The organism is Leucobacter sp. NPDC015123 (genome assembly GCF_043080205.1).
GTDB lineage: Bacteria > Actinomycetota > Actinomycetes > Actinomycetales > Microbacteriaceae > Leucobacter > Leucobacter aridicollis_A.
Genome location: NZ_JBIBVH010000010.1, coordinates 1 through 96,782 on the forward strand (window position 1 = coordinate 1; position 96,782 = coordinate 96,782).

At 65.3% G+C, this 96,782-nt stretch carries 91 protein-coding genes and 3 tRNA genes; 26 read left to right on the top strand and 68 right to left on the bottom strand.

The features are described 5' to 3' along the window. The first annotated feature begins 551 nt into the window (after nt 1–551). Both ACF07D_RS14985 and ACF07D_RS14990 read left to right on the top strand, forming a co-directional pair. Nucleotides 552–914 carry a hypothetical protein gene (locus tag ACF07D_RS14985; RefSeq protein WP_391505443.1) on the top strand — a complete coding sequence of 121 codons (363 nt, stop codon included), beginning with the start codon at nt 552–554 and terminating at the stop codon, nt 912–914. Between the two features lie 156 nt (nt 915–1,070). Next, nucleotides 1,071–2,015 (top strand): alpha/beta fold hydrolase, encoded by a 945-nt coding sequence (locus tag ACF07D_RS14990; RefSeq protein WP_391505444.1) that lies wholly within the window; start codon nt 1,071–1,073, stop codon nt 2,013–2,015. 55 nt (nt 2,016–2,070) lie between these two features. On the opposite strand, the gene ACF07D_RS14995 is transcribed toward ACF07D_RS14990, so the two are convergent. Further along, nucleotides 2,071–3,117, bottom strand: a complete 1,047-nt coding sequence (locus ACF07D_RS14995) for a LacI family DNA-binding transcriptional regulator (protein ID WP_391505445.1) — start codon at nt 3,115–3,117, stop codon at nt 2,071–2,073. Between the two features lie 132 nt (nt 3,118–3,249). Here ACF07D_RS14995 and ACF07D_RS15000 point away from each other — a divergent pair, with 132 nt between their 5' ends. The 3 genes from ACF07D_RS15000 to ACF07D_RS15010 all read left to right on the top strand — a co-directional run bounded on the left by ACF07D_RS15000 (nt 3,250) and on the right by ACF07D_RS15010 (nt 6,689). Then, nucleotides 3,250–4,197: a nucleoside hydrolase gene (locus ACF07D_RS15000; RefSeq protein ID WP_391505446.1), complete on the top strand. Its 948-nt coding sequence runs from the start codon at nt 3,250–3,252 to the stop codon at nt 4,195–4,197. Then, nucleotides 4,198–5,625: an MFS transporter gene (locus tag ACF07D_RS15005; protein WP_391505447.1), complete on the top strand. Its 1,428-nt coding sequence runs from the start codon at nt 4,198–4,200 to the stop codon at nt 5,623–5,625. A 116-nt stretch (nt 5,626–5,741) separates the two neighbouring features. Beyond that, entirely contained in the window at nt 5,742–6,689 is a 948-nt protein-coding gene (locus ACF07D_RS15010) for a ribokinase (RefSeq protein WP_391505448.1), read from the top strand. A gap of 50 nt (nt 6,690–6,739) precedes the next feature. Here ACF07D_RS15010 and ACF07D_RS15015 read toward each other — a convergent pair whose 3' ends face one another. The 5 genes from ACF07D_RS15015 to ACF07D_RS15035 form a co-directional block, all read right to left on the bottom strand. Then, nucleotides 6,740–7,258: a hypothetical protein gene (locus ACF07D_RS15015; RefSeq protein ID WP_391505449.1), complete on the bottom strand. Its 519-nt coding sequence runs from the start codon at nt 7,256–7,258 to the stop codon at nt 6,740–6,742. 186 nt (nt 7,259–7,444) lie between these two features. After that, nucleotides 7,445–7,963 carry a hypothetical protein gene (locus tag ACF07D_RS15020; RefSeq protein WP_391505450.1) on the bottom strand — a complete coding sequence of 173 codons (519 nt, stop codon included), beginning with the start codon at nt 7,961–7,963 and terminating at the stop codon, nt 7,445–7,447. Between the two features lie 91 nt (nt 7,964–8,054). Then, nucleotides 8,055–10,058, bottom strand: coding sequence for an alpha/beta hydrolase (locus tag ACF07D_RS15025; protein WP_391505451.1), 2,004 nt, complete (start codon nt 10,056–10,058; stop codon nt 8,055–8,057). A 249-nt stretch (nt 10,059–10,307) separates the two neighbouring features. Continuing rightward, nucleotides 10,308–10,381, bottom strand: a tRNA-Met gene (locus ACF07D_RS15030). A gap of 35 nt (nt 10,382–10,416) precedes the next feature. After that, nucleotides 10,417–10,488: transfer RNA gene (locus ACF07D_RS15035), tRNA-Thr, on the bottom strand. 208 nt (nt 10,489–10,696) lie between these two features. Here ACF07D_RS15035 and ACF07D_RS15040 point away from each other — a divergent pair. Beyond that, nucleotides 10,697–11,224 carry a hypothetical protein gene (locus ACF07D_RS15040; RefSeq protein WP_391505452.1) on the top strand — a complete coding sequence of 176 codons (528 nt, stop codon included), beginning with the start codon at nt 10,697–10,699 and terminating at the stop codon, nt 11,222–11,224. Here ACF07D_RS15040 and ACF07D_RS15045 read toward each other — a convergent pair whose 3' ends face one another. Together ACF07D_RS15045 and ACF07D_RS15050 are read right to left on the bottom strand one after the other, a co-directional pair. Further along, nucleotides 11,225–13,285 carry a YhgE/Pip domain-containing protein gene (locus ACF07D_RS15045; RefSeq protein ID WP_391505453.1) on the bottom strand — a complete coding sequence of 687 codons (2,061 nt, stop codon included), beginning with the start codon at nt 13,283–13,285 and terminating at the stop codon, nt 11,225–11,227. Next, nucleotides 13,282–16,050, bottom strand: a complete 2,769-nt coding sequence (locus tag ACF07D_RS15050; RefSeq protein ID WP_391505454.1) for an MMPL family transporter — start codon at nt 16,048–16,050, stop codon at nt 13,282–13,284. Before ACF07D_RS15050 ends, ACF07D_RS15045 begins: the two co-directional genes overlap by 4 nt. Before the next feature lie 95 nt (nt 16,051–16,145). Between ACF07D_RS15050 and ACF07D_RS15055 the strand changes: the two genes are divergently transcribed. Together ACF07D_RS15055 and dcd are read left to right on the top strand one after the other, a co-directional pair. Beyond that, on the top strand, nt 16,146–16,808 hold the full coding sequence (locus ACF07D_RS15055) for a TetR/AcrR family transcriptional regulator (RefSeq protein ID WP_391505455.1): 663 nt from the start codon (nt 16,146–16,148) through the stop codon (nt 16,806–16,808). Between the two features lie 69 nt (nt 16,809–16,877). Continuing rightward, on the top strand, nt 16,878–17,483 hold the full coding sequence (dcd, locus tag ACF07D_RS15060) for a dCTP deaminase (RefSeq protein WP_119285494.1): 606 nt from the start codon (nt 16,878–16,880) through the stop codon (nt 17,481–17,483). A 356-nt stretch (nt 17,484–17,839) separates the two neighbouring features. Here the strand turns inward: dcd and ACF07D_RS15065 are convergent, their stop codons facing one another. From ACF07D_RS15065 to ACF07D_RS15090, 6 genes are all read right to left on the bottom strand, one after another. Further along, complete coding sequence (locus ACF07D_RS15065) at nt 17,840–18,346, bottom strand: SRPBCC domain-containing protein (RefSeq protein WP_391505456.1); 507 nt, start codon at nt 18,344–18,346, stop codon at nt 17,840–17,842. A gap of 143 nt (nt 18,347–18,489) precedes the next feature. Continuing rightward, nucleotides 18,490–18,870 (bottom strand): RidA family protein, encoded by a 381-nt coding sequence (locus tag ACF07D_RS15070; protein WP_255808618.1) that lies wholly within the window; start codon nt 18,868–18,870, stop codon nt 18,490–18,492. Beyond that, nucleotides 18,867–20,036 carry an alpha-hydroxy acid oxidase gene (locus ACF07D_RS15075; protein ID WP_391505457.1) on the bottom strand — a complete coding sequence of 390 codons (1,170 nt, stop codon included), beginning with the start codon at nt 20,034–20,036 and terminating at the stop codon, nt 18,867–18,869. Before ACF07D_RS15075 ends, ACF07D_RS15070 begins: the two co-directional genes overlap by 4 nt. An 87-nt stretch (nt 20,037–20,123) precedes the next feature. Beyond that, a complete protein-coding gene (locus ACF07D_RS15080; RefSeq protein ID WP_391505501.1) occupies nt 20,124–20,876 on the bottom strand; it encodes an amino acid ABC transporter ATP-binding protein in 753 nt (250 codons plus the stop codon). Nucleotides 20,877–20,905: 29 nt separating this feature from the next. Continuing rightward, nucleotides 20,906–21,871 (bottom strand): amino acid ABC transporter permease, encoded by a 966-nt coding sequence (locus ACF07D_RS15085; protein ID WP_119285490.1) that lies wholly within the window; start codon nt 21,869–21,871, stop codon nt 20,906–20,908. Continuing rightward, entirely contained in the window at nt 21,871–22,791 is a 921-nt protein-coding gene (locus ACF07D_RS15090) for an ABC transporter substrate-binding protein (RefSeq protein WP_391505458.1), read from the bottom strand. The genes ACF07D_RS15085 and ACF07D_RS15090 overlap by 1 nt, the downstream gene beginning before the upstream one ends. Before the next feature lie 246 nt (nt 22,792–23,037). On the opposite strand from ACF07D_RS15090, the gene ACF07D_RS15095 reads away from it, so the two are divergent. Continuing rightward, nucleotides 23,038–23,976 (top strand): LysR family transcriptional regulator, encoded by a 939-nt coding sequence (locus tag ACF07D_RS15095; RefSeq protein ID WP_391505459.1) that lies wholly within the window; start codon nt 23,038–23,040, stop codon nt 23,974–23,976. Here ACF07D_RS15095 and ACF07D_RS15100 read toward each other — a convergent pair. Beyond that, nucleotides 23,957–25,564 (bottom strand): aminotransferase class I/II-fold pyridoxal phosphate-dependent enzyme, encoded by a 1,608-nt coding sequence (locus ACF07D_RS15100; RefSeq protein WP_391505460.1) that lies wholly within the window; start codon nt 25,562–25,564, stop codon nt 23,957–23,959. The genes ACF07D_RS15095 and ACF07D_RS15100 overlap by 20 nt on opposite strands. 27 nt (nt 25,565–25,591) lie before the next feature. Then, on the bottom strand, nt 25,592–27,598 hold the full coding sequence (locus tag ACF07D_RS15105; protein ID WP_391505461.1) for a cytochrome c oxidase assembly protein: 2,007 nt from the start codon (nt 27,596–27,598) through the stop codon (nt 25,592–25,594). Nucleotides 27,599–27,648: 50 nt separating this feature from the next. Here ACF07D_RS15105 and ACF07D_RS15110 point away from each other — a divergent pair, with 50 nt between their 5' ends. After that, nucleotides 27,649–28,356 (top strand): DUF1361 domain-containing protein, encoded by a 708-nt coding sequence (locus tag ACF07D_RS15110; protein ID WP_119285485.1) that lies wholly within the window; start codon nt 27,649–27,651, stop codon nt 28,354–28,356. Between the two features lie 39 nt (nt 28,357–28,395). On the opposite strand, the gene ACF07D_RS15115 is transcribed toward ACF07D_RS15110, so the two are convergent. Continuing rightward, complete coding sequence (locus ACF07D_RS15115) at nt 28,396–29,916, bottom strand: APC family permease (protein WP_391505462.1); 1,521 nt, start codon at nt 29,914–29,916, stop codon at nt 28,396–28,398. A 171-nt stretch (nt 29,917–30,087) separates the two neighbouring features. Continuing rightward, entirely contained in the window at nt 30,088–31,101 is a 1,014-nt protein-coding gene (locus ACF07D_RS15120) for a DUF2804 domain-containing protein (protein WP_391505463.1), read from the bottom strand. Between the two features lie 224 nt (nt 31,102–31,325). Between ACF07D_RS15120 and ACF07D_RS15125 the strand changes: the two genes are divergently transcribed. Next, a complete protein-coding gene (locus ACF07D_RS15125; RefSeq protein ID WP_391505464.1) occupies nt 31,326–32,285 on the top strand; it encodes an endo alpha-1,4 polygalactosaminidase in 960 nt (319 codons plus the stop codon). Here ACF07D_RS15125 and ACF07D_RS15130 read toward each other — a convergent pair. Both ACF07D_RS15130 and ACF07D_RS15135 read right to left on the bottom strand, forming a co-directional pair. Further along, a complete protein-coding gene (locus ACF07D_RS15130) occupies nt 32,282–33,154 on the bottom strand; it encodes a VOC family protein (protein WP_391505502.1) in 873 nt (290 codons plus the stop codon). The two genes, ACF07D_RS15125 and ACF07D_RS15130, sit on opposite strands and share 4 nt — an antisense overlap. A 134-nt stretch (nt 33,155–33,288) precedes the next feature. After that, nucleotides 33,289–33,864: an NADPH-dependent F420 reductase gene (locus ACF07D_RS15135; RefSeq protein ID WP_391505465.1), complete on the bottom strand. Its 576-nt coding sequence runs from the start codon at nt 33,862–33,864 to the stop codon at nt 33,289–33,291. A gap of 129 nt (nt 33,865–33,993) precedes the next feature. Here ACF07D_RS15135 and ACF07D_RS15140 point away from each other — a divergent pair, with 129 nt between their 5' ends. Continuing rightward, nucleotides 33,994–34,563 (top strand): MarR family winged helix-turn-helix transcriptional regulator, encoded by a 570-nt coding sequence (locus tag ACF07D_RS15140; protein WP_391505466.1) that lies wholly within the window; start codon nt 33,994–33,996, stop codon nt 34,561–34,563. Then, on the top strand, nt 34,560–35,396 hold the full coding sequence (locus ACF07D_RS15145) for a class I SAM-dependent methyltransferase (RefSeq protein ID WP_391505467.1): 837 nt from the start codon (nt 34,560–34,562) through the stop codon (nt 35,394–35,396). The genes ACF07D_RS15140 and ACF07D_RS15145 overlap by 4 nt, the downstream gene beginning before the upstream one ends. A gap of 148 nt (nt 35,397–35,544) precedes the next feature. Here ACF07D_RS15145 and ACF07D_RS15150 read toward each other — a convergent pair whose 3' ends face one another. Together ACF07D_RS15150 and ACF07D_RS15155 are read right to left on the bottom strand one after the other, a co-directional pair. Beyond that, on the bottom strand, nt 35,545–36,123 hold the full coding sequence (locus tag ACF07D_RS15150; RefSeq protein WP_255808628.1) for a thymidine kinase: 579 nt from the start codon (nt 36,121–36,123) through the stop codon (nt 35,545–35,547). Between the two features lie 861 nt (nt 36,124–36,984). After that, nucleotides 36,985–37,068 (bottom strand) — tRNA-Tyr (locus ACF07D_RS15155). 93 nt (nt 37,069–37,161) lie between these two features. On the opposite strand from ACF07D_RS15155, the gene ACF07D_RS15160 reads away from it, so the two are divergent. Continuing rightward, nucleotides 37,162–37,674: a GNAT family N-acetyltransferase gene (locus tag ACF07D_RS15160; RefSeq protein WP_391505468.1), complete on the top strand. Its 513-nt coding sequence runs from the start codon at nt 37,162–37,164 to the stop codon at nt 37,672–37,674. 171 nt (nt 37,675–37,845) lie between these two features. Here ACF07D_RS15160 and ACF07D_RS15165 read toward each other — a convergent pair whose 3' ends face one another. The 7 genes from ACF07D_RS15165 to ACF07D_RS15195 all read right to left on the bottom strand — a co-directional run bounded on the left by ACF07D_RS15165 (nt 37,846) and on the right by ACF07D_RS15195 (nt 47,173). After that, entirely contained in the window at nt 37,846–38,436 is a 591-nt protein-coding gene (locus ACF07D_RS15165) for a hypothetical protein (protein WP_391505469.1), read from the bottom strand. Nucleotides 38,437–38,486: 50 nt separating this feature from the next. Further along, a complete protein-coding gene (locus ACF07D_RS15170) occupies nt 38,487–42,128 on the bottom strand; it encodes an aldehyde dehydrogenase family protein (protein ID WP_391505470.1) in 3,642 nt (1,213 codons plus the stop codon). Between the two features lie 103 nt (nt 42,129–42,231). Then, nucleotides 42,232–43,224: an ABC transporter substrate-binding protein gene (locus ACF07D_RS15175; RefSeq protein WP_391505471.1), complete on the bottom strand. Its 993-nt coding sequence runs from the start codon at nt 43,222–43,224 to the stop codon at nt 42,232–42,234. Between the two features lie 165 nt (nt 43,225–43,389). After that, nucleotides 43,390–44,181 (bottom strand): ABC transporter ATP-binding protein, encoded by a 792-nt coding sequence (locus tag ACF07D_RS15180; protein WP_391505472.1) that lies wholly within the window; start codon nt 44,179–44,181, stop codon nt 43,390–43,392. Between the two features lie 2 nt (nt 44,182–44,183). Continuing rightward, nucleotides 44,184–45,116, bottom strand: a complete 933-nt coding sequence (locus tag ACF07D_RS15185) for an ABC transporter permease (RefSeq protein WP_391505473.1) — start codon at nt 45,114–45,116, stop codon at nt 44,184–44,186. Between the two features lie 64 nt (nt 45,117–45,180). Continuing rightward, on the bottom strand, nt 45,181–46,257 hold the full coding sequence (gene hisC / locus ACF07D_RS15190; RefSeq protein ID WP_391505474.1) for a histidinol-phosphate transaminase: 1,077 nt from the start codon (nt 46,255–46,257) through the stop codon (nt 45,181–45,183). 361 nt (nt 46,258–46,618) lie between these two features. Then, nucleotides 46,619–47,173, bottom strand: a complete 555-nt coding sequence (locus tag ACF07D_RS15195; RefSeq protein WP_119285470.1) for a YbhB/YbcL family Raf kinase inhibitor-like protein — start codon at nt 47,171–47,173, stop codon at nt 46,619–46,621. Between the two features lie 100 nt (nt 47,174–47,273). On the opposite strand from ACF07D_RS15195, the gene ACF07D_RS15200 reads away from it, so the two are divergent. After that, nucleotides 47,274–48,050 (top strand): FadR/GntR family transcriptional regulator, encoded by a 777-nt coding sequence (locus ACF07D_RS15200; RefSeq protein WP_391505475.1) that lies wholly within the window; start codon nt 47,274–47,276, stop codon nt 48,048–48,050. On the opposite strand, the gene ACF07D_RS15205 is transcribed toward ACF07D_RS15200, so the two are convergent. Beyond that, a complete protein-coding gene (locus ACF07D_RS15205; RefSeq protein ID WP_391505503.1) occupies nt 48,047–48,868 on the bottom strand; it encodes a TipAS antibiotic-recognition domain-containing protein in 822 nt (273 codons plus the stop codon). The genes ACF07D_RS15200 and ACF07D_RS15205 overlap by 4 nt on opposite strands. 148 nt (nt 48,869–49,016) lie before the next feature. Here ACF07D_RS15205 and ACF07D_RS15210 point away from each other — a divergent pair, with 148 nt between their 5' ends. Next, nucleotides 49,017–49,775, top strand: coding sequence for an SGNH/GDSL hydrolase family protein (locus tag ACF07D_RS15210; RefSeq protein WP_391505476.1), 759 nt, complete (start codon nt 49,017–49,019; stop codon nt 49,773–49,775). A gap of 57 nt (nt 49,776–49,832) precedes the next feature. Here the strand turns inward: ACF07D_RS15210 and ACF07D_RS15215 are convergent, their stop codons facing one another. From ACF07D_RS15215 to ACF07D_RS15260, 10 genes are all read right to left on the bottom strand, one after another. Then, nucleotides 49,833–51,311 (bottom strand): peptide MFS transporter, encoded by a 1,479-nt coding sequence (locus ACF07D_RS15215; RefSeq protein ID WP_119285466.1) that lies wholly within the window; start codon nt 51,309–51,311, stop codon nt 49,833–49,835. Continuing rightward, nucleotides 51,308–52,750: an FAD-dependent oxidoreductase gene (locus tag ACF07D_RS15220; RefSeq protein WP_119285465.1), complete on the bottom strand. Its 1,443-nt coding sequence runs from the start codon at nt 52,748–52,750 to the stop codon at nt 51,308–51,310. The genes ACF07D_RS15215 and ACF07D_RS15220 overlap by 4 nt, the downstream gene beginning before the upstream one ends. A 121-nt stretch (nt 52,751–52,871) precedes the next feature. Next, a complete protein-coding gene (locus ACF07D_RS15225; RefSeq protein WP_255808635.1) occupies nt 52,872–53,480 on the bottom strand; it encodes a helix-turn-helix domain-containing protein in 609 nt (202 codons plus the stop codon). 64 nt (nt 53,481–53,544) lie between these two features. Then, nucleotides 53,545–53,943 (bottom strand): Fur family transcriptional regulator, encoded by a 399-nt coding sequence (locus tag ACF07D_RS15230; protein WP_391505477.1) that lies wholly within the window; start codon nt 53,941–53,943, stop codon nt 53,545–53,547. Continuing rightward, nucleotides 53,943–54,797, bottom strand: a complete 855-nt coding sequence (locus tag ACF07D_RS15235) for a metal ABC transporter permease (protein WP_391505478.1) — start codon at nt 54,795–54,797, stop codon at nt 53,943–53,945. Before ACF07D_RS15235 ends, ACF07D_RS15230 begins: the two co-directional genes overlap by 1 nt. Beyond that, nucleotides 54,794–55,750, bottom strand: coding sequence for a metal ABC transporter permease (locus ACF07D_RS15240; protein WP_391505479.1), 957 nt, complete (start codon nt 55,748–55,750; stop codon nt 54,794–54,796). Before ACF07D_RS15240 ends, ACF07D_RS15235 begins: the two co-directional genes overlap by 4 nt. Next, on the bottom strand, nt 55,747–56,547 hold the full coding sequence (locus ACF07D_RS15245; RefSeq protein ID WP_119285462.1) for a metal ABC transporter ATP-binding protein: 801 nt from the start codon (nt 56,545–56,547) through the stop codon (nt 55,747–55,749). The genes ACF07D_RS15240 and ACF07D_RS15245 overlap by 4 nt, the downstream gene beginning before the upstream one ends. Continuing rightward, the gene (locus tag ACF07D_RS15250; RefSeq protein ID WP_391505480.1) at nt 56,544–57,701 is read right to left on the bottom strand and encodes a metal ABC transporter substrate-binding protein; all 1,158 of its coding nucleotides are present in this window, start codon (nt 57,699–57,701) and stop codon (nt 56,544–56,546) included. Before ACF07D_RS15250 ends, ACF07D_RS15245 begins: the two co-directional genes overlap by 4 nt. Before the next feature lie 151 nt (nt 57,702–57,852). Then, the gene (locus ACF07D_RS15255) at nt 57,853–58,467 is read right to left on the bottom strand and encodes a hypothetical protein (RefSeq protein WP_391505481.1); all 615 of its coding nucleotides are present in this window, start codon (nt 58,465–58,467) and stop codon (nt 57,853–57,855) included. A gap of 92 nt (nt 58,468–58,559) precedes the next feature. Continuing rightward, entirely contained in the window at nt 58,560–60,509 is a 1,950-nt protein-coding gene (locus ACF07D_RS15260) for an alpha/beta hydrolase (RefSeq protein ID WP_391505482.1), read from the bottom strand. A gap of 349 nt (nt 60,510–60,858) precedes the next feature. Here ACF07D_RS15260 and ACF07D_RS15265 point away from each other — a divergent pair, with 349 nt between their 5' ends. The 3 genes from ACF07D_RS15265 to ACF07D_RS15275 are packed head-to-tail and all read left to right on the top strand — an operon-like array spanning nt 60,859 to nt 63,252. Then, a complete protein-coding gene (locus ACF07D_RS15265; protein ID WP_391505483.1) occupies nt 60,859–61,323 on the top strand; it encodes a hypothetical protein in 465 nt (154 codons plus the stop codon). Between the two features lie 52 nt (nt 61,324–61,375). Further along, entirely contained in the window at nt 61,376–61,801 is a 426-nt protein-coding gene (locus ACF07D_RS15270) for a hypothetical protein (protein WP_391505484.1), read from the top strand. A 26-nt stretch (nt 61,802–61,827) separates the two neighbouring features. Then, entirely contained in the window at nt 61,828–63,252 is a 1,425-nt protein-coding gene (locus tag ACF07D_RS15275; protein ID WP_391505485.1) for an amidase, read from the top strand. Nucleotides 63,253–63,270: 18 nt separating this feature from the next. On the opposite strand, the gene ACF07D_RS15280 is transcribed toward ACF07D_RS15275, so the two are convergent. The 5 genes from ACF07D_RS15280 to ACF07D_RS15300 form a co-directional block, all read right to left on the bottom strand. Continuing rightward, a complete protein-coding gene (locus ACF07D_RS15280; protein ID WP_119285455.1) occupies nt 63,271–63,999 on the bottom strand; it encodes a FadR/GntR family transcriptional regulator in 729 nt (242 codons plus the stop codon). 136 nt (nt 64,000–64,135) lie between these two features. Beyond that, nucleotides 64,136–64,915, bottom strand: a complete 780-nt coding sequence (locus tag ACF07D_RS15285; protein ID WP_162921439.1) for an HpcH/HpaI aldolase/citrate lyase family protein — start codon at nt 64,913–64,915, stop codon at nt 64,136–64,138. Beyond that, nucleotides 64,912–66,006, bottom strand: coding sequence for a 2-keto-3-deoxygluconate permease (locus ACF07D_RS15290; protein ID WP_391505486.1), 1,095 nt, complete (start codon nt 66,004–66,006; stop codon nt 64,912–64,914). Before ACF07D_RS15290 ends, ACF07D_RS15285 begins: the two co-directional genes overlap by 4 nt. Before the next feature lie 32 nt (nt 66,007–66,038). After that, entirely contained in the window at nt 66,039–67,400 is a 1,362-nt protein-coding gene (locus ACF07D_RS15295) for an NAD(P)H-dependent oxidoreductase (RefSeq protein ID WP_391505487.1), read from the bottom strand. Then, complete coding sequence (locus ACF07D_RS15300) at nt 67,397–67,789, bottom strand: NIPSNAP family protein (protein ID WP_255808644.1); 393 nt, start codon at nt 67,787–67,789, stop codon at nt 67,397–67,399. The genes ACF07D_RS15295 and ACF07D_RS15300 overlap by 4 nt, the downstream gene beginning before the upstream one ends. 178 nt (nt 67,790–67,967) lie before the next feature. Between ACF07D_RS15300 and ACF07D_RS15305 the strand changes: the two genes are divergently transcribed. Genes ACF07D_RS15305 through ACF07D_RS15315 form a run of 3 tightly spaced genes read left to right on the top strand, consistent with a single transcriptional unit; the run spans nt 67,968 to nt 70,055 of the window. Further along, on the top strand, nt 67,968–68,732 hold the full coding sequence (locus tag ACF07D_RS15305) for a sulfite exporter TauE/SafE family protein (RefSeq protein WP_391505488.1): 765 nt from the start codon (nt 67,968–67,970) through the stop codon (nt 68,730–68,732). 56 nt (nt 68,733–68,788) lie between these two features. After that, complete coding sequence (locus tag ACF07D_RS15310; protein ID WP_391505489.1) at nt 68,789–68,998, top strand: heavy-metal-associated domain-containing protein; 210 nt, start codon at nt 68,789–68,791, stop codon at nt 68,996–68,998. A gap of 55 nt (nt 68,999–69,053) precedes the next feature. Further along, complete coding sequence (locus tag ACF07D_RS15315) at nt 69,054–70,055, top strand: cation diffusion facilitator family transporter (protein ID WP_119285451.1); 1,002 nt, start codon at nt 69,054–69,056, stop codon at nt 70,053–70,055. A 13-nt stretch (nt 70,056–70,068) separates the two neighbouring features. Here the strand turns inward: ACF07D_RS15315 and ACF07D_RS15320 are convergent, their stop codons facing one another. The 16 genes from ACF07D_RS15320 to ACF07D_RS15395 all read right to left on the bottom strand — a co-directional run bounded on the left by ACF07D_RS15320 (nt 70,069) and on the right by ACF07D_RS15395 (nt 87,368). Further along, nucleotides 70,069–71,091 carry an MBL fold metallo-hydrolase gene (locus tag ACF07D_RS15320; protein WP_391505490.1) on the bottom strand — a complete coding sequence of 341 codons (1,023 nt, stop codon included), beginning with the start codon at nt 71,089–71,091 and terminating at the stop codon, nt 70,069–70,071. Between the two features lie 47 nt (nt 71,092–71,138). Then, entirely contained in the window at nt 71,139–72,968 is a 1,830-nt protein-coding gene (locus tag ACF07D_RS15325) for a cytochrome b/b6 domain-containing protein (protein WP_391505491.1), read from the bottom strand. 5 nt (nt 72,969–72,973) lie between these two features. Further along, complete coding sequence (locus ACF07D_RS15330) at nt 72,974–73,942, bottom strand: electron transfer flavoprotein subunit alpha/FixB family protein (RefSeq protein ID WP_391505492.1); 969 nt, start codon at nt 73,940–73,942, stop codon at nt 72,974–72,976. Between the two features lie 19 nt (nt 73,943–73,961). Then, on the bottom strand, nt 73,962–74,738 hold the full coding sequence (locus ACF07D_RS15335; protein ID WP_391505493.1) for an electron transfer flavoprotein subunit beta/FixA family protein: 777 nt from the start codon (nt 74,736–74,738) through the stop codon (nt 73,962–73,964). Between the two features lie 185 nt (nt 74,739–74,923). After that, nucleotides 74,924–76,120, bottom strand: coding sequence for a bifunctional 2-methylcitrate synthase/citrate synthase (locus ACF07D_RS15340; RefSeq protein ID WP_119285446.1), 1,197 nt, complete (start codon nt 76,118–76,120; stop codon nt 74,924–74,926). A 44-nt stretch (nt 76,121–76,164) separates the two neighbouring features. Then, nucleotides 76,165–77,076, bottom strand: coding sequence for a methylisocitrate lyase (prpB, locus tag ACF07D_RS15345; RefSeq protein ID WP_391505494.1), 912 nt, complete (start codon nt 77,074–77,076; stop codon nt 76,165–76,167). Continuing rightward, nucleotides 77,076–78,599 carry an MmgE/PrpD family protein gene (locus tag ACF07D_RS15350; RefSeq protein ID WP_391505495.1) on the bottom strand — a complete coding sequence of 508 codons (1,524 nt, stop codon included), beginning with the start codon at nt 78,597–78,599 and terminating at the stop codon, nt 77,076–77,078. The genes prpB and ACF07D_RS15350 overlap by 1 nt, the downstream gene beginning before the upstream one ends. Continuing rightward, the gene (locus tag ACF07D_RS15355) at nt 78,596–79,285 is read right to left on the bottom strand and encodes a GntR family transcriptional regulator (RefSeq protein WP_119285443.1); all 690 of its coding nucleotides are present in this window, start codon (nt 79,283–79,285) and stop codon (nt 78,596–78,598) included. Before ACF07D_RS15355 ends, ACF07D_RS15350 begins: the two co-directional genes overlap by 4 nt. A 232-nt stretch (nt 79,286–79,517) precedes the next feature. Then, nucleotides 79,518–80,465, bottom strand: coding sequence for an ABC transporter substrate-binding protein (locus ACF07D_RS15360; RefSeq protein ID WP_255808649.1), 948 nt, complete (start codon nt 80,463–80,465; stop codon nt 79,518–79,520). A gap of 52 nt (nt 80,466–80,517) precedes the next feature. Next, nucleotides 80,518–81,261 (bottom strand): ABC transporter permease, encoded by a 744-nt coding sequence (locus ACF07D_RS15365; RefSeq protein WP_391505496.1) that lies wholly within the window; start codon nt 81,259–81,261, stop codon nt 80,518–80,520. Further along, the gene (locus ACF07D_RS15370; RefSeq protein ID WP_255808651.1) at nt 81,258–81,884 is read right to left on the bottom strand and encodes an ABC transporter permease; all 627 of its coding nucleotides are present in this window, start codon (nt 81,882–81,884) and stop codon (nt 81,258–81,260) included. Before ACF07D_RS15370 ends, ACF07D_RS15365 begins: the two co-directional genes overlap by 4 nt. An 8-nt stretch (nt 81,885–81,892) precedes the next feature. Continuing rightward, the gene (locus tag ACF07D_RS15375) at nt 81,893–82,720 is read right to left on the bottom strand and encodes an ABC transporter ATP-binding protein (protein ID WP_119285439.1); all 828 of its coding nucleotides are present in this window, start codon (nt 82,718–82,720) and stop codon (nt 81,893–81,895) included. A gap of 105 nt (nt 82,721–82,825) precedes the next feature. After that, the gene (locus ACF07D_RS15380; RefSeq protein WP_119285438.1) at nt 82,826–83,587 is read right to left on the bottom strand and encodes an SDR family NAD(P)-dependent oxidoreductase; all 762 of its coding nucleotides are present in this window, start codon (nt 83,585–83,587) and stop codon (nt 82,826–82,828) included. A gap of 143 nt (nt 83,588–83,730) precedes the next feature. Then, nucleotides 83,731–85,074, bottom strand: coding sequence for a dihydrolipoamide acetyltransferase family protein (locus tag ACF07D_RS15385; RefSeq protein WP_391505497.1), 1,344 nt, complete (start codon nt 85,072–85,074; stop codon nt 83,731–83,733). An 81-nt stretch (nt 85,075–85,155) separates the two neighbouring features. Further along, the gene (locus tag ACF07D_RS15390) at nt 85,156–86,184 is read right to left on the bottom strand and encodes an alpha-ketoacid dehydrogenase subunit beta (protein ID WP_119285436.1); all 1,029 of its coding nucleotides are present in this window, start codon (nt 86,182–86,184) and stop codon (nt 85,156–85,158) included. Beyond that, on the bottom strand, nt 86,181–87,368 hold the full coding sequence (locus tag ACF07D_RS15395; protein ID WP_255808653.1) for a thiamine pyrophosphate-dependent enzyme: 1,188 nt from the start codon (nt 87,366–87,368) through the stop codon (nt 86,181–86,183). The genes ACF07D_RS15390 and ACF07D_RS15395 overlap by 4 nt, the downstream gene beginning before the upstream one ends. Nucleotides 87,369–87,463: 95 nt before the next feature. Here ACF07D_RS15395 and ACF07D_RS15400 point away from each other — a divergent pair, with 95 nt between their 5' ends. The 3 genes from ACF07D_RS15400 (at nt 87,464) to ACF07D_RS15410 (ending at nt 90,476) form a co-directional block, all read left to right on the top strand. Beyond that, nucleotides 87,464–87,871 carry a phage holin family protein gene (locus ACF07D_RS15400; RefSeq protein WP_119285434.1) on the top strand — a complete coding sequence of 136 codons (408 nt, stop codon included), beginning with the start codon at nt 87,464–87,466 and terminating at the stop codon, nt 87,869–87,871. 333 nt (nt 87,872–88,204) lie between these two features. Further along, a complete protein-coding gene (gene purB / locus ACF07D_RS15405) occupies nt 88,205–89,584 on the top strand; it encodes an adenylosuccinate lyase (protein WP_391505498.1) in 1,380 nt (459 codons plus the stop codon). 46 nt (nt 89,585–89,630) lie between these two features. Continuing rightward, the gene (locus tag ACF07D_RS15410) at nt 89,631–90,476 is read left to right on the top strand and encodes a siderophore-interacting protein (RefSeq protein ID WP_391505499.1); all 846 of its coding nucleotides are present in this window, start codon (nt 89,631–89,633) and stop codon (nt 90,474–90,476) included. A gap of 76 nt (nt 90,477–90,552) precedes the next feature. On the opposite strand, the gene ACF07D_RS15415 is transcribed toward ACF07D_RS15410, so the two are convergent. From ACF07D_RS15415 to rpsF, 7 genes are all read right to left on the bottom strand, one after another. After that, the gene (locus tag ACF07D_RS15415; protein ID WP_119285431.1) at nt 90,553–90,837 is read right to left on the bottom strand and encodes an ABC transporter ATP-binding protein; all 285 of its coding nucleotides are present in this window, start codon (nt 90,835–90,837) and stop codon (nt 90,553–90,555) included. A gap of 49 nt (nt 90,838–90,886) precedes the next feature. After that, nucleotides 90,887–91,477 carry a hypothetical protein gene (locus ACF07D_RS15420; protein WP_162921438.1) on the bottom strand — a complete coding sequence of 197 codons (591 nt, stop codon included), beginning with the start codon at nt 91,475–91,477 and terminating at the stop codon, nt 90,887–90,889. A gap of 66 nt (nt 91,478–91,543) precedes the next feature. After that, on the bottom strand, nt 91,544–92,920 hold the full coding sequence (dnaB, locus tag ACF07D_RS15425) for a replicative DNA helicase (protein WP_119285429.1): 1,377 nt from the start codon (nt 92,918–92,920) through the stop codon (nt 91,544–91,546). A 575-nt stretch (nt 92,921–93,495) separates the two neighbouring features. Further along, nucleotides 93,496–93,945 (bottom strand): 50S ribosomal protein L9, encoded by a 450-nt coding sequence (gene rplI, locus ACF07D_RS15430; RefSeq protein WP_121074850.1) that lies wholly within the window; start codon nt 93,943–93,945, stop codon nt 93,496–93,498. Nucleotides 93,946–93,957: 12 nt separating this feature from the next. Further along, nucleotides 93,958–94,218 carry a 30S ribosomal protein S18 gene (rpsR, locus tag ACF07D_RS15435; RefSeq protein WP_042545452.1) on the bottom strand — a complete coding sequence of 87 codons (261 nt, stop codon included), beginning with the start codon at nt 94,216–94,218 and terminating at the stop codon, nt 93,958–93,960. A 54-nt stretch (nt 94,219–94,272) separates the two neighbouring features. Then, nucleotides 94,273–94,815: a single-stranded DNA-binding protein gene (gene ssb, locus ACF07D_RS15440; protein WP_119285426.1), complete on the bottom strand. Its 543-nt coding sequence runs from the start codon at nt 94,813–94,815 to the stop codon at nt 94,273–94,275. Between the two features lie 3 nt (nt 94,816–94,818). Further along, the gene (rpsF, locus tag ACF07D_RS15445) at nt 94,819–95,181 is read right to left on the bottom strand and encodes a 30S ribosomal protein S6 (RefSeq protein ID WP_119285425.1); all 363 of its coding nucleotides are present in this window, start codon (nt 95,179–95,181) and stop codon (nt 94,819–94,821) included. A 143-nt stretch (nt 95,182–95,324) separates the two neighbouring features. Here rpsF and ACF07D_RS15450 point away from each other — a divergent pair, with 143 nt between their 5' ends. After that, on the top strand, nt 95,325–96,575 hold the full coding sequence (locus ACF07D_RS15450) for a glycosyltransferase (RefSeq protein WP_391505500.1): 1,251 nt from the start codon (nt 95,325–95,327) through the stop codon (nt 96,573–96,575). Nucleotides 96,576–96,782 lie beyond the last annotated feature (207 nt).

Sequence of the window (96,782 nt, forward strand, 5' to 3'; positions counted from 1 at the left end):
GGCATTTGACAATTTAAGTGCACACTATTGAGTTCTCAAGATCCAGACACCCACCGTACTCACCCTGAGGCTTTCCGAAGAGCAACTTTTCTATCTTAGGCCACCCAGACGCTTTCCCGCAAATCCGTGCCGGCAGCATTCCTGCTACCACCCGAACCCGCCCGGACACATTCCGAAGAACAGTCACATCGAGGTGAAGATGAATCCCATTTTCCCTACCCGCTTTACAAACCAACCTGCGGTTCAAGTGGGGGTGTTGTGTGAGAGATCCTCGCCGCCAGTCGCGATTTCCGCGCCGGCCAACAGATGAATACATTACGCGGGAAACACCCGCCACACAAATCCATGCGGGGGCCGCGACCCGGATCGCTGTCACCGCGCCAATCTACCCCAACCGCCGGGCGTGGCGGAATTGACTATGCACCCGATCTGCGGGCGCTCGGTGTTGTTCAACGCTATGTCGCTTCACAGTCGGTAACAATGCCCGGATTCCTGGGCCGGCGTCGCTAGCGTCTGTAAAGCACACCGTCAACGACGCCGAAAGGGCACAGATGAGCTTCCACCCAGACATGCAGATCGCGACACTTTCCGAAATCACTCCAGACATCCACGGTCGCATTTCGAAGCGCACCGCACAACTCACGGATGTTGATGTCACCGAGGTCACCTTTCATGCCGGCGCCAAGTGGTCTGAGGATCTGCGCGAGTACGCCGGCACAGAGCTCTGCGAGCTCCCGCACGTCGCCCTCGTGACCGCCGGCACCCTCGGCGTGAAAATGCGTGATGGGTCCTACGTCGAGTTCTCCGCCGGCGACGCTATGCTGCTCCCGCCGGGTCACGATGCGTGGGCTGTCGGCGATGTTGACTGCACATTTGTCGAGTTCTCCAGGGGTACCGAGTACTACGGATCCTGATCGCTGCGCAGGATGCCTTGGCGCGGCCGCCAAGCGGAGTGTGACATCCGTCACGAATGCGTATGACATTTCCACACTTCTGCTTCTTCGCGAGTTCAGCTGAACTGAGTAGACAACACCGTGAGCCGTTTGGCTTACGTCTCGAGATGAGGACTCATGCGAAAGCCCTTCAAGGTCATTCTGACAACCGTCGCCGCTGTGGCGGCGGTGCCCGTTCTGCTGCTCGGAACGAGCGCAGTAGTCAATGCCATAGCTACGAAGTCAGACCTCGCTGCGATCACCCCGTACGGTGAATTCGTGCAGGTCGCGGGCAAGCGTATGAACGTTGTGGATACGGGCACCGGCGATGAGACCATCGTGCTGCTTCCCGGCCTCGGTACCGCCGCCCCCGCCCTCGACTTCGAGCCCCTCGTATCGGAGCTTCGGGCAACGCATCGTGTCATCGCAATCGAACCGTTTGGGACTGGGCTCAGCGACCAGACAGACACTCCCCGCACCGCCGCGCACATTGTTGAGGAGGTGCACGAGGCGCTGCAGCAGCTTGGCGTCGAGAAGTACGTGCTCATGGGGCACTCGATCGCAGGCATCTACGCGCTCGAGTACAGTGCACGATTTGCCGACGAGCTCGTTGCGTTCGTTGGAATCGATAGCAGCGTCCCGGGTCAGCCCGGCTCAACTGACGCGGTGTCAACCGATGGTCTCGCGGCGCTGAACCGCCTGGGCATCATCCGTGCCATCTCTGCGGTTTCGGGTGACCCGTACGCGGGGATGCAGTTTGATGATGAGACGAAGCGGCAGATGCGGCTGCTGTCAACGAAGAACTCAATGGGTCCAGCGATCCTCGACGAGATGCGGCTCGCCCCCGAGAACTTCGCCGCGCTGCGTGACGCGAGGTTCCCCGAGTCGATCCCCGTGCTCTTGTTCGTCGCGACAGAGGACACTGATGTCGCCGGGTGGGTCGAGCTGCACGAGCAGCAGGCAGAGACTGTCGCGCATGGCGAGACGAGACTCCTCGCCGGCGGGCACTACCTGCACCACACCCACTCGCCAGAGATCGCTGCCGAGACGACTGCGTTCCTCGCCGTCCTCACCGCAGGTTGACTCGGGGCCGCGGCACCTAACCCCTTGCGGGCGTCGCCGCGTGGTGCCCGCGCGCCTAGGCCGAATCGCGCACGATGAGACGCGCGCCAATCAGGGGGGCTGCCGCGGGCGGGCTGGGCTCGTGATCCTGACCGTCGCCCTCGGCGCGCTGTGCCATAAGCGCGCGCACCGCGCCGCGACCGAGAGCTTCGCCTGGCAGCTCGACCGTCGTGAGCGCCGGCGCAACGATCGCTGAGGCTGGCAGGTTGTCGAATCCGCTGACCGCGAGGGTGCCTGGCACGCTAATACCGAGCTCCCGGGCGGCGCCAAGCACGCCATAGGCGTGCGAATCGGTTGCGCACACGAGCGCCGTCACGCCCGCGTCGCGCCACCGCAGCCAGTGCTCCGCGAACACCGTGGCGGCGCCATCAGGATCGATGAGGCTTGCCGCCTCGGGAATCGCGACGTACTCCATACCGTGTTCGGCTGCCCCGCGTTCGACAAGCGAGCGGCGCAGTTCGAAGGTCTCGGTTCGCGTGAGGCTGTCGAGGTAGCCGATGCGGGTGTGTCCGCGGTCGGCGAGGTGCGCGAGCAGTGCGCCGATACCGCCTGTCAGGTCGAAGTTCACGGTCGGCGCCTGCGTCTCGCGGCCCGGCGCATCGAGCAGTACGAGCGGTGCACCGGCAGGCAGGTCGCGAAGAAACTCGTCGTCTGGCGCCTCGACAAGCAAGCCGGCTGGGCGGAGTGCAACGAGCCGGTGCACGTCTGCGGCGCTCGGGTTGCGCCCCTCCCCCGTGACCGAGAGCAGCAGCTGGTACTCATTGCCAAGCTCTGCTTTGATTCCCGAGATGACTCGACCGTAGAACGGGTTCGAGAGGTCGGGGGCGACGAGGATCACGATGTTCGAGGTGCCTTTTGCAAGCGAGGAGGCGGTGTGGTCGACAACGTAGCCGAGCTCTCGCACCGCCGAGAGCACCCGCTCGATGTTCGTCTGCGAAACGCGACCGGCGGTCTTGCCGTTTACAACGAGCGACACCGTGGCTGTCGACGTACCAGCCAGCTCGGCCACCTCGGCGGCCGTCACTCGTGCCGGCCGTGGCGAGATAGCTTCGGGTCGAGACATCCTTTCATTCTAGCCGCGGGTGGCCGCGCACCGGGTTGCAACGTCAAGCGCTTTGCGTGTTATCGTAAAGCGCTTGACGTACCTAACCCGCCCGCCCGCGCCCGCGCGAGCAACGGCCCCAAGGATGTGGAATTGACTAAGAAGATCATTCTCGACTGTGACCCCGGACACGACGATGCCGTAGCCCTGCTGCTTGCGCACGGCAACCCAGAGATCGAGCTGCTTGCCGTGACAACCGTTGTCGGCAACCAGACACTTCCGAAGGTGACGCGCAATGCGCTCTCAGTCGCCCGCGTCGCAGGCATCACCGGCGTTCCATTCGCAGCAGGAGCCGCGCGTCCGCTCGTGCGAAACATCGAAGTCGCCCCCGACATCCACGGCGAATCGGGCCTCGACGGGCCAGTGCTCCCCGAGCCCGAGATCGAGCTCGACCCACGCCACGCGATCGACCTCATCATCGACACTGTCATGGCCCACGAGCCCGGCACCGTTACCCTAGTGCCCACCGGCGGCCTCACGAACATCGCAATGGCGGTGCGCAAGGAGCCCCGCATTGCCGAGCGCGTCAAGGAGGTCGTGCTCATGGGCGGCGGCTACCACGTCGGCAACTGGTCGGCCGTCGCTGAATTCAACATCAAGATCGACCCCGAGGCCGCGCACATCGTCTTTAACGAGCAGTGGCCCGTTGTCATGGTCGGCCTCGACCTCACCCACCAGGCGCTCGCGACTGACGAGGTCGCCGCCCAGATCGCGGCCGTCGGCACGAAGCCCGCGAAGTTCGTGGGCGAGCTGCTCGACTTCTTCGCGCTCGCGTACAAAGACGCCCAGGGCTTCGACGCTCCCCCGGTACACGACCCCTGCGCGGTCGCCTACGTCATCGACCCGACGATCGTGAAGACCGTGAAGGTGCCGATCAACATCGAGCTCACCGGCACACACACGCTTGGCATGACCGTCGCCGACTTCCGCGCCGAGGCCCCCGACGACTGCACCACCTGGGCCGCGACCGAGCTCGACGCCCCCCGATTCTGGAACCTCGTTACCGAGGCGCTCGAGAACATTGGCGAGGTCGACTTCTAAATGACAACCATCACTCACAAGCCAGCAGTGCGCGTTGGCTCACTCATGGCCGCGCTGCTGGCAGCGTGCGTCGCGTTCCAGCTCAACGCCTCGATGCTCAGCCCCGCGCTCGTCACCATGGCGAAAGAGCTGAACACCGACGACGCGACGATCGGCCTGTCTCAGACGATGTTCTTCACGGCTGCGGCGCTCTTCTCGCTGTTCCTCCCCCGTCTGTCGGACATCTTGGGTCGCAAGCGCGTGCTCGTCGGCATGCTCGCGATCATGGCTGTCGGAACCGTCATCGCCGCGCTCGCAGTAAACGTCGAGATGCTCTTTGTCGGCCGCATCATCCAGGGCGTCACCGGCCCCGTGGTTCCCGTGACGCTGCTCATGCTGCGACACGAGATTCAGGATCCGAAGCGCTACGGCACAATGATGGGCGTCATCACCGCCGTCAACGGTGGCATCGCCGGCATCGACGCGCTCGCTGGCGGCTGGCTCGTCGCGAACCACGGGTTCCGGTCGGTGTTCTGGACGATGACCGTCGTCGCCGTGATCGCGATCGTCTTCGTACTCGTGTGGGCCCCCGAGAGCCGCCCCTCGAAGGACACGAAGATGGACTGGCTGGGCGTCGTTCCCCTCGTCGTGTCGATCGGCTCGTTCCTCACCTTCCTGAACTTCCTCGGGGCCGTGAACGACAGCAACTGGTTCATCATCTGGGCGCTGCCTCTCATCGGCCTCGCATCCTTCTGGGCGTTCTGGGCGCTCGAGTCAAAGATCGCCGCACCGCTGATCCCGCCGCACTACCTGAAACAGCGGTCGAGCTGGGCGCTGCTCGTCACGACGCTGCTCACCATGACCGGCGTCTTCGCGGTTGTGAACGGCCTCGTCGCCTCGATCGCGCAGAATTCAGAGGCCGGGTTCGGGCTCGGCGCCGATCTCACATCGCTCTGGTTCCTCATGCCGTACGCCGTCGCGGGCTGGATCGTCGGCCCGTTCGCCGGACGCCTCGCGCCGACGTTCGGATACCTGAACGTCATGCGTGTCGGCATGCTCGGCACCATCGTCGGCACCATCGTGATGGCGTTCGTCGGCGTCCATTCGCTGCCCGTGCTCATCGTCACCACGATCCTGCTCGGCATCACCTACGCCGGCATCGGCAACATCATGCTCAACGGCCTCGGCATCGTGCTGTCACCGAAGGATAACCCTGGCTTCCTCCCCGGCCTGAACGCTGGCGCGTTCAACCTTGGCGCCGGGGTCAGCTTCGCGATCCTGCCCGCCGTGCAGCTACTGTTCACGTCGGCCGACGACCCGACGTCGACAACTGGATACAGCGCCGGCATGCTCGCGGGCGCCGCAATCTCGATCCTCGGCTTCGCGATGAGCTTCCTCATCCCGGCACCGACGGACGCCGAGGTCGCGGCACCAACAGCCGGAAAGTAACACCAACCCACGTATCCTAGGAGCGGGTTCCCGCCGGCCTCGGCCGGTCGGGGACCCGCCCGCTGCATCACCCGCCCGCGCGAGAGCAACCGTGCGGGCCGAGAAAGGACCTCACCATGACCGACGGCCTCATTCTTGTGGTTGGTTCGCTGAACGCAGACCTGGTGGTGCAGACCGCACGCTTCCCGCAACCGGGCGAGACGCTCACTGGCTCAGAACTTCGTGTCATTCCCGGCGGCAAGGGCGCGAACCAGGCCGTCGCGGCCGGCCGCCTCGGGGGCAACGTGGCGATGGTTGGTGCGCTCGGCGCCGACGCGAACGGCACGCTGCTGCGCGAGTCCGTCGAAGCGTCGGGAGTCAATACGTCTCACGTCGCCTCGCTCGACGACGTCGCCACTGGCACCGCAGTGATCACCGTCGACGGGGCCGGCGAGAACACGATCATTGTCTCGCCGGGAGCAAACGGCAAGCTCGGGATCACCGAACTCGACAATGCGGCCGAACTCTTCGAACGCGCCGCGATCCTCTGCCTGAGCCTCGAAGTTGGCCTCGACGTCGTGCTCGAGGCTGCCCGCCGCGCCCGCGCTGCCGGCTCCCGCGTGCTCCTGAACCTCTCCCCATACGGCCCCGTACCCGACGAACTGCTCAGCCTCACGAACATCCTGCTCATCAACGAGCACGAGGCCGCCGATCTACTGGGCCTCACCCCCGAGCGTGTGCTCGCCGAGGGCGGCAAGCACACGCGTGCTGCGCTCACCGAGCGCGGGATCCCGCGCGCCGTCGTGACCGCGGGCGCCGCAGGCAGCATCGTCTTTGATGGCGCGACGCGTGACGGCGCAGACGCGGTTCCGGTCCCATCACCGAAAGTCACAGCCGTTGACACGACAGGCTGCGGCGATGCCTTCATGGGTTCGCTCGCGCTCCGCCTCGCGGCCGGCGACCACCTCGCGGTCGCGGCGGGCTACGCGGCGACCGTCGGCAGCTTCGCCGCGACCCGGGCTGGCGCGCAAGCTTCCTACCCGACGCCCGAGGAGCTCGCCGAGTTCTTGGCTGCGCGCGGCTAGTGGCGCTTTAGGTATCTATGTGGTGCCGGTCGACAGCACCCCCACGATAGCTATTGGTTTTTCTTGCGGTCGACTTCTTCTGCGAGCCTGCGGTGTTCGTCGAATTTCTCGCCGATCTCTGACTCTGGGACCATCACGTCGTCACCGGGGAGCACCTCGCCCCGCTTACGTGCGGCACTATCCTCACGGTTCAGCAGGTAGTCCTCACCTGGTGAGCACGGCGCAATGGCACCCAGCTGATAAGACCGCTCCACGGCGCCGGTGGCAAACTCGGCTCGGAGAACTGGTCCGCCGGAGCCGTATACGACAGGCCTGTCAGTGTCCTCGCCCGTCATGAACACTGTCATCCCGAGAGACTCCCAGTACGCTGCCATCTTTTTCGCGTCGGCGCGAGGATTGCCTCCCTCTGGCGCCCAGTAGTCGTACTGATACTGGCTGGCGTTGTCGGGGTCGCCTTCGCACGGGGCCGCGTATGCGGTTCCGCGTGCCCACCATCCGGTCACGTCGAGCTGTTGTGCTGAGTCTTGCACCAACTGAACGACCTTGTCACGGCCCTCTCGTGCAGTCATTACTGGTTCCTCCTCCTGTGTGCCGCATCCAGCCAACAGAGCCGATGCGAGTAGCGCCGTCATAACCCCCGCGCCGATACGCGCCCCTGGTCTACCAGCCATGCTGTCCGAGTCCCATCTGTGCTTCCTGCTTCTGAGTCGGCCTGGGCGCCACAGGCACCGCCAAGACCGACTCCCCGACGACAGCTATTCGCTCTTCTGGCGGTCGGCTTCTTCTGCGAGCCTGCGGTGTTCGTCGAATTTCTCGCCGATCTCTGACTCTGGGACCATCACGTCGTCACCGGGGAGCACCTCGCCCCGCTTACGTGCGGCACTATCCTCACGGTTCAGCAGGTAGTCCTCACCTGGCGAGCACGGCGCAATCGCGCCGATCCGGTAGGAGCGCTCAGCAGCCCCGGTGTCGAAGCTCGCACGTAGTACCGGGCCCCCTGTCGCGAACACTCCGGGGTGCTTCTTGTCGGCACCAGCGATGTACACGCTCATACCAAGAGACTCCCAGTACGCAGCCATCTTCGCTGCATCCGCGTGCGGGTCCCCCCCTTCCGGCGCCCAATACGCGTATCCGTACTGGCTCGCATTATCGGGGTCGCCTTCACACGGGCTCGCAGACGCGGTTCCGCGTGCCCACCATCCGGTCACGTCGAGTTGTTGGGCTGAGTCTTTCACCAGTTGAACGACCTTGTCGCGGCCTTCTCGTGCGGTCATTTCTGGTTCCTCCTGTTGTGTGCCGCATCCAGCCAGCAGGACTGATGCGAGTAGTGCCGTGACGATTCCCGCGCCGATACGCGCCACTCGTTTACCAGCCATGCTGTCCGAGTCCCATCTGTGCCTCCTGCATTTGAGTCGGCCCTAACGGCACATAGTCGGTAATATCGTCTGTCTCGCCCTTGATTACTCGCGCGACATTTCGCAGTGATTCTGTTTCGGGGCTGAAGTATCCGCCGCCGCCCTTGATGAGTGGGTCATGGCCGACGACCGGGTCTCCCGCGTCACCCCCGGTGTCCACACCGAACGCCTGCCCGCCGAACTCAGGTTTCATGGGGTCGACCTTGTGATCGCGGCTGAAGTCGCGCCCGGCCCACGCCCACTCGTCTCCCGTGTCGGGGTCGATCGCCATCTTGGATCTCGCGTGCCCGGAATACACTTTGTCGGCGTTGAGCTGCGACGCGCTCGTGACAGTGTCGGGAAGGCCTGCGGAACCGAGCGTGATGAAGTTGTTCACCTTCACACCTGCCTGTGTGAGCGCGACCGCGGCCGTGGTGGTGCCGTAAGAGTGCGCGACAATATCAAGTTGCGGCATCGACCCGCCCCGCACCGCCGCCAGCCCCCGAAGCGCGGCCGCAAGGCTGTTGCCGCCCGCGATCGCCCGTTTCGAGTCGAGCACCCCAAAATCAGGGTTACCTGGAGTGGGGACGGGCGGGGTCTCGTAGCCGATCCACGCAACCACCGCACTCCCCTTTGGGAGCATCGAATGGAGGTTCTGTGCGGCGCTTGTCCAGCCCCGCATCCCGGTTGTGTCGGTTCCCATCCCTGGGATCGCGTACGCGACGCTCGTGGCCGTGTCGAGATCTCCAATTGAGACAGCCGCAAGTGGTGGCTGGTCCTGGGTCAACGCAATCAGGAACCTGGCATCGCCTCCATCAGCCGGCTCGAGCGCAAAGCTGATGTTCTCAAGCGCTTTGAGCTGCGTTTGAAGCACCGACACATCAACGCCGGCAGCCTTGAGTTTCTCGATCTCCAATTGAACGTCCTCGATCGCTGCAGTCAGCGCGACCCTATTCGCGTAGTCGCGTGCGCCATACGGGAGCCCCTCAAGGTTCCCAAAGAGCACGGCAAACCCGTCAAGCAGCAGCTTCTGCTGCTCTGAGAACGGGTCCTCGGAGCCAGCTGGCGGGTTCATTCCCTGCCACCAGGAATTGATCTCCACCGGGTCCATGAACTCCAAGCGACGCATCAAACTGGGGGACGCCTGGAAGAGTATCGCGATCTCTTCCGCGGTGAGAGCCGACAGCGCCGCAAGCAGATCGGCGTCACTCATCGGATGCACTGCAGTCACCGAGAGATCAAGCACCGCGTTTGAGAGCATCCCGCCACCGGCTGCTTCGAACGCGGCAGCGACACCATCAATCCAGTCAACATCCCGCCGGTTCTCGTTCAGGAGCTGCTGGAAGCCAGCAAGAAATGTCGTCGACTCGACCCGCGCCCACGAGCACGACGCACCAAACGCGGACCACGATCGACGCACCAACGACAGTTGGGACTCGAGGTCAATGTTGCTCGTGCCGCTCTGCGAAACAAACGAGCGCAACTTCGCCGGGTCCGCAGAAGACTTCCCGGGCCCCGCCCCAGTAGCCCGCCGGGTTCGTTGCTGCGCGGTGAAGGACGCTGAGATCGTGGGGGGTTGGACAGGGATCTCGGACGGGCGCGGATCGAAGAACGAATCTACGCCGGCGGTGAAGCTGTCGCCGAACGCGTCGGTCTGACGTCGCTGTTCCCGTTCTGCCTCACGCGTCCGCCAATCAGCGAGCTCCTTGAGTCGCTCGCGTTCTTCGCGCGCCTTCACCACCGTCTGCTTGACAGCCTCGGAAAGCTCATAGAGCACGCGGGCAAGTCTCACGCGGTCACGCTTCTCTGTTGCGACTGCGAGTCGAAACAGCGTTCCGTACGCACCCACGAAGTCCTCCATCGCGCGCTCGGCGGCTCCGTTACGAAAGAGGCTCTGGTCGCGCAGGGCATCGTCTGCGGTTTCGAGCGTACGAATCAGCTCGTTGGCAGTAGCGGTGTCGAATTGGATCGACATGGATCACACCCTTCGGTTGATCGGCGTACAAGAGGCTTGAACTTTCAGCACCAATGGAAAAGGGAGAAGCCATTTCTGGCTCCTCCCCCACGTTTACCTTACGACACGACGACGAATGTGGCGCAATCCCGCACGCTTCAGATGAATCACTGACGGCGTTCCGGGGCCTCGGGCAGGGTGAGACCGCTACCAGCACACGCAGAACAACAAAACCCCCGGCAGAACCGGGGGCTTTACTGTGACTCTCTGTAGCTGAGGCGGGGCTCGATCCCGCGACCTCACGATTATGAGTCGTGCGCTCTAACCAGCTGAGCTACTCAGCCAAACTGGCCCGCACGGATGCGAGCCAGAGAGTCAGAGCCCCGACCGGGACTTGAACCCGGGACCCCTTCCTTACCATGGAAGTGCTCTACCGCTGAGCTATCAGGGCGTAGCCGCGCGAACGCGACAACCGTTAGAGCGTACCACCTCGCGAGGGCGAATGCGAATTCGCGTACCATCGCCCGGGCGTGCCGCACGAGGGCGGCACAGATCAGGGCGATCTCCACGGTTTCGCGACGCCCAGCTTGGTAAAGTTACGGCGAACAGCGGTCGCATTCGCGGGCCCGCACAGAGCGCGTGTTTCGATGGGAGTCAGCGTGAAGAGTGTGTTCGTCGCCGTCATGGGTGTGGTGCTCGCGGCGTGGATGTCTGCGGGCCGCTGGCTGTTCGGAATCGGCGGCAGCCTCACCTGGTGGTACTTGCCGGCGATCGGTCTCACCTACGCGATCCTGCTCATCTGTGTCGGCCACCGTATGGTTGTCACCGAGCGGCGCGGGCGGCGCCTAAGCCGCTCGGTGTGGGTCACACTGATCCTGTCGTGGGTCTGCGCGATCGGCTTCGGGTTTACAGTGCCCGACAACGTTGGCGGCGAACTCGTCTCGATCATCAGCCACGCTGCCGGTTCGCAGTTCTCGGCGGAGATGTCGATCGCGCTGTGCAACCCACTCGGGATCATCGCATTCGCATTGGCGTTCTTCACGCTGGGCATTGCGATCGCCAACGGCAAGGACCCGCGCCCCGAAGAGGACGAGCTGCTCGACGCGGCATACGGCGAGGACGGCATGGTGCCGCACCCGCTCGCAGAAACCGCGCGTGCGGGCGACGAACCGCACGCACGCGGCTAGTTAGGCTCGCCGCTCTCGCGCCACAGCCCAGGCCGTGAGCGCGATGCCGGCCGCGCCCCACAGCGCGAGCAGCGCCGCCGCTGCCCCGGCCCCGCTCACCCCTGCGGCGAGCGCCTGGAAGCCGGTGAAGGCCGCACCGATCGGGCTCGCGTCGCCGACGGCGGAGAGCAGCCCCGGCACGGTTGAGACGATCCCGACGGTGAATGCGACGACGAGCAGCGCGAACGCGAGGAACCGGCCAAACCCGCCGAACCTGGCGGAGAGGCCCTGCACGATGAGCGCGAACGCGACCCCTGCGAGCACGGCGAGGCCGAAGAAACCAGCGCCCTGCCCAAAGTCGTATCGCAGCGCGAGCGGGAGCACGATGCCGGCGATCGCTCCCTGGGCCGCGCCGAGCAGCATCGCAGGCAGTGCGCTTCGCAGCGTGATCGCGAAGACGCCCTTGGCAGCCTCGCGGGTGCGCGACCAGAGCGGGGCGAGCACGAGGAACGCCGCGAGCGCGCCAGCCCAGAGGGCGATCCCCGCGAAGAGCGGCACACCCGAGGAGTTGAACAGCTCGTCGCTTCCACCCTCCTGCTTCACCGATTCGACGGCGGTCTCAGCCATCACCTGACGCTCAGCCTCTGTGTAGTTCGGGATCTGCGAGGCCGCCTCCCCGAGGCCCGACGCGAGCGTCTTCGTGCCCTTGGCCGCGGCGTCAGCGCCCTCCGCGAGCTTCCCCGCACCATCGGCGAGTTCGCCGGCGCCCGTCGCGACCTGCGAGACGCCTCCGGCGAGCTGGTTCGCGCCATCCGCGAGCGCTGGCGCCTGGCCCGCGAGCTGCGAGACGCCCCCGGAGAATGCCGTCATCCCGCCGGCGAACTCGCCGACGCCCGCGGCGAAGTTCTCCGCGCCCGTCGCGAGCTCGGCCTGCCCGTTCGCCGAAGCCCGGGCGCCGCTCGCAAGGTCGGCTCCCGCGTTTCGCAGTTGCACGAGCTGTGACTCGGTGCTGCCGCTTGCGGCAGCGGTCACCTCGGCGATTGCCTGGTCGACAGTCGCGAGGAGCGTCGCCTTCGGGTGCTCGGGCGGGAACAGCTCGTCGGGGAGTGCCTCGATGCCTGCCCGCAGTTGCTGCAGCGGCTCGAGCGCCTGGCCTGCACCGGCGATGATTGGCTCGAGCACGCTGTTCACAAGCCCCGTGTACTGCTCGACACCCGAGGCCAGCTGGGCGCCGCCGTTCGCCGAGTCGCGCGTGCCCTGGGCCAGTTCGGCGGCCCCGCCTGCGAGCCCGGCTGCGGCCCCTTCAAGCCCGGTTGCGCCCGCGGCGAGTTCCTGGGTGCCTGCTGCGAGCTGCGATGCGCCGCCTGCGAGCTGTTGGGCACCTCCCGAGAGCTCCTGCACGCCGGCGGCGAGGCCGGTGGTGCCCTCCGCGAGCTCGCTCGTGCCGTCTGCGAGCTGCGTGCCGCCGTCAGCGAGCTTGGTCGCGCCGTCGGCTGCCTCGCTGACCCCATCGTGGAGGGAGCTCATTCCAACGAACACGTTGCCGACGAACTGCTCGCCGAGCTGCTGGTTGAGCACCCGGGTCGCGGTTTGGGTCACGATGCCTGAGAGCGCTGAGTCGAGGAGTCTGCCCTGCGTGCTCTCGGCGATCTCAATCGTCGCCGTCCGCGCTCCATCGGGGCCGTCTGCGAGCGACGTCGCCGCCGCCGAGAAGTCCTTCGGGATGGTGATGCTCGTCGCGAAGCGGCCGTCCTTCAGGCCAGCCGCAGCGTCTTCCGCGTCGGTGAGCACCCAGGTGAAGTTTTGGCGCGATTCCTCCGCGCTTGCAGCGGTGTCGTCGCTATCCGAGCCGCCTGCGATGAGCTCGGCTGCGAGTACGCGGCCGAGTGGCACAAGCTGCCCCTCGACTTCAACGGGCTCGTCGGCGTTCACAACGGCTGCGGTGACTATCTCGAGGCGCTCACTCGGGTTCCAGAGCCCCCAGACGAACAGACCAGCGACAGTGAGAGGCACCAAGAGCAAACCAAGCAGTGTCGTCCAGCTGATGCGCTTGCCGCGCAGCGGGGTGAGTGCGGGGGTCATCGTGCGCCCTCCATTTCGAGGCGTTCGGCGTGCGGTGAAGTGAGTGAGACAGCGGCGTGACCGTCGGGCAGCAGGCGCTCGGCGAGGGCCTGGCTGCCAAGCACAACGAGGATAGGCGGAGCACTGTCCCTGCCACGGTCGACGTGCCATGCGGCGAGCGCGGAACGCGCGTCGGTGATGGCGGTGGGCGACGGCGGCGCGAGCTCGGCGTCGCGAAGGTCGAGGACCAGTACCTTCGGGGAATCACGGAGCGCCTGTCTGAGCGTGGCGGCGTCTGCCCATGCCGTACGCGCGCGCAGCGAGCTCGCGCGCTCGGGGAGCAACAGACCGTCGACCTTCAGCGTGCCGGCGACGATCCTTCCCCTGCCGCTGAGCGCCTGCGCGAGCGGGAAGCTCGCCGGATCTCTCGGGTCAAGCACGAGCGCTTCTCCGTCGCCTACCCGAAGGTCGCGCGCGGTGACGTTTGCGTCGCGGCCACGCAACGTGAGCCGCTCCGACGCGACCCGCGCTGCAGGCATGTCGGCTGGCCAGTCTGCGTGCTCGATCTCGCGGGCGAGACCCTCACCCTCGACGTCGAAGGACGGGAGCACCTTTGCGAGCCAGCGCGGCATCTTCCAGGCGCGCTCGCCCAGGAGCGCGAGCACGGCTGGTACGAGCGTCATGCGCACGATGAACGCGTCGACGAACACGCCGACTGCGAGGCCGAGCGCGATGACCTTGATGCTCGGGTCACCCGCGGGCACAAAGGCGGCGAACACGGCGATCATGATGAGAGCGGCCGCGGTCACGACCTTCGCGGAACCCACGAACCCGCGCCGGATCGCGCGCTGGGCGTCGCCCCCGTGCACATACTCCTCCCGCATGCGGGCGACGAGGAAGACCTCGTAGTCCATCGCAAGCCCAAAGAGCACCCCCATGAGGATGATCGGCATGAAGCTGAGCACAGGCCCCGTCGAACTGACGTTCAGGATCTCGGAGAGCCAGCCCCACTGGAACACCGCGACGACCGCGCCGAACGCGACGCCGACTGAAAGCAGGTACCCGAGTGTCGCCTTGATTGGTACCCACACCGACCTGAACACCATCGCGAGCAGCACGAGCGAAAGTCCGACGACGAAGATGCCGAATGGCAGGAGCGCTGTCATGAGCTGGGCGGAGACGTCGATGCCGACCGCGGTGAAGCCAGTGACGGCGAGGCTCACGCCGTACTTCTTCTCCCATTCGTCGTGGTGGCTGCGGAGCTCGTTAACGAGTTCGGTTGTGCTCGCGGCGTGCGCCCCCTCTTCTGGGATGACCTGGATGATGCCGGTGTCGGCTCCAGGGTTCGGGGTCGCAAGCGGCACGTCGGCGACGCCTGGCACACGCTCGACCTCCCGCTTGAGGTCATCCATGAGGCCGAGCGGGTCGGTGCTCGAAATGATCGAGCCTGTGAGGAGCAGCGGGGCGTTGAACCCCTCGCCGAAATGCTCGCCGGTGAGCTCGTGGGTCACACGAGCCGGGTCGTCGGCCTCGAGCGACGTCGCGTCGGGCAGCGCGAGGCGCAGCTGGAGGGCGGGGATCGAGCCGACGCCGAGCGCGATAAGCACTGCGAGAATCGTGACGACAGGACGTTTCGTGGCGCCACGCACCCAGCCAGCGAAGAACCTGTCGGCGCGAGTCTGTTCGGGGACAATCGGCTCGGATCCGGGCCCCTCGGCGTCTTCCCCCGTCACCGTCTTGGGGCGGTGCTTGCGGGGCAGGATCCTGATTCCCGCCATCGACAGCACCGCGGGCGTGAGGGTGATCGCGATGAGCACAGCGACCGCCACCGCAGCCGCGGCCGCGACACCGAGCGCCGTGAGGAACGGGATCCGCGCGACGGCGAGGCCGACGAGCGCGATGATGACAGTGAGACCAGCGAACACGACGGCCGAACCCGACGTGGCCGTCGCCCGCGCGATCGACTCACGAACGCTGAGACCAGCGCGCAACTGCTCCTGGTGCCGGCTGACGATAAAGAGGGTGTAGTCGATGCCGACCGCGAGCCCAAGCATGAGCGCGAGCATCGGCGTCGTCGAAGTGAGATCGACGAACGCAGTCACGAAGAACAGCCCCGCGATTGAGACGCCGACGCCAATCATCGCAATGAGGAGCGGCATTCCTGCCGCGATGAGCGAGCCCAGCGTGAGGATCAGCACGACAAAGGCGACAACCACCCCGATCGCCTCGGTGGGGCTCAAGCCGGGAACCGCGGCCGAGAACATCTCGCCGCCGTATGCGACCTCGGCGTCGGCGGGGAGCCGCTCTCTGAGGTCGTCGGTCACGGCGGCGATCCCGTCGACTGTCGCGTCTGCAACGGCAGTCATCTCGCCCTCGACCTGCACGCGCATGAGAAGCGCGCGGCCGTCTGGAGAGATTTCAGTGTTCGCAGCGGCTGCCTCGCCCGTGCCGAACGGGGTGAGGACACCGGTGACGCCAGGCAGGGGCTCGAGCTCATCGGCTGCGCCAATGACGGCGTCGCGGTACGTGTCAGTCTCGAGGTCCCCGCTTTCGGGGGCGACGACGATGATCGTGGCGCTCGTCCCGCTCACCTCGGGGAAGGTGTGCGACAGCGACGTGATTGCGTCTTGCGCCTCGGTGCCGGGGATCGTGATCGGCGCGTCTGCGCCCTTGCCGAGCGTGAGCGCCCCGGTCGCGAGGAGGGCGAGGAGCACAAGCCAGATCGTCAGCACAAACCACTTCGCCTGGGCGGCCCAGCGCCCGAGGGCATAGAGTGCGGAAGACATGTGTTCCCCTCGGTACAGCGACGGATACAGGAGTGTATCCAGTTCGATACAGTACTGTATTCGTTGAGCCTGTCGAAAAACTGTGAGGGGGCGATATGTCTGATTCGCAATCTGCGCCGGACGCCGACCACGTGAGCGCCCGCCGCCGCGAAACCCGCAGCAGACTCCTCGACGCCGCGGCCGAGGTGTTCACCGAGTTCGGCATCCAGGGAGCCTCAGTCGAGCGCATCTGCGCGCGCGCCGACTTCACCCGCGGCGCGTTCTACTCGAACTTCTCGTCCAAGGAAGAACTCTTCCTTGCGCTGCTCGGGCGCGAGTACGAACAGCGCGCCGAGCAGATTCGCATCCGCGCCGCCGAGCTCACTGAGTGCTTGCAGCTCAGCCCCGAGCCGCCCACCAGAGAAGACGCAGCTGGCTACGTGACGACGTTCCTCTCCCCCAGCGGCAACGAGACGAGCTGGTTCACCCTCGAGACAGAGTTTCTGCTGCTCGCCCTGCGCCACCCAGAGGGCGAGGTGCAGCACGTCGACTTCAACCTGCAGTTCCGCTCCGAGCTCAGCAACGTCGTCGAAAGCATCGTGCACGCCGCCGGCCGTCGCTTCATCATCCCCGTCGATCGGGCGCTCACGATCCTCGCCGGCGGCTACGAGCGGGCAGTGCGCGTAAGCGCTCTCAGTGGGTTTGATGCGCCCGAAGGGGTCAACGAACTCGGCGACAGGTTCGCAGAACTGCTCTTCACGATCACCGAGCCGGTCTAGACGCCCCTTGCCGCCAGTGCCCGCGTGACCTCCGGGGCAACTGGTGGGTGCTGCGGGTAAGATGAATCCGTGCTGCTTTCAGACCGCGATATCAATGCCGAGCTCGGCGCAGGCCGCATCAAGCTCTCTCCGAGCGAACCCTCGATGGTCCAGCCGTCGAGTGTCGACGTACGGTTCGACCGCTTCGTGCGCCTCTTCGACAACCACAAGTACGCGCTCATCGACCCCGCAGAAGACCAGCCCGAGCTGACCCGAATGGTCGAGGTGGATCCCGAAGAGGGCTTCATCCTGCACCCCGGAGAGTTCGTGCTCGGTTCGACCTATGAACTGGTCGGCCTCCCTGACGATATCGCAGCACGCCTTGAGGGAAAGAGCTCGCTCGGCCGGCTCGGCCTCCTCACCCACTCGACCGCGGGCTTCATCGACCCCGGGTTCGAGGGGCACATCACGCTTGAGCTCTCGAACGTCTCGACGCTGCCGATTCGCCTCTGGCCCGGCATGAAGATCGGCCAGCTGTGCTTCTTCAGGCTGTCGTCACCTGCAGAGCGCCCATACGGGGCGGGCGCGACTTTCTCACGTTACCTCGGCCAGCGCGGCCCGACAGCTTCACGCTCGCACATGAACTTCCACCGCGCCGACGTGACAGGCACTGACGAGGGCGCCCGGGGGGCATAGTTCCTGCGCGGCCACACCGTACCAATGGGATCGGCCCGGCCGGGCCCACCGTGCCCGCCGTACCAATGGGATCGGCGCTAGACATGCCACTCCGCCGAGGCTAAGGCATACGAACCGCAGATCCCATGCCTAAGAGCTGAGTGCTGCCAAGAACCCTGAGCCCCACCAGTCGAACCGGCCCCGCCGTACCAATGGGATCGACACTAGACATGCCACTCCGCCGAGGCTGAGGCATACGAACTGCAGATCCCATGCCTAAGAGCTGAGGTCATTAAACGCCGAGGTCCCGAAGTGCCGAGGCATGCCAGGAACCCTGAGCCCGAAACCTCGCGGGGCTCAGCATGCGGCGACCAGGCCTACTCGGCCCCGCCGGGTTGCTCGGATTGTTCGCCCTCACCGGCCTGCGCGCCAGTTTCACCCTCCGCGATTCGCAATACCTCGTCGAGGAAGACCTGCCACCCCTCGAGCGTCGCCGCCTTCTGCTCGTGCGGGAAGTCAGGCGTTTCCTGGGTCATTTGCAGCGCAGCGCCACCGTCGGCCGAGACCACGGTAACGGTAACGAGTACCTCCGGTGCGTCCTCGCCTGGCACGTCGGTGAGTGTGAAGTCAAAGTGCATTGGTGGCTGCACCTTGGCGAACCCGCCCTGCCAGTCGATCGTGTTGCCGTCGGGCAGCACCATCGTCGCACGCCACCTGCCACCTTCGACCGCGTTGAATTCGAGCCGGTCCGCAGGCACCTCGACGTCAGTCCCGCCGAACCAGCTCGCGAACGACTCTGCCTCACTCAGCGCGGCAAACACGGCCTCGGGGGAGGCCGAAGTTGCCCGATCGATGACGATGCCAGTCTGTGTAACGCCGGTCATGATGGCCCCTCTCCGAGAAGTCAGGCTTACGCCCCTGGGTTACGACACTACTGCCGCCGCCACTTCCGCGACTACCCCTGAAGCGAAGGTCCTCTCCCTCATACTGCGGCGCAGGCCTCTAGCGTATGGCCGCGGCCGTAGTATCAGACCGCCGCGATAGCCGTGAGCTCAACGAGCATCCCCGGCCGAGCGAGCGCGGCGATACCAACGGCGCAGCGCACAGGCCGCGGTCCAGAGAAGTGCTTTGCATAGACTTCGTTGAAGCCTGCGCGATCGCGCGCGATGTCAGTGAGGTAGATCGTGAGGTGCAGCACCCGATCTAGCGAGGATCCAGCGTCGCTGAGCACTCTCGCCAGTTCAACGAGCGCGGCCTCGGACTGCTCCTCAATCGCCGTCCCAGCGAGCTCGCCCTCAGCGTTCAGCGGGATCACGGTCGCGAAGGCCTGTCCGCCGTGAACTGTCACGTCACTCGAAAGGGCACCGTCGGCTTCGCTTGGGTCTGGCAACCGCACGATGTCGCTCATCGCGCGGCTCCACGCCAGGTGTTGCGACGAATCTCGGGCCCAGCGAGCGCAGGGTCGGCAACACCGCAGAAACCCATTGCCTGCTCAAACTCAGATGTGAGCTGAGCAATCAGTTTCGCGACGGCAGCCTCACCGCCGGCAGCAAGCGCATACGCGACTGAGCGACCCAGGCCAACCGCCGTGGCGCCCGCGCTCATCATCGCGAGCGCGTCGTGGCCCCGCGTCACACCGCCGTCAGCGTAGACTTCGGCGCGCCCATCGACGGCCTCGACAACTTCCTCGATGACGCTCACAGTAGACGGCTGGCGATCGAACTGGCGCCCGCCGTGATTCGAGACGAAGATCGCGTCTACGCCGAGGTCGAGGGCACGTTTTGCGTCTTCGGCGCACATGACACCCTTGAGCACGATCTTGCCCTGCCAGTTCTCACGCGTCTTCGCCAGGTCCCGCCACGAGACCGTGACGTCCTCGTTCTCCGCCATCCACGGCTTCATCTGCGACATCTTGAGCGGTCTACCGTTGATGGTGTAGTTCCCGTAGGTGACCTTGCGCCCGAACAGAATGTTCGCGACCCAAGCGGGACGGAGGGCGCAGGAGATCATGTCTGGGATCGACAGCCGGGGCGGTAGGTTGTTCAGCCCGTGGTGCAGGTCGCGCTCACGCTTGTCGCCAAACACGCAGTCGCCGGGAAGCACAAGCACGTCGATGGCGTGCTTCCGCAGGTTCTCGAGGTGGCGCTCGGTGTGCTCGCGGTTCTTCCAGTAGTTCACCTGTCCCCATACTCGCCCGGGCTCTGCCGCAGCGACGACCTCGTCGAGGGTGACTCCGGACCACGCCGAGTGGATAAAGGTTCCCCCAGCCCGAGTAATCGCGCGGGCGACCCCGACATCCGCGTGGGGGTGCATCATGCCGAGCATCCCCATCGGTGACACAAAGAACGGAATCTCAGATTGCCGTCCCAGCATGGAAACCGCCGTGTGCGAGCCCTCAAGTTCGGCAAGCGTGCGCTGTTTGAATTCGACGGCGCGAAGGTCGGCCGTGTTTCTTGCGACGGTGATCTCGTCAAGCACACCGCCCTCGAGAAAGTCGAACACCATCTTGGGGAGTCGGCGCTTAGCGGCGCCCTTCATGTCTTCTGCGCTGACAACGCGTGAGGAGGTGGTCATTGAGCTTCTTTCAGTGTGATGGTTGGGAGCGCGGGCGCGCCGAATACACCCCAGGGCCGCGACCCGTGGAGGAAACGAGGAGCTCAGCTACAGGACTTTGCCGAGGAAGGCCTTCGTGCGCGGGTGTTGAGGGTTGCCGAGCACCTCGTGTGGATCACCCGCTTCGACAACGACGCCACCGTCCATAAAGACGAGCGTGTCGGCGACTTCGCGGGCGAAGCCCATCTCGTGCGTCACTACGACCATGGTCATCCCGCTCGCCGCGAGCTCCTTCATGACCTCAAGCACCTCACCGACAAGCTCGGGATCGAGCGCGCTCGTCGGCTCGTCAAACAGCATGAGCTTTGGCTCCATCGCGAGCGCGCGGGCAATTGCGACACGCTGCTGCTGCCCGCCAGACAGCTGCGACGGGTAGAAGTCGGCCCTGTCGGCAAGGCCGACCCGAGCGAGAAGTTCGTGCGCCCGTGCACGCGCCTGTGCTTTTGAGATCCGGGTAACGAGGACCGGCGCCTCCATAACGTTCTCGAGCGCGGTCATATGCGGAAAAAGATTGAACTTCTGAAACACCATGCCGATGCTCCGTCGTTGCTTCGCCGCCTCCCGCGGGTGCAGCTCGTAGAGCTTGCCGCCATGTTCGCGGTACCCGACCATCTGCCCGTCGACGAGCAGCCTGCCTGCGTTCACTTTCTCGAGGTGGTTAATGCACCGGAGAAAGGTGGACTTGCCCGAGCCGGAGGGGCCAACGAGACAGAGCACCTCGCCTGGCAACACCGTCAGCGAAATATCTTTCAACACTTCGTTCGAGCCGTAGCTCTTCGAGACTCCGTCGGCGACAACCATCGGGATCTGTTCAGTTGCGGTCGCCTGACTCACCGGTCACGCTCCTCTGCACTCATGAGGGTCACTGCCTCTGTGATCGGGCCGGGGTTTGGCGGCAGCCGCTTCGTCCGGCGAGAGTTCGGGGCGCCGTGCACGCCACGAGCGAAGTGTCGCTCGAGGAAATGCTGACCAACACTCAGCACCGAGACGACGACAAGGTACCAGAAGCAGGCAACAACGAGCAGCGGGATTTGCTGGAAGTTCTGGGAGTAGATCGCCTGCACCGAAGTGAGTAGCTCGGGGACAGCGATAACTGAGACGAGTGAGGTCGCCTTGAGCATGTTGATCACCTCATTGCCAGTCGGCGGAATGATGACCCGCAGGGCTTGCGGGAGCACGATTCGCCGGAGCGTCTGCTGGTTCGTCAGCCCAAGCGCGTGCGCGGCCTCTGCCTGGCCCCGGTCAACCGAAGACATGCCTGCCCGAACAATCTCAGCCATGTACGCAGCCTCCGACAATCCAAGCGCCAGGAGCGCCGCGGTGGTCTGGGTGATGAGTGCGTTCGTGTCGAACGCGAACAGCTCCGGCCCCCAGGGCACACCGATGATGATCTGCGGCACGATCGCCGCGAGAAAGTACCAGACGAGGATCTGCACAAGCAGCGGGACGCCGCGAAACAGCCAGATGAAGAACCAGCTGATCGTCGCGAGAATTGGGTTGTCGGACTGACGCATGACGGCGATCAGAATTCCGCCAACGATACCAATTGCCATCGCCACGACGGTCAGCCAGATCGTCGTGAAGAGCCCCTCGAGCACCGTGGGCGCAAAGAGGTACTTTCCGACCGTCGGCCACTGCATCCGCTCGTTCGTGATCCATGCCTGCATGAGGAAGAACACGACAAATGCGAGGATGCCCGCGGTCACCCATCGGCCGGGGCGACGCAGCGGGATCGCCTGGATCGCGCCGCTGCCGCCGCCCACTGCTGAGGAAGAGAGAGTCGTCTGGTGGGACATTACTTGCCGCCGTTGATGGTGGCCTCGGAGATCGAACCGTCCTGGAGGCCGTACTTCGCGAGGATCTCGTCGTATGTGCCGTCGTCCATGAGCTTCTGGAGCGCGCCCTGCACTGCCTCGGCAAGCTTGTCGTCGTCCTTCGGAATGAGGATCCCGTAGGGCTTGAGGTTCATCGGCGTCCCGGTGGCGACCAGGGCTCCATCAGACTTGTCGGCTTGGAAGGCGATGGTCGGGGTGCCACCAAGGAAGGCCTGCGTTCGGCCCGTAACGACGGACTGCAAGCACGCTACAGTATCGGGGAACTCGAGGACACTGATCGCTGCCTCGCCCGAGTCAACGCATGTCTGCGACTGTTCCGCGGCGATGTCGACCTGACCGGTGCCGGACTCAACCGCGATCGCCTGACCGCAGAGCGCCTCGAGCTCGGTGAACTTCTTCGCGTTCTCCGACTTCACCAGCATGGTTGTGCTCGTGTTGAAGTAGTCGACGAAGGTCACCTGTTCCTGACGCTCAGCGGTATCGAGCATCGCCTGGATCGCGATGTCGAAGCGGTCTGCCTGAATGCCGCTGATGAGGCTGTCAAACGCGACCTTCGTGAGCTCGGCCTTCACTCCGAGCACCTCACCGATGGCGGTGATGAGCTCCGGCTCCGCACCGGTGATCGTCTTGTTATCTTCCGCCAGCATCTCCAGCGGCGGATAGTCGTCGCTCGTCGCAACACGGAGCGTTCCCGCGTCTTGAATGTCGGCGGGAAGAAGCGCGGCAAGCGCATCGTCCCGAACGATGCTCGAGGCGTCCTCGGGCTTGGGCTCAGGTGAGTTGCTGCACGCGGCAAGGCCAGCAGTGAGCATCGCAGCTGCTGTAGCCGCCGCTGCGATGCGGCGGAGTGCAAGCTTCGGTGAGTGTGTCGTGAGTGTCATGAAGCTGGATTCCCTTCGTTGGTATTCGCCTCTGCAGATAAGTGTGAGGGAGAGATCGCGAGATTCAAAGTTAGCCAGAATGCGCATTTATGCACACTTGAAACACATTTTCTGATGCTCGTCCCAACGCGCTTCTAGACACCACCTGCTCCTGCCAGGCAAACCTTCCTATACGACTCTCCGGGGGGAGTCGGGGCGAGATATTCGCCATTGTGATGCTCTACGTGCGATAGCTAAGCTGAGGCGATGCTCACCCCAACGCAGCTCAAGGCAATTCGAGAAGTCGTGAACACCGGCTCACTGCGGGGCGCCGCGGCTCGGCTCGGCTACAGCCCCTCCGCAGTGTCGCAGCAGATTTCGTCAATCGAACGGCTCTGGGATGTACCCCTCCTTGAACGCACGGCGCGAAGCATCCGGCCAACGGCAGCGGGCGCCCAACTCGCGAGGCAGGCGACGCGCATTCTCGCCGACCTCGACGCCGTCGAGGACGAGATGCGCTCATACGCTTCCGCCGATCTCGGGCGCCTGCACGTTGGTAGCTTCTGGTCGGCCGGCTTCCGACTCGTACCAGCCGTGCTGCTTGAGCTCCTGCAGGGCCGACCCGACGTCGACATTAGATACGAAGAGGGTGACTGGCAGACCACACTGCCCGCTGTGGAAGAGGGAGAGTTGGACCTCGCCGTCGTCGCGCAGTACGGCACGGTGCCGCGCACCTACTCGCCAGACCTCTCTGCTGAACTGATCATGGAAGAGCCCCTGTTTGTGCTGCTGCCCGATGGCCACCGGCTCGCCCGCCGAAACGAGATCAGGGTAAGTGACCTCGCCGACGAGCGGTGGATCTGCGCCGGTGAAGACACAGATGCGGCTGGCTCATTGCACCACATCTGCGCCGCCGCGGGTTTCCGCCCCGAGATCATCTTCCGCACCGACGACTACAACCTTCCGATCGAGCTCGTTCGCAATGGCCTCGGAGTAGCCATCGTGCCTCAGCTCGCAACGGTTGATTCAATGCAGGTGCGGCGTATCCAGCTCGCGAATCCCGCGTACGTCCGCAAGGTCTACGCGGTGCACCGCGCGGTCGACAGCAACCCCCTGATCGATTCGGCGGTCACGGCACTTCGACACGCCGCCGCTGACATCGAGCAGCGGCTCGAGACAGAGCCGGTCACTGCGTTCGCAATGTGACCCCCGGCGAACCTGGCTCCAAGACGACTCGCACTGCGTCGACGTTTGAATCAACCGCGCCCCGCACATACCCGATTGGCGACGCCGCCACGGCCCGCAGAAACTCGAGCGCCTCTCGCGTAATGCGCTCGCCTGGCACAATGTTCGGAACTCCGGGCGGGTACGCAGCGAGCGCGTCCGCGGACACGCGACCAACCGCCGCCGACCAGCCCACGACCTCGGTGCCCGCGAAGTAGGCGGCGCGGGGCGTCATCACCCGCGTGCCCGGGGCTGGGAGCGCGGGTACCGCCGGCGGTGCGCCGTCTGGGGTCCCCGCGTCCCGTCCCTCGCTGGCTTCCGCAACCGCACGGTCCAGCACGGCGACCATCGCGCGGAAGAGCCTGTCGACATCGAGTTCCTTGCCTGGGCCGAGGAATGCGACGACGGCTGCCGACGTCGCAATCTCAAGCAGAATCCCGTGGTCGCGTGCGAGGGCTGCTCGCATCTCGTAGCCCGAGACCCCACTGCGCGACAGCCCAATTGAGACGCGCAGCGGGTCAGCACGCAGCACGCTCGGGTACTCGCCGAACTCGTCGCTCACAAGGGTGAAGCGTTCGTCAGCGCGAAGGAGCGAGCGGAGCCGCTCCGCGAGCGCGACACTCTCGCCGATGCGCCGTGTCTCGCGCACGAGGCTCCGTCTCGCGATGTCGAGGGATCCGAGCAGCAGCGAGCTCGCGCTCGTCGTCTGCGTGAGGGTGAAGGCCCGCTCAAGTGCGGGCTCGAGCGCGTCGGCGAACTGCCCATCTGCGAGCAGTAGCATCGCAGACTGGCCCAGGCTGCCGCCCATTTTGTGGGTGCTCGTCACCACGATGTCTGCTCCGAGCGCCGTTGGAAAGTCGGGGAGTTCGGGGTGGAAGCCGAAGTGGGCGCCCCATGCTGCGTCGACGATGAGCGGCACCCCGTTGGCGTGCGCGACGGCGGCGAGTCCGGCGATGTCCGAGACCGCGCCAAAATAGCTCGGTGAGATCACGTACGCGGCTTGGGGCCGGTCTCCCCGTTCGGCGGCTCGGCCGAACGCCTCTTCAAGCAGAGCGGGGGTGAGCCCGTGGTTGATGCCGTGCGTGGCATCAAACTCTGGAAATACCCATTCGGGCGCGAGGCCGGTGACGACGAGTCCGTCGAGAAAGCTCGAGTGGGCGCTGCGCTGCGCGACGACGACGTCTGGGCCACGCTCTATCGACGGCGCGGGCGCGTCAGCGCTGCCCCCGGCGCCGGCTGCACCGACTCCGATGACAGCCATCCGGTTGCCCTGCGACGACCCGTTGGCGAGAAACCATGCCCGCCGCGCACCCCAGGCGTCGGCCGCGAGGTCGAGCGCTTGAGCGAGCGGACTATTCTCGCCCGAGTCGATGCCGTCGACGAGCTGCGGAATGTCGTGCCGAAGCGCCAACTCACCGGCGAACTCGGCGAGGTCGCCCGACATCCCAGCGGCTGTTGCCGCGTGGCCGGGCACCATGAACATCAGCGGATCCTGATCAGCATGACGCTGCAGCGCCTCCGCGTATGGCGCGCGATCGTGGTCGCGCCGTGGATCCTGCGCCTGCTTCATTGCTTGCCCTACCCCGTTCGGTTGTGGTTATCGCCGCGTTTCGCTTCGCGCCTCGCGGGCGGTGTCGCGCGCAGCCTGGGCTGCGAGCATCGCGTTGTACGCCTCAAGTTCAGAGTCACCGGAGCGTTCTTCTGCCCGATCCTTGCGCTTCTGTTCCTTCGTATCGCTGCGAGACCATTGCACGGCGACAACGAGCGCGAGCGCGAGCGTCGGTAGCTCGCCGATGCCCCACGCGATGCCGCCGCCAGTCGCCTGGTCCTCGAGCGGAGTCGCACCCCAGGTGCGGCCCATCGATCCGAACCAGTCGGCAACGAAGAGGGAGTCGCCAGTCATCATCGTGACGCCGAAGAACGCGTGCGACGCCATCGTTGCGAACAGAATCACGAGCCGGATCGGGTACGGTGCACGGTTCGGGATCGGGTCGACACCGATCATCGTCAGGCTGAAAAGGTAGCCGGAGATGAGGAAGTGGATGATCATCCACTGGTGTCCGAGGTGCTCGGCCATCGCCCACCTGAGGATCGGCGAGAAGTAGAACACCCACAGTGACCCGACGAAGATCGCGGCGGCAACAACCGGGTTCGTCACAAACTTTGACCACGGCGTCTGCAGCCCCCACATGATCCATTCGCGGGTGCCCCAGGAGCCGTCGGTGCGCTTGTCGGTCGCGCGCAGCGCGAGCGTCACCGGTGCGCCAAGCACGAGCACGAGCGGGATGAGCATCGTGAACATCATGTGCCCGAGCATGTGCACGCTGAAGAGGTACTGCTCGTATGCGTTGAAGGCGCCGTTTGTCGCGTAGAAGAGGAAGAGCATGCCGCTGACCCAGGCGATGGTGCGGCCGATGGGCCAGCTGTCACCGCGGCGGCGCAGTCTCAGCACACCGGCGATGTAGAACGCGATGCCGAAGAATGCGACGAGCCCCCAAGCGAGGTCGAACTTCCACTCGGTGAGGTAGCTCATCGGAGTGAGCTCGGGGGGCAGCGGGTCGCCGGTCAGGATCTCGGCAGGCGACGCCCCCACAGCCTCGCCGGCGGGTTCGAGCGGCACCGGGGTGGCGGTGCGGCCGAGCGCGCCGGCGATGCCGCTCGCGAGGCCCATGACCGCGAGCTCGGCGACGACGAACCAGGCGAACACCCGCATTCCGCGGTCGCTCTTTTCAATGCGCGGGATGAGGCGCTGGCGGTGCAGCGCACCGAACGCGCCGAGCGCAACGAGCGACACTGTCTTCAGGATGATGAGCTGGCCGTAGCCGGTGCCGAAGAGCGCGTCGAGGTCGCCAATACGCAGCCACGCGCTCACCACGCCGGACGCGCTCACTGCGATGAAGGCGAGCAGCGCGATCGATGAGTAGCGCGAGACGAGGATCGCGAGGCGTTCGCGATTCACCGACTTCGCGACGAAGATGAGCACGAGTAGTCCGCCGAGCCACACGGCGGCGCCGACGAGGTGGACGAGCAGCGAGTTCACGGCCTGGCTGTGCCCGGAGGCGCCGGCGGCGTGGCCCTGCTGCGCGAGCGGCAGCGTGGTGAGCAGGCCGAGCACGAGCACGAGCAGGGTCATTCGCCGACCGCGCACTGCGAAGGCGAACACCGTCACGAGCGCCGCTATGAGTAGCTCCCAGAGCCAGAGCTGGCCGATCTCGACCTCGGTCACGAACTGGGCGAGGCCCGCGCCGAATGCTGCGGAGCCCGAGAACGGCATCGTCGTGATGTCTGAGTAGGTGAGAATGAGCGTCGCGCCGGAGGCGACGGTAAGCACAGCTGCCGAGCCCGCCGCGACATCCATCGCAATACGGTACTCGGGGCGGTCAACGGCGAATGCCCACACAGCCATCACCAGCGAACCGACGAGGCCGGCGACTGAGACGTTGACGAGGGTACGCAGCAGCGGCACGCCGTAACGCACGAGGGCGCCAGGGTCGGCGAGGTCTCGCTCGTTCGCAGCCCCACCAATCGACAGCCCCCAAAAGAGGGCGGCGAACGTCGCCGCCAGGAGCACGGCAGGGGCAATCACGCGAATCAAACGGGGCACCCCCCTAGCCTACGCGGGCGCGCCTGACTGCCCGCACCTAAGCTGAATGCATGCTGTTCCTTTTCATCGGCGCCGCGATCCTGAACGTCTACGCCGCGACTCTCGTGATCCTGCGCGCCGCCGTCTACCGAACCAGACTGTACCGGCCAATGCTCTGGAACATCATGCTCTCGGTGCTGCCGATCCTGCTCCTCGCCCTCGCGTTTATCGCGCTCGTTGGGCTGTTGCCCGTCAACAGGGTGCTCGCCTTTGCGAGCGTGACCGTGCTCGGCGTGGTGTGGCTGCTCATGCTGCCGAACGCGAGCTACCTCATCACCGAATTGAACCAGTCTCATCGCGCCGACGACGACCCGGTTCCGCTCTGGTACGACATCATCCTCGTGATCTCGCTCGCGATGAGTGGGGTGATCAACACGATCGTCAACGTGTTCGTCGCGCAACTGCTGTACTCGGTCGTGATGTTCGACGACCGCGCCGTCTCCTTCTTCAGGCCGCGCGCGATGATCGCGCTCGCTGTCGTGCTGCTGCTCGTCGGCCTCGGCATGTACCTCGGGCGCTATCTGCGTCTGAACAGTTGGGATGTGCGTCACCCGAGCGCGCTTATCGAGAAGGTCGTCGCTCATTTCAAGGTGCGCGGCAACGCGCTCGCCTGCTTCGGGTTCACTCTCACGTACGCACTTTTCATCGGGATTCTCTATCTCACGATTGTGACGCCAATTGTTGTCGGCTTGTACGAGCTCGAGCTCGCCCGCCAATAGATCAGGCGAGCGAGCTCGAGAGGGCGTACACGGGGAAGACTAGCCGCGTGGCGCCTGCACCTCAACGCGGCCTGTGCGCCGACGAATCTCGGCCGCGACCTCTCGCGCGTCACCCTCGGGCGCTGTCGACTGCTTGTCGGGGCGTGCGATGAACAGATACAGCAGGCCAGAGACGAGCACGACGGCGAGGCCGATGAGCACGACGTAGTTCTGGAAGAACGTGCCGCCCTCGCCAGGCTTCGCGAGCAGGATGATCGCGAACACCCCGTAGGCGAGCGCTGCAATGTTCACGACCATGCCGAGGCGTCCGAGCGTGAACGGCCCCGCAGGCTTCCATCCCTTGAACCGCTGACGCAGCGCGGCGAGCACAACCATCTGGAACGCGACGTAGATGCCGAGGATCGCGAACGAGGTGACAGGCACGAGCAGGCCGTCGTTGAAGTAGATGAGCACGCAGATGAGCGCCGGCACCGTGCACGCGACGATGAGCGCGTTCGTTGGAACCTTGCTGCGCTCAGAGACTTTCGACAGCCAGGTGTGGCCGGGAAGCATGCCGTCGCGGGCGAACGAGTACAGCAGTCGCGAAGCCGCAGCTTGCAGGCTGAGCACGCACGAAACAAACGCGAGCACAGTCACGACGAGGAACACCTTCGCCCCGACGGTGCCGAGAGTCGATTCGAGGATCGCGGGGATCGGGTCGGCGATCTCACCCGAGACGATGCCCTCGAGATCCGGGGCTGCGAGCACGTATCCGGCGAACGAGAAGAGAGCGGAGACCGCGCCGACGAGGATAGTCATCATCATCGCCCGGGGAATACGCCTCGCGGGGTCGGCGACCTCTTCTGCGACGTCACCGCAGGCCTCGAAGCCGTAGAACAGGAAGAGGCCCGCGAGCGCTGAGGCGAGAAAGACTGGCACGTACGAGCCATCGCCTTCGGTTCCCATCGTGTCGAAGAACACCGAGAACTCGTGCTTGCGCTGGAAGAGCAGCAGGTAGAGACCGAGGCCAATCACGCCGACGAGTTCGGCAGCAAGACCGATCCTGGCGATGCGCGCGAGCCACTTTGTGCCAGAGAAGTTGATCGCGAGCGCGAACAGCAGGAGGCCAAGCCCCGTGAAGAGCGTCGTCTCAGCGTTCAGCTCGATGCCGAACAGGCTCGTGATGAACCCTGCCCCAAACTCGGCGACCGAGGTGATCGTCACGATCATCGCCCAGATGTAGACCCAGGCAGCCATCCACGCGTAGCGCCTCCCCCAGAGGCGGCGCGCCCACGGGTAGACGCCACCGTGAATCGGGTACTGCGAGACGACCTCGCCGAACACGAGCGAGACGAGGAGCTGGCCGCACGCAACGATGACGATCCACCAAATCGAGGGCGGTCCGCCCGTCGAGAGGGCCATCGCGAGCAGCGAATAGACGCCGACGAGCGGCGAGAGGTACGTGAACCCGAGGGCAAAGTTTGCCCACAGGCTCATGGAGCGGTCGAACTTGCCCTCGTAGCCGAGCACTGAGAGGTGCTCGTCGTCGGCGAGCCGCGCCTCCGGTGGGGTTGCAGACATAATGATGCCTTGCCTTTCTGATCTTCGTTGATCTGGGCTCTCCCGAGCCCTGAGAGCATCGTAGGGCTCAGGCCCCCACGGCGCTTCCGTGACTTCGCCCGGCCAGTCGTGCGCAGGGTGTGCAAAGAAGGCGCTGCGGAATTTGGGAAAGTGTGTTTCACCCCCGAATTGCTACCAGCGGTTGCGCACGTCCTCGGCCCAGCCAGTGATCCCCTCAAAACAGATCTCTTCGCCCGCCGCGGTTCGGAACGTGCCCGCCCACTCGCCAAAGCACTGGTCAGTTCGCCCTGCGAGCACGCCGAAGTTCGTCTGGCTATGTTTCACGTGAAAAGGGGTGAAGACAGCATTAAACCCGCCGCCGTGCACACGCCAGGGGCGCCGCCAATTGTGCGAGTCGTACTCCCAGACAGTCTCGCCGTGAATCTTGTGCATCACGCCATCGACGAAGAACGCGTTCTCCGAGACGCCGGTTCCCGCTGTCCATCGCGCGCCGACCTGCACGCCGATGACCCTGCCGCACGCCCTGCCAGAACCGGCTCCCCAGTTCCAGGCGATGCTGTACGGCCAGCGGCCACGGCCGTGGTCGAGCACCGCCCAGCTCTCGCCCGTGGGCAGGCGAAACTCGTTAGCGCCGATCCGCAGAGTACCCGTCGCGGGCCTGGCGACGTCCTTCACCGTGTACTGAAAGCGCGTCTCGCTCCAGGGGACGACAAGGGCAAGCCGCTCATGGCCCTCCGGCAGCTCCGCGACGACGTCGAACGAGACGCCGTCGATCTCGGCACGAATACGCGTGCCGCCAGGCACCTCGTCGATGTCAATCGAGAGACCGTCAGAGCGCATACTCGACGAGCCTTCCTCGAGACTCGCAGCGAGCACAGCACCACGCGGAGGGATCACGGCCCCGGCTTTGCCCCACTCCTTACCGGTCTCACGGTCGAGCACCCACACTTCGGGAACGCAGGCATAGTCGATTGCCGACACTGTCGCCGCGAGAATGTGGGTTGGAGTGACGACGTTCCAGTACTCCCACCGTTTGTTCCTCCCGCGACCAGCACCAAGCCCGCTCGTGTCAATGATCGGCTGTGTCGCCCAGCCGACAGCCTGGCGGTTCAGCTTGCCGTCGGCCGCGACGAGCGCCGTCGGCGCCTGAATCGCGGGCTCAGTGATCGCCCCGTGCTCGTGCATTCAGTGTGTCTCCCGCGCCTCAGACGCCGCTGCCAGCTCGCCCCCGCGAGGCAAGGCTTCGTCGTCGTTCATGGAGCGAGTCTAGTCCTGCATACCCGCGTCGTTGCCCCTGTAATGAGGGAGTCGGGCGCTATTTGTGAACCCCCGCAGCCGGATCCGAAATACTTGACAGCGCGGTCAAGTATTTCGGCGGCGAGCGCGGGACGCTCTCGGGGAGGAGCAACATGAGACGCACGAAGGCACACGCGCGGGCAACGGCGCGGGTGAATGCCGCCACTCATGTGCCCCGAATCCCTCCGGCCGCCTTAGCCCCAGGGGCGCGGCTTGTCGCCGTCGGCGCGATTGCGGTGGCGGTGGCTGTAAGCCTCGCGGGCTGCACGGCACCGGGCGAGGATCCGCGGGTGACATCTGGCGACCCCGCTCCGACGCGAAAAGCTGCCATCGCCCTCCCGCCCGAGGGCGCGTCCCCCGACTACCAGCTCGGCGGGGCGTACGACCCTGCACCCAGTGTCGGGATCGTTGCCCGCGACCGGAGCGCTGAGCCGGTTCCCGGCGTCTACTCCATCTGCTACGTCAACGGGTTCCAGACTCAGCCAGACGAGCTTGAGCTGTGGCCGGCCGACACGCTGCTGCGGGATGCCGGGGGCGAGCTCTTCATCGATCCTGACTGGCCCGATGAGGTGCTGCTCGACACGTCGACAAGCCAGGCGCGCGCTGAGATCCACACGCTCGTGAGCGACTGGATTGCGGGCTGCGCGAGCGCCGGCTACGACGCCGTCGAGTTCGACAACCTCGACACGTATACGCGCTCAGACGGTGCGCTCACGTTCGAGGACAACCTCGCGCTCGCTGCGGCGCTCGTCGAGACCGCCCACGAGCACGGCCTCGCCGCAGGCCAGAAGAACTCACCCGCCGACGCCGCCACGCTGCGGGAACGAGCGGGATTCGATTTCGCCGTCACCGAGGAGTGCAGCGTCTTCGACGAGTGTGGCGCGTACACAAGCGTCTACGGCACGCGGGTCATCGATATCGAGTACACCGACGCGCTGCCACGCCCCTTCAGCGAGATGTGCGCCCACCCCGACGCCCCCGCATCGATGGTGTTGCGCGACAAGCAGCTCAGCACCCCGGGCAGCGCCAGCTATGCATTCGAGCTGTGCCCGCACGGGGCGCCTGCACGCTAGTTCTGGCTCAGAAGATCGTCGGCACTTGCCCCCGGCAGCGCGAGAGTCACCTGTGTTCCCCACGGGTCGGCGACAACGACTGCCCTGCCGGTGTCCTTGAACGCAAGCCCTCGGCCGCGCAAGCGCGCCGCGAGCGCGTCGAGATCCTCCCTGCCTGGCAGCGTAATCGCGACGTCCGCGAGCCCGAGACTCGCAGCGCGAGGCCCCGCCCCCTGACTGTTCCAGACGTTCATCGCGACGTGATGATGGTACCCGCCTGCGGAGGCGAACAGCGCCGTCGGGATGCCAGTTGCTGTGGCCTCAAAGCCGAGCGCGTCGACGTAGAACTCCCGCGCACGCGCGACATTTCCGACCTGCAGGTGCACGTGCCCCACGCTCCCAGCCTGCAGCGCCGCGTCAGCGAGCACGCTCTCATCGAGGTGCGCTTGAAGGTACGCATTAGGGTCGAGAAACAGGGTGTCCATGCGTATCTCGTCGCCGTCGTAGCGCCACGTGTCGCGGGGTCTGTCGACGTAGAGCTCGATGCCGTTGCCCTCTGGGTCGGTGAAGTAGAAGGCCTCGCTCACGAGGTGGTCACTTGAACCAGCGAAGCGGCTCCGCGGATCCTGCGCCGCGCGGTACACGGTCGCGGCGAGACTTGCGGCGTCCGCGAACAGAAAGGCTGTGTGAAAAAGGCCAGCGTCGCGCGGGTTGAGCTCTGGCAGATCTGGCGTGTGAACCAGCCGGACGAGCGGGACGCCGCCACGTCCGAGCACGCGGTGCACATGCCCGCCGAGAACCCGCTCCTCGATCGGTACGAGGGCGAGCGCCTGCTCGTAGTAGTCGCTCATGAGTTCGAGGTTGCCGACGCGAAGCGTCACCGCGTCCATCGCGAGGCCCGCCGAGAGCGTGCGCTCTGGCACCTGGGGTGTCTGCTGCTGTTCCACGATTGCCTTTCATATGGCGGGGCGGCGGCTCTCCCGCCGGCCCGCCCTCGCCCGGGATTGCTCCGGGGTGTCAGTAGTTAGTTATTGACGGCGAAGCCGCCGGCCCACGAGATCTTCCCGGCTGCGGCGAGCGTGAGCTGCAGGAAGCCGATCGCTTCAAGCTCGTGCGCCCGCTGCAGCGAGCCTGCATCGATTGCCGCGAGGCCTCCCGCGGTGACCGCGGCCACGAGCGTGGCCCTTGCCTCGGTGTCGTCGCCCGCAACGAGAACGGTTGTCTGCGTTTCGCCGACCTTGCCCGACGTGAGTGTCGCAGCGAAGTTCGTGTTGAACGCCTTCAGCACCTTGGCAGCGGGAAGCGCGCGCTGCAGTTCAGCAGCGGCCGAGCTGCCGGTTGGCACGACGAGCTCGTCGAAGGTCTCGAAATTCAACGGGTTCGAAATATCGACGACGACCTTGCCGGCGAGCTTGTCGCCGTGGCTCGCGACGATGTCGGCGATTGCCGGGTACGGGACGGCGAGGATCACGACGTCGCCCTGCACCTCGGCTCCCGTGTCCGCACTTCCGATGTGCGCGACTGTCGCGCCGCCTGCGGTAAGCACGCCCGCGATTGCGGTTGCCATGTTGCCTGTGCCGAAGATTGTGAAGTTGGTCATGTGCATCTCCCTTGTCGTGAGGTGTCTCGTTGCGGACGAGGCGGTGACCACACCCCGTTTAGTTGTAGGTACAACCATATGATAAACGTGATTTACTTGCAAGTGCAACTAAATTGCTAGAATGGGCGTATGAGCCCCTCTCTATCGCACCCAGAACGCGTGGCGATCGCCCGCCTGCACGCGATGCTCGAACTGCTGCCAACAGCGCTCGACAAGCGACTGGGCGACGCGGGCGTGACCGCGTTCGAGCACACGCTGCTCAGCGCCCTGGCCGAACACGAGGCGCGGCGCATGCGACTCAGCGAACTGGCCCGCAAGACAAACGCAACACTCCCGCGCATCTCGCGAGTGGCGACGTCGCTCGAGAAGCGGGGCCTCATCGAGCGGACGCCCTGCCCCGAAGACGGCCGCGCAACAAACGCAGTACTCACCGATGCCGGGGCGAACGCGCACGAGCGCTCCCGCGGGCTCTACGACGACGCAGTGCGTGAACTCGTGCTTTCGGGCCTCACTCAGCTCCCGGGCGACGGGGTGACGCAGCTGAGCGACCTGACACTCGCCGTGCTCACAAGCCTTGATCCCGACCACCCGCGCGCCACCGACGCGCCTGGAGAACCGGCATGCGCGGCCGACCCGGCAGACAAGATCGACCAGACCACCTGTGCAGCCGACCCTGCACCAGAAAGCTTAAGCGCATGAACACATCTGACTACCTCGCCGCGAACGAAGCAAATTGGGACAACCGGGCGCCGCTTCACGCCGCTCGAGACGGCTCAGGATACGGCGTCGACACGTACATCGACGACCAGGCCGCCCTCTCTGACGTCGTCACCTTCGATCGCCCGCTGCTTGGCGATATTCGGGGACTCACAGCCGTGCATCTCCAGTGCCACATTGGCACCGACACGATCTCGCTCGCCCGACTCGGCGCCACCGTCACAGGACTCGACTTCTCTGGCGAATCAGTCACCGAAGCTCGCAAGCTCGCGGCCGAAGCCGGCGACGCGGTTGAGTTCGTACAGTCCGACGTGCACCGCGCCCTCGACGTGCTGCCGGCATGCGCCTTCGACCTCGTCTACACGGGCGTCGGCGCGCTCTGCTGGCTCCCACGCGTCCAGGACTGGGCCAGGGTCGTCGCCCGGCTTCTCGCCCCGGGGGGAACGCTCCACCTGCGCGAAGCACACCCGATCCTCTGGGCAATGGACGAGTCAGTCACCACCGATCTCACCCTGCGCTACCCGTACTTCGAACACGTCCAGCCCCTCGAATGGGACGACACCGAGACATACGTAGAGACATCCACGGCACTGACCTCGACGAAGACCTACGAGTGGAACCACTCGCTCGGCGAGATCATCACCGCGCTCATCGACAATGGGCTGCGCATCGAAACACTCGTCGAGCACCAGAGCGTCCCCTGGGAAGCGCTACCAGGGCAGATGACCCTCGGTGAGGACGGCGAGTGGCGCCTCACGACCCGCGCTGGCGTCGCACCCCTGAGCTACACGCTGCGCGCGGTAAAACCGGCGTAGGCCGCGTCGTCGCAGTGGGCGCCGCGGTGGGCGGCACGGTGAGGTCGCGATCGACGCCGCGGCCGGCGTCGCTCGGCATCACGGCCGGCGCCGCGAGAGGGCTCGGGCCGGGCGCCGCGGTCGGGTTTCCCGCCCGGCTCGCCACTACTCAGTCCCAGCTCGCGCCCGCCGCAGTGCGCTCGCGCTGGTGGCAGGCGGCACACACCGACTCGTACTCGACAGAACCGTCGTCGATCGCAACCTGGTCGCCGTCAAAGACAGGAGTGCCAGACACCTTGCGCAGGTTCATCGTCGCCTTCGAACCGCACCGGCACAGGGTACGGATCTCTTCGATCTCGTGCGCCACACTCAGCAGTCGTGCGGCGCCTGGGAAGTTATCGCCGCGAAAGTCTGTGCGCAGACCGTAGGCGATAACGGTGATGCCCACGCGAACGGCGACGTCGAGTAGTTCGTTGACCTGGCGGCTCGACAGGAACTGTGCCTCGTCGACGAGAATCACGTCGTGCCGCGCCTTCACGGCAGGCAGCGACTCCCCGTCGACCCAGAGGAAGTCGACAGCACGCTCGACGCCCAACCGCGAGATGACACGGTCTCCGCCTTTCGAGTCGACAGCTGGCTTCACGATCAGAATCTGCTTTCCAAGCGATTCGTAATTGTGCCCCACCTGCAGGAGGGCGACGCTCTTCCCAGCGTTCATCGCCGCGTAGCGGAAATGCAGTTTTGCCATGCAGCGACTTTACCGCGTCGCCGTGACTCGACGCCGCGCGGTGCTCGTCTGCGGCCCAGTCCGGCTCTCCGCGAACCGGCGGTTTCGGCTACCTATGGGTGAGCAAAGTGAGGCGAACACCTGTTTCGAATTACAAAAAGGTAATTTACGAATCCCTGTTCTAACGGTTTTGAAAGATCCTGCTCATCGGCGACTTTTCCACAGGCCCGTGTGGACAAGTTGTGGACATTCCTCGAAATTAAGCTATGAGTTATCCACATTGTTGGGGATAAGTTGTGGAATCTCGGCCTGCGACTGGCCATCGAAGCTCTGGGGGCCTGGGGGTCTGGGGTCTGGGGTCTGGGGTCTCGGGTCTCAGGTCTCAGGTCTCAGGTCTCAGGTCTCAGGTCTCAGGTCTCAGGTCTCAGGTCTCAGGTCTCAGGTCTCAGGTCTCAGGTCTCAGGTCTCGGGCCTGGGGTCTGGGGGCCTGGGGGCCTGGGGGCCTAAGGGCCCGAGGGTCTGAGTCTCTGTGACTCCGGGGGCACTGGGACTCCGGCCCTTCAGGGTTCAGGCGCTCCAGCTCTCTGGCCCCGCACCCGCGCGCCCTTTCTGCACCGACGACCCTCGCCACTGCATACGTTTCTTGCAGCGGTACACGTTAATTTGCGTTGGGAAGGTGTGTTCTCGTGGAAAACATATGCATCGGCGCGAAGTGATGGCCGGGTCTGGACCGGAGAGGGTTGAGCGGGAAGAGGCCGGAACCGTGCGGAGCGGGCTGGGATCAGTGCACACCGCGGCGATCGGGGTATGTCGCTCCCCAAATAGCCATCAATCCCAAACGCAAAACCCGGCCAGACTTTCGTCTGACCGGGCATTTTCAGGTGGTGGCGGGTGCGTGATTCGAACACGCGAAGCTTACGCGTCTGATTTACAGTCAGATCCCTTTGGCCGCTCGGGCAACCCGCCTTGGTCGCGTTACCACGACCAGGGAATAACACTACCGGCTCGACGGCCCGAACGGAAATCGAAACGTATCCCGGGGCGTGCGAAGATCATTCCATGCCTACTCTTGCACCCGAGTACACAGTCCATTGGGTCCGCGGTCTCGACGCACTACCGGTTCACACCTTCCACAACATTGCCAGACTTCGGCAAGAGGTCTTCGTCGTCGAGCAGGACTGCGTCTACCTCGACCTCGATGGCCGCGATATGGAGCCAGCAACCGAGCAGTTCTGGGTGAGCTGGGATGCCACGCTCAGCACGACGCCGGGTTCAGCGGTCGCCGCGGACAGCAGCGCTCCCGTCGTGGCTGCGACCCTCCGGGTGCTCGACGAAGGCGAGCGCGAGCCTGGGTTGCGAGCGATCGGTCGAGTCGTGACGAGCCCCGACCACCGCGGAAAGGCGCTCGCAGCTGCGCTCATGGAGGCAGTGCTCGCGGCGCACGGCGACGGGCCCCTTGTGCTTGAGGCCCAGTCTCACCTCACCGGATGGTACGGCAAGTTTGGGTTCGAGGTCGCGGGCGATGAATACCTCGAGGACGACATCCCCCATACGCCGATGCGCCGGGCCTAGGGGGCGGAAGCCGCAAGCCAGACGGGCTAGCCCCGCGGTCCTCGCAGGCTGGTGCCACGGGCCTAGCGGGCGGAAGCCGCAGGAGGCACGGGCAGGATCCGCAGACGAGGCAGGCGGGCCCTGCAAGCGAGACAGCCGGACCACGGCACGCAAGCCCTGCGGCCGCGGACACTACCGTTCGAGGCCGTACCCCTCGAGCGCGTCGAGCCAGGCATCCGCTGTCGCATCGTCAAACGGCGCTACCTGCTCCCGTACCCGCGTCTCGAGAACGAGCGCGAGCTGCTCGAGCCGATCCATCACGTCGCGCGGGTAGCCATATAGCTTCGAGTGTTCAGCCCACTCGTCGCGGTCGTCGACCCAGGTGCCGCGTTCACCTTCAACCCGCACCACGTCAAGGTCCATGTCGATGCCGGTGACAAGCTCTGGATTGTCACTCCACCTGACCTCCCAACCGAGGTCAATGTAGATGCGCATGCCTTTGTGATGATTTCGGTTCACGGTCAACGCAAAGTCGGGGTGCGCGATTCCTGCGCCCGCAAAGGCAGCACCAGGGCCGGCCGCCGGCACGAGCGTGACGCAGGCGCCGCCGACAGCGTACGCTCGGCCGGGCCGCTCACTCCACCAGCCCGTCGGCTGCCCGACCCAGTCACCCCACTTGTCTGACCCGAGGTAGACGCAATCATGTCGCCAGTGCGGAGAGCCGTCCCACTTTCGCCACTGGAAGACCATTGGGGTACCTGGTGTTGGTCGCGACGTCTGCACAGGCCGAGTCTAACGAGGCGCGTTGTGCCCGCACGCCTGCGGGGGCCACGCTAGTCGAGCACCGCGTCGAGCCCCGGCGCCCGCTCGGCGAGTCCGTGTCGCTCGGCGCGAGCGGAGATTGATTGCTCCCGCAGCAGGGTCAGCAGTTCGACAGGGCCTGCCATTGTCACGGGCTCAGCCCAGAGTGCGGCGCGGTCGAGCCCTCCCATCCACTCTGCGACCCGTACCCGGTCGCCGCCGATGAGTCGCACGCGAGCCGCGTCTGACCCGCCTGGGCCGCGCGGCCCCTCCGCGGCGAGTCGCTCAAGCCAGGCCTCGTCGCGTTCGAGTGACACGTCGATGCCCTGCGAGTCGAGGAGGTCGCTGACTGCCTGCGGGAGCACTGCGCCAGTTGAGACGGCGACGGGTGCGCGCACGAGGAGCGCTGCCGCGAGCACTCTGATAAGCCCTGAGAGCGCCCCATCTTCAGCGAGCCTCACCTGCACAACGACGGGCGCTGTTCGCAGGGCATTGCGTTCGATCCCGAGCCCGATCCCGTCGGCGATGGCGCCGAGGTCGGTCTGCCACGTCAGCTGGTCGGAGAGCGCGGCCCTGCGGAGCTCGTCGAACTCTTCGTACGCGAGAGCCGGCTGCGCGGCCTCGATGAGCAGCGCAACCTCGGGGGCGAGCCCGCGGAGGTGGAGGGTATCGCTTCGCTGGCCAGGGCGCCGCTCCCAGGATCCCTGCGCGACAAGCCAGTGAGGGCCGCCGCCGAGCGCTGGAAGCCCCATGACGGCGTCGTTCCAGCCGCCGAACGGCTGCCGTTCCACACGCGCTGCGCTGCTTGAGCGGTTGATCGACACGGAAGCCGCCTCGATCCCGGCGAGCCAGGAGCGCACCTCTCCGTCGTCCCACGACTGGATCGCGGCGACGGCACCGCTTCCTGCTGCGTTCTGCTGCGACACGGCCTCACCGAGCAGCTGAGCGCTGCTGATGCCGATGACGGGAAGTCCGCGGGCGTCATCCCAGAACGGGGATCCAGGCGAGACGCCGATGCGCACACCAGGCCGCCAGAGCAGGCCCTCGTCGTCCAGCTGTTCTGGCTCGACAAGCCACTCCTCGCCCGGGCCGAGCTCGGTCAGCGCAGCGAGGCCGGCTGCACTCGGAACCGCTGGGAGCGGGCCGATGTCGAAGGCGAGCGGATCGTCGCCGAGTGGCCTCGCCGAGTCACCGACACGGAGTCGCCGCACCGCATCAGCGAGCCCGGCCCGGAAGCCGCGCGAGCGGGAGACGCTCGCAAGCAAGACGACCATGTTTGTGCTGCCGAGCGACGTCTGCGTGCCGCGGAAGGCCGAGTCGATAATGTCGGGAATTGCCCGCTCCCGCTCTGCCGAGGGGGTGACGAGCACCGAGCCGCGGGAAGTGAAGTGGCCCTCGACGCGAAGATCTGGCCGGTGCCTGGCGAGTGATCTCCCGAGCTCACGCCCTCCCAGTACGACAGCGCGGTCGACGTGGGGGCTCGCGCCGAGCGCGGCGAACGCCTCCTCGTCGGCGACGCTCACGGTTTCGACAGCGCCAGGGGTGAGACCGCCCACCTCCCACTCCTCAACGCATGAGGTGGCGGCGGCGTGCATGTCTGGTGAGACCGCCCAGAGCGCGCCCGCGCCACTTCCGAGCACGGCGAGCACCGCTGCGGCCTGCGTAGCGAGCGGGGCCGTGACGTCGCCGACAACGAGCACAAGCTTGTCTGGCACGAACGTCGCCCCGCGCACAACGCGGAGCCCGTCGGCGAGCTGCGCCGCGTAGCGGGCTGAGTCGATGATGTGGTTGACGGCGGCGTCGAGCTCTCGCATGGGGGCGCCCGTGCACGCGGCGAGGTCGGTGATGAGACGGTCACGGGCAGCGGCCGTCGCGAGTGCGACGCGCCGCAGGCGAACCGCGCGACCTTCGTGTCGGAGCTCCGACCACCGCGTCGCTGCCTGCCGCGCGAGGGTCGCGGCGGCGTCAGGATCCAGATCTGCCTGCGTCAACGCGACTGTCTCGTCGAGCCGTTCGCCGCGCAGCACGATCTCCCCCGCCTGGCGAAGCAGCCCGCGGGCCCATTCGCGGTTTGCGACAAGGCTCCCGTCAGTCGGCGGCTCATTTGCGAAACCTGTGCGTGAGACGACGGGGATCGCGTGCTGTGGAGCGACGGCCTCAAGAATCACCTCTCCCGTGGCGTTCCGTGCAAGGCCGAGCACAGCTGCTGTCAGGCCGCCGGTGTCGTGGGTCGCCGGCTCGTCGGGGGCGCGGTAGAAGAGTGCACTGTCGCGCTCCGTCGGGTCCCACTCGCGGGCGCGCTGCTGCGTTCGATGGCTTGCCGCCGGCGGCTCTGCAGCGAGCGCTGCAGCCTTCCGAAAGACCTCGTCTGTCAGGTGAGTTGGGTCAGGATCGGCGGCCTCCGCGAGAAGTGCGACCAAATAGCCGAGCACTTCCGCATACTCCCCTTTCGGGGTCACGGGAAGGCGCAGCCGCACATCTGGCACGGCGTTCTCGTCGTTCACGAGCGCGGCAGCGAGGCCGGGTGCGAGGCCGCATCGCAATTGAAGCGCGTACAGCTTGTCGGAGCCGAGCCTCGTCGCGGCCGCAATGGTCGCCGCGGCGATGCGCGGATCCTCAGTCGCGACAATGGGCCGCAGCACCGATGCCCGGCTCGGCTGCAGGGCGACCTCGATGAGACGCAGCAATTGGGCGGCACGCTCAACCGGCTCCTCGATCACGGCGACAGGCAGACCGCTCTGGATCGATGCGACCCGCTCAGCCGCCGCAACGTCGCCGAGCCCAATCACAACATCGACGGGTGCGCCGCCGTCTGCAACACGTCGGCGCGCGAATCGATGGATCGCAGCGTAGGTCTCCCAGGAGTCTGGCAGCTCAGCGAACAGCCGCACACCAACCTCGAGTCTGTCGAGCTCAGAACAGCCAAACGCCCGGGTGAGGAACTCGGTCAGCCGCTTCGCCCAGACCGTGTCTCGAGGCTCAACGAGGAGACGTACGCCGTGCTCAAGCGCCGCCTCAAGCACTGGCCGTACTCTCTCAACTGCAAGCGCGAGGTCTGCCTCTATGCTCCACTCGTCGGCACCAGGCACGAGTCGCGCAGGATCAAACGCGAGCTCCCGAACCGCCGGCTGTGCTGCGAGCGTGAGGAGGCGCTCAACCTCCCGCTTGCCGCCTTCGTCACCGAACACCCCGGCGCCAGTCAGCGACACGAGTACCGAGTGCCCCCGCTCTTTGTGCACCCGAACAGCGTCGGAGAGCGCCGACATGCGACCCGAGAACTTGAGCTGGAGCAGCACGTCTGGAAGCCGGGCGAGCAGGTTCTTGCGCGCGGCCGGACGCACGACCCACGGCAGCCCGAGCGACGCGACACCGCCAGCGCGAAGCAGCAGTCTGTCGCGAGCCGGCATGCTCTCAGGCAGCTCACCTTTCGAGACCCCACGCAGGCCGACTGCCGCGGTAAACGCGTCAGATGTGCCGAAGAGCGAATCAATGAGGCGCCGGGTAAAGTCGAGGCTCTCAGGGCTCGTCGCGAGCTCTCCGAGCAGGCCTGTGCGGGGCGAGTGATGACGCCCGTCGACGTCAGAGAGCGCACTCTCCCAGGCGCTCACGCGCTGGCGTGTGGCCTCCGCGACAGACTCCCACACCGACTCGACGTTCACCTGCTCGTCTCCCATGACCCCACTCTAGGGCTGGCGCCTCGCGAAATACCGTGAACACGCGAATGCCCCCGCGCGCCAAGCGGCGCGCGGGGGCATTCGAAACCGGAAACTCCCGGAGTTACTCGACCTTCTCGGCCTCGGCGAGGATCGCCTCGGGGATGGTTGCGCCCATCCGCTTCGCGGCTGCCTCGTTCACGACGTACGCGAACTCGTTCGAGACCTCGACAGGCATTGTCGCGGGGTCTGCGCCCTCGAGCACCTTCAGTGCCATCTCGCCTGTCTGGTAGCCGAGCTTCGTGTAGTCAATACCGAGGGTGATGACCGCGCCGCCCTCGACGGTGCCTGCCTCGGCACCGATAACTGGGATCTGCTTGTCTTCAGCGACCTGCACGAGCGATGCGATGCCCGCGACAACCATGTTGTCGGTCGGCACGTAGATCGCGTCGACGTCACCGAGCGCCTCGGTCGCCGCAGCGATATCGTTCGCGGTGGTGACTGTCTTCGTCACGACCTCAAGACCGAGCGGGCCAGCGGCCTCGGTGACTGCGTCAACCTGCACCTGCGAGTTGACCTCGCCCGATGCGTAGACAATGCCGACCTTCTTCGCGCCGGGAGCGACCTCCTTGAGCAGCGCAAGCTGCTCATCGAAGGGCGCGAGGTCGCTGGTGCCAGTGACGTTGCCGCCCGGTGCTTCGTTCGACTCGACGAGCTGGCCTTCGACAGCGTCGGTGACGGCGGTGAAGAGGATCGGCTTGTCGGTGATCGCCTGAGCAGCGGTCTGCGCTGCAGGCGTCGCCACGGCGAGCACGAGATCAAGATCTGAGGAAGCGAAGCCCTGCGCGATGGTGACGGCGGTTGCCTGATCGCCGTTCGCGTTCTGGTCGTCCCACTCGACCTCGACGCCCGCGTCGTCAAACGCCTGCTTGAAGCCGGCGGTCGCCGCGTCAAGCGCGGGGTGCTGCACGAACTGGCTCACACCGATCTTGTACGAGGCCTTCGCCTCGTCACCCGAATCGGTTGCGGCGGGGCTGGAGCAGGCGTTCAGCGTCAGCGCCGCGACGGCGAGGCCGGCGAGCGCGATGCCTGAGCGGCGGAACGAGGTCAGTCGCATAGTAAAACGGTCCTTCGTGAGTATGCCGCTGCAACACCGCAACGGCAGGGGAAAACAACAAGGGCTTTGCTGTTTCCAGCATCGTACCCTGACAGGGGCTCCCCCAAACTCGCGCCGCGGCGCAACAGTTACGCAAACGAGACGGGACGGGGCCGAGCGCGAGCGCTAAGCCAGCAGAGCGCGGTCGTCGAAGCTCGCGCCCTTGATCTTCGCGAACTCGGCAAGCAGCATCGGCACGGTGAGCTCCGACTTCTCCTCGGCGTTCGCCTCGAACACGATGCGTCCCTCGTGCATCATGACAAGCCTGTTGCCAAGCGTGATTGCCTGCTCCATGTTGTGCGTCACCATGAGCGTCGTGAGGTTGCCCTCCGCGACGATGCGCTCGGTGAGTGTCGTCACAAGCGCCGCGCGCTGCGGGTCAAGCGCCGCGGTGTGCTCGTCGAGCAGCAGGATCCGCGGCTGCGTGAACCCAGCCATGAGCAGCGACAAGGCTTGACGCTGCCCACCCGAGAGCAGGCCAACCTTCGCCGTGAGACGGTTCTCAAGCCCGAGCTCGAGCGATTCGAGCTCGGTGGCGAACGCCTCGCGGCGGGCCTTCGTGATGCCCCGGTGCAGACCGCGGCGCTTGCCTCGCTGCAGGGCGAGCGCGAGGTTCTGTTCGATGGTGAGGTCGGGGGCTGTGCCCGCCATCGGATCCTGGAAGACGCGACCGACGTATCGGGCCCGCTTGAACTCTTTCAGTTTCGAGACTGAAGCGCCGTCGATCCTGATCTCGCCGGTGTCGATCGGGTAGCGGCCCGAGATCGTGTTCAACAGCGTTGACTTGCCCGCGCCGTTCGAACCGATGACAGTTACGAAATCGCCCTCTGCGAGCTCGAGGTTGAGTTCGACGAGCGCACGGCGCTCGTTCACCGTGCCCGCAAAGAATGTCTTAGAGATGTTCGCGATGCTCAGCATGATTACGCTCCCGTCGTCGCGGCCGCCGCCGGCTGGGTCATGATGTCGGATCGCTTGTTCCCGCGGTTCTTGAACGACGGGATGCGCTTCAAGAACCCCCAACGTGGCAGCAGCAGGGCAGCGATCACGAGGAGCGCAGTCATGAGCTTCATGTCGTCTTGGTTGAAGCCGATTCGCAACGCGCCGAAGATGATGATGCGGTAGAGCACCGCGCCAACGACGACTGCGAGGGTTGCGAGCCAGATCCAGCGCTGCCCGAGCAGCGCCTGACCGAGAATCACTGAGGCGAGGCCGACGAGGATCACACCGATGCCCATGCTGATATCAGCGAGACCGTTGTACTGCGCGATGAGCGCGCCGGCGAGGCCGACGAGGCCGTTCGAAAGCGACAGGGTCAGGATCTTCATGCCGTCGGTGTTCACGCCGAACGAGCGGATCATCTGCTCATTGTTGCCAGTCGCCTGGATCGCGAGACCAAGATCGGTCGACAGGAACCAATCAACGAGCAGCTTGATCGCAAAGACGACGACGAGGAAGATCAGTACGACGTACCAGGTCTTGCCCATCCATCCGGCCTCACGCAGTGGGCTAATGAGCGTCTCCTCGCGGAGAAACGGTAGGTTCGACTTCCCCATAATGCGCAGGTTGATCGACCACAGCGCGATCATTGTGAGAATGCCGGCGAGCAGACCGTCGATCTTGCCCTTGGTGTGCAGGATGCCGGTGATCGCGCCCGCGATCATGCCAGTCACGCCACCCGCGAGCGTCGCAAGCAGCGGGCTCTGGCCGGCGTGAATGAGCGCCGCAGCAGTCGCCGCGCCAGTCGTCAGGCTGCCGTCGACAGTGAGATCTGGGAAGTTCAGCACGCGGAACGTGAGATAGACCCCAAGGGCGAAAATGCCGTAGAGAAGTCCGACTTCAATTGCGCCTATCAATTCGCGCCTCCTGCTGTGTAGTGTTCATGCTCGTCTGCTCCGGCGTGAAAGCCGAGAGTAGCCCCTAGAGCAGCGCCGCCGCCGCTGAAGAGACCTCGATCACTGCGTCATTCTCATGACGCGCACCGATGGAGATGCGAATTCCATCACCTGAGAAGCAGCGTACCGAAACTCCGCGCTCCGCGAAGACTTCGCTGACTGCGTCGCTCGCGGCGCCCGCCGTAATCCACACAAAGTTCGCCTGCGAGTCCAGCACAGGCAGGCCCGCCGCACGAAGCGCGGTTGTGACGCGCTCGCGCTCGGAGACGAGCACGTCGATGCGTTCCTGCAGCTCATCCTCGGCCGCGAGCGACGCAACCCCGCCGGCCTGGGCGAGAGCGCTGAGCGCAAATGGCACTGCCGCCTTGCGCAGCGCGTCAGCGACCTCGGGCTGCGCAACAGCGTAGCCAACGCGCAGCCCGGCGAGACCGTACGCCTTCGAGAAGGTGTGCAGCACGGCAACGTTCGGGTAGCGTCCGAAGAAATCGAGGCCGACTGCCGAATCCTCCTCGACGTTGAAGTGCACGTATGCCTCATCGAGCACGACGAGCACGTTGTCAGGGACCTGCTGCATGAACGCCTCGACAGCCGCCTGAGAGACAGTCGTGCCCGTCGGATTATTCGGGTTGCAGACAAAGATGAGCTTCGTGCGGTCGGTGATCGCGGCAGCCATGGCGGGCAAGTCGTGAGCACCATCCGAGGTGAGTGGCACCTGCACCGGGGTCGCGCCAGCAAGCTGGACAAGGATCGGGTAGGCCTCGAACGACCGCCACGCGTACATCACCTCATCGCCAGCACCGGCGAGAGCGTGAATGAGCTGCGCGGCGACCTCGACTGAGCCAGCGCCGAAGGCAATGTTCTCGGGCGCGACATCAAGCCTCGCTGCGAGCGCCGCCGTGAGCTCGGGGGCAGCGATACTCGGGTAACGATTCACCGACGTTGGAAGCGCTGCGGCGAGCGCCTCGAGCACTGAGGGTAGCGGATCGTAGGGGTTCTCGTTCGACGAGAGCTTCGCGCTCAGGCCGTCTGGGCCGAGCTGTGCTGGCTTTCCTGCACGGTAGGAAGGGATGCTCTCGAACCCTGAACGGATCGACACTGACATAGAGGGAACTCGCTTTCAAAGAGGCTGGGTCAATCCTACGCACCCGCGCGAGCGCCGCCCAGCACAAGCGGTACACCCGCCGAAGCCAATGGAGTTCACCACCGGTTCGCTCAGCCGCAGGGCAGCAGATCCGCAGATCACATGTCCATCCCCGTCTCACCGGGAATATCTACTGCAGATCACATGGGTATGCGCCTGCCGTGGCGCGGCGGTGCGAGGCGACTTCCGCCCAAAGATCTGTGATCTGCAGTTCGAATGCCCCACTCCTCGCCGAAGAGGCATATCTGCTGCAGATCACAGATCTAGCGGCCGGAGCCAGGGCAGGCGGACGGCACAGGGCGCAAGGCCAGCACCGAAGTCCCTAAGCTGCGCCGCCGAACTCGCCGGTTGCGACGATGATCGCGCGGGCAAGCACCGCGTCACGCATCATGAAGCCGAGCACTGCTGGAGTCGCCTGCGGATCGATGTCAATGTGGTCGACGTCGAGCGCGTGCACGACGAACCAGTAGTGGTGCACGCCGGTACCCTCGGGTGGCCCAGCTCCAACGAACGCGGGCTCGCGCTGCTCGTTCGGCATCGTGATCGCACCCTCGGGCAAGAGTGCCCCGCCGAGAGCCCCTGCCCCGGCAGGAAGATCTGTGACTGTCGCCGGAATGTTTGCGACCGCCCAGTGCCAGAAACCAGACCCTGTTGGGGCGTCTGGGTCGAAGCAGGTCACAGCGAAACTCTTTGTCTCGGCTGGGAAACCGGACCAGCTCAGTTGTGGCGAGCGGTTCGATCCACCGGCGCCCTCACCGTAGAGCTCGGCGGGCAACGGCTCGCCGTCTTGAATGTCGGCGCTGACGAGGGTGAACCCTGGCTTCTCCGGCATCCCGGCGTACGGGTTCAACGCGCCGCGACTCGGGTGACTTGTCATGGTCGCTACGCTACCTGGGAACACACGTTCTGGAAAGCCACGAACCGATAGACTGGCCTGAATATCAGCGACGCAGCAGCGATGTGGATTGGAGTGCAGCATGGCGGTCACAACCGGTTCGGAGCGTGCCCGTGGCGCGCTCTCGTACCTTCGCCGCAAGATCTCAACGGGCGAGTGGGCGGTGGGTGAGCGAATCCCCATCGAGCCCGAGCTCGCAGATCAGATGGGCGTGGGCCGTTCAACCGTTCGCGAGGCCGTCCGCTCGCTCGCAAGCATGGGCATGCTCGAGACGGCCCCCGGCCGCGGCACCTTCGTGCGTTCCTCGTCGCCGACCAGCTCGCTGCTCGACGAGTTCCTCGCGGACTTCTCGCTTGAGGAGATCCTGAGCTACCGTCGTGCGCTCGAGATCGAGGCTGCGCAGCAGGCTGCACTGCATCGCTCCGACGAAGACCTGGCCGCGCTCGAACAGGCGACGATTGAAGAGGTCGGCTGCTCACGCTGCCCCGTCCTCAGCCTGACGGACTCGGGAGAGGGCGCGTTTGACAGCCGGTTCCACCGCCTGATCTTTGACGCCGCGAAGAACCGGCTACTCGCCGCGCTCTACGCAGGCATCAACGACCAGCTGCGCACGCCCCAGCACCGCGGCCGCCTCGCAAACGTTGCAACCGGGGCCGAGATGGAACGAGACCACCAGCGCGTGCTCGAGGCCATCCGCAAGCGTGACTTCATCGACGCGGTGCACGCGATGGTCGATCACGTCGATCATGACGTCGTCATCGTGAACGAGCAGCAGGAGGTCGTCCCGCCGCTCGCCCGCACACCTGAGCAGCAGCAGCGCATCGACGATGTGCGCGACGGCCGCCCGGCGGTCGTCTAACCGCTGAGAGCCTCCTCTCCCGCGGCGCCGTCGAGATACGCGCGCAGTGCATCGCGAACGAGTGTCGCACCAGCGACCCCGCCGTAGTTCGCGGCGAAGCGCTCGTCTGCAACGTACATCTCACCGAGGCCCCGCACGTAGTGCTCGAACGCCTCTCCCGTCGGCGCTCCTGGCACCCCACGAAGCCACTTGGCGTGACGCTCAGCGAGCGCCTGCGCACGCTCGGACGTGGGATCCTCACCGCCGTTCGCCGCCGCGATCCAGTCGGCGTTCAGCGCCGCGACCTGATCCTGCCACCCCTGCTGCTGCTCGGCGCTCATGCTGCGCCACCAGCTGTCGCTCTTCGCATAGGCGTTCTCACCCCAGCGTTCAATGACTTCTTCCTTGTGCTTCGTATGATCGAAACCGTCAAACATGTTGGCCTCCATGAGCCCGTTCCCTTCGTGTTGTGTGGTGAGCGCGGCAATTGTGCGCCGGACGGCGCCGATCTGGCGGTCAATCCGCGCCCGCTCTTGCTCGAGCAGGCCGAGGTGTGCGCCGAGCACTCGGGCCTCGGCCAACGCAACAGCGTCGGCAGTCCCGGCGAGGTCGCTCCCCGCGTCTTGCGCGGCGAGCACGTCTGCGATTCGGTCGAGCCCAAGCCCGAGCTCACGCAGTAGCAGTACTCGCTGCAGCCGGACGAGCGACCTGTCGTCGTAGTACCGGTAGCCGTTGTGGCCAACACGCGTCGGCCGCACAAGGCCGAGCGCGTCGTAGTGGCGTAGCGTGCGTGACGTTGTGCCCGCCGCGCGGGCGATCTCCTGGATCGAATACTCCACTGCCGTCTCCACTTCGTCGCTCAAGGCGCACACTCCGTACGCCCGTATCTCACGGTAGAACTTGACGCTACGTCAAGGTCAAGCGATATGCCAGAACTCGTTCTCGCGCGCGGGCAGCGCGCCGCCCGACCAGGCGTAGGCTAAAGCAATGGCAAGCATCCGATTCGTCGCTATTGGAGACAGCTTTACCGAGGGAGTTGGTGACGAACAGCCCGACGGCAGCGTGCGCGGCTGGGCCGACCTCGTCGCGCAGGGACTCGCCGATGCGACCGGAGAGCCCATCGAGTACGCGAACCTCGCAATCCGCGGCAGGCTACTCGCCCCGATCCTCGCCGAACAGCTCGAACCGGCGATCGAGCTCGGGCCGACGATCCTGAGTTTCAATGGCGGCGGCAACGACATGCTCCGCCCAGGCACCGACATGGCCTCGATCATCGCGGCGACCGAGGGCGCTCTCACCCGCATCCAGCAGGCCGGCATCGAGCCGCTGCTGCTCGCGGGCGCGAACCCGACCGGTGGGCTCCCCTCGGGCGGCAGCGTGAGCAGGAAGGGCAGCGAACTGACTCGCGCAGCCGGCGATGTCGCACGCCGGCTTGGGGTCAAGTTCTCGAACAACTGGGACGATGCCGAGCTCGCGGGAAGTCAGTATTGGTCGATCGACCGTCTCCATCTCGCACCCATCGGCCACCACCGTGTCGCCGCAAACGTTCTCCGAACCCTCGGTCACGAACCCCCCGCCGACTGGGTGACAACCGCCGCCCCGAAGGCGGCCCCGACGGCCCGCGATCAACTGCGCTACACCCGTGAACACGTGTTGCCGTGGATTGGGCGCCGTCTCACCGGCCGATCCAGCGGCGACGGCCGGACTGCGAAGTACCCGGAGGTTGTGACGATCAATCCTCGGTAAGGGCTGTGCCCCCTGCCCGAGCAACGCGCGATCAGGGGGCACAGTCGAGGGGTGGCGCTACTGTCCGGACGACAGCCAGCGGCTGAGGGGCCTGCGTGCAACAATCAGCACCGCCCCAAGCACCAGACCGGTTGCCGACACGATCGAGAAGTAGGCGGGTGATTCGATCGCGGCGAACAGCTGGCCAAGCAGGCCAGAAAGCGACGAGCCAAGCGCAAGGGTGAGGAAGTTCAGGCCAACCATCTGCGACTTGAACGACTTCGGGCCAATCTGCGTCGCGACCGACAGGCCGATCGGGCCAACGAAGACCTCGGACGATCCCGCCATCGCCATGAACAGCAGAATGAGCGCGAGCGGGATGAATGCGTCGCCGGTCGCCTGCGAAATGATGAGCAGGAACAGGTAGGCGCAGCCAATCTGCACGAGACCGATGCCGAACTTGGTGACCGGCGACGGCTGGCGCGACCCCATGCTGTTCCAGAGCTTCGCGATGAGCGGCGTGATGAGCACGGCCGCGAGTGGGCTCACCGTCGTGATCCATGCGACGGGGAACGTCCAGTCACCAATCTGCAGGTTAATCCGCTCGGTGATGAGGATCGAGATCGCAGTGAACTTCTGGAAAAGCAGTCCGAAGTAGATGCCCGAGAAAAGGAACAGCGGAAGGTAGGCGAGCACACGGCTGCGCTCGTCTCGGGTGACGCTGCGTGACGTGCACATGGTGATGAAGTAGGCGGCCGCGGCGAGCAACGCAAGGACCGTCGTCGTGCTCGCGAGGTTCTCGGCTCGCAGCATCCCCGACCAGATCGCGCCGCCGAGCGCCAACAAGCCGAGCACGGCTACGCCGGCGAACACCGGGTACTTGCCTCGCGGCAGGGGGTTGTTCACAGCGGATGCCCGCTCCGGGAGCTTCTTCCACGACACGAGATACTGTACGAGCGCGCCGGCCATGCCGACCGCAGCCAGGCCAAAGCCCCAGTGGAAGCCGTACTCGTTCTGCACCCAGCCGGTCGTGAGCGGTCCGACAACCGCCCCGATGTTGATCGCCATGTAGAAGTACGAGAAGCTGACATCGCGTTCCTGCTGCGGGCGTCCCTCGACGAGGAAGCCAACAATCGAGGTGATGTTGGTCTTGAGCGCACCGGTGCCAATGACGATGAGCACGAGCCCGATGCCGAGTCCGCCGAGCCCCTGGGCGAATGCGAGCACGATGTGGCCCGCCATGATGACGATGGCGCCGAAGAGCACCATGAGCTTTGGCGCCACGAGGCGGTCGCCGAACCAGGCACCGATCACCTGAGCGAGGTAGACGGCGCCACCGTACGCCCCGACGATTCCTGCCGCGGCCGCTGGCGCGACCTCAAGGCCGCCATCGGCGAGGGAGTAGAGCAGATAGAAGGAGAGAATCCCCTGGAGCCCGTAGAACGAGTAGCGTTCCCACAGCTCCGTGAAGGCCATGCTCCAGACGCCGCGCGGAAGCTGAGCCTTGCGCGGGGGCGGTACAGTGTCAGCCGTTGGGGTGGTAATCGAGTGGGTCATTCGTGCAGCCCTGCCAATCGTGATCCAAATCGTGCGATGAGTGAGGTGTTTTCGGAGTTCCGTGCTTCTTCCCACGCGTCAGCCACTCCGAACAGGCTGTACATGGCGTGGACGCCGACCCACCGGATCGGCTCGGGCTCCCAGATGCCGGAGTTGTGATCGTTCCAGGGCAGTTGGGTCAGCCCGGTCGTCTTCCCCTCAACTCGATCCAGCAGCGTGCGGGCTGCAAGGTTCGTTGCGGTGACGCCGTGACCCGCGTAGCCACGCGCATTTCCGATGCCCGTCGCGGGGTCGAAGTAGATGCCCGCACACCAGTCGCGGGTGACTCCGATCGCTCCGCGCCACGCGTGATCGATCTCAATGTTGGCGCTGGGGAAGAAGAAGTCGAGGCGATCCTTCAGCGTCTTGATGGTTCTCGCGTCGACGACGCCCTCGCCTGGGAGGCCTGAGGCGTAGGCGTACGGCGTCCCGCGCCCGCCAATGGCAATCCGATTGTCTGCGGTGCGCTGGGCGTACACGAAGGTGTGCGCGCCGTCGTTCAGGCACTCGCGACCGTCCCAGCCGATGCGTGACCAGTCTGCGTCGCTGAGGGGCTTGGTGACGATCATGGAGGAGTTCACGGGAATGACCTCGCGGCGGCCGAAACCTGGGCCCTCGCTCTCGACCGTTCCGGTGAACGCCTCAAGGCAGCTCAGAATGACCCGCCCGCGCACAATTCCGCGCGTCGTTGTCGCCGCGTGAGGGTCGATGCGCTCGACCTCAGCGTGTTCGCGAATGGTGACTCCCTTCGCCTCAACCACGTCGGCGAGGCCACGTGTGAGCTTTGCCGGGTCCACACGCGCAGTGTCGCGGTAGTACATTCCGCCCAGCGCCGGAACGATGCCGATGCGTTCCTTGAACGCGGCGGCGTCGAGTAGCTCGATCGACTCTGGCTCGTAACCGTTTTCAAGGTTCGCGCGGTATGTCGCCTGCAGCCGCTTCAATGCCGCGGGTGTTGTCGCTGCCTGCAGTTGGCCGCCGCGGTGCTGATCCGCGCCGATGCCTTCAACGTCGAGCACGCGCAGGGTCTCTGTGATCGCCGCGCTCATCTCGTGCTGAAATGCGCGAACGGCGCTCTTCCCGTCGAGGCCGCGCTTGTTCATCGCTTTGGCGTACACGGCACGGTTACCGGGGATGAGCGTCGACACCCATCCTCCGTTGCGGCCCGAGCCCCCGTACCCGACCTCGTGAGAGTCAAGCACCGTGATACGCCACTCCGGGTGCGCGGTCGCCGCGTAGTAGGCAGTCCATAGCCCAGTCATTCCGCCGCCGACGATGACAAGATCCTGTTCTTCGCTAGGAAGTGCACTGCGCCGGGACGGCGCGGAGGCACGGGCAGGGATGGCTGATTCGGGATTGCGCATCCAATGCGAGATCTCGCCGTTCGTGTAGTGAGTCACCTTCGTGGTGTCCTTCCCAGTAGTTGTGTCGGTGCAAAATGTGCACGGCAAAGCAGCGCCGTGGCGCGTCGAACAGCGCCGACCTCCGTCGGCGGTTCATTCAGTTATTGAAAGTGGGGTATCAGTAAGTCGGGGGCGCCATTGTCCAGAGCACACGAGCTTGCGCGGTGCCGCTTGCTTCGACCACTCGGTGCGGCTCGCTGCTGTTGTAATGCAGGGAATCGAGTTCGCCGAGTTCGTAGGTGTCGTCCCCCACCGTGACGGTGACCCGCCCTGAAAGCACTACGAGCACTTCCTCTGACGCACCGTGCGTGTACTGGCCTTCGCCTGTCGATCCGCCGGGTTCGAAGAGCCCGATCAGCACCTCCAGGTGGTCGAAGTGCGAGGGAGTGAGCTTCAGTTTTGTCGCTCCGTTGCCGAATGCAAAGCCCTGCGCGTCGCGGAACCGCTGCACTCGGCTGCTCGCTTCGGCCTCCGGCGCATCGAACAGGTCGCCGACGCCGAGCTTCAGTACGGCGCAAATGCTCTGCAGTGCGCGCACGCTCCCGTTGGAGTAGCCTCGCTCGATCTGCGAGATGAACCCCTGCGTGAGGCCGCTGCCCTCGGCCACGTCTTTGAGGGTGAGGCCGAGCGCGCGCCGACGCCGCTTGAGGCGTGCTCCGACGGTGGAGCCGCCGTGGGCCTCGTTACGTGGCTCGTCGGCGAGTTCCACAGGGTCATTCATTGACATGCTGCGAATCTAACACAGCTTTGATATTTGTACAAAAAACTTTACTGGCGCTCCGGCCAGTCGGTCACCGCTCGAGCGCGGAGCACTCAGGGCACAGCCCGAACAGGTCGACGACGTGGCCGATCTCGGTGAATCCGTGCTCTGCGCCGACACGGCCAGCCCATTCTTCGACGACTGTCGCAGCGAGCTCGCGAGTCTCTCCACAGCGGCGGCACACGAGGTGATGATGATGCGCCGATGTCTCGCACGACCGAAACAGCGTCTCGCCCTCTGGCGACTGCAACGAGTCGGCGTCTCCGACCTCCGCGAGGTGCGCGAGTGCGCGGTAGACCGTCGCGAGGCCGACCGTCGAGCCGCCATCCTTCAGCCGCCTGTGGAGTTCTTGGGCGCTCACAAACCCGGGCGCATCGACGAGTTCGACGCGCACCGCTTCGCGCTGCCAGGTGTTTCGCTTCGGCTGCATCACTCACCTCCCGTGATCACTGCAGCTGGAGTCTTCCCCTCTAAGCTACCGGAGAGCGGGTTCGAACGCCGCCTGAGCAGCATCGACGCGCCGAGCGCGAGCACGTACACCGCAGTAGCGGCGAGGCCGATCGCGCCGCCTGCGGCAATATTCCACTCGCGCGACGCCCACAGTCCGAGCAGTCCGCTCACGACTCCGAGCACGGCAGCGATAGGGGGCACCCAGGCGATTGTCGGCGCGAGCAACCGCGCTGCGGCCGCTGGGGCAATCAGGATCGCGACACCCAGGATCGCCCCCACCGCTGGCATCGACACGACAACCGATGCGGCGATGATGCCGACGACGACGAACTCCACCGGGCCAGAGCGGAAACCCGCTGCCGTGAACCCCGCTGGGTCGAACGTGTGGAAGAGAATCCGCCTGCCGAACACTGCAAGCGCGACGAGCGAGAGAACCAGCACTGCCGCTGTCGCCGAAATGTCGACGAAGGTCACGCTGAGTGGCGATCCAACGAGCAGCGCGTCGACAGGAACGCCGAGGCCGGGGTTCGCGCTCGACAGCAACGCGCCGAGCGCGAACCCGAGCGCGAGCACGATCCCGCTCGAGACCTGCCCGCCCTGTCGCGGCACGCGAGACAGCACTCCCATGAGCAGCACGAGCAACGCAGCGAAGAGCGCCTGCCCGATCAGCAAGTTCCACCCCGCGAGCGCGAAGATCACGCCCCCCGGGAACGTCGCGTGACTCAACGCAATCGCAAAGAAGGAACGACCACGAAACACGATCAGGGTGCCGGCGACACCGGCGAGCAACCCGAGAAGCGCCAGTTCCAGTGCAGCCATAGCAAAGTAGCTCACGGACACACCCCCACGTTGGCGTTCGACACGGTGGACTCGGTGGCGGCTACCCGCCGTGCGCGCGCTCGCTTTGCGCTGTGCACCGCCTGGGAGGCCACCACTGCGACGCCGTAAAGGGCAACGAGGGCGAGCACGATGAGGGCGCCGGGTGACGCCGAGACCGACCCGCGAAGCGACCATTCGAAGGAACCCCAGAGCCCAGCAACCCCCGAGGCGAACGTCACGACCGCCGCAGCGGGCGCGAGCAGCGCAAGGCGGCGGGTGAGGAGCCGCGCAACGGCAACAGGGACGACGAGGATCGCGACAACCATGAGCACCCCGAGCGCCTGCACGCCGGCGACGACGAGCAGCGCGACGGCAACGTTCAACGCAAGGTCTGTACGAAACGCGCTAAAGCCCGCGGCGTCGAACCCTGCGCGGTCGAACGCCCGATACAGCTGCGCGCGGCGAGTCAGCGCGATGATCACGATCGCGACGACACCGACGACAGCGATCTGGATAAGTTGCGCCGCGGTCACTGTCAGGATCCGCCCGAACAGCAACTCCTGCAGCTGTGAGACGTAGCTGTCGCCCCGCGAAACAAGCACAATGCCGAGACTGAACAGCCCCGTGAGCACGACTGCGATCCCTGCGTCACGGGCCGCAACGCTGCCTGACCCTCGTGCGGTTTCGCGCCCCAGGAGGGTAAACAGTAGCGCCGCGACGAGCGCGGCTCCGAGCGCGCCGGGCACCAGCCCTGCGGTGCCTCCGACGAGCGAACCAATCACGAGCCCCGGAAAGACTGCGTGCACGAGCCCGTCGCTCACGAATTCGAGCTCACGGAAGTTGATGAATACCCCGACGATCGCCGCCGCCACCGCGAGCACCGCGATCGCGATGATCGCGCGCTGCATGAACGGCAGCGCAAAGATGGTCGCGAGCCCCGGCGCCGCCTGAGCGAGCCAGCCGGTCACGGCGCATCGACCTCTCGGGTTGTCGTGACTGTGTGTGCATCGAGCTCGACAGTGGAGTCGTGGAACGCGTGTTGCACTGCATCAAGCGTGAGGGCGTCTTCAAGTGTGCCGAACGCCGCCGGGTGACCGGGCTCTCCGGGCTCGTGTCCACTCGCGAGCAACAGCACGTGAGTGCAGGCTGCCTTCGCGATCTCAAGGTCGTGCGTTGACACGATGACCGTGCGCCCCTCGTCGCGCTGCCGCGCAACGAGGGCGAGCAGCATTTCGCGATTCTCTCGGTCGAGACCGTTGAACGGCTCGTCGAGCAGCAGGAGGCGCGGGTTTGAGACGAGCGCGCGAGCCAAGATCGCCCGCTGCTGTTGGCCGCCCGAGAGCTCGCCAAAGATGCGGCCAGCGAAGGCTTCCAGTCCCACGAGGCGAATCGCGTTCGCGATTGCTTCCCGCCCGGCCTTGCCGATCCGACCGAACGCGCCGACCTCCCGGTACAGCCCCATGCTCACCACGGTGCGCACGGTGACGGGAAGGCTCGTGTCGCGCGCGTCGGATTGCGGGAGTGTACCGACGCTGCGGCGAGCAGCCGTCGGTGACTCACCGAGCACGCGCACCGTCCCACCGGTGAGGTCCGCGAGCCCGAGAATGCCGCGCAACAGTGTGGACTTCCCCGAACCGTTGGGCCCAATGAGCGCGACTGCAGCGCCTGACGGCACGTCGAGCGTCAGGCTCTGCACCCGAGTCTCGCCGCCGTAGCCGAAGGACGCCCCGGCAAGCGCAAGGGCTACTTCAGCGTTGTCTGTCATGAATGCTCCCCCAGGCCCTTCGGAACGGGGCCAGGCGTCACACCCCAGGCTTCGAGGATAACGCGGGTGTTGTGCACAGTGGCGTCGACATACGTTTCTGCCCCGCTCCCTGCGGCGCCAAGCGAGTCAGCATACAGCGCATCGCTGTCAACGACGGTGATGCCGGTTTCGCGCGCGATCGTCTGCGCGAGTTTCGGGCTCATCGACGACTCAACAAAAATCGCCCGCACCCCGCGCTCTCGGATCTTCGCGCTGAGAGCATCAAGCTCAGCGACGCTCGGCTCGGCGTTGTCTTCAAAGCTCGGCATGATCGCGCCGGCGTAGGCAATGTCGTAGTCGTGGAGGAAGTAGCGGAGCGAGTCGTGACCGCTGACGAGCACACGATCCGCCGCCGGCACGCCCGCAAACTGCTCACTGACCCACTCATCGAGCGTGGTGAGCTGCTCCTCGAGCTCCGCAGCGCGTTGTGTGTAATCGGCCGCGTGGGCAGGATCCGCCTGGGCGAGCCCACGCGCGACCTCGGCTGCCATGCCGCTCGCGTACCGCGGGGATGTCCAGAGGTGTGGGTTCACGTCGCCGTGATCGTGCCCGTCATGCCCAGCTTCTTCATCGCCGTGGTCGTGCCCCTCGTGGCCTGCCTCCTCGTCGGCGTGGTCATGGTCGGCTTCGCCTACAGCCCCATCTGTGGCTTCGTGATCGGCGTGGTCGTGGTCGTGATCGTGCTCAGGCGTCTCGCCGGTCTCCGCCTCACGCTCGCCCTCGGCGGTGATCGCTTTCGCTTCAGCGAGGTCGATGCCGTCGGAGGCAGTGACAAGCTCACCGCTAAAGCCCGACGCTTCGATTGCCGAATCGATGAAGCCTTCAAGTTCTGCACCGTTCACAATCAGCACGTCTGCCTGGCTCATGGCAACAAGCTCCTTGGGAGACGGGTCGAAGTGGTGAGCTGAAGCACCCGGCTGGAGCAGGCTCGTCAGCGAGATGTCGTCGCCGCCGATCTGGCTGGCGAAGTCAGCAAGCTGTGTCGTGGTTGCGACGACGGCCAGGGTGTCGCTGTTCGCCCCCTCAGCCGCGGGAGTGCATGCGCTGAGCGCGAGGACTGCGGCGAGCGCCGGGACAACGATTTCTCCGCGACGGGAGTGTGAGAGCTTGGACATACAACACCTTCTAAATGAGAACGAGTCTCATTCTATGTGCGAATGAGAACGGTTCGCAACAAGGTGGCGTGCCGAGGCCCTGGCCCGGTCGCACAGGCAGCGTTGTCAGCAGACATGCCGACGACTTTTACGCACCAGCCGGCCTTGCCCTCTACTCACTCACGGGCGGATACTTCTCAAGCGCATCCCACGCAGGGAACGGGCGATACGCCCCGGGCAACAGATGCACGAACTTGTCCTCAGCCGCATCAAACGCGTCACCATGGGCACGCGCCGCATCCTCAGCCTTCTCACGCTCATAGATCGCGTCAGTCACAGGCCCCCAGTCCCCCCAGTACACGGGCGAGTGGACTGAGAGATAGAGTTCTCCGTCGTTGTGATCACGGATCTCATACCAATATCCATCAGGGTCAGTGACAGTCAAGCGCGTATTCTCGGAAGTCATCGGCGCCCCAGTAACATCCCAACCACGCTCGACCCACATCTGTCTGATCTCCTCGAGCGTCACATGCGGCGCATCGTCATACGAATATCGCCGAAAGATGGTGTAGTAATAGCTGTTATCCCGCGTATCACCAACCAGCTTTCCGCCCAGGGCAAACCCCGACCCGGGGATCACCCCAGAATCGACACTGCTCGCACGCCACTCTCCGGCATAGATATCCTGCTGCATCGCAGTCACCCGCTCATACAGTGCAACATACCGCTCACCAGCAAGCGCATACTGAGCCTCAAGCGACCTCCCAAGGGATTCCTCTTCGGTCATCCCAGCGCCATCTCGCGCTCCCTCACCTGCACCACACCCGGTCACCATCACTCCTACCGCCAACACCAACGCTACGCCCCGCTTGAGCCGCTTCATCTAATGGGGCCCTTCCCCCTCATGATGTCCCACAGCGCGCCCACAGTGCTCGACTCCGGGTACAAGTACCCGATCTCGTCAGCTGCCTCGGTGCCATCAAACGTGTCTGCCATCCATTGCAGCGGGCCGCCCACCCCAGGGAGTGCATCCCAGGCAATAGGGTGCACAAGGTTATGCATCGTGACCTGCTTGCCTCTCTCGGTTTCTTCTGACGAGAACACGTACGCGCCCTCAAGCTTCCGTGGATCTTCGCGCTTCTGGTACACGCCACCACCGTCCTCTGACGCGTGACGAAAGTGAAGGTACTGGCCCACCCCTGCCGCTATATTGTCCCTACTCGCATGCGTCGCATAGATCTTGGTGCCCTTGGAGTCGCTGAGCGCCGTCAGGTCTTCTGCCGCCGTTCCGTACTTCAGGCCGGCCGAACCGAGCGCCACAAATGAGTCAACTTTGGCAGTTGTGTTCTTGAGGGCCTCTGCGACGACGTTCGTGCCATACGAATGACCGATCGCAACAAACCGGTCGATCGAGTCACCACGCTGCGCCGCGATCCCATCCATGAAGCTCGAGAGCCGGGGCGCCCCGCTGTCGGCGCGGCCCTGCCAGGCTTCTTCCAGGAGGTTCGGGGAGCGGTACCCGATCCAGGTAACCATCGCGTAATCGGGGTCGCCGTCACGGATCTCTCGGAACGCATCGAGGGCGTCCCCGATTTGCCGAACGTTTGAACCCATCCCTGAAGCGAACAGCCCGACCTGTCTTGCGGTGTCGAGGTTTCCCATAGAAATTCCTGCGGCGACCGCACCATCGTGGCTGCCGAGCGACAGCAACAGCACAGGGTCCTTTCCCGCCAGTTTCTCTGCTTTCGCGAGGCCCTCTCGGATGCCCTTGAGGTCGAGCTCAAAGTCGGCAAGCGACATATCGCCAGGCTGCAACCCCATCCGCCCGTACGCCGCGGCAAGGTTGTCAGGGTGTTCCTCGTCGAGCGCCCACTCCAGCGCGTACCGCCCAGCCTTATCCATCACCCAAAACGGGATCCCGTCCAGACACGCAAGCTCAAACGAGTGCCGCTCAACGAGACGCTCAAGGTTGAACCCCTTCGAAGCAGCAAGTAGCGCCCATATCTGCGCGACCTCGGCGGGAGACAGCTTTGGATCAAACAACGCATCAGTGAACGCGCCAGGGTTGTCAGCGCCAAGCGCGAGCATGATGTCGAAGTCACCGAGCGTCCCACTCCCAGCGCTCTCGAACGCCGCCGCAATCGACGAGATCCACCGCTCATCCGACACGTTCTCATCAACGAAGCGAGAGAACCCTGTCAATAGAGTCGCGACCGAAGCCGGCGCCCACGAACACGAGTTCGCATAGGCTGCCACGGCCATCTGCAGCGCAGAAAGCCCGTCGCGCATATTCCGGGTGACCAACTGCGACCGCGCGGCAAACCCGCGAAGCGCTACCGGATCAGCGGACGTCGTCCCGCCCGATCCTGCCCCGCCAGCGTACCGACCACGCGATCTCGGGCCGAACACGGCAGTGATAGGCGGCGGGCTGACCGGTGTCGTGTCGGGTTCAAGCCCGACGAACGTATCGAACGTCGTCACACCGAGCGCACCAAGCGCGTCTTGGCTCCGAACAAGTTCCGCGGCCTCCACTTTGGCCCGCCACTCCTCGTGCGCGGCATTCCGCTCCCGCTCCTTCACTGCGGCAGCAATCGCCCTATCGGTCGCTTCGGCGAGATCCTCGAGCTTCCCCGACAGGCTTCCTCGATCCGCCGACTCAATGCCGCACGCGTCAGTGAACCGCTTCGCGTACCCGCCTGTGAACTCCATGCACGCAACAGCAATCGCGAGTGATCTTTCCCACCCTGCACGATGCAGCATCGTCGACACGTCACGAAATGTACGCGCGAGCCGGTTCGCGGTCGATTCGTCGAACTGAATATCAACCATAGCCGCCCTCCGTCACCGCTCATTCGGGGTCGCCACAGACGACCACCTACGAAAAAGGGGGAAAGCCGTGACCGGCTTTCCCCCAACGATCGCAACTATACGCCCACGCAGACAAATGTTGTCAAATTTCGTCGGGGCATGTTGGCTAATTGCACGCGACGAGACAACCCACGACCGCCTGCCACGCAAGAGCTCCTACAGTTGACGTGCGTCCAAGCAGGTTTCTCGGCATCCACAAGTTCCGCCACGCAATTCGCGCGCCGCTCCACTCGAACCTCATACCTTCTTGACTCCCCCGTCACCCCCGGGGCTAGCATGGCCGTACCCACCATCGTGTAGAGGAGCGGACGTGTCACTACCCCAAAGTTCACGGCGCCGGATCGGGCCGGCGGTCGCCATGACTCTCGCCATCCTCGGTTCGCTCGCGCTCCTCGCTGGTTTCGTGTTCCAGGTTGCCACCGCGAGCCCCGGTGTCAGCTCAAAGCCGTCAGAGCGGGTGGTCGAGTTCATCAATGAATCGCTGTCGGGTGCCGCAATTCAGGCCGAGGCCGGCGAGTTGCGCCCAGAGACCCTCACCGTGCTTGAGCAGACAGATGAGGGCGTCGTTGCAGTCGCCTTCCTCACCACGAAAGATGCTCTCGGCATCGGCGTGTACCCGGCGAAGGGAGGCGCCTCAAGCGTCAGCCCTGCAGGGCTCAGGCAAAACAGCCTGCAGGCAATGATCCCCGGCGACGAGTCGACCAGAAACTACGAACTCTCGGTCCGCCGGGTGGGCACCGGCGACGAGTTCGAGCACACCTTTACCGCGAAGTGACGGGACGACACCGATGGCAACGACGCGCAGACGCCTCGCCCCAGCGGCGGCAATGACCGCTGCAGTACTCGGGTCGCTCCTGCTCGGCGGCGGCGCAATAGTTCAGCTGCGCGCTCAGGCCCAAGCGCACGCCGTCGATGTCGTGCACGCTACCGCAATCGAGAACATTCACGAGCGCCTGCTCGCGCCCTCCGGCCTCCTCGTCGGTGTGCTTGCCAACGACACTCCACGCATGGATACCCTCGAGGTTCTGGAGGTCACGCCGGACGGTGTCACTGCCTATGCGCTGATAACTGGCGACGATGTGCTCGTCATTGGGCTCCTGTCGCCAGCCGACGCGGTTGCAATGTCCTCGAGCCCAGGCATCCAACGGGAGGGGGTCTCGGCAACGCTCGACACCGGCGACGGCCGCCACACCTACGACCTCGATGTCTGGCGCGAAGGCACCGGTTTCGGGCACGAACTCATCGTGCAGTAATTCCCCGCGCCGCGTACGATCGGAGCATGGAACCCCTCGCGCCGTCGCCTGGACCCTTCGAATCCGCCGTCGCGCTCCGCGACGCGCTCCGTCGAGGTGAGGTCAGCGCGGTCGAGGCCGCCGAGTACTACCTTGGACGGATCAGTGAGCGCGCAGACCTGGGGGCGTTCATCGCAGTGACGGCCGACGAGGCGCTCCTCGAAGCTCGTGCGGCCGCTGTCAGCCTGCACGCTAACCGGACGGCCGGCGCCGACGAGGGCGCGGCGGGAAGTACGCGGCAGCCGCTGCTCGGGGTGCCGATCGCACACAAGGACATCGTTGACGTCGCCGGAGTGAAGACATCGTTCGGCACCGCCATCAGGCCGCCCCAGCTCGCAGCTGCCGATCATCCAGTCGTGGCTGGCCTGCGCGCCGCGGGCACGATCTCACTCGGCAAGACCCAGGTGCCTGAGTTCGGCCTCAACTGCTACTCCGAGAACCTCATCGCACCCCCAGCTCGCAATCCGCATGACCTCGAGCGCACCCCCGGCGGGTCGAGCGGCGGCAGCGCTGCGGCAGTTGCCGCTGGTGTGCTGCCCGTCGCGCCTGGAACCGACGGCGGCGGGTCGATCCGGATCCCAGCGCTCGCGTGCGGTCTCATCGGCCTGAAGCCAGGGCTCGGGGCGGTGCCCGGAGACGTCACGAACGGCTACGAAGATGTCTTTGGCGCCCCCATTCTCACAGTCTCGGGCCCGCTCGCGCGCACCCCACTTGATGCGGCGATTCTCATGGAGGCAATGGTCGCCGAAGCTGCCAGGGGGAGCTACGAGCTAGCAGTGCTGCGCTCAGACGACGTCAGGGGGCTCACCGTGGCCGCGAGCACATCATCCCCGTTTGCGCCAGCGCTCGACATCACAGTCTCGGCCGACTCCCTTCGCGCGTTCGAGGAGGCAGCTGCCCGGCTTCAGGCGCTCGGGCACGGTGTCGACCAGGCCGACTTCGTCTACGACCCGGAGTACTTCGACTTCTTTTCGGAGGGTTGGATCGCGAGTCTCTCGCTCATCGACCTGACGCCCGACCAGGTTGAACTGCTCGCGCCGCTCACGCGCGAAATGCGTGAGCGCGCGCTGTCGCGCTCACTGTCGCAGCACAAGGAGAGCGCTGCGCGACTTCGCGGCTTCGGTCGCGAAGCTCGCGAGCTCTGGGGTCAGACCGACATTGTCTTGACTCCCGGGCTTGCGATGGCGCCGCCCCGCATCGGCGAGTTCTCCTCGCTCCCGGGCTCCGAAGACTATAAGCGACAGTGCCAGCTGACGCCGTTCACCTCAATGGTCAACGTAGCGGGCTTGCCAGCCATCGCGGTTCCCATCACCGTCGACAGTACCGGCCTCCCGGTCGGGGTGCAGCTCATCGGTCGGCAGGGCAGCGAGGCGCAGCTCCTCGCTCTCGCGGAGCAGCTCACCGCGTTCTAAGCGCGCTCGGCGCCTGAGTTAGGCGGCCGCGTCACCGAGCGTCGCCCGCAGCATGTCGGTGACTTCGTGAATGTGGGCGCCCATCGTCTCGCCAGCAGCCTGCGCATCTCCCGCGCGGATCGCCTCAAACACCGCCCGGTGTTGCGCAATGAGCGCGTCGTTCCCCTGCGCGCGCTCGACGACGCGGACAACCCAGACCGCGAGCAGCGACTTGATGTTCAGGAGGATCGCTGAGAGAGCGGAGTTCGCAGCCGCCCTCGCAATGGCGAGGTGGAACGCGTTGTCGGCACTCGCGAATGCTTCAGGGTTCTCCGCGCTCTCCATCCTGACGAGCAGTCCTTCAAGTTCCGTGAGGTCCGCGTCGCTCCGGCGCTCAGCCGCGAGACCGGCAAGTGCAACCTCGGTGTAGTACCGCGCTTCGATGAGCTCGTCTGCCTCGCGGGTGCCGAGCAGCACGCCCCACGACACCACCTGCGGCAGGATACTGCTCGGGGCGGTCGAGAGATAGGTGCCGTCGCCGGGGCGGATGTCGATGAAGCCGATGATGTCGAGGCACTTGAGCGCCTCGCGTAGCGGCGACCGGCCAACGCCAAGGAGCTCAACGAGTCTGCGCTCAGGGGGCAGCTTGTCGCCGGGCTTCATGCCCAGGCTCACGGTGCTCTGCACGACGTGCTGAACGATGTCGGCGACCGAGGTACGGCGAGCATCACCTACCGCGGGAAAGACAGGATCAGACAGAGCAATCACCCTTCCTCATGCGTGACGCCCCGCGCCGAGCCGCCACTTCGTTCTTGCAGCGATGATACAGGCCGCACCCAAGCGGGGGTGCGGCCTGTATCTATCCTGACACCGGAGATCACTCCCGGGTGCACGAAAGGGGCGGCTAGAACCAGCGGTGCCCGACGGTGTCTTTGCCGAGTTCGCCGGCCATCTGCTTGATCTGGCGGATCATGAGGCCGATGTCTGAGCCGAGCGAGACCATGCCGAATCCCTGGTCTCGGCGCTGGATTGCCTCGTCTGTGTGACGGGCCACGATGCCTGAGCCAATCCCCCTTTCCTTCGCTCGGCGCAGGATGTCGAGGTTGATTTCGGTGACGCCAGGGCCTTCCCACTCTCCGACCGCACCGCGGCTCGCCGACATGTCGCCGGGACCAAGGAAGATCGCCTCGATGCCGTCGACGCCGAGAATCTCGTCAAGGTTGTCGTACGATTTCTGCGTCTCGATCATCGGAATGAAGAGCAGTTCGTCGTTCGCTGTCTTCACGTAGTTCTCAAGATCCAGACCCCATTTCACCGACCGCTCACCACCGATGCCGCGGCGCCCGATGGGCGGGTAGTAGAAGTGGTCGTAAGCTGCTTTCACCTCGTCTGCGCTGTCGACGAGGGGCAGCACGATGCCGTGCGCGCCGACGTCGAGCGCCCGCTTGATCGGCTCGAGATCTTGCGATGGCGGGCGAACAAGCACGGTCATGTCCGTGCCGCGCGCGGCCTGCAGGTGGCCCTGAATGTCCTTGAAGTTCAGGTAGCCGTGCTCCATGTCGATGCAGATCCAGTCGATCCCGAGCATCCCAGCAACCTCAGTCACCGCGGACGCCTCGGAGGTCACCCAGAGACCAAATGCGGTCTCCCCTGCTGCAAGCTTATGGCGGAGCTTCTCGTTCAACTCATTACCTTTCGTTCGTCGGCCGCGGCGTTCGCGCCCGATGTGTGGGTGTCTTCCGTGTGCCTTCGGAAGTTCCATTCGTCCTCGGCCTGCGGCGACGTGCCGCGCTTCAGCTGCCACTTGGAGACCCAAGCGACAAGGAAGGGGACGAGGATCGCGGTGGTGATGACGGCGGCGGCGATCTGCGATGTCGCGATCGCCTGGATCGACTCATAGCTCGGGTCGACGAGCGCAACTGCCGCCGGTGTCGCGATCGCATTGCCAGCGGTCGTTGACTCGGCCGCACCGGCGATGACGTTGCGGGCGCGCTTCGGGCGGCCACGCAGCACATGCACGAGGTACAGCAGCCCCATGCTCGCGGCGGCGACAATTGTGAGCGAGAAGAGGCCAAGGAGCACGCCCTGCAGGCCCGACTGCGGCAGCGCCGCGAAGTCGATACCGCGGCCGACGATGAAACCGAGGAACGGGATGAGGAGCAGCTCGCCTGGCTTCAGGAAGTTGCGGGCGGTGGGGCTCACGTTGCCGACGATGAAGCCGATGACGAGCGGGAGCAGGATCCCGACGAGCATCTCTGCAGGGAAGGACGCGAGGCCAGCAGCTCCGAGCGCGATGAGCGTGATGAACGGGCCGTCGTTGATCGACAGCACCGACACTGCGCCGCGGTCGCTAAGGTTGCCGAACTGCTTCGTGAGCGCGACGTACAGGGTCGAGTTCGAGTTCGTGATCGCCGCAATGAGCGCGAGCGGAGTGAGCCCCCAGAGCACGCCGCCGGGGACAAGGAACGCCACGCCGAGGCCGATCGCGATGCCGACGCCGACCTTTGCGGTGAGCACGACGACACCCTTCTCGAGCGTCACGGCTCCCTGCCGAAAGTCGAGCTGCGCGCCCATGCAGAAGAAGAACAGCCCAAGGAGGGCGCCGACGCCGTCGCGGAAGAGCGCCGTCGTGAAGCTGCCGATGTCGAGTAGTTCGGGGAGGAAGGTGTTAATAATGGCGCCGAGAAACAGCGGGTAGATCATGAGCGCGCCAGGCACGCTTCCGACGAGCTTCCCGAGTCGCCCCAGCGGCCCAGTGGTAGTGGTTTCGGTCAAGACTCACTCCTTCGTGAGATGTGGCTGACGGCCTAGGCGGCCGCGGTGGATCGGGCCTCGCGTGCCCTGGCTTCGAGTTCGCGGCGCACCTCGACCGCGATCGTGTCGGCGGGGAGTTCGACGTCGTCCCAGCTGACTGGCTGGCCCTTCGCGACCGCGCGAACGACCTTCGCTCCATGCGCGAGCCCCATCGGCAGGCAGCGCCCGTCGAGGGATCGCTCGGCGCTCGTGAGCGCACCGCGCACCGTGTAGCCGCCCTCGCCGTCGAGCACGTCGCCAGGGGCGAGGTCGCGCTTGGCCACGCTGATGACGTCGCCGATGAACGCCTTCGGAGCGCCAGTCGCCTCTCCGCGCAGCACGGCGGAGGCGATGCTCACCCCGAGTTCCATGCCGATCATGTGGTACGGCCGATACAGGGATGCGAACTCACCACTCGGGTCGGTGATCACGCCGTACTCGGTGAAGCACGCTGCCGCATATTCGGTCCGCGCCTTGAACGTGACGTATACGCCCCAGCGCAGGTCGCGAGCAATCTCGCTGCCATCACGCTCGAGGCTCGAGACGACCTCAACAGTTCCGCTCTGCCGCAGCACTCCACCGCGATCGGCGGGGATGAGTTCACTCGAGAGGTCGTCGACGCTCACGGGCGGGAACCGCAGCCCGTCGGCATCGGGGACGAGTCCGGTGGCGTTTGCGACGGCCGCCATCTCGATGGCTGACTTCGTGCCGTCGATGAACGAGTTGAACATCTGTGGGTTCATCCCGCCGGCCTGCGCCTGCTCCTCGGTGAGGCCGTAGTAGCCCCATACGGTCTCGGGCGTCGACTCCTCATACTCAGGAAGGTACTTGGTGCCCTTGCCCGCGGCGACAACCTCGTAGCCGACGGTGCGGCACCAGTCGACCATCTCGGAAATAAGCGCGGGCTGGTCGCCGTAGGCCATCGAGTAGACGACGCCAGCGGCGTCTGCCTTCTCCTTGAGGATCGGGCCGACCATGCAATCCGCTTCGACATTCACCATGATGATGTGCTTGCCGTGCTCGATTGCGGCGAGGGCGTGCTTCGTGCCGACGAGCGGATTTCCAGTCACTTCGAGGATGACCTCGACGTGCTCGCTCGACACGAGCTCCATCGAATCGGTGACGACCGCAGTGCGGCCGCTCTCGCGAGCCTCATCAAGGGTAATTCGGCCGTAGCGCTCGGCGTGCCAGCCGGTGCGCGCGAGGGAGGCCTCCGCCCGGGCCGGGTCGAGCTCGGCGACACCGACAACGTGGAACTCGGGTTGCCCGGCGGCCTGGGTGAGAAACATCGAGGCGAACTTCCCTGCGCCGATGACACCGACCCGGATCGGGCCCGCCGCCTGTGCTCGCTGCTGCATCAGGTCGTAGAGGTTCATGCGAGTTCTCCTGCCTGGCCGGCGAGGCCAAAATTGAAGGCGGTCAGCTCGTCAGCCGGGGCGACCGGCAGCTCACGGATGGGCGAGAACGATGTCGGCGTCATGATTGTGTTGTCCCAGCGGACGATCATCGGTCGAACGACGTCGATGCACGCCTGCCACTCTGGGTCTGCGGCGAGCGCCGCCCGCCGCGCTGCACGGTCATTCAGGTCGGTGAACGCCCAGAGGTGGCGCACCTGATTCTGCGTGCCGAACTCGGTCGTGAAATAGCCGAGGAAACCCTCGAGAATACGCTTCTGCGCTGGTAAACCGAGGCGCTCGTAGTTCGCAAGGAACTCCGCCATCGGTATGCCCGGGTTGATGTCGTAGGTGCGCATTTCGACGATCACGCACGCCTCCTTTTCGCTTCGTTGCGGGTTCATGTCCGTTGATATTCCGCGGGAGTTGCCTCCGCCAGAGCGAAACATCAACCGGTCGATGTTTAGCATAGAGGTCCAGCCTGACTCCGTCAACATCGGCCCACAATCGGGTCGGAGCACGACACACGACAGTCGGTAGAGTGTCGGCATGACCCCGTCGCAGTTCGAGCTTGCCCCCCAGGCGTGGGGCCTGCTGCTCGTCGCAGCGGTGCTCGTTGGCGTTTCGAAGACAGCGCTGCCAGGGATCAATACGATCTCCATCGCGATCTTTGCCGCCGTACTGCCAGCGAAGGCCTCGACGGGGGCGCTGCTCCTGCTCCTCATCGTCGGCGACGTATTCGCGCTCGTGAGCTACCGGAGGGAGGCCAACTGGCGGGCCCTTCTGCGCCTCATCCCATTCGCCGCGCTCGGACTCGGCCTTGGGGCGCTGTTCCTTGCACTCATGAACGACGGGTCGGTGCGTCGGGTCATCGGCGCGATCCTGCTCGTACTCATTGGCGTGACGCTGTGGCAGCGATGGCACCCGCGCGCCGCCGATCTACGTCCCACCGAGACTTCTCGCACCGCCGCGCGCGCCGGGTTCGGAACGCTCGGCGGGTTCACGACGATGGTCGCGAACGCCGGCGGCCCCGTCATGTCGCTCTACTTCCTGTCCGCACGGCTTCCAGTGACGACCTTCCTCGGCACCGCCGCCTGGTTCTTCGCCGCAATCAACCTCACCAAGCTCCCGATTTCAATCAGCCTCGGCCTCATTACCCCCGCGACCCTCGAGCTCGACCTTTTACTCGTTCCCGGCGTGGTCGCCGGCGCCTTCCTTGGACGCCTTGTCGCCTCGCGCATTCGCCAGCACACCTTCGAGTGGGCAGTGATCGCTGGCACCTCCCTCGGCGCGCTCTACCTGCTGCTGAGCTAGGACGCGTCACTGCCCCACATTGCCGAAGTACCCCCTCGGGGTATAGCGTGAGTGACATGCACACGATCGATTTCTCTGTCACCGGCATGACCTGCGGAAACTGCGAAAACCACGTACGCGAGGAGGTCGGCGAGGTGCCCGGCGCCCGGGTCCTCGAGGTGAGCGCGACGTCGGGCCTGCTGCGCGTCGAGTCCGAGACCCCCCTCGACGTCGCGGCCGTGATCGCGGCGGTCGACGAGGCTGGCTACGAGGCAACGGTCGTCTAGCCGGGCGTGGATACGACCCGCGACACGATGAGGGAAGCCAGGTAACATGCGAAGCATGGATGAGCCGAATTGCGACCCCGAGTTTAGCCCCGGCCATCCGTCGGCCCCCGCTGGCGGCGGAGAGAGCCACGCCGGCCATTCGCACGGGCTCGAGGGCGCAGCGACGGCGACGGGCAAGCACCGCACACGCCTGATCCTGGTACTTGCGATCACACTCAGCGTGTTTCTGGTGCAGCTTGTTGGCGCCTTCATCTCGAAGTCGCTCTCGCTCCTTGCCGACTCCGGCCACATGCTGACCGACGCCACCGGCGTCGCGATCGCCCTGCTCGCGAGCATCATTGCGACGCTGCCGGCCAACTCGAAACGGACCTACGGGTATCTCCGGGTGGAGGTGCTCGCCGCGCTCGCAAACGGCATCGTGCTCGGCGTCATCGCCGTCGTCATCTTCGTGCAGGCGATCTCGCGCTTCGGTTCCGAGGTCGAAGTGCAGTCGACGCCAATGCTCATCGCGGCAGTGATCGGCGCGGCAGCGAACCTCGTGTCCCTGCTTATTTTGCGCTCGGGCCAGAAGGAGAGCCTCAACGTTCGCGGAGCCTATCTCGAGGTACTCGGCGACCTCCTCGGCTCACTTGCAGTCATCGTCGCTGGCATCATCATTGCCGTGACGGGCTGGATGATGGTCGACCAGATTGCGTCGATCGCAATTGCGCTGCTCATCGCACCGCGCGCCTACAGTCTCCTTCGCGACGTTGTTTCAGTACTCCTCGAGGCGACGCCAAAGGACTTCGATGTCAACGCAGCGCGCGATCATATGCTCGCGGTGCCTGGCGTCGTCGAGGTGCACGACGTGCACGCGTGGACGATCACCTCAGGCGTCCCGGCGTTTTCGGCCCACGTCACCATTACTGATGACTCGTGGAGCGAACGCGGGTATCACGCGGTACTCGACGAGCTCAAGGCCTGCCTCGTCGAGCACTTCAACCTTGAACACTCAACGCTGCAGCTCGAACCAGAAAGCCACGACATACCGAGCCTACGGCTGCACACCCACGACTAGCGCGCGATCGGGCTTACTGGCGCGCGGCTGCTGTGCGAACGACGCGCGCGTAGTGCATGTCGGTCTGGGCGAGCGCTGAGACGCGCGAGACGATCGGCAGATTCTCCCACCCGCCCGTCCACGAGAGCTTACCGGCGAGCTGCCAAACGGTCAGACCCGGCTCGGCAGACAGACACTCGGCTGCCTGCCGCGTGCGGGCCTCGTGATGCTCGCGAATCTCGGCACAGCGCGATCCGAGTGGCGCGAACCGGAAGCCGTGCCCGGGCAACGCCTCTGCTCCGGCGTACGGCGCGAGCTTCTCAAGCGACTCGTAATACTCACCCAGCGGATCCGCGGTGCGTTTCCCACCAAGCGCGACTCCGGGATTGATCAGCGGTAGCACATGGTCTCCCGTGAACACCGCATCGGCGTCTTCGAGCGCGAGGCAGATGTGGCCAGTAGTATGGCCGGGCGTGTGAATCACGAAGGCGCGGTAGCGTCCGAGGTCAAGCGTGTCTCCATCGGCGAGCTCGTCGTCAACGACCACCGTCGCACCGAAATCAGCTCGCGAGTTCGCGATGGCGAGAAGCTGCTCCCGCCATTCCTCGGGCACTCCCCACTCACCAAGCATGTCGCCGACGTCGTGCCCTGCCGAGAACTGGAGCCCCTCTCGGATCGCCGCTGCTTCGTCAGCGTGCATGCGCACCCGGGCGCCCGATGCCTCACGAATCCGGTTCGCAAGGCCGGTGTGGTCAAAGTGCAGGTGGGTGAGGGTCACCGTCTCGATATCGGCGAGCTCGCGGTCCAGCGACGCGATCGCCTCGCCAAACGCCGCCCAGTTCGCGTCGGTGTCGAGCCCTGCGTCGACGACGTGCACCGCACGCGAACCATCGCCAGCGAGGATCGCATAGCTGAACGCGTAAGGGGGCTGCATGCCAGGCATATCCAGGGCGATGGCGTGGATCCCTGGACGGACCTCCTCGATCGTCGGAATCGTTCCGGCGCGAAGCGCGTTCCGCTGGTTATCGCTTGTCGTGCGAACGGGATCCACTGCCATACCTCCTGATACGGTGCTGCGTTGTGCGCGAGCGCTGCTCGGCAAGGTTAGCGGTTGCTGACCTTGCCGAACAGGTTCGCGATTGGCGCGACGAGCAGCGGTCGCGTGAGGAACCAGGCGATCGCGATGAGCGCGAGACCTGCCGTGAACATCCAGAACCCGAACCAGCCAGCCCCGTCATTGCCTGCGTACATATGGTTGAGATTCCGCAGCGCACCCGTCGTGAGTACCAGGAACACGTGGACGATCACGAAGAACACAAAGAACAGCATCGTCGGGTAGTGCAGCGCCCGCGCAAGCGGAGCCGGGAAGACCTTGTCGAGCTGCTCGTTGTTCTTTGGCCACCACTCGCTCATCCGAAGCCCGGTGAGCGCAGCAACCGGTGCCGCGATGAACACGATGACGAAGTACATGATCTGCTGTAGCGCGTTGTAGTTCACCCAACCGTTCTCGACAGGCCAATCGAGCGTGAGGTACTGCAGCATCGCCGATGCCGCGTTCGGGAAGACTTCCCAACTCGTCGGCACAATGCGCGCCCAGTGCCCGGTGACGAACAACAGCACAACAAAGATGATGCCGTTTGCGAGCCAGAGCAGATCGATGCTCGTGTGCAGCCACAGATGGATCGAGATCTTCTTGCCGCCCTTCTTCGGCGTGAAGAAGGCGTCAGGCTTCTGCTGATGGCGCACCGTGAGGCCCGTGCGGACAATCAGCACCATGAAGAACAGGTTCAGGTAGTGCGTCCAGCGCGCCCAGGCAGGGAAACCCTCGTCGGGTTCGTACGCCGGATGGTACTCGCCCGGGTACCGCTCGAGGAACTCTGGAACTCCGGGAAGCGTGGTCACACCGCGTGCTGCAAGCACTATGAGGCCAGCGAACGCAACAAGCCCGACAAGGCCCAGCGACCCGAGTTTCACCCACTGCGAGAGCGACCGCGACCCGATCATCTTCGGCTCTCGCACCGGCTTGTCTGGCTTCGCTGCGGGTGCCGGCGCGGCCTGCTGAGCCGCCGGAGCGGGCGCCGGAGCTGCAGCGGCCGGAGCCTGAGTTGCAGGGGCGGGAGCCTGAGTTGCAGGGGCGGGAACCGGGGCAGCCGTCGCGGGTGTACCGCTCGCTGCGGCAGGCGCCGGAGTAGCTGCGGGCTGAGTGGGGACAGGCGTCTCGGCATGTGGCGGGGTGGCTGCAGGCGCCGCGGTGGGCACCGGCGCCGCCTGCGCGACGGCAGACTGGGCGGCTGCGCGCTCGGGCGCGAGGCCCTCTGGCGGCCAAGGGTCGCCGCCGGCGACGCGAGGCAGCCCGCGGCGAAGCGGGGTGGTACCGAACACGACAGGGGCGGCAGGAGCATTGGCGGCGACCGAAGAGCCTGGAGCCTCGGGTGGCGCGGCGCTCAGCGCACTCGCGGGCTCAGCCGCAACAGCCTCAGCGACTGGCGCTGTTGCTGGTGCGGCAGCCGCTGCAGCGGGCACAGCGCCCGCAGCAGGACCCACGGAGGCCGGCACAGCCGTGCCAGCTGGCGCGAGCCCCTCGGGCGGCCACGGTTCTCCCCCGGCGACGCGGGGAAGTCCGCGGCGAAGCGGTACGGAGCTCAGCGCCGTTGCCGTTCCCGTAGCCGCGGAAGCCGCAGCGGGAGCGGGGGTCGCGAGGTCGGCCGGAGCGTCAGCAACTACAGCAGCAACCGCCTCGGCCGCCTCGACTGGGGTCAAGGCGTCGCCGGGAGTTTGCGTAGGAGCGGGCTGGGTCGGTGCTGGCTGCGCACCAACTGGCTCGTGCGCGAGCGCGACGGCTGGCGCACCCGCCAGCGCCCCGGAGGGCGGCCAGGGCTCGCCCCCTGGGACGCGGGGCAACCCGCTCCGTATCGTCTGGGAGTAGCTCGCCATCGCTGCTACTGCCTAGCTTCGAGGGCTGCGAGGAGCTGTGGCACGACAGTGAACACGTCGCCGACAACGCCGAAGTCGGCGACGTCGAAGATCGGCGCATCGCCGTCTTTGTTGATCGCGACGATGTTTTTTGCTGTCTGCATTCCCGCGCGGTGCTGGATCGCGCCCGAGATGCCGAGGGCGATGTACAACTGAGGGGAGACCGAGACGCCGGTCTGTCCGACCTGGTACGAGCTGGGAACGAAGCCCGCGTCGACCGCAGCGCGGGAAGCGCCGACAGCTGCGCCGAGGGCGTCTGCGAGCTGCTCGACGAGCTCGAACTGCTCTTTCGAGCCGAGTCCGCGGCCACCGGAGACCACCCGAGCCGCTCCGCGGAGTTCGGGACGCGAAGAGACCTCGGTCACGGCTTCGAACGAGTCGATGCGCGCAGCGGGTGCGCCCGAGTCGGTCACTGTGAGTGGCTCGGCTGATGCTGTCTGAGCCTCGGCGCGCGCGTCGACGGCGCCCTGCCGGATTGTGACAACGGGTGCGCCGAACGTCGGCGCCGACGTGACGTTGTACGCGCCGCCGTAGACCGAGTGCTGTGCGACGACTCCGAGATCGTCTCGCGCGACACCGACAGCGTCGACCGCAAGAGCAGACTTGCTTCGCGCAGCGAACCGGGCCGCGGTGTCGCGACCGTTCACGGAGTTCGAGACCAGCACGGCGTCTGGTTCAACGAGGGCAGCGGCGGCCTGGAGCGCGTCGACGGCAAACGTGCCGAGCGTCACGGTATCAGTCGGTGTCGCGACGAGCACCCGCGTTGCACCGAGTGCAGCCGCATCGGCGGCGAGCGCCTCGGGGCCAACCACGAGCGCGACGGGTGTACCCGCCTGCGAAGCAGCACCGAGCAGGCCGGCGGCGGCGTCCTCAAGGCCGCCAGATGCTTGCGGTTCGAGGACGACAAGGATCGAGTCCTGTGCAAATTCAGCCATGATCTGTTTCCCTTCGTCCCTATACCAGTCGGTTCTCGATGAGATAGTTGGCGAGCTGTGTGCCTGCATCGCCCTCATCAACGATCTTCACGCCCGCGGCTCGGGCAGGCTTCTCGGCTACGGCGGTCATGATCGAGCGTGCCGCGGCCGGATCTTCGGCGTCGACGCCAAGATCCGCGAGCGAGACAACCTCGAGCGGCTTCTTCTTCGCGGCCATGATGCCCTTGAAGTTTGCGAAGCGCGCCTCGGGCAGCGCCTCGGTGATCGAGATCACGGCTGGCAAATCGGCGGAAACCTTCTGCAGCCCGCCATCAACAGGGCGTACGCCCGAAACTGCGGAGGCTGAGATCGCTACCTCGCTCAGGCCAGTGAGGCCCGGCACGCGCAGCTGTTCGGCGAGCATCGCGGGGATAGCGCCGCCCGAGCCGTCAGTTGAAGCGTTGCCAGCGATGACGAGGTCGAAACCCGCACGAGTGATCGCTTTCGCGAGCACCTCTGCGGTCAAGCCGAGGTCAGCCCCGAGCAACGCTTCGTCGACGACGTGCACCGCCGAGTGCGCGCCCATGCCGAGCGCTTTGCGGATCGAGCCGCTCGCCCCTTCGGGTGCGAGCGTCAGCACGACGACCTCGGTACCTTCGTTCGCGTCGGCGAAAGAGAGTGCCGCCTCAAGCGCGCGCTCGCCGATCTCGTCAAGAACGGTGTCGGAGGCTGCACGGTCTGCGATTCCGGTCTCAAGGTTCAGTTTGCGATCCCCGTACGTATCGGGAACCTCCTTGACCAGCACGACAATCTTCATCGATTCTCCTTAACTCGGCCTCGCGGCCTGAGATCTCGTTCGGGCCGCTGCGCCGCCCAGCGCCCGGGTAGAGCGCGTGATTTCCTCGTAAACGCATCATACGTGAGGGAATGCCTCAAAGTGGAAATTGTTGCGCGACCCACCTGATTCGTCCCTCGCACAGCCGGTTGGGCTGTGGTGTTCTGCTAGCCCCGCTCCTCCGGGCGCTCCGCCGCGGCGAGGGCCTCAGCGTCGGCGACGTATCCGTCTATGTGGCGCTCGTCGACACCGTTGTAGGCCGACAGTGGGCGGATGAGCGCGTTCGACGCCGTCTGCTCCATGATGTGCGCGGTCCAGCCAGTCACGCGCGAGGCGATGAACAGCGGCGTGAACGTGAGGGTGTCGAACCCGATGAGGTTGTACGCGGGGCCCGACGGGTAGTCGAGGTTCGGGTAGATGCCCTTTCGCGACACGAACTCCCCCTCGAGCGCGTCGTAGAGTGCAGCGACGTCAGGCCGGTCGTAGTGCTCAACGAGCGTGTCGAGCGCGGCCTTCATCGTCGGCACACGCGAGTCGCCACGCTTGTAGACCCTGTGCCCAAAGCCCATGATCTTTCGCTTCTCGGCGAGCGCCTCGTCGAGCCAAGCGGTGACCTTCTCGGCCTCGCCGATCTCGTCGAAGATATGCATCACTGCCTCGTTTGCGCCGCCGTGGAGCGGCCCCTTCAACGCTCCGATCGCGCCGACGACCGCCGAGTAGAGGTCAGACAGCGTCGAGGTAATGACGCGCGCAGTGAAGGTTGAGGCGTTGAACGAGTGCTCGGCGTACAGGGTCATCGAGCGGTTGAACGCATCGACGACGACCTCGTCAGCCTCCTCTCCGAAGGTCATCCATAGGAAGTTCGCCGCGTAGTCGAGGTCGTCGCGTGGCTCCACGAGTTCCTCACCCCGTCGGCGCCGCTGGCCGTAGGCGACGATCGCGGGCAGCGCAGCGTAGAGCCTCACGCTCCTGGCCAGGTTCTCTTCGGGGCTGCCTGCAGCGTCAAGCACAGATCCTGACCCCGACACGTCGGATGCGCCGATGACGCTGACCGCCGTACGCACCTCGTCCATCGGGTGCGCCGCAAGCGGCAGCAGATCGATCGCTGCCTTGACGTTGGCGGCGAGCGCTCGGTGCTTGCGCTCCTCCGCCCGCAACTCGGCAAGCTGAGCATCGCTCGGCAGCTCGCCGTTCCAGAGCAGGTACGCGACGGCTTCAAATGGCTGCGTAGCCGCGAGCTCCTGCACGGGATAGCCCCGATACAGCAGGCTATTGCTCTCTGGGTTGACCTTCGAAATCGCCGTGAAATCGGCGACGACCCCGGCGAGGCCCTTCTGAATCTGTGCTGCCTGGTTCTCAGTCACGGTAAGCTCCTTCGCTTGTGCTGCTGCGGGCGGTGAGAGCGCGGCTAGCGCTCCACCTCGAAATTGAACACGCTGGTGTCGAAGTGGTTGTACCCCTCGTAGTCAACCAGGTCGTAGAGGTCAGCGCGATGCTGCATCTCATCGAGCTTGGACTTCAGCGAGCCCTCCTCGATGATCGTGTCGAGCGCGCGGCCCGTCGCCCCCATCGAGATGCGGAGCATCGACACTGGCCAAATCACGATGTTCATGCCGACGTCGGCGAGCTGCTGCGTTGTGAATAGCTCGCTCTTGCCGAACTCAGTCATGTTCGCGAGCAGCGGCACGTCGACCGCGCTGCGGATCGCTTCGAACTCCTCGAGCGTGCGCATCGCCTCGGGGAAGATCGCGTCGGCGCCGGCGTCAACGAGCGCCTTCGCGCGATCCTTCGCGAGCTCGAGGCCGTGCGGGCCGTCGGCGGTCGCGCGAATGTCGGTGCGCGCCATGATGAGGAAGTTCTCGTCGCGCCTCGCGTCGCGCGCCGCGCGGATGCGTTTGGTCGCGGTGCCCTCGTCAACGACTGCCTTGCCATCGAGATGGCCGCAGCGCTTCGGGTTGATCTGATCCTCGATGTGCGCGCCTGCGAGGCCCGCGTTCTCGAGCTCCTGGATCGTGCGGGCGACGTTCATCGGCTCGCCGAAGCCGGTGTCTGCGTCGATGATCGCCGGCAGATCCGTCATCCGCGCGATCTGCTCGCCGCGGCCGGCGACCTCGGTGAGCGTCGTGAGGCCAATGTCGGGCAGGCCAAGATCAGCGGCGAGCACTGCGCCCGAGATGTAGACACCCTCGAACCCCTTCTGCTCGATCATGCGGGCTGACAGCGGGTTGAACGCGCCTGGAAAGCGCAGCAGCTCCCCCGTAGCGAGCCGCTCGCGGAACAACCGGCGCTTCTCGGCCGGCGGTGTCTTGGAGTACAGCATTAGAAGAGTCCCTTCGGGGCGGAGGTGAGGTCGATGACGCCTGCCTTCGCAACGATGTTCAGCTCGCGCACCTCGTCGGCCGAGAGCTCGGGCAGGCGCTGCACGAGATCGAGGAATCGCTCGATCTCGGCGGGCTCGAGCACAGGCTCGGCCAGCAGACGGAACTTCGCGATGTAGTTGTCGCGGGCGAACGGTCGCGCACCGAGCGGGTGCGCGTCTGCGACAGCGATCTCGTCGACAATCTTTGTGCCGTCGGCGAGCTCGATCTCGACGCGGCCGCCGAACGCCTTCTCGTCGGGATCCTCGGAGTGGTAGCGGCGCGTCCACTCGGCGTCCTCGGCCGTAGTGATCTTGTTCCACAGCTCGACGGTGTCGGCGCGGTGTGCGCGCTCCGGGGTGTACGAGTCAACGTGGTGCCAGCCGCCATCCTGCAGCGCGACCGCGAAGATGTACGGGATCGAGTGGTCGAGTGTTTCACGTGAAGCATTCGGGTCGTACTTCTGCGGGTCGTTCGCGCCCGAGCCGATGACGTAGTGCGTGTGGTGGCTCGTGTGCAGCACGACGCTCTTCACGTTCGCGACGTCGAGCAGCTCCGGGTGCTCGCCGTGCAGCTTGCGGGCGAGGTCGATCCAGGCCTGCGCTTGGTACTCGGCCGAGTGCTCCTTTGTATAGCTGTCGAGGATCGCCCGCTTCGGCTCACCCTTCGCAGGCAGCGGCACGGCGTACTTCGCGTCGGGGCCGTCCAGCATCCAGGCGATAACACCGTCCTCGCCTTCGTAGATCGGGCTCGGCGAGGTCTGACCGCGCATCGCGCGATCCACCGCCTCAACCGCCATCTTGCCGGCGAACGCGGGAGCGTGCGCCTTCCAGGTCGAAATCTCGCCCTTGCGCGACTGACGCGTCGCGGTGGTCGTGTGCAGGCCCTGGGCTACAGCCTGGTAAATCGTCTCGGTGTCGAGGCCGAGCAGCGTGCCGATGCCGGCGGCGGCCGACGGGCCGATGTGCGCGACGTGGTCGATCTTATGCTTGTGCAGGCAGATCGCGCGCACGAGGTCCATCTGGATCTCGTAGCCGGTTGCGATCGCACGAACGAGCGCTCGTCCGTCCTTGCCAACGTGCTGCGCGACAGCGAGGATCGGCGGGATATTGTCGCCTGGGTGCGAGTACTCGGCCGCGAGGAACGTGTCGTGGTAGTCGAGCTCGCGCACTGCAACGCCATTCGCCCAGGCCGCCCACTCGGGGCTCGTGCGCTCGGCGTCAAGGCCGAACACCGAGGCCCCCTTGCCGCCTGTGGAGACAGGGTGGCTGAGCGCCTGCGCACGGGAGGCGACGATGGGGCCGCGCGTGAGCGAAGCTGCGGCGACCGAGGCGTTGTCGATGATGCGGTTGATGATCATGTCGAGCACGTCGGCGTCGACCTCGACGGGGTCGACGGCGACCTCGGCGATCTTCCAAGCGAGCTGGTCTTCACGCTCAAGCGTCTCTTCGCTCTTGTATACGCGAACGTTGTGAATGACAGTCATAGTGTTGTCCCTTCAGACGGTGATGCTGTGCTGTGGATGTCGCCACTCACACCAGAGGTACCGAGCGACGCAAGAATCGCGGCGAGCGCGTTATGCAGGTGAACGTGTGTGGCGTGGGCCGCGAGCTCGCCGTCGCCGGCTGCGATTGCCCGGGCGATAAGCGTGTGCTCGGCGACCGAGGCTTGAAGTCTCGCGCGGTTGTCGCGTGCGAGCCGTCGGGCGCGGGCGAGGTGCGTGCGGATCGTGCGGAGCGCACTCGTGAAGTACTGGTTGTCGACGGCCTCGTCGAGCGCGGCATCGAAGCGGGCGATGAGCTCATAATAGGAATCAGCCGCCACTTCCCCGCTCTCGGGGTGGGCCGCCGCAAACGCATCGGCGAGCTCGCCAAACACAGCAGGATCACCCTTCGCGGCCGCAATCCTCGCGGTGTTCTCCTCAAGCGCGCGCCTGACCTCGAACAGTGCCCGGATGTCATCGGCTTCAAAGTCGGAGACGACAGTAACGCGCGGCGAGAGCTGGGCGGCGAGCCCATTCGAGATGAGCCTGCCAATAGCCTCGCGGGCCGGCGTACGGCTCACGCCGAGGCGGGCCGCCTGCTCAACCTCACCGAGAACGGTCCCGGGCGCGAGCGCACCGCGCTGGATCTCCTCAAGGAGGGTCGCATACGCCCGATCGCTAGCTCGCACGACTCACCTCCGGTCACGACGCTTCAGTGCCGCCATCAGCTAGCGTATACACTCACGGGAGAAAAGGCGACCCCTGGTTCTCTTTAGTTCCAAGAATGCATACATTCTTGGCGCGTTGGTTATTGATTGGCAACGGCCCAGCAGCAGCTATCGCTACGGATTGACGTAGTTCAGGCGCCCAAACTACGCCAATCCACAGAGAGCGCGGCGGGGAATGAAGTGTTCGGCCGGGTCAGCCGACGAGGCCATTGTCCTTGAGCCAGCCGGCGGCAATCTTCGCGGCCGGTGCCTGGTCCTGTGCGGACTTCGCCCCGAGCTGCTGCAGGTCCTCTGCAGTCAGCGCCGCGGAGACCTTATCAATGATGGCCGCAGCGTCTGCGTCCACCTTGTCGGAGACCACGGGCACCACGTGCGACGCGAGGAACAGCCCCTCCGGATCAGCGAGCACCACGAGGTCGCCGTCCGCGAAAACAGGGTCGGCCGAGTAGAGATCAACAATCTGCACCTGGCCGTCGCGCAGCGCCTTCACTGTGAGCGGCCCGCCCGAATCTTCAATGGGGGTGAAGGACACATCGACACCGTAGACGTCCTTGAGTCCTGTCGGACCGTAGGGGCGCTTCTCGAGTTCGGAGTTTCCGCCAAGGGTGAGATTCTCAACGCCAGCGAGGTCACCGATCTCGGTGAGATCGTGCTGCTTCGCAAACTCACTCGTCACGACATACGAATCCTGGTCGGAGGCCTCGGACTGTGCGAGCAGCCGCAGCCCGTCCGGCAGCGCAGTCTCGAGGGCGCTGTATACCTCGTCGGCCGAAGTCGCCGTCGCGTCGGCGTCGAGATACTGCAAGAGGTTGCCCGTGTACTCGGGGAACACGTCGATGGACCCGGCCTCGATCTCGGGCATGTAGACCTCGCGCTGACCGATGCGCAGCTGGCGGTCAACCGTGAACCCGCCGTCTTCGAGTGCTTGCGCGTAGAGTTCGGCGACGATCTCGTTGGAGTAGTAGTCCTGCGAGCCGACGACGAGCGTCTGGTTTGCGCCGCCGTCGCTCCCGGAGCCCCCGGCCCCCTCCCCCTCGTCGAGCGGGTCGGCTGCCGCGCACGCGGAAAGCAGTGTCACCCCCGCGAGTGCGAGCGCGGCGAGCGCTCCGATCCGTCGTGGTGTGCGTGATGGTGTGTGCATCTTCGTCTCCCAATCAGGTTGTTGCAGTTGCGGTGGTGAACTTCGTGGCGGGTCAGTCTGTCAGGTGTTGCGCGAGTCGGTCGGCCGTTTCAGGGCCGTTGGGCGAGCTCCCAGCTGCGCTTTCCATGGCGGTGCCTCGCGCTGTCAGACGTGCGGCTGCGGCGCGCTGCAACGTGGCGAGCAGGATCTCGAGGATGAGCGCGAGCGCGATGACGAGGAGCGCGGCGCCGAGCATCTGCCCGTAGTCGCGGGTCTTCAGGCCGGTGAAGAGGTACCTGCCAAGACCGACGTCAGCCGTGTACGCGGCGAGCGTCGCCGTCGCGACGACCTGTAGCACCGCCGCACGTACTCCGCCAATAATGACAGGCAGTGCCAGCGGCACCTCGACCTGCCAAATCACCTGCGCGGGCCGCATCCCGATTGCACGTGCGGCTTGGGATGTCTCACGTGGAACCGCCTGCACGCCAGAGTAGGCTCCCGCAAGCAGCGATGGGATCGCGAGTACAACGAGCGCAATGAGCGGCGCCGAGAGTCCGATCCCAAACCACAGCGCGCACACCGTGAGCACGCCGAGCGTCGGCAGCGCCCTGGCGGCCCCCGTGACCGCGCCGATCGCGCCGACGCCGCGTCGAGTATGGCCAATGAGCACCCCAGTTGGAAGCGCGATGAGTGCCGCGATCCCGACGGCGAATACGGACACCCAGAGGTGTTCGCCGATGCGGGCCGGGATGCCGCTGGCGCCCACCCAGTTCGCACCGTCGGCGAGCCAGGCGAACGCGTCCGCGAAGAGGTTCATGCCGCCACCTTCCGCCATGGCGTGAGCACGCGGCCGAGCAGCAAGAGTAGCCCGTCAAGGACGAGCGCGAGCACGATCGTCGCGACAATGCCCGTCAGCACCTCGCCGAATATCCCGCGCTGGAACCCGTCGGTGAGGAGCGTCCCCAGACTCGAGACGCCGATCAACGCCCCAACAGTGACGAGGCTGATCGTCGACACCGCGACAACCCGCACCCCTGCGAGGATGACCGGAAGCGCGAGCGGCAGGTCGACACGCCAGAAAACCGAGATGCGCGAGAACCCGATCGCGAGCGAGGCGTCACGCACTGTCGTGTCGACCGATGCAAAGCCGTCAGCTGCGCTCCGGACAAGCAGTGCGACGCCATAGAGGGTGAGGGCGATGATCATGTTCGCGTCAGATCGCAGGGGAACCCCGACAAGCGCTGGGATGATGATCAGCAGTGGCAAGGCCGGAATCGCGTACAGCAGCGTCGCGACGCTCGAGAGCGCCCCACCGAACTTGCCGTACCTAAACGCGAGCCGCCCGATCGGGATCGCGATGAGGGTCGCGAGCAGGATCGCTGGGAGGCTCAGCTGCAGGTGGGCCCAGGCGAGGTCAATCACCTGCGGCCAGTTCTGCATGAGCCACTTCACTGCTCGATCACTCCGAGTGGTCTCCCGGCCGTGTCAAACACGATCCGCTTGCCATCGATCTCTCTAGTGGTGAGTTTGCGTGCCTCGGGTTGCCCGTCTGGGGTCTCCGTTCCGATGAAGTTGCGTACGAAATCGTCCGCGGGGCTCGCGAGAATATCTGCCGGTGTACCGCACTGGGCGACCTCGCCACCAGCGCGCAGCACAACGACCTCATCCCCGAGCCTGAAGGCTTCATCGATGTCGTGGGTCACGAACAGAATCGTTTTGCCGAGCTCGCGCTGCAGTCTGCCGAGCTCAGCCTGTAGCTCGCGCCGCACGATCGGGTCGACCGCCCCAAACGGCTCGTCCATCAGCAAGATGTTTGGATCGGGCACGAGGGCGCGAGCGACTCCGACGCGCTGCTGCTGCCCGCCCGAGAGCTGCGCCGGAAAACGTCGCCCGAGGTCGGCGCTCAAGCCGACACGTTCGAGCATCTCGTTCGCGAGAGCGCGAGCTTTTGCCTTCGGGGTGCCGTTCAAGACAGCGACTGTCGCCACATTGTCGAGCACCGAGCGGTGCGGAAGCAGCCCGCCCTGCTGCAACACGTAGCCGATCGAGCGCCGCAGTCTGACAGGGTCTGTCGCCGAGACGTCTTGGTCATCGATCCACACAGTTCCGCTCGTCGGGTCGACCATGCGGTTCACCATGCGCAGCAGCGTGGTTTTGCCGCTTCCTGAGGAGCCGACAAACACCGTCGTCTGGTGCGACGGAATTGTCAGCGAGAACTCCCCGACCGCCCGCGTGCCGTCGGGATACGTCTTGGTGACAGCATCGAATCGAATCATCCGCTACCACCCCCAAGGTTCGTCGGGTGCTGATGCACCCCGGTTGGAACTGTGCCCAAACCTAGCACCCGCCCCCGACAAACCGAGCTGAAAATCAGGTAAAAGCTACTTCGGTCCCATGCGAAGGGCGCCGTCCATGCGGATGGTCTCGCCGTTCAGGTAGTCGTGTTCGGCAATCATCACGACAAGCTGCGCGAACTCGTCAGGCCGGGCGAGCCGCGCCGGGAACGGGACCGAAGCCGACAGTGAGGCGTTGACTTCCGGGCCAAGGGCTTCGAGCAGAGGCGTCGCCACGATGCCCGGAGCGATCGTGTTCACGCGAATGCCGTTGCGGGCAAGGTCGCGCGCGGCAGTGATGCCCATGCCGACAACTGCGCCCTTCGAAGCAGCGTACGCAATCTGCCCGATCTGTCCCTCGTACGCCGCGACCGATGCCGTGTTCACGATGAGGCCACGCTGGCCAGACTCGTCAACCGCGTCCTGCTCAGCCATGATCTCGGCCGCGAGGCGCAGCACGTTGAAGGTGCCAGTGACATTGATATCAAGCGTGCGCTTGAACGTCTCGAGATCGTGCACACCCTTCGACGAAAGGATACGCTTCGCCGGCGCAATGCCCGCGCAGTTCACGACGAGGCGGATCGGAGGCTCGCCAGCGTGCAGCTTCAGCGCTGCAGCGACATCCTCCTCGCTCGTCACGTCGGCAGCGACGTAGCGAACTCCAGGCGCGGGCTCCCCCGCCTTTTCAATCGAAGCCGCGAGATCGAGGCCGACGACGGTTGCTCCTCGACTTGCGAGGAGCGCGGCAGTCGCCGCCCCCAACCCCGATGCCGCACCGGTAATGACTGCGGTAGTTTCTTCAAGCTGCATAGTGCTTCCTCGTCTCTCGGCCGCCATGGCCGTCACGATCGGCGCGCTCCACAATTCACTTCGGAGCGGCACAGGTGTTCACGCTGTACAGCCGATCCTAGGCGCATCGGTAGCGCCACCGTGCACAGTCTCGCGGCTGAGCACTAGTCAAGCAGCAGCGCAGGCTCCTCGAGCACCGAGGCGACGTCGGCGACAAAACGAGAAATCACGTCGCCGTCAACAACGCGGTGGTCGAACGATCCGCCGACTGTCGTCACCATCCGTGGCCGCACCTGGCCGTCGACAACCCAAGGCTTTTCCTTGATTGTGCCCATCGCCATGATTGCGACCTCGCCAGGGTTCAAGATTGGCGTGCCGAAATCCATCCCAAATACGCCGATGTTCGTCAGGGTGATAGTGCCCTGTTGCATCTCCTCGGGCTTCGTGCGACCCTCGCGCGCAGTGATTGTGAGCTGCTCGATGGCCTGGGCGAGCTCCCGCAAGCTGAGCTCCTGGGCCTCCTTGATGTTCGGCACGATGAGCCCGCGCGGGGTCGCAGCGGCGATACCGAGGTTCACGAAGTGGTGGCGGATGATTTCGGTCTCGGTGAAAGTCGAGTTGATTTCGGGGTTTCGGCGAATCGCCCACAGCATCGCCTTCGCGAAGATGAGAAGCGGCGACACCTTAATTCCGGCGAAGTCTGTCGAGGTCTTCAGACGCCGCACAAACTCCATCGTGCGCGTCGCGTCGACGTCGGTGAAGACGCCAACGTGGGGCGCCTCGAACGCGCTCGTCACCATTGCCTTCGCGATCTGCTTGCGCATGCCCTTGAGCGGGATCCGCTCCTCGCGAACGGCAGGCACCTCAGGCGTTGAAAGGTTGCGGAACAGGCTCGCCTGCGACCCATGGCGCACCACGTCGTCGCGGAGGATCTCGCCACCAATTCCCGTGCCTGAGACCTCAGTGAGGTCGACGCCGAGATCCTTCGCGAGCTTCCGGATCGGGGGCTTCGCGATCACCGGCGACGCCGCGGCGACTGGAATCGGAGGCGTCGACAGCAGCGGCTCGCCCCCACTCCGGCGTCGCGAACGGACCTTGCCGGCGGTGCCATACCCCACCAGCACCGCACCGCCCTCATCGTCGGCGGCTGCGCCAGGTTCGGCGGGCTTCGCCGACGCGCCTGACGGGGCCGGAGCAGCCGGCGTCGCGGGAGCAGCCTCGGCGGGCTTCGCCGGCGCGTCCGCACCGGGATCCTGATCCGCTGCGCCTTCGGCCCGCACGCGCATGATCGGCTGACCGACCGGGACAGTCTCCCCCACCTCGGCGAGGAGCTCCGTGACGACGCCCGTGAACGGCGACGGCAACTCGACGAGCGACTTGGCGGTCTCGATCTCACAGATCACCTGATTGAGCACGACCGTGTCGCCAGGCGCGACCTGCCAGGTGACAATCTCTGCCTCGGTGAGGCCTTCACCGACATCGGGAAGGGGGAACGTCATGTCGCTCATCGAAGGCTCCTTTGGGTTGCTTCGTGGTCAGTAATTGTGTTCGTCCCGACGTGCGGGCAGGGGTGCGGCCGCGGTGGACCGTCAGTAGTGCATCGTGCGGTCGACTGCTTCGAGGATACGGTCTGCGTCGGGCAGGAACATTCCCTCGAGCCTGGCAGGCGGGAACGGCACGTCGTAGCCCGAGACGCGCAGCACGGGCGCCTGGAGCGAGTAGAACGCGTGCTCGGCCACGTGCGCGGCGAGTTCGCTGCCCAAGCTGACGTTGCCCGAAGCCTCCTGCGCGACGACGAGGCGCCCCGTCTTTCGCACTGACTCGAGTAGCGGCGCGTAGTCGACTGGCGAGATGCTGCGGAGGTCGACGACCTCGATGCTCGTGCCCTCGGCACGCGCGACCTCGGCGGCCTCAAGCGCGGCGGTGACCATTGCGCCGAACGCGACGATCGTGCAGTCGGTTCCCTCACGGGCGACCCGGCTGTCGTGCAACTGCGCGGTCGGAGCGGTCGGATCGACCTCACCCTTCATCCAGTACTTTGCCTTCGGCTCGAAGAACAGCACTGGATCCTGCGACTGGATCGCCTGCTGGATCATCCAGTAGGCGTCGTTTGGCGTTGAGGGAGCGACGACTCGCAGGCCCGGGGTGTGCGCGAAGTACGCTTCGGGGCTCTCCTGGTGGTGCTCGACGGCGCCGATGTGCCCGCCGTACGGGACGCGGATGACGATCGGCATCGGCACCTTGCCGTCGTGCCGGTTCGTGATCTTCGCGAGCTGCGTGACGATCTGATTGAACGCGGGGAAGATGAAGCCTTCGAACTGGATCTCGATGACCGGACGGTAGCCGCGCATCGCAAGCCCGATGGCGTTGCCGACGATGCCTGCCTCCGCGAGCGGGGTGTCGAGCACGCGCGCCGATCCAAAATCGGCCTGAAGCTTGTCGGTGACACGGAAGACGCCGCCCAGGGGGCCGATGTCCTCGCCCATGAGCAAGACCTTCTCGTCGGCGGCCATCGCGGCCCGCAAGCCCTCGTTGATGGCTCGCGCGATCGGCAGCTCCGTGCGCTCGGTGAGCGTCTGGACGCTGGGCGCCGTGGATGTTGCTACTGCACCGGTCATGCTGAAATCTCCTCGCCGGCCTCGAATGAAGATTCGTAGCGTTCGAGCCAGGCACGCTGCTCTTCGATGCGCGGGTGCGCCTCGGTGTACACGTTCGCGAACATCGAGTCGGCGTCAGGCGGCGGCAACTGCAGGATCGCGTCGCGCACGCGCTTCGCCTCTCGATCGGCGACCTCGGCCACCTCGGCAAAGAATGCGTCGTCGACTCCCTGCTCACGCAGGTAAGCCTCCATGCGCGCGACCGGGTCGCGATCTCGCCACTCCTCGAGTTCCGACTTCTCACGGTAGCGCGTCGGGTCGTCACTCGTCGTGTGTGCCCCGATCCGGTAGGTCAGTGCCTCGATGTAGCCCGGGCCTGCCCCCTCGCGCGCGAGGCGCATGAACCTGCGGCCGACGGCGTACGCGGCGAGCGGGTCGTTGCCGTCGATCTGCACGGCGCGGATGCCGAAACCGAGTGCGCGGCGGTACAGCGGGGTACGGCTCTGCCGCTCGAACGGCACCGAGATCGCCCAGCCGTTGTTTTGGACAACGAAGACCGCCGGGGTCTGGTAGCTCGCCGCGAAGATCATAGCTTCGTTCGCGTCGCCCTGGCTCGATGTGCCATCGCCGTAGAACGCCATTGTCGCTTCGCCTGTCGCGATGCCCCGCTCGCCAGCGTCCATCGCCGCAGTGCCGACCCGGAGCTTCGCGTCGAGCAGCTGCCCAAGTGCGTATCCGCTCGCGTGCTGCGCCTGCGCGGCAAGCACGAGAGTGTACAGGTGGAAGTTGCCGTTCGCGGGATCCGTGACATCCCACCCGCCGTGCGTGAAGCCACGGAACAGTTTCAGCAGTTCAACAAAGCTCACGCCGCGCACCTTCGCGACGGTGTGCTCGCGGTATGCGGGGAAGATGTGATCCTGCGGCTCGGTGGCGTGCGCGAGGCCGACCTGGCAGCCCTCTTGCCCGATGCTTGGAACCCACAGGGCGAGCTGCCCTTGGCGCTGCAGGTGGGTCGCCTCCGTGTCGAACGCACGGGTTTCGACCATGTCGCGGTACCACTGCTTGAAATCTTCGATACCAACGCCGTCAAGCTCCGCTGCGTAGTCTGCTGCGGAGCTTGACGGGGAGTACCGACCTTCGGCGTCTAGGAAGCGAATCGGCTCTGGATCCACCATGTTAACGGCGAGCTTTGGGGTCTGGCTCATAGTGCTCAAGTGTAGTGAGAGGGGTCATTCCGACTGGGATATATCAACGTCGGCGCTAGTGGCCGACGCACAGCGATTGCTGCAAGAATTGGTGCATGCGGTCAATCATGCGAGTACTTGTCAGCACGTTCGCGCTGTGGCTCACGACGCTCATCGTCGGCGGGTCGGGCCCGCGCGGGTTCTGGATCGAGCCGATCAATGACGACCCGTACTCCCCCATCATCACGATGCTCCTCGTCGCGCTCGTGTTCGGCCTCGTGAACGGCACGCTCGGCAAGGTCGTGCGCATCGTGTCGATTCCGCTCTACATCATCACGCTCGGCCTGTTCGGCCTCATCGTGAACGGAATTCTCATCTCGGTCATCGCATGGCTCTCCGGTCTCGCCGGTTTCGGGCTGCACGTCGATGGCTTCTGGTGGGGTGTACTCGGCGCGATCGTGATGTCGGTGCTCGCGAGCATCATGAACGGTCTGCTCGGCACGAATCGTAAGCGCAAGCGCTAACGACCGCCCCGCTGATGACACGGGGTCATCGGCGACACCTCGAGGCCCGCGATTGAACGTCGCGCGGCGCTGTTCGGCGCGCCCTCCGACACGGAGTCACACGAAACCGCGCGAAGTTTTCCACACCGTATCCACAACCACTCCACAACCTATCCACCGACTTATCAACAGGGTGTTGAACAGCTCGAACCCTTATTACACAACGATAATTACACCGCTGTCATTCGATCTGTGCATAGTTATCCACATTCGCGATCCCGTGAAATGTGCACAGTTGCCCTCATGGGAGAATGGTCGGGTACGTTCACCCGCAACTCACACAACGGAGAACCCATGACCAGCCTGCCCCCGCAGCCCATCAGCCCCCTCGACGGACGCTATCGGAAGGCGGTCGAAGGGCTTGGCGACACCCTCTCCGAGGCCGGGCTGAACAAGGCTCGCGTACACGTCGAGGTCGAATGGCTCGCCTACCTGACCACGCACTCGCTACTCGGTGGGACACCGATGGGCGACGCGCAGCTCGCAGCATTGCGCGAGTGGGCGCAGAACTTCGGCCAGGCCGAGATCGACGAGCTGGCCGAGACCGAGAAGACCACCCAGCACGACGTGAAGGCCGTGGAGTATCTCGTCCGAGCACGTCTCGAGGCGCAGGGACTCGGTCACCTCGCAGAGCTCACCCACGTGTGCTGCACGAGTGAAGACATCAACAACCTCTCGTACGCGCTTACCGTCAAGCAGGCTGTCGCAGACGTGTGGCGCCCGAAGTTCGTCGCAGTCATCGACGAACTCGAGCGCCAGGCTCAGAACTACAAAGACCTCGCGATGATGAGCCGCACGCATGGCCAGCCTGCGACCCCCACCACGCTTGGCAAGGAGCTTGCGGTCTTCGTACACAGGCTCCGCCGCCAGCTGCGCCAGATCGATCAGATCGAGTACCTCGGGAAATTCTCGGGCGCGACGGGCACGTTCGCAGCGCACCTCGCTGCAGACCCGAGTGCTGACTGGGAAACGATCTCCCGCGAGTTCGTCGAGGGGCTCGGCCTGACCTGGAACCCACTCACGACCCAGATCGAGTCGCACGACTGGCAGGCCGAGCTCTACTCGCGCATGGCGCACGCCAACCGCATCCTGCACAACCTTGCGACAGACGTGTGGAGCTACATCTCGATCGGTTACTTCCGCCAGACCCCCGTCGCGGGCGCGACGGGCTCCTCGACGATGCCGCACAAGGTCAATCCGATCCGGTTCGAGAACGCCGAGGCCAACCTGGAGCTCTCCAACGCGCTGCTCGACTCGCTCGCAGAGACGCTCGTCACGAGCCGCTGGCAGCGCGACCTCACCGATTCGTCGGCGCAGCGCAACATTGGCGTCGCGTTCGGGCATTCGGTGCTCGCACTCGACAACATCCTCAAGGGGCTCGGACAGATCGACGCGGCCCCCGAGGTACTTGCGGCGGATCTCGACGCGAACTGGGAGGTACTCGGCGAGGCGATTCAGACAGTGATCCGCGCGGAGGTGACCGCCGGCCGCTCCACGATCAGCGACCCGTACGCCGCGCTCAAGGATCTCACACGGGGCCGCCGCATCGGCCAGGCCGAGCTCGTCGAGTTCGTTCAGGGCCTCGAAATCGGAGACGAGGCGAAGCAGCGGCTGCTCGCGCTCACGCCCGCAGGCTACGTCGGCAGCGCGGCACAACTTCTCAGCTACCTCTGACGCGGTGAGGCTTGCCGGTGCCCCGGCTCTGCGCCAGGGTTGAAGTATGAGTCAGCAGGCACGCTTTGAACGCGAACGCACGATGTACCGGTTTACCGCACGCGAAGTCACGGTACAGGCCATCTCGCGGCCAGTACCGGCGATCGCTCGCGTGACGCTCGCCGGGCCCGACCTGTATGACTTCGAGTCGACGGGGCCCGGCGACCACGCGAAGATCTTCTTCCCGCACCCCTTCACGGGAGAACTCGTCGCACCCGTCGCGGCTGGCCCCGGCGAGGACGGTATCGTCCGGCCCGACGGCCAGACGTTCGGCCGCGACTTCACGCCGCTCAACGTTCGGGATGAAGCCGGAGGGCGCGTCTTCGACCTTGACTTCTTCCTGCACGACGACCCCGGACCGGCATCCGCGTGGGCGGAGCGCGCAGCGGTCGGAGACCGCATCGTCGTCGTCGGGCCACGCGGCACCCAGAGCGTTCCGACGGGCATCGCGTCGCTGCTCTGCCTCGTTGATCCGACTGCGCTGCCCGCAACCGTACGCTGGATCAACGCGCTGCCCGAGGACACCGAGGTCGAGGTGATCGCCGACATCGACTACGACGCCCTCGACTGGGTAGAGGAGTACCTCCGCGAGGGAACCGGACGCGAAATCCTCGTGCGCGAGCCGCTCGGTGGCCTCGATCAGGCCCTGCTCGACAGCGAGATCACGGACGAGACCTTCGTGTTCGCCGCCGGTGATGCGAACCGCCTCATCCCGCTCCGGCGCGTGATCCGCGACGAGCTCGGGCTCCCCCGCGCGCAGTACCAGATCAGCGGCTATTGGCGGCGTGGTGAGGCGAACTTCGACCATCACGGGCCGATCGACCCGAGCGATCCGGAGTCGATCGAGGACTAGCCGCTCCCGCGCAGACAGAGGCCCGGGGTGTCCGCAGACGCGGACGCCCCGGGCCAATTTCTGCTCAGCGTGTGGCCTAGTGCCAGTCGCCCTCGGGCTTCTTCAGGTCCTTGCGGGCCTCGAGGTCTTCGTCGCTGGGCTTGCCGCCGAGGCCGAGCAGGGCCACGAACAGCAGCGACACGATGAACGCGATGGCTGTAAAGATGAGGGCGAGCACGATGGAGCGCGACGCCATGAGGACGATAAGACCCGCGAACACCGCGAGCACTCCCGAGAAGCCCAGTAGTTCGAGGGGCTTGAGGCGATCACGACGCGACGGGTTCATCGGTTCCTGGGGCGTGTGGTCTGAGGGGTTAGTCATCGGTCGCTTTCTACGATTCGGCTAGGACATTGGCGGCGTGCAGATCCGCCTAGGCATTGACAGTCGACCCCTGGTTCAGCGGGTCGGCGTCGGCTGCGGTTCGCGTGTCGAACGACGCGATCCCGAGGAAGACTCCGGCAATGATTGCGTACGCGCCGAAGAACCCAATCACGGCGACAAGGTCTCCCCGCGCAAGCAGCACGGTCACGGCGAGCAGAATGCCTGCCGCCCCAACGAGCGCAGCATCCTGCCGCGTTCCCGGCTGCACGACCATGGCGACAAACTCGAGCAGGGCAGTCACCAGTGCCCAGGCCGCAATCACGACAGCGAACGCGAGCTCGGTGCTGAGCACTGTGAGAAAGACCGCCGCGGCAACCGAGATAGTCCCGAGCGCGACCGCGATGGCGCCGCCGCCGCGCGCGCGACGCTGAAGCGCCTCGACAATGTGCACGATCCCGATCGCGACAAGGGCCGCGACAACGACCGCGAGGTCAAAGGCGAATCGTTCGTGGAAAGTCGCGCTGAAAGTAACGACGAGACCAACGGTAAGCAAGAGCACAGCTCGAAGGACGCGTACCCATTTCGGTGGGAGGAGTGCCGTGCCTGACGGTCGCGATACGGTGCCTTCGGCGATTGACATTGTGCTCCCTCCCTGCCTCGTGGATTGTATCTTGTCTCGCTGCGAAAGATCGTGGGAGCGAGCTCGCTACATTCCCTGGGGCATGTCCTGGAAGCGCGAGTAGTGGCCCTGGAAGGCAACGGTGACAGTGCCGGTGGGCCCGTTACGCTGCTTCGCCAGAATGAAGTCAGCCTCGCCAGCGCGCGGATGGTCGCGGTCGCTTGCTGCCTCACGGTGAAGCAGGATCACCATGTCGGCGTCTTGCTCGAGCGAGCCCGACTCGCGAAGGTCGCTGATCGCGGGCATCTTGTCGGCACGCTGCTCAGACGCACGGTTGAGCTGGGACAGCGCGATGACCGGGACGTCAAGCTCTTTCGAGAGCAGCTTCAGCGCACGCGAGAACTCGCTGACCTCCTGCTGTCGGCTCTCAACTTTCTTACCGCTTGACAGCAGCTGCAGGTAGTCAATGACGACCATCTTGAGGCCGTGCTGCTGCTTCAGCCGTCGGCACTTCGCACGGATCTCAACGAGCGTGAGGTTCGGGCTGTCGTCAATGTACAGCGGCGACTCTGAGATGCGCGCCTGCGTGGCCGCGAGCTTTTGGAAGTCGCGGCTGTCGAGGGCGCCCTTACGCAGGGTCTGCATCGGGATGGAAGCTTCGGCCGCGAGCAAACGCATCGCGATCTCGGCGCGACCCATCTCGAGCGAGAAGAAGACCGTCGGAGCCAGGGCGTGCACGGAGGCGTGGCGGGCCACGTCGAGCGCAAGCGTTGACTTACCCATCGCGGGTCGCGCGGCGATGATGATCATCTGGCCGCCGGCAAAACCATTCGTCATCGCATCGAGCTCGCTGAAGCCGGTTGGCACTCCGAGCATGCCGTCTGGCTGCGAGGTCGCCTTGTGGATCTCCTCCATCGCGGCATCCACTGCGAGCGAGAGCGGCACGTAGTCTTCGCTCTGCGACTCACCCGTGACGCCATAGATCTCTGACTGGGCGACATTCACCAGGTCGAGAGCTTCACCCTCGCCCGCGTATCCCATCTGCACGATGCGGGTACCGGCCTCGACGAGGCGGCGAAGGAGCGCTTTCTCGCCGACGATATCCGCATAGAAACCCGCGTTGGCGGCGGTCGGAACGATGCTCGTCAGTGTGTGGAGGTACTCGGCGCCACCCGCCCGCTGCAGATCGCCAGACTTTGAAAGCGCGTCGGTGACGGTGATAACGTCGGTCGGCTCGCCCTGGGAGTAGAGCGACAGCACCGACTCGTAGATAACTTCGTGCTTTGGCACGTAGAAGTCTGAGCCGCGCAGCACACCAGTGACGTCAGCCACAGCGTCCTTGGACAGCAGCATGCCACCGATCGCGCTCTGCTCCGCGAGCAGGTCGTATGGCGGGGTGCGCTCGTAATCGCCGCCGCGCTGTTCTTCGTCAGGCGACGCGATACCCAGGTGTGCGATGGACAAGCTGTATTGCTCCTTCGGTGAGGCCTAACCTCGTTACCTTCTGATGACATACCAGACCTCAGACATTCACCGTAGGTGCAGTGTTCGTATGGCTCAAATGCGCGGGTTGTCCACCTGTGGATAACTATGTGGAGAAGCGACGAAGAATCGCCAGAACTTGTCCACACGAATGGGGATAACTTGTGGACAGATTCTCGACTTTTCTCGAAACCCGCCGTCTGATCTGGGGTTTATTGTTTCCACACAATCAAAGTTATTCAACCTTAAAGTACAACTTGAATGTTGCCTGAACTCCGGGCGTGTGGACAACTCTGCCCGCCAATTGGGAAGGTGCAGCGTGCTGCAGCTGTGGACCGCAACGCGCGCTGTTCACGAAGCGTTCATCGGCGCCAACGCGCGCCACAAGGCCCGTTCAGCGGCCCAGAAGAGGCCCGCTAAGGCTGACCACCAGAAACGCCGCCAGAAGGCGTACAGGGCGCCGTGTACGGACCTCGGCATCTGGGGAACTCACCTCACACAACAAAGCGGGGCCGGTTCCAAAATGGAACCGGCCCCGCTTGTGAGCGTGAAAACGCTTAGCGCTGCGTGATGACCTGGAGGGTCACCTCTGCGTCGACACCCTCGTGAAGGTGGATCGTCGCCTTGTACTCACCGGTCGACTTGATCGACGGAAGCGAGATCTTGCGCTTGTCGACCTCGCCAATGCCAGCCTCTGACACGGCAGCTGCAACTGCAGCCGGCTTGATTGCGCCGAAGAGTCGCCCGCCAACCCCAGCCTTGGAGTGGAGACGGATCTTGCCAGCCTCGAGCGAAGCCTTAAGTGCCTGCGCGTCCTCAACCGAAGCGAGAGCGCGTGCCTCGCGAGCAGCCTGCAGCTGTGCAACCTGAGCCGCGCCACCGCGGGTCCAGTGCACTGCGTAGCCCTGCGGTACGAGGTAGTTGCGAGCGTAGCCAGTCTTGACGTCTACGACGTCACCGGCAGAACCGAGGCCACGGACCTCGTGCGTGAGAATTACTTTCGCCATGATGCTCTCTCCTTAGCGGCCGGAACCGGCGTAGGGGAGGAGAGCCATCTCGCGGGCATTCTTCACTGCCTTCGCGATCAAACGCTGCTCCTGAACGGATACGCCGGTGATGCGGCGGGCGCGGATCTTTCCACGCTCTGAAATGAACTTGCGAAGCGTCTGGACGTCCTTGTAATCAATGACGCCAACGGTCTGCTTCTTTGCGGGTGCTGCCGCCTTCGCGTTCTTGCCGCGAGCCGGCTTGCGGCTTGCACCGCTTGACTTGCCTGCCATGTTGGTCTCTTTTCGTAATGCGTCCCGGTACGCGCCCGGAACAAAATTGCTGTCTTAGAAGGGCTGCTCGTCGTCGAACCCGCCACCGAAATCGGAGGAGTTGTTCGACGCGGATCCGCCCTGGCCCGAATTGGTCCAGGGGTTATCCTGCTGCTGCTGGGGCTGTGCCCAGCCCGACTGACCCTGGGGCTGACCGCCACCAGCGCCACCGAAGCCGCCAACCTGCCCACGCGCAGCGCCTCGCGTCACCTGTGCGGTGGCGAAGCGGAGCGACGGCCCAACCTCTTCGACCTCAAGGTCGAGTGAGGTGCGCTGCTGGCCCTGGTTGTCGGTGTAGCTGCGCTGGGTCAGGCGACCCTGCACAATGACTCGCATGCCCTTCGTGAGCGAAGCCGCAATATTGTCGGCGTACTCACCGTAAGCGCGGCAGCCAAGCCACAGCGCTTCGCCGTCCGACCAGTCGCCGGACTGGCGATCGCGCACGCGCGGGGTCGAGGCGATACGGAAGGTCACCCACGACTTGCCGGCCTGACTCACGCGAGGCTCGGGATCGGCAACAAGGTTGCCGACGACAGTGATCAGCGGCTCTCCGGCCATGAGTTATGCACTCGCCTTCGCAGCAGCGCGAGCTGCCTTAGCCTGGTCACGCTTCGACTGAGCTGCACGCTGAGCGATGAGCTCGTCTGCGCGGAGCACCTTCGTGCGGAGAACAGCCTCAGAGATACCGAGCTGACGATCGAGCTCAGCGGTAGCCTCGGGGGTCGCGGTGAAGTTCACCACAACGTAGATGCCCTCGGCCTGCTTGTTGATCTCGTATGCCAGGCGACGCTTGCCCCAGATGTCGACGTTCTCGATCTCGCCATTCGCATTCGTAATGACGGAGAGGAACTTCTCCATGCTGGGAGCCACGGTGCGCTCGTCGATACCGGGATCGAGGATCACCATGAGTTCGTAAGGATGCATTACTGACCCACCTCCTTCGGACTTCACGGCCACAGGATTTCTGTGACAGGAGGGTGTTTTTGCATCGTGCCTGAGCCCCAAACCGAATGTTCGGCGCACAGACAACCTAAGAAGCCTACCATCTTCAGCCCTAAAGTGGAGCCATGCGGATCGCTCTCATCTCGATGCACACGTCTCCATCGGAAATTCCCGGCTCTGGTGACGCTGGTGGGATGAACGTTGTCGTCGCAGAAGCCGCCCGTGCCCTCGGGGCGCGGGGGCACGAGGTCGTCGTCGCGACCCGAGCGACAGAGGCGCTTGCTGCCGGGGAGTATCGGCTCTTGAGCGATGAGTCTCACGGCGCACCTGTGGCGCTCGTCGCCCTCACAGCGGGCCCGCCACAGCTGTCGAAGGCCGAGATGCCGGGCGTGACATCTGAGTTCGCGGTCGAGCTCCGCCGCCTGGGCAGCTTCGATGCCGTGCACGCGCACTACTGGCTCAGCGGTATCGCCGCGCGTGAAGCCTGGGCGGCGGGCGGAACAGGAATTGCCGTGACGTTCCACACGATTGCCGCGCAAAAGAACGCCAACCTAGCCGCCGGCGATTCACCGGAGCCGGAAGCGCGCCTCGCGGGGGAGCGGCTACTCGCGGAAACGAGCTTCGTCATCGCCGGTAGCCAAAGCGAGCTCAGTGGGGTGACCGACTGGTACGGGGCGCCACGCGCCGGCGGTTCGGTCGTGCACCCCGGCGTCGATACTCGGCTCTTCAGCCCGCGAGCGCAGGGCGCAGTGGGTCGGGCAAGCGCGAGGTTCGAACCGCTCCGAGGAGATCGCACGCTGGGCGTTGAGCCGCACCGCATCACAGTGCTTGGCAGAATCCAGCCGCTCAAAGGCCAAGATCTCGCTGTTCGGGCTGCGGGGGAGCTGGCGAGGCGCGATCCTGAACTCTTCGCCCATACCGAGTGGGTGATTGCGGGCGAGCCCACACCGGGCGCAGAAGGCTACGCGGCGGATCTGCGCGTGCTCGCCGAGCGAGAAGGAGTTCTGGATCGCTTCAGGTTCCTCCCCGCCCAGTCTCGGGCAGACGCCGCGGGATTGCTTGCCTCGAGCACACTCGTTCTCGTGCCCTCCCACTCGGAAACATTCGGGCTCACCGCGCTTGAGGCCGGCGCCTGCGGTGTACCGGTCGTCGCCGCCGGGCACACTGGCCTGGTTGAGGCAGTACCCCACGATGTTGCCGGGATCCATCTTGGCGACCGCGATCCAGCTACCTGGGCCGCTGCGATTGCCGCTCTGCTACACGACGACGCGCGCCGGTCCCGGCTCGGGGCAAGCGCGCGGGCTCACGCAGTCAGTCACGACTGGCGAGCGCACGCCGCGGCGCTTGAACGCTGCTACTCGCAGCTCGCGCGCTGACCCTCGCCCAACACTCCCAACGCTCCCAACGCTCCCAACGCTCCCAACGCTCCCAACGCTCCCAACGCTCCCAACGCTCCCAACGCTCCCAACGCTCCCAACGCTCCCAACGCTCCCAACGCTCCCAACGCTCCCAACGCTCCCAACGCTCCCAACGCTCCCAACGCTCCCAACGCTCCCAACGCTCCCAACGCTCCCAACGCTCCC

What these genes read in the sequence shown, in the direction of transcription:
- ACF07D_RS15275 (WP_391505485.1), top strand. Translation starts at nt 61,828, where the DNA reads ATGGAACCCCTCGCGCCGTCGCCTGGACCCTTCGAATCCGCCGTCGCG.
- ACF07D_RS15160 (WP_391505468.1), top strand. Translation starts at nt 37,162, where the DNA reads ATGCCTACTCTTGCACCCGAGTACACAGTCCATTGGGTCCGCGGTCTC.
- ACF07D_RS15020 (WP_391505450.1), bottom strand. Translation starts at nt 7,963, where the DNA reads ATGACCGCACGAGAAGGCCGCGACAAGGTCGTTCAACTGGTGAAAGAC.
- ACF07D_RS15385 (WP_391505497.1), bottom strand. Translation starts at nt 85,074, where the DNA reads ATGAGCGACATGACGTTCCCCCTTCCCGATGTCGGTGAAGGCCTCACC.
- ACF07D_RS15380 (WP_119285438.1), bottom strand. Translation starts at nt 83,587, where the DNA reads ATGCAGCTTGAAGAAACTACCGCAGTCATTACCGGTGCGGCATCGGGG.
- ACF07D_RS15260 (WP_391505482.1), bottom strand. Translation starts at nt 60,509, where the DNA reads ATGGTTGATATTCAGTTCGACGAATCGACCGCGAACCGGCTCGCGCGT.
- ACF07D_RS15315 (WP_119285451.1), top strand. Translation starts at nt 69,054, where the DNA reads ATGGATGAGCCGAATTGCGACCCCGAGTTTAGCCCCGGCCATCCGTCG.
- ACF07D_RS15130 (WP_391505502.1), bottom strand. Translation starts at nt 33,154, where the DNA reads ATGGACGCGGTGACGCTTCGCGTCGGCAACCTCGAACTCATGAGCGAC.
- ACF07D_RS15115 (WP_391505462.1), bottom strand. Translation starts at nt 29,916, where the DNA reads ATGTCTGCAACCCCACCGGAGGCGCGGCTCGCCGACGACGAGCACCTC.
- ACF07D_RS15045 (WP_391505453.1), bottom strand. Translation starts at nt 13,285, where the DNA reads ATGACCCCCGCACTCACCCCGCTGCGCGGCAAGCGCATCAGCTGGACG.
- ACF07D_RS15070 (WP_255808618.1), bottom strand. Translation starts at nt 18,870, where the DNA reads ATGAGCGACATCGTGCGGTTGCCAGACCCAAGCGAAGCCGACGGTGCC.
- ACF07D_RS15230 (WP_391505477.1), bottom strand. Translation starts at nt 53,943, where the DNA reads ATGCAGCCGAAGCGAAACACCTGGCAGCGCGAAGCGGTGCGCGTCGAA.
- ACF07D_RS15375 (WP_119285439.1), bottom strand. Translation starts at nt 82,720, where the DNA reads ATGATTCGATTCGATGCTGTCACCAAGACGTATCCCGACGGCACGCGG.
- ACF07D_RS15175 (WP_391505471.1), bottom strand. Translation starts at nt 43,224, where the DNA reads ATGCGACTGACCTCGTTCCGCCGCTCAGGCATCGCGCTCGCCGGCCTC.
- ACF07D_RS15330 (WP_391505492.1), bottom strand. Translation starts at nt 73,942, where the DNA reads ATGGCTGAATTTGCACAGGACTCGATCCTTGTCGTCCTCGAACCGCAA.
- ACF07D_RS15245 (WP_119285462.1), bottom strand. Translation starts at nt 56,547, where the DNA reads ATGACAGACAACGCTGAAGTAGCCCTTGCGCTTGCCGGGGCGTCCTTC.
- ACF07D_RS15180 (WP_391505472.1), bottom strand. Translation starts at nt 44,181, where the DNA reads ATGCTGAGCATCGCGAACATCTCTAAGACATTCTTTGCGGGCACGGTG.
- ACF07D_RS15080 (WP_391505501.1), bottom strand. Translation starts at nt 20,876, where the DNA reads ATGGTTGTCGCCGACGGAGTCTCGAAGAGCTACGGCTCGAACGAAGTG.
- ACF07D_RS15225 (WP_255808635.1), bottom strand. Translation starts at nt 53,480, where the DNA reads ATGTCAATGAATGACCCTGTGGAACTCGCCGACGAGCCACGTAACGAG.
- ACF07D_RS15305 (WP_391505488.1), top strand. Translation starts at nt 67,968, where the DNA reads ATGACCCCGTCGCAGTTCGAGCTTGCCCCCCAGGCGTGGGGCCTGCTG.
- ACF07D_RS15095 (WP_391505459.1), top strand. Translation starts at nt 23,038, where the DNA reads ATGCTCACCCCAACGCAGCTCAAGGCAATTCGAGAAGTCGTGAACACC.
- ACF07D_RS15150 (WP_255808628.1), bottom strand. Translation starts at nt 36,123, where the DNA reads ATGGCAAAACTGCATTTCCGCTACGCGGCGATGAACGCTGGGAAGAGC.
- ACF07D_RS15210 (WP_391505476.1), top strand. Translation starts at nt 49,017, where the DNA reads ATGGCAAGCATCCGATTCGTCGCTATTGGAGACAGCTTTACCGAGGGA.
- ACF07D_RS15400 (WP_119285434.1), top strand. Translation starts at nt 87,464, where the DNA reads ATGCGGTCAATCATGCGAGTACTTGTCAGCACGTTCGCGCTGTGGCTC.
- rpsR (WP_042545452.1), bottom strand. Translation starts at nt 94,218, where the DNA reads ATGGCAGGCAAGTCAAGCGGTGCAAGCCGCAAGCCGGCTCGCGGCAAG.
- ACF07D_RS15135 (WP_391505465.1), bottom strand. Translation starts at nt 33,864, where the DNA reads ATGACCAACTTCACAATCTTCGGCACAGGCAACATGGCAACCGCAATC.
- ACF07D_RS15415 (WP_119285431.1), bottom strand. Translation starts at nt 90,837, where the DNA reads ATGACTAACCCCTCAGACCACACGCCCCAGGAACCGATGAACCCGTCG.
- ACF07D_RS14995 (WP_391505445.1), bottom strand. Translation starts at nt 3,117, where the DNA reads ATGTCTCGACCCGAAGCTATCTCGCCACGGCCGGCACGAGTGACGGCC.
- ACF07D_RS14985 (WP_391505443.1), top strand. Translation starts at nt 552, where the DNA reads ATGAGCTTCCACCCAGACATGCAGATCGCGACACTTTCCGAAATCACT.
- ACF07D_RS15420 (WP_162921438.1), bottom strand. Translation starts at nt 91,477, where the DNA reads ATGTCAATCGCCGAAGGCACCGTATCGCGACCGTCAGGCACGGCACTC.
- ACF07D_RS15370 (WP_255808651.1), bottom strand. Translation starts at nt 81,884, where the DNA reads ATGCAGAACTGGCCGCAGGTGATTGACCTCGCCTGGGCCCACCTGCAG.
- ACF07D_RS15250 (WP_391505480.1), bottom strand. Translation starts at nt 57,701, where the DNA reads ATGTCCAAGCTCTCACACTCCCGTCGCGGAGAAATCGTTGTCCCGGCG.
- ACF07D_RS15215 (WP_119285466.1), bottom strand. Translation starts at nt 51,311, where the DNA reads ATGACCCACTCGATTACCACCCCAACGGCTGACACTGTACCGCCCCCG.
- rplI (WP_121074850.1), bottom strand. Translation starts at nt 93,945, where the DNA reads ATGGCGAAAGTAATTCTCACGCACGAGGTCCGTGGCCTCGGTTCTGCC.
- ACF07D_RS14990 (WP_391505444.1), top strand. Translation starts at nt 1,071, where the DNA reads ATGCGAAAGCCCTTCAAGGTCATTCTGACAACCGTCGCCGCTGTGGCG.
- ACF07D_RS15310 (WP_391505489.1), top strand. Translation starts at nt 68,789, where the DNA reads ATGCACACGATCGATTTCTCTGTCACCGGCATGACCTGCGGAAACTGC.
- ACF07D_RS15320 (WP_391505490.1), bottom strand. Translation starts at nt 71,091, where the DNA reads ATGGCAGTGGATCCCGTTCGCACGACAAGCGATAACCAGCGGAACGCG.
- ACF07D_RS15065 (WP_391505456.1), bottom strand. Translation starts at nt 18,346, where the DNA reads ATGACCGGCGTTACACAGACTGGCATCGTCATCGATCGGGCAACTTCG.
- ACF07D_RS15195 (WP_119285470.1), bottom strand. Translation starts at nt 47,173, where the DNA reads ATGACAAGTCACCCGAGTCGCGGCGCGTTGAACCCGTACGCCGGGATG.
- ACF07D_RS15110 (WP_119285485.1), top strand. Translation starts at nt 27,649, where the DNA reads ATGCTGTTCCTTTTCATCGGCGCCGCGATCCTGAACGTCTACGCCGCG.
- rpsF (WP_119285425.1), bottom strand. Translation starts at nt 95,181, where the DNA reads ATGCATCCTTACGAACTCATGGTGATCCTCGATCCCGGTATCGACGAG.
- ACF07D_RS15450 (WP_391505500.1), top strand. Translation starts at nt 95,325, where the DNA reads ATGCGGATCGCTCTCATCTCGATGCACACGTCTCCATCGGAAATTCCC.
- ACF07D_RS15170 (WP_391505470.1), bottom strand. Translation starts at nt 42,128, where the DNA reads ATGGGAGACGAGCAGGTGAACGTCGAGTCGGTGTGGGAGTCTGTCGCG.
- ssb (WP_119285426.1), bottom strand. Translation starts at nt 94,815, where the DNA reads ATGGCCGGAGAGCCGCTGATCACTGTCGTCGGCAACCTTGTTGCCGAT.
- ACF07D_RS15090 (WP_391505458.1), bottom strand. Translation starts at nt 22,791, where the DNA reads ATGACACTCACGACACACTCACCGAAGCTTGCACTCCGCCGCATCGCA.
- ACF07D_RS15125 (WP_391505464.1), top strand. Translation starts at nt 31,326, where the DNA reads ATGAGACGCACGAAGGCACACGCGCGGGCAACGGCGCGGGTGAATGCC.
- ACF07D_RS15005 (WP_391505447.1), top strand. Translation starts at nt 4,198, where the DNA reads ATGACAACCATCACTCACAAGCCAGCAGTGCGCGTTGGCTCACTCATG.
- ACF07D_RS15075 (WP_391505457.1), bottom strand. Translation starts at nt 20,036, where the DNA reads ATGACCACCTCCTCACGCGTTGTCAGCGCAGAAGACATGAAGGGCGCC.
- ACF07D_RS15100 (WP_391505460.1), bottom strand. Translation starts at nt 25,564, where the DNA reads ATGAAGCAGGCGCAGGATCCACGGCGCGACCACGATCGCGCGCCATAC.
- ACF07D_RS15255 (WP_391505481.1), bottom strand. Translation starts at nt 58,467, where the DNA reads ATGACCGAAGAGGAATCCCTTGGGAGGTCGCTTGAGGCTCAGTATGCG.
- hisC (WP_391505474.1), bottom strand. Translation starts at nt 46,257, where the DNA reads ATGTCAGTGTCGATCCGTTCAGGGTTCGAGAGCATCCCTTCCTACCGT.
- ACF07D_RS15015 (WP_391505449.1), bottom strand. Translation starts at nt 7,258, where the DNA reads ATGACTGCACGAGAGGGCCGTGACAAGGTCGTTCAGTTGGTGCAAGAC.
- ACF07D_RS15395 (WP_255808653.1), bottom strand. Translation starts at nt 87,368, where the DNA reads ATGAGCCAGACCCCAAAGCTCGCCGTTAACATGGTGGATCCAGAGCCG.
- ACF07D_RS15335 (WP_391505493.1), bottom strand. Translation starts at nt 74,738, where the DNA reads ATGAAGATTGTCGTGCTGGTCAAGGAGGTTCCCGATACGTACGGGGAT.
- ACF07D_RS15140 (WP_391505466.1), top strand. Translation starts at nt 33,994, where the DNA reads ATGAGCCCCTCTCTATCGCACCCAGAACGCGTGGCGATCGCCCGCCTG.
- ACF07D_RS15295 (WP_391505487.1), bottom strand. Translation starts at nt 67,400, where the DNA reads ATGAACCTCTACGACCTGATGCAGCAGCGAGCACAGGCGGCGGGCCCG.
- prpB (WP_391505494.1), bottom strand. Translation starts at nt 77,076, where the DNA reads ATGCTGTACTCCAAGACACCGCCGGCCGAGAAGCGCCGGTTGTTCCGC.
- ACF07D_RS15325 (WP_391505491.1), bottom strand. Translation starts at nt 72,968, where the DNA reads ATGGCGAGCTACTCCCAGACGATACGGAGCGGGTTGCCCCGCGTCCCA.
- ACF07D_RS15025 (WP_391505451.1), bottom strand. Translation starts at nt 10,058, where the DNA reads ATGTCGATCCAATTCGACACCGCTACTGCCAACGAGCTGATTCGTACG.
- ACF07D_RS15010 (WP_391505448.1), top strand. Translation starts at nt 5,742, where the DNA reads ATGACCGACGGCCTCATTCTTGTGGTTGGTTCGCTGAACGCAGACCTG.
- ACF07D_RS15200 (WP_391505475.1), top strand. Translation starts at nt 47,274, where the DNA reads ATGGCGGTCACAACCGGTTCGGAGCGTGCCCGTGGCGCGCTCTCGTAC.
- ACF07D_RS15350 (WP_391505495.1), bottom strand. Translation starts at nt 78,599, where the DNA reads ATGACTGTCATTCACAACGTTCGCGTATACAAGAGCGAAGAGACGCTT.
- ACF07D_RS15085 (WP_119285490.1), bottom strand. Translation starts at nt 21,871, where the DNA reads ATGTCCCACCAGACGACTCTCTCTTCCTCAGCAGTGGGCGGCGGCAGC.
- ACF07D_RS15050 (WP_391505454.1), bottom strand. Translation starts at nt 16,050, where the DNA reads ATGTCTTCCGCACTCTATGCCCTCGGGCGCTGGGCCGCCCAGGCGAAG.
- ACF07D_RS15365 (WP_391505496.1), bottom strand. Translation starts at nt 81,261, where the DNA reads ATGAACCTCTTCGCGGACGCGTTCGCCTGGCTCGCCGACGGTGCGAAC.
- purB (WP_391505498.1), top strand. Translation starts at nt 88,205, where the DNA reads ATGACCAGCCTGCCCCCGCAGCCCATCAGCCCCCTCGACGGACGCTAT.
- ACF07D_RS15120 (WP_391505463.1), bottom strand. Translation starts at nt 31,101, where the DNA reads ATGCACGAGCACGGGGCGATCACTGAGCCCGCGATTCAGGCGCCGACG.
- ACF07D_RS15410 (WP_391505499.1), top strand. Translation starts at nt 89,631, where the DNA reads ATGAGTCAGCAGGCACGCTTTGAACGCGAACGCACGATGTACCGGTTT.
- ACF07D_RS15055 (WP_391505455.1), top strand. Translation starts at nt 16,146, where the DNA reads ATGTCTGATTCGCAATCTGCGCCGGACGCCGACCACGTGAGCGCCCGC.
- ACF07D_RS15360 (WP_255808649.1), bottom strand. Translation starts at nt 80,465, where the DNA reads ATGCACACACCATCACGCACACCACGACGGATCGGAGCGCTCGCCGCG.
- ACF07D_RS15270 (WP_391505484.1), top strand. Translation starts at nt 61,376, where the DNA reads ATGACCGCTGCAGTACTCGGGTCGCTCCTGCTCGGCGGCGGCGCAATA.
- ACF07D_RS15390 (WP_119285436.1), bottom strand. Translation starts at nt 86,184, where the DNA reads ATGACCGGTGCAGTAGCAACATCCACGGCGCCCAGCGTCCAGACGCTC.
- ACF07D_RS15145 (WP_391505467.1), top strand. Translation starts at nt 34,560, where the DNA reads ATGAACACATCTGACTACCTCGCCGCGAACGAAGCAAATTGGGACAAC.